Raw genomic sequence first — 115,343 nt, 5'->3', positions numbered from 1 at the left:
GCGCGCGCTCCTACAGCGACGCGATGACGCGGTCCGCCAGGATGTAGACGTTCTCCTCGCCGCAGGCGAACGTCAGCGTGTACGCGCCCGAGACGCCCGAGCCGCCGAGCAGGACCGGGGTCTCGCCCTCGCTCAGCGCGGTGGCGAGCCGCTCCGCCGTCTCACGGTGACCCGGTGTCATGCACAGCGTCGTACCGTCCGCGAAGACGTAGACGTCGAGGGTGCCGAGCGGGCCGGGGCGGACGTCCGCCAGCTCCGTGCCGGACACGGCGAGCTCCTCCAGGCATGCCACCGTGCGCTCATGGTCGTTCACCACGGGCGACTGGACCGGTACGAAGTCCGGGTGGGAAGGGTGGCGGCGGCGGGCCGCGGCCAGTTCCGGCGACTCGCCGTGGGCGCCCGCGGAGCCCTCCTCGGCGTCCGCGGCGGCCTCGGTGACCGGCTCCAGGGGCTCCAGGCCGACGAAGTCCGACTGGCGCGGCAGGAACAGCTCGCTGTCCGTCAGGCCGAGCATGGAGGGTGCCTCGGAGGCGTCACGCGCCTCCTGGGCGGCCCAGAAGGCCCGCGCCTCGGCGAGCTCCCGCTCCCGCTCCTCGGCGAGCGCCTCGGCGACCGCGGCCCGTATCTCGTCCGTGTCGGCGGCCGGGCGGGCGGCGGGCACGAGACCGCGCGCGGTGGCCGTCGCCCGGCTCTCGACGAGCTCGGTGTGCAGAGCCGCGACCTGTCGACGCAGTCCCCGCACGGTGCGCAGTACGGCGATGCCCACGGCCGCGGTGGCACCCGTGGTGAGGAGCAAAGCAATCGGCATGGCGCTCACTGACGTACTCCCGGTTCAAGGTCGGCCCCCGACTTCCTACATCAGCTTGAAGGGCGGACCATCCGGCTGTCAGTGCGTAACGTCACGAAAGGGACAGGACTTTGTGCCTGAGGTTTAGTCGTGCAAGCGCTCTGACCTGCGAAAATCGCTCTCCAGGGGGAGATAGGTCACATCTTGGGCGGGATTGGATCACAAATCGGCCCAGAGTCCCGGTGGTTGCGGGGATCTGGGCCGATCCGATCACGTTCGGTTCAACAACGGTCACCCGTACGGGATCTGCCGCCCGTTCGGATCCGCGTGCGCGACCGTGTCAGCTGAGGCGCTCGATGACCATCGCCATGCCCTGGCCGCCGCCGACGCACATCGTCTCCAGGCCGAACTGCTTGTCGTGGAACTGGAGGCTGTTGATGAGCGTGCCGGTGATGCGGGCGCCGGTCATGCCGAAGGGGTGGCCGACGGCGATCGCGCCGCCGTTCACGTTCAGCTTGTCCAGCGGGATGTTCAGGTCGCGGTAGCTCGGGATCACCTGGGCGGCGAACGCCTCGTTGATCTCGAACAGGTCGATGTCGTCGACGGTGAGACCGGCGCGCCTGAGGGCCTGCTTGCTGGCCTCCACCGGGCCGAGGCCCATGATCTCGGGGGACAGGCCGGTGACACCGGTCGACACGATGCGGGCGAGCGGGGTGAGGCCGAGCTCGCGGGCCTTCGTGTCGGACATGATCACGAGGGCGGCGGCGCCGTCGTTCAGCGGGCAGCAGTTGGCGGCCGTGACGAGACCGTCGGGGCGGAAGACGGGCTTGAGGCCCTGCACGCCCTCCAGGGTCACGCCGGCGCGCGGGCCGTCGTCCTTGGAGACGACCGTGCCGTCGGGCGTCGTGACCGGGGTGATCTCGCGCTCCCAGAAACCGTTCTTGATGGCTTCCTCGGCGAGGTTCTGCGAGCGGACGCCGAACTCGTCCATGTCCTGGCGGGTGACGCCCTTGAGGCGCGCCAGGTTCTCGGCGGTCTGGCCCATCGCGATGTACGCGTCCGGGATCAGGCCGTCCTCGCGCGGGTCGTGCCAGGTCGAGCCCTCCGTCTGCGCGACGGCGGCGGTGCGGGCCTCCGCCTCGGCGAAGAGGGGGTTGTGGGTGTCCGGCAGGCCGTCGCTGGTGCCCTTCACGCTGCGCGACACCATCTCGACGCCCGCGGAGATGAAGACGTCGCCCTCGCCCGCCTTGATGGCGTGCAGCGCCATGCGGGAGGTCTGCAGCGAGGAGGAGCAGTAGCGGGTGATGGTGCAGCCGGGGAGGTGGTCCATCCCCATCTGCACGGCGACGATGCGGCCGAGGTTGTGGCCCTGCTCGCCGCCGGGGAGGCCGCAGCCGAGCATGAGGTCGTCGATGTCCTTCGGGTCCAGCTCGGGGACCTTGGCGAGGGCGGCCTCGATGATCGTGGCGGTCAGGTCGTCGGGGCGCACGTCCTTCAGGGAGCCCTTGAAGGCGCGGCCGATGGGGGAGCGGGCGGCTGAGACGATCACGGCTTCGGGCATCACGGCTCCATTGGCATACGGGGATGAACCTTCGAGCAGGGCTGGTTGGGAAGTTACCCGTACGTATGGGCGAGGTCACGGGTGTGGGGGTGTGACTCGGGCCGCACTTTTCTAAGCGCTTGCTTTTCTCTGGCGGGGGCGCCTTTTGTGGGGGGTCGGGGGGCCTGAGGTGGGTTCCTCCGTGCGGGGGGCGCCTCGTGAGGGGGCTCCGGGGGTCTTTCTGCTGGGGGCGGTGGAGCTCCTTCTCGGCGGGCTTCTTCTTGGCGGGGCGGGGGTTTTCGGCGGGCTTCTTCTTGGCGGGGCGGGGGGCTTTCCGGCGGGGCTTCTTCTCCAGCCTGGACCCTGGACCTGTCTCTCGCCCCCTCCGCCCCTACCCGTCCCACACCTGGGGCTCCGCCCCAGACCCCGCTCCTCAAACGCCGGAGGGGCTGAAACTTGCGCTCCGCCCCCCGGTGCGCCAAGTGTTTCCGGGGGCGGGGGACCTGCCGATACGGGGTGGGCTGGGGAGTTCCGGCCGAGGGCAGAGAACGTCAGCCCGTCCGGCGCTTGAGGACGAGGCCGTTCAGGCCGATTCGACGTGGGCTGGGAAGCTCCGGCCGAGGGCAGAGAACGTCAGCCCGTCCGGCGCTTGAGGACGAGGCCGTTCAGGCCGATTCGACGTGGTCCGGGGAGTTCGGGTCGAGGGCAGGGAACCCCAGCCCGTCCGGCGTTTGAGGACGAGGCCGTCCAGGCCGATGCCTGGGCGCGCCGAGCCCACCGCCAGGGCTGAGGCACAGGAGCCTGCACCCAGGCTGAGGCACAGGAGCCTGCCCCCGGGCTGCGGCACCGCAGGGGCGGGGGGCTACGGGGACGGCGCCGGTGCCGGGTCCGTGGCGGGGAGCCTCCGGCGGCGACGGCGCTTGAGGAGCGCCCACGGCCCCCGCGGCCCCGTGGGCATGGCGGCAGTGACCTCCGTGCCGGGCTCGGACACGGCCTCCGCCGCGGCCCGGGCCACCGGCAGGAACCCCTCGTGCCGCGAGGCGTCCGGCCGTTCCTCGTCGGCCGGCCACAGGCCGAGCGTGGCGCACACCGTGGGCAGCACCGCCATCGCGGCCGTCGCGTACCCCTCCGCGGACGGGTGGTAGTTGTCGGGCCCGAACAGCTCCCGCGGGTTCGCCTCGAACTCGGGGCCCAGCAGGTCGCCCAGCGACACCGTCCGGCCGCCCTGCTCGACCGTGCCGATGGTCTGCGCGGCGGCGAGCTGGCGCGACGCCCGCCGGGCCAGCCACCGCAGCGGCTGCTGGACCTGCTCGACGGTGCCCAGGTCGGGGCAGGTGCCGACGACGACCTCCGCGCCCGCGGTGCGCAGCCGCCGCACCGCCGAGGACAGGTGGCGCACCGACCGGGTCGGCGGCATCCGGTGCGTCACGTCGTTCGCACCGATCATGATCACGCAGACATCGGGCACCCGGGCGGGATCGGCGAGGGCGAGCACCACCTGGCGGTCCAGGTCGTCGGACTGGGCACCGGGCAGCGCCACGTTGCAGAGTTCCACCGGCCGCTCGGCCACCGCGGCGAGCCCGGAGGCCAGCAGCGCGCCCGGTGTCTGCCGGACGCGGTGCACGCCCTGGCCCGCGGCCGTGGAGTCGCCGAGCATGGTCAGGCGGAGCGGGGCCTCGCCGGGGGCGGCGCCGGCGTAGTCGTATCCGTACAGGCCGTCGGCGCGCGGGGCGTACGGCGCGTTGCCGTTGCCCACCTGGCGCTTCGCCAGCTGAACCTCGGCCAGCACCAGGCCGACGGCGGCCGCGCCCACCAGGCCGATCCCACCACCGCCGTACGCCGCGCCCGCCGCGATGCGCCGCGCCACCCTCGCCCTCGACAAGCTCGACATCCTTGGCCGCCACCTCCTCGTAGCCGTACAAACACTGCTTGCCCCGTGCACAGGGTCAGCCAATCTCAACGGCGCGTGAACGGTCCCCCAGGGCCTTAGGCTGACGGGACCATCCCTTTTAGAACGCAGCTCCGGAGACAACGGTGCAATTCCACGACTCGATGATCAGCCTCGTCGGCAACACCCCGCTGGTGAGGCTCAACAGCGTGACCGCGGGCATCCAGGCGACCGTCCTCGCGAAGGTCGAGTACTTCAACCCCGGCGGGTCCGTGAAGGACCGCATCGCCCTGCGGATGATCGAGGCCGCGGAGGAGAGCGGCGCGCTCAAGCCGGGCGGCACCATCGTCGAGCCGACCAGCGGCAACACCGGCGTCGGTCTGGCGATCGTCGCTCAGCAGAAGGGGTACAAGTGCATCTTCGTGTGCCCCGACAAGGTGAGCACCGACAAGATCAACGTGCTGCGCGCCTACGGGGCCGAGGTGGTCGTCTGCCCGACCGCCGTGGACCCGGAGCACCCCGACTCGTACTACAACGTCTCCGACCGGCTCGTGCGCGAGACGCCCGGCGCCTGGAAGCCGGACCAGTACTCCAACCCGAACAACCCGCTCTCGCACTATCACTCCACCGGCCCCGAGCTGTGGGAGCAGACGGAGGGCAGGATCACCCACTTCGTGGCGGGCGTCGGCACCGGAGGCACCATCTCCGGCACCGGCCGCTACCTGAAGGACGCCAGTGACGGCAAGGTCCAGGTCATCGGCGCCGACCCGGAGGGTTCCGTGTACTCCGGCGGCTCCGGGCGCCCGTACCTCGTCGAGGGCGTCGGCGAGGACTTCTGGCCGACGGCGTACGACCGGACCGTCGCCGACGAGATCGTCGCCGTGTCCGACAAGGACTCCTTCCAGATGACGCGCCGGCTCGCCAAGGAGGAGGGCCTGCTGGTCGGCGGCTCCTGCGGGATGGCCGTGGTCGCCGCGCTGCGGGTCGCCGAACGCCTCGGGCCCGACGACGTCGTCGTCGTGCTGCTGCCCGACAGCGGCCGCGGCTACCTCAGCAAGATCTTCAACGACGAGTGGATGGCCGACTACGGCTTCCTCGACGACTCCGGTCCGAGCGCGCGCGTCGGTGACGTGCTGAACGACAAGGCCGGCGGCTCCATCCCCTCCCTCGTCCACATGCACCCGGACGAGACCGTCGGCGAGGCCATCGAGGTGCTGCGCGAGTACGGCGTCTCGCAGATGCCGATCGTCAAGCCGGGCGCCGGCCACCCGGACGTGATGGCCGCCGAGGTCGTCGGTTCGGTCGTCGAGCGGGAGCTGCTCGACGCGCTCTTCACCCAGCGTGCCTCCCTCCAGGACCCGCTGGAGAAGCACATGTCGGCGCCGCTGCCGCAGGTCGGCTCCGGTGAGCCGGTCGGCGACCTGATGTCGGTGCTCGGCTCCGCCGACGCGGCCATCGTGCTCGTCGAGGGCAAGCCGACCGGCGTGGTCAGCCGCCAGGACCTGCTGTCCTTCCTCGCCAAGGGCGGCGCCAAGCAGTGACGCGCCGGGTGCCGACCGTCCGGTGAGGGCGGGCGGCACCCGACGGGCGGACGAGGTGTCCGTCGGTGACGGGTCCACCGGCGGCGCCGGCCGGGACTTCGCGGAAGTGGTACGAGCGTGTCACGTCCGCGCAGCACCCGCTTAACACGCGTCCGGCACATTGGTGGATGTCGGCAGGGCGGGAGCGGCTCCCCGCCCGGGCCGGCACCGAAACGGCGCCAAGGACCTCCGGAGCGGCTCCCGGACCTCCATGGACGCCACGGACGCGCAAGCCCGGCCCTGACCCGGCCCGCGTCCCTCGCGGGGACCGCCGTCGTCCCGCCCCCCGGTTACGGGGGTGCGGCGGTCCCCGCGCAACACGTCACGAGGGCCCGGCACCTGTCACAGGTGCCGGGCCCTCGCGCGTCGTGCGCGACGCCGGCCGGCGGGCCCTCGCGCCGGTGCGCTCACTCCTCCCAGTCGGAGTCCGGCCGGTCCTTGCGGCGGCCGAAGAGATGGGGGGACAGACGCGCGGCCTGGACCACGTTGACCCCGACGATGCCGCCCCAGGCGACGAGCAGGCCGGGCAGGTGCGCGACACTGCCGCCGATCGCGGACAGCGGGATCGCGAGGACGAGCGAGACGATCCCGAACCCGAAGCGCTCGCCCCAGGAGTCGGTCGACTGCGGTGAGCGCGAGCCGCGGGCCACCACCATCTGCTGTTCGGCGAGCTGGCGCCGCACCCGGCGGTCGACCGCGCCGTCGAGGCGCTGCTCGACCTTCTCCAGGAACGAGTCGACCAGCGCGGACTCGTACTCGTCACCTAGTTCCCTGCGCGCGTGCAGGGTGGCGTCGAGTTCCTTCTTCAATTCGGCGTCGCCGCGGGCTTCCCTACCGGTCATACCGCTCACGGTAGGGAGCCGGGGCCGCCGTGGCACTGGGGTTAGCCCCCCTGTTCGGGCTGTGCCGCACCCCCGTACGCGCGACCCCACCCCGTACGAGCGACCCCACCCCGTACGCGCGGCCGCGGGCCCGGGCACCAGGGCCTCGGCGCGGCAGCCGCCGTGTGTTCCGGTCAGGGCAGCAGGTGCACCCGTCCGCTGTCGAGGTCGAAGCGGGCGGCGGTGACCTCGGCCGCATCGAAGGCCGGGTCGGCCCTGATCGCGTCCCGGACCCACGAGGTGTGCGCCCGCACGGTGTGGTCGGCCCAGTCCCCGGGGACCGGCCGGGTCCGCCGTGCCGCGGGCAGGATCTCGTCCACGAGCACCCGCAGGTGTCCCGGCACGGGCGTCCCGTCGCGCAGGTGCGCGAGGGCCGCCGCGATCGCCCCGCACCGCTCGTGCCCGAGGACCAGCACCAGCGGGATGCCGAGTTCGGCCACGCCGTACTGGACGGACGCGAGCCCCGCCTCGTCCAGCACCTGTGCCGCCGTGCGTATGCAGAGCAGGTCCCCGAGCCCCTGGTCGAAGACGAGTTCGGGCGGGACGCGCGAGTCGATGCAGCCGACGACCACCGCGAAGGGCTGCTGCCCCGCGGCCAGCAGCCGCCGCCGGTCGCGGCCCTGGTGCGGATGGCGGGGCGTGCCGGCGGCGTACCGCCGGTTGCCCGCGAGGAGTTCGGCGAGGGCCGCGCGGGCGGACGCCGGGTGCGGATGCGGTGCGGCGGCGGCCGGTGCCGCCGCCGGTGCCGCGGTGAGCGCGGCGCCGGCCGCCGCGAGAAAGACCCTGCGGTTCGAGGGCATGACGCTCCCTCAGGAGGAGTGCTGACGCTCACTCACCGTAGGCACACATCCGCCTCCTCGGCTGCCCGTTTCACCGCATCCGGTGATGCGGAGGCGGACTCATCGCTCCTGGTGCGCCGGCCGGGGACCGGGGGCCGGTTCGTGCGCCGTCCGCTCCGGGAGGTGCGCCGTGTTGCGCCGCGCGACCAGCCAGTACAGGAGCGCCGGTACCGCGAGCCCCACGATCCAGGAGATGTCCGCACCGCCCAGCGGCGCCACGAACGGGCCCGTGAAGAAGCTCGTCGCGAGGAACGGCAGCTGGGCGAGCAGCCCCGCCGCGTACACCCCCAGCGCGTCCCAGCGCCACGTTCCGTAGCGGCCGTTCGGGTCCGACAGGGCGGGGATGTCGTACCGCTCCTTGGAGATCAGGTAGTAGTCGACCAGGTTGATCGCCGACCACGGGGTGAAGAAGGTCAGCAGGAACAGCAGGAAGTCCTTGAAGGAGGACAGGAAGCTGTCCTTGCCGAGCAGCGCGACCGCCGTGCCGGCCACCATGATCAGGCCGATGTACGCCGCCCGGCCGCCCCGCGACAGCACCCGCTGGCCGCGGAAGCCGCTGACGCTCGTCACCATCGACATGAAGCCGCCGTAGGTGTTGAGCACGTTGATGGTCAGCTTGCCGAGCGCGATCACGAAGTAGAAGAAGGACGCGACGAGTCCGGTGCCGCCGAGCGCGACGACGTAACCGACCTGGCTCGCCAGGAACTTCTCGCCCGCCGTGGCCGCGACCAGGACTCCGAAGGTCATGGACCACTGGGATCCGAGGGCCGAGCCGGCGAGGGTCCACCAGAAGGTGGCGCGCGCCGACGTCGTACGGGGCAGATAGCGCGAGTAGTCGGCGACGTAGGGGCCGAAGGCCAGCTGCCAGGACGCCGACAGGGACATCGCCAGCAGGAACATCGGGAGGTCGAAGCGGGCGTCCCCGAACAGGGCCCCGACGTCCACCCGGTCCAGCAGCCTGATCCCGAGGTACACGAACGCGAGGGCGCAGATCACGCTCGCGACCCGGCCGAGCGCGTGGATGACCTTGTAGCCGACCGCCGCCGTCACGGCCGTGACCACGGCGAAGACGACGATGCCGGTGGTGTCGTCGGTGTGCGTGAGTTCGCCGACGGCCTGTCCGGCCAGCACGCTGCCGCTGGCGAAGAAGCCGACGTACATCAGGACGACGAGGAGGAGCGGGATCACCGCCCCGCGCACCCCGAACTGCGCCCGGGACTGGATCATCTGCGGCAGGCCCAGCTTCGGGCCCTGCGCCGAGTGCAGCGCCATCACCGCGCCGCCCAGCAGATTGCCGAGCAGCAGGCCGACGATCGACCAGACCACGTCGCCGCCGAAGACGACGGCGAGTGCGCCGGTGACGACGGCGGTGATCTGGAGGTTGGCGCCGAGCCAGAGGGTGAACTGGGAGAACGCCGTGCCGTGGCGTTCCTCGTCGGGGACCACGTCGATGGAGCGCAGCTCCACGATGCCGCCCGCCATCACTTGGCCAGTCCGTGCTGCCGGGCGTACGTGTTCGCCACGTCCTCGGGGTCCTTCTTGTCCTTGTCCACTTGGCGGTTGAGCTCGGTGAGCTGGGCGGTGGTGAGCACGTTGCCGAGTTCGGCGAGCGCCTTGCGGACCGTGGAGTCGGCCTTGCGGTCGGCGACGAGCGGCACGATGTGCTGGCCGGGGACGAGGTTCTTGGGGTCGGACAGCACCACCCAGTCGTTGGCCTGGATGTCGGTGTCGGTGGTGAAGAGGTTCGCCACGTCGACGTCGCCCTTCTTCAGGGCGCCCTTGACCAGCGGGCCGGAGGAGTCGAGGGACTTGAACTCCTTGAACTCCACCCCGTACACGTCCTTCAGGCCGACCACGCCGACCTCGCGCTTCTTGACCTCGGGGGCGGCGCCGACGACGAGCCTGCCGTTCTGCTTCGCGAGATCGGCGAGCGTGGACAGGCCGTACTTCCGTGCGGTCTCCCGGGTGACCACGAAGGCGTCCGAGTCCTCCGCCATGCCGTACGGGAGGACCTGGAGACCGGCCGGGAGCGCCATCGCGAGGGCGTTCTGCATCTCGCCCTCCTCGGTGGCCCTGGACTTCGGGGCCAGGTAGTGGAGCAGGGCACCCTGGTACTCGGGGAGCAGATCGATGTCCCCGCCCTTGAGGGCGGGGATGAGGATCTCGCGGGTGCCGAGGTTGGGGCGGACGGTCGTCTTCACGCCCGCGGCCTCCAGGACGGCGGCGTACAGATATCCGAGAACCTGGTTCTCGGTGAAGTTGGCGGTGCCGATGGTGACGCCGCCCTTGCTGGAGCCGCTGCCGCCGCTGCCGGCGGAACCCCCGCCGTCGAGCGAGGTGATGCCGCTGCCGCAGGCGGTCAGGACGGGGACGGAGACGGCCGCGCCGGTGAGCGCGCCGAGGAGGGTGCGACGATTCATGACTGGGGTGCTCCTAGGCGGGACGGTGGCGGAACAGGACGCGCTGGAGCGCGGAGAGGGCGAGGTCGAGGACGACGGCGACCACGGCGACGAGGACCGCCCCGCCGAGGACCTGCACCAGATCGCGCTGGGCGAGGCCGTCGAAGACGTAGCGGCCGAGACCGCCGAAGGAGACGTACGCGGCGATGGTGGCCGTCGCCACGACCTGGATCAGCGCGAGCCGCAGGCCCGTCATGATCAGGGGGAGCGCGAGGGGCAGCTCGACCTGGAGGAGCACCTGGTGGCCGCGCATGCCCTGGCCGCGTGCCGCGTCCTTCACGTCCGCGTCGACGGCGTTCATGCCGGCGTAGGTGTTCGTCACGATCGACGGGACGGCGAGCGCGACGAGCGCGATGTACACCGGCCACATCGACAGGCCGCTCGCGAGGAAGACGAGGACGACCAGGCCGACCGTCGGCAGCGCGCGGCCGAAGGAGGCGAGGTTGATCGCGAGGAAGGCGCCGCGGCCGGTGTGCCCGATCAGCAGGCCGACGGGGAGCGCGATGGCGGCGGCGACGAGCGTGGCGAGCAGGGAGTACTGGAGGTGTTCGGCCAGGCGGTGGGCGATCCCGTCCGTGCCGGACCACTGGTCGCCGCTGACCAGCCAGCTGCCGAGGTTCTCGAAGAGTTCGTACATCAGGCGCGCCGCCTCGTCCAAGGGGTGAGTGCGTACTGGACCGCGACCAGCAGCGCGTCCGCGACCAGGGCCAGCAGCAGGGTCAGGACGACGCCGACGATCACCGGCGTCGGGAAGTTGCGCTGGAAGCCGTCGGTGAACAGCTGGCCGAGCCCGCCGTCGCCGATGTACGTCGCGACGGAGACCAGTGAGATCGACATGACCGTGGCGATCCGCACGCCGGCCATGATCACCGGCAGGGCCAGCGGGAGCTCGACGGTGAGCAGGGTGCGCAGCGGGCGGGTGCCCATGGCCTTCGCGGCCTCCTTCGTCCTCGCCGGGACCGAGTCGAGGCCCTCGACGGTGTTCCGCAGGAGGACGACCAGGGTGTAGATCGTCAGGCCGATGACGGTGGTGGTGCGGGTGAGCCCGCTGACCGGCAGCAGCAGGACGAAGACCGCGATCGACGGGATCGTGAAGAGCACGTTCGAGAGCCCGAGGAGGAGACCGCGCAGCGGGCGCACGCGGTGGGCGAGCACGGCCAGCGGCAGGGAGACCAGCAGTCCGAGGAGCACGGCGGTCAGCGCGGCTTCGAGGTGGGAGACGGTGAGCGAGGTCAGGTCGTCGGTGTGGTCGCCTATCCACGACCAGTCGACGGTCATGCGGCCACGTCCGCGCCGGTCGTGGCACCGGCCGCGCTGTGCGCCCGGCCCGCGTGCTCGTGGATGTCCTCGCGGGAGGTCACGCCGGTGAGCCGGCCGTCACCGTCGACGCGGGCCACCAGGCCGGCCGGGGAGGCGACCGACTCGTTGAGCGCGGACAGCAGGGAGTCGCCGTCCCTCAGCGGCCGCAGGGGCACCTCGGCGTCCTTGGACCGGGAGCGCCAGGCCAGCGGCTTGCGCGCCGCGTCGAGCACGAGGGTCCAGGGGCCGTCCTGCGGGGCCGCGGCCTGCGGGACGTCGGCGAGGGTCGTCAGGGAGAGGAGCTTCAGACCGCGCTCCGCGCCGAGGAAGTCCGCGACGAAGTCGTCCGCGGGGCGGGCGAGCAGCTCCGCGGGGGCCGCGCACTGCACCAGGTGGCCGCCGGTGCGGAAGACCGCGATCTGGTCGCCGAGCCGTACCGCCTCGTCGATGTCGTGGGTGACGAAGACGATGGTCTTGCTCAGTTCCTTCTGGAGGCGCAGCAGTTCGTCCTGGAGCTGGGTGCGCACGACCGGGTCGACGGCGCCGAAGGGCTCGTCCATGAGGAGGACCGGCGGGTCGGCGGCGAGGGCGCGGGCGACGCCGACGCGCTGCTGCTGGCCGCCGGAGAGCTGATGCGGGTACCGCTTGCCGGCGTCGGCGTTCAGGCCGACGGTCTCCAGCAGTTCGGCCGCCCTGGAGCGGGCCTTCCTGCGGCCCCAGCCCAGCAGGAGCGGCACGGTGGCGATGTTGTCGAGCACTGTGCGGTGCGGGAAGAGCCCGGACTGCTGGATGACGTAGCCGATGGAGCGGCGCAGTTCCGCGGCGTCCTGCTCCAGGACGTCCTTGCCGCCGACGCGGATGGTCCCGGAGGTCGGCTCGACCATCCGGTTGATCATCCGGAGGGTGGTCGTCTTGCCGCAACCGGAAGACCCGACGAGTACGGTCACGCCGCCTTCCGGCATCTCCAGGGAGAGGTCGTGGACTGCTGTCGTGCCATTGGGGAAGCGCTTGTGGACCGTGTCGAACTGGATCATGAGGTGTCCCTTGCCCGGTCTGTATATCGTCATGCAGAGTTCTCTGTATCTGAATAGGTTGTCAACGGTCCGGCGTTAATCGCTGGTCACCGATGACCGCCAGGCAAGATTGAATGTCCGGGTTGAGGGGAGTACGGGCGTAATGGCGTCTCGGATTGTGGACACGTCGAGTACGGCGACACCCCTGTCGGTGACCGATCTCGTGGTCCTGGACGGGCGCGGCACCGGTGTCGAGGACGTCGTGCGCCTCGCCGACGGGACCGCGCGGCCGGTGCCGGCCACCGATGCGATGAAGCGGGTCGAGGAGTCCTGGGACGCCGCCCGGCAGATCGCCGCGACCGGGCGGGTGTACGGCCGCTCCACCGGCGTCGGCGCGAACCGGAACGAGGACGTGCCCACCGAGGCGGCCGCCGACCACGGACTGCGGCTGCTGCGCAGCCACGCCGGAGCCATCGGCGAGGAGCTTCCCGCCCGCCAGGTCCGCGCCATGCTCGCCGTCCGCGCCAACCAGCTCCTCGCGGGCGGCGCCGGCCTGCGGCCCACCGTCGTCACGGCCCTGTGCGAGGCGCTGGAGAGCGGCGCGTACCCCGTGGTCAACGAATTCGGCTCGGTGGGCACGGGCGACATCGCGGCACTCGCCCAGGTCGGCCTGGCGCTGGCGGGGGAGCACCCCTGGCGCGGGCCGGGCGCCCCCGAGGCGCAGCCCCTGGACAACAACGACGCCCTCGCGCTCATCAGCAGCAACGCGCTCACCCTCGGCCAGTCCGCCCTCGCGCTGCACGAACTGCGGGCCCTGATCGAGGCCACCCAGGTGGTGGCCGCGCTGTCGCTGCTGGCCGTCGACGGGTCCCACGAGGCGTACGCGGAGCCCGTGCACGCCGCCCGCCCGCACCGGGGATCGGCCGAAGTGGCCCGGCGGATGCGGACGTTGATCGGCGCGGCGGACCGGCCCACCCCACCGCTCGGCCGCATCCAGGACCCCTACGGCTTCCGGTGCGTGCCGCAGATCCACGGCCCCGCGCACGACGCGGCGGACGCACTGGACGGCGTCCTCACGGTGGAGATCAACGCCGCCGCCGAGAACCCGCTGATCTCGCCCGAGGACATGGCCGCCTACCACCACGGCGGCTTCTACCAGGCTCAACTCGCGCTCGCCCTGGACCACTTCAGGCTGGCCGTCACCCAGGTGGCGCGGCTGTCCACCTCCCGGCTCTCCACCCTCAACGAACCGGCCTACACCCGTCTGCGTCCCTTCCTCGCCGACCCGGAGCCCGCGTCCTCCGGGGTGATGATCCTGGAGTACGCCGCCGGCGCCGCGCTCGGTGACCTGCGGGCCTTCTCCGCGCCCGCCTCGCTCGGACACGCTGTACTCTCCCGGGGCGTCGAGGAGCAGGCGAGCTTCGCCTCGCTCGCCGCCCGGCAGACACTGCGGGCGTGCGGCGCGTACCGTCTCGTCGTCGGCTGTGAACTGGTCGCCGCCGTACGGGCGCTGCGCCAGCGCGACCTGCGGCCCGAGCCGGACCTTCCGGTGGGCCGGGCGCTGGAGCTGGCCGAGTCGGTGCTCGACCCGGAGCAGGCCGACCGGCCGCTCACGGACGACGTGACGGCGGCGGCCGCGCTGCTGGACCGGTTCACGGACATCTGGAGGGGGAGCACGTCATGAGCGCGGGCAAGAGCGCGGGCAAGAGCGTGGACAGGAACACGGGCGGGAACGCGGGCATGGGCACCGGCACGGCCGCGGACGGGGACGGCGTGGGCAGGAACGCCGGAACCGTCCCGGACGCGGGGGACGACACGGACGCCGTCGTGTCCGACAGCCCCGCCGCACGGCTGCAGGCACTCTTCGAGGGGCACCGCCTCACACCGACCCAGCGGCGCATCGCGCACAGCATGGTGCGGCGCGCCGCCGACGTGCCGTTCCTGTCCAGCGTCGAGCTCGCCGAGCTCGCAGGGGTCAGCCAGCCCTCCGTGACCCGCTTCGCGGTCGCCCTCGGCTTCGATGGCTATCCGGCGCTGCGCAGGCATCTGCGCGAGGTCGCGCCCGCGGAACCGGCCGCGGACACCGCCTCGTACAACGAGTACCAGCAGGCCGTCGAGGCCGAGATCGAGAACCTGAGACACCTCGCGGAGGCGCTCGCCGACCCCCGTCCGGTGGCCAGGGCGGGCCGGCTCCTCGCGGCCTCCCGCCCGCTGCCCGTCCTCGGACTGCGGGCCGCCGCCTCCCAGGCGTACGGCTTCGCGTACTTCGCCGCCAAGGTCCACCCGGACGTACGGCTGCTGCACGAGGGCGGCACCATGCTCCACGACCGCATCGACGCCGCCGTGCGGGCCGGCGCCACGGCCCTGCTGTGCTTCGCGCTGCCCCGCCACCCGCGCGAGGTCGTCGACTCGCTGGCCTACGCGAAGCAGGCCGGGCTGACCGTCGTCACCGTCGCCGACTCCGCCTTCGCGCCGGTGGCGAAGGTGTCGGACCTCCTGCTGCCCGCCGCCGTCGGCACCGGCCTCGCCTTCGACACGGCGTGCTCCCCGATGCTGCTGGGGCGCGTCCTGCTGGAGGCCATGTGCGACGACCTGCCCGACGCGCAGGCGCGGTTGGAGGAGTTCGACGCGCGGGCCGCCGCCCGGGGCCTGTTCACCGAGTAGCCGTCGCGGCACGCCGCCCCGCTTCTCAGACTCGTCTCACCTTCCTCGGCTACCGTGCCCGCCCGACGGAGCGAACGGTGAGCTGAGGAGGCGGAGCGTGGCGCGCGGAGGTCAGGGACTGGCCCGGGTGGCCGTCGTCGTGCGGGCCGGTGCCGCACCACTGTGGTGGTGCGGGGTGTTCGCGGCCGGGATCGGGGTGCTGGTCCCCGGTCTGACCGGCCGCCGTATCGGAGTGCTGGCGGGGGCCGCGCTGTTCGTCGTGGCGGCCGCCGTGACGGCGTGCGTGCGCCGCAAGCGGTACGCGGCCCTGGTCCGCTCCGCGGCCCGCGCCGGCAAGCAGGACGTGCTCCAGGACCGTGCCGTGACGGTGCGCAACTGGCGCCGGGGCCACCGCTGGTGGCTCGTCCTGGCCTTCCTGGCCGCGCTCGGCAGCTCCTTCGCGGTGCCCGCCGCGGGCGGCATGCTGCTGGCGGGCGTGGGGACCGGGCTGTGGTTCAAGGCCGGCTGGCTCGGGCGCCGCGAGCGCGCCGGGCAGACGCTGATCTGGGTGCGGGTCGACTGGCTGGGCCGCCGCGCGGGCGCACCGGCGGGCAAGCCCGTCAAGGCCTGCCGTGCCACCGGCGTCGCGGCCGGCGACGCCGCGCCCGGAGGGGCGCGGCGCCGCTGACCACGAGGTGGCGGGTGCCGGTGACGGGATGAAGCCCCCTAGACCTCCAGCTCGGCCTCGATCCTGCGCAGTTGGTGCCGGGCCATCGCCAGGTTGGCCCGTTTGCCGTCGAGCACCAGGTACAGGAAGAGGCCGTTCCCGCCCCGCCCCTTGAGCAGCCGGATCAGGTGGTACTGGTCGGACAGCGTGATCAGGATGTCCTCGATCTCGCCCTTGAGGCCGAGGTGTTCCATGGTGCGGATCTTCGCGCGGACGACGTCGGTGTTGCCGGCCGCCGCGACATTGAGGTCGAAGCCCTTGCTGCCGCCGATCGTGCCCAGCGCCATTCCGCTGGTGTAGTCGACGAGAGCCGCTCCGGTCGCGCCCTCGATGGACGCCATAGCCTCTTTCAGCGTGGTTTCGGTGTTCGCCATGGTGGATTGCTTCCTCTCAGCCTTCCGATGTGGTCGGGGTGTTGGGTGCGGTGGTGGTGCGCGCGTTCCCCGGGCCGCGCGCCGTGCGGGTACGTGTGGTGGGGGCCCCGGACGGGGCCTTCCCGGAGGCCCTGGCCGGGCCGAGCGCTTCGCCGCGTGCGGTGGCGGCGTCCACGAGCTCCCCGATCCGGGTCCCGGAACGGCGCCCTTCCAAGTGGAGCCGGCCGACGTTGACCCGGTCCTGGGCCAGCAGCGTCAGCACGGCGGAGGTGCCCGCCGCGTACGTGGCGACATAGCCGTGCACGCCGCGGACCAGCAGCTCGCGGAAGTCGCCCTGTTCGGTCGCGTCCGTCATCCGTGCGGCGACCCCCAGCGCCGCCGCGGTGAGCGCGGCCAGCCCGTCCGGCTCCACACCGGGGGTGTCGTGGGCGAGGACGAGACCGTCCGCGCTGGCCGCGAGCGCCCCGGTCAGCTGGGGCACCCGGGCCCTCAACCGGTGGAGTTCGTCCAGGACTTCGGGCTCCGCCGCCATCAGCAGTCTCCTCTCGGCACGCTGTCGTAGCGCGCGGATCACAAGGCCTCCCCCGGGTTGGGACTCACAGGGCCTCCAGCGCGTCTCGGAGCCGTCGCAGCAGCGCGACGTCGGGATCGGCGGAGGGCTGGGTGAGCACGCCGGGCAGGGGGGACGGCTGCGGTGCGGGTACGGCCCCCACCAGTCCGGCGGCGGCCAGCCGGCGCAGGTCGACCAGGGTGTGGAAGGCCGGCCGTCCCAGCGCGGCGGAGACGTCGGCCGCGGTCCGTACGCCGTCGACCCGGCCGAGTACGGCTTCCTGGCGCAGCGGCACGGACGGCCCGGCGGGCAGCCCGGAGCGCAGCAGCGGAGCGGTGTCCGTCGCCGGGTCGGGCCAGATGCGGTGCAGCAGTTCGCGGCGGCGCACCGTCTCGCGCTCCAGCGCGGCCACGGGCACGGGGTGGACGGGGCCCAGCCAGTGCGCGGCCCCGTAGCGGAAGCGGGTCGGGGAGCTGCTCGGGCCGAGCACGAAGTACGCCGCGTCGTACAGCGCGCCGAGGTGGCACAGCTCCAGCGCGCCCTCGGCGATCCGGCCGTGGTCGACGAGGAACCGGCCGACCCGGCGGCGGGCGCCCGCCGCCGCGACGGCCTCCCGCCACGCCTCGGCGTCCAGCACTCCGCGGGCGGTCAGCAGCACGTCGAGCCCTGGGGTGGAGGGGCTCTCGGCGTGCACCACCTGGCCGTCGGCGAGGTAGAGGGTGCCGCGTTCGCGGATGAGGACGCCGGTGGCCCGTTCGTCGGCGAGGCGGCTGAGCATCGGCGAGACGCCGCCGTTGCCGCCGATGGCCGCCGCCCTGTCCCGCACGGGGAGGCGGGGCGGGGGAGGTGTTCTGACCGTCGTCATCCCAGCACCAGCCGTCCGGCCATCTCGCCGAGCCGTATCCGGGCCAGCGCGAGATTCCCGTCGGAGCGGGCCAGCCACAGGTGCAGGAACACGCTGCTGTCGAAGGTCGTCCGTACGAACCGCAGCAGGTGGTAGCTGTCGCGGTTGCTGATGATCAGGTCCTCGACCGGGGTCTCCTGCTCCGACCAGTCGGAGCCGTCCGACGGGGCGAAGGCGTGGTGTTCCGCGGCGAGCCGGGCGAGTTCGGCGGCCTCCGCCGCCGTCGTCTCGTGATCACCGCCCGGCGCGTCGCCCACGGTGCCCAGGGCCAGTCCGCTGGTCCAGTCGACCACCGCTGCACCCCGCGCACCGGGCAGTGTCATGGCTTCCAGTAGGCACTCGTCGATTCCGGGCACCGTCTCTCCCCTCCCGCCAAGGGTTCGGCCGAGTGACGCCGAAGTTACGCAACGTGTGCGTGACGGGTGAGGGATCCGGCATTTTCCTGTGGAACATGCCCGCGGTGACTAAGGTGGGTCAACTGGCCACATTCTGTGGCCGGTAAGCGTCGTCGCGCAGGGGTGGCCGGGGGCGCCCAGGAGTGCGGGGAGGCGCACGTCCCCGTGAGCGCCCCCGACGACACCCCTAGAGCCCCGTGAGGGCCGACCGTTGCGCCCCGCCGGACTCCGCGACGATCTCGTCGACGGTCTGCGGCTCGCGGACGACCGCGAAGCGCACCCCGCCCTCCGCGTCCCGGGCGAAGCCGAAGATCCCGGGACGGGCCAGGGAGTTGTACGCGTAGTGGTGGGCGAAGTAGTACGCCCCCGTGTCCAGCGCGGCCGCGTGGTCGCCCTGTTCGAGCAGCGGCAGCGCGCGCCCCTCGGCGAGCAGGTCGCCGGCGAAGCAGGCGGGGCCCGCGACGTCCTGGACGACGTCCGGGCCCGTCTTGGGCCGGCCCTTCGCGTCGTACGCGGCGATCCGCAGCGGCCACGACGCCGGCGCGTACACCGTGCGGGCCGCCACCTGGACCCCGGCGTGCGTGACCGCGACCTTCCGCCCTCCGGCGGACTTCGCGTACTCGACCCGTGCGAGCACCGTCCCGTGCTTGGCGAGCAGCGACCGCCCGAACTCGGTGACCAGGCCGTACCGTCCGTCGAACAGCCCCGGCACCGCCTCCGCCAGCAGCCGCGCGTACTGCGCGTACGTCGGTGTCGTCGCGTCGGAAGCGAAGTTGACCGGCAGCCCGCCGCCGATGTCGATCGTGTCGACCTGCCGCCGCCCGACGCGCCGGTTGATCTCCTCGGCCAGTGCGTACACCTCCGCCACGCCCTGCGCCATCAGCGACAGCGGGACGCCCTGCGAGCCGGAGTGCAGGTGCAGCCGGGTCAGCCACGGACGGCCGGCGAACGCCTCGACGAGCCAGGGGCGCGCGCCCTCGTCGCGCAGCGCGACCCCGAACTTGGAGGTCGCCGTGGCGGTGGACAGCGCCTCGATGGAACCCCCGCCGACCTGCGGGTTCACCCGGATCCCGAGAGGGGAGCGGGTGGGCGCGGACCGGACGGCCGCGTCCAGTCGGTCCAGCTCCTGCGCGTTGTCCGCGTTCACCGCGATCCCCAGGGCGAGTGCCTCGCGCAGCTCCGCCTTCGTCTTGGCGGGGGAGTCGAGGACGGTGTGCGCGGGGGGCACGCCGGCCGCGCGCGCCAGCGCGAGCTCGCCGGGGCTCGCCACCTCCGCGCCGATGCCCTCCTCGTACAGCAGTCGCAGCACGGGCACGAGCGGGGTGGCCTTCACCGCGAAGGCGTGCAGCACCGGCGTGCCGGGGGCGGTCACCGCCGCGAAGGCGGCCCGCAGGTCCGCCGCCGACGCCCGGATGCCGTGCACGTCGAGGAGCGCGACGACGGGCGTTCCCGGCCCGGTCAGGCCCTGCTCGACCGCGGCCCGGACCGCCTCGTCGCGCCGCGCGACCCGGTCGGCGTCCCCTTCGGGTGAGCCGCCACCACCCGTCCCGCGGCGTGCCGGGGTCCGCGGCGGGACGGGTCCGCCCGCGCCCGGGGCGCCCGTCCCCCCGCTGCCCGGAGCGGCCCCGTGCGCGCCGCTCCGGTCCGTCCCGTGCCCGCCCTCCGCGTGCTCCACCGGATCCCCCGTCCTGTCCCTGTCTGCACCCATACATCCCAGCCAAACATCCTCGGCTCGGCGGCGCTGGCGCACGTCGCTATTGACTAGCTCTATTCAAGAAGTCAGGATGTGAATATCCATAGCAACAGTCGCTGAACAGTCCGGACACCGGACCCGTCCGCACAGGAGGCAGCCCATGTCAGGACCCCGCCCCGTCCGAGCGCCGCGCGGTACGGAACTGAGCGCCCTGGGATGGCAGCAGGAAGCCGCCCTGCGGATGCTGCAGAACAACCTCGACCCCGAGGTCGCCGAGCACCCCGACAAGCTCGTCGTCTACGGCGGCACCGGCAAGGCCGCCCGTGACTGGCGCTCCTTCGACGCCATGGTCCGCACGCTGCAGACCCTGAAGCAGGACGAGACGATGCTCGTCCAGTCCGGCCGTCCCGTCGGCGTCATGCAGACCCACGAGTGGGCCCCGCGCGTCCTCATCGCCAACTCCAACCTGGTCGGCGACTGGGCGAACTGGGAGGAGTTCCGGCGCCTGGAGGCCCTCGGCCTCACCATGTACGGCCAGATGACGGCCGGCTCCTGGATCTACATCGGCACGCAGGGCATCCTCCAGGGCACCTACGAGACCTTCGCCGCCGTCGCCGCGAAGAAGTTCAACGGCACGCTCGCGGGCACGATCACCCTGACCGCCGGCCTCGGCGGCATGGGCGGCGCCCAGCCGCTCGCCGTGACGATGAACGACGGTGTCGCGATCTGCATCGACTGCGACCCGCGCGCGATCGAGCGCCGCATCGAGCACCGCTACCTCGACGTGAAGGCCGACTCCCTGGAGCACGCCCTCCAGCTCGCCACCGAGGCCCGCGACCAGCGCAAGCCGCTCTCCATCGGCCTGCTCGGCAACGCGGCGGAGCTGCTGCCCCGCATGCTCGCCGAGGGCGCGCCCATCGACATCGTGACCGACCAGACCTCGGCCCACGACCCGCTCGCCTACCTCCCCGTCGGCGTCGACTTCGACGACATGGCCGACGCGACCGCCAAGGACCCGGCCGGCTTCACCGCCCGCGCCCGCGAGTCGATGGCCCAGCACGTCGAGGCGATGGTCGGCTTCATGGACGCCGGCGCGGAGGTCTTCGACTACGGCAACTCGATCCGCGGCGAGGCCCAGCTCGCCGGGTACGACCGGGCGTTCGCCTTCCCCGGCTTCGTCCCCGCCTACATCCGCCCGCTCTTCTGCGAGGGCAAGGGCCCCTTCCGCTGGGCGGCCCTGTCCGGCGAGGCCTCCGACATCGCCAAGACCGACAAGGCGATCCTCGACCTCTTCCCGGAGAACGAGTCCCTGCACCGCTGGATCAAGATGGCCGGCGAGCGCGTCCACTTCCAGGGCCTGCCCGCCCGCATCTGCTGGCTCGGCTACGGCGAGCGCGACAAGGCCGGCGAGCGGTTCAACGACATGGTCGCGAGCGGCGAGCTCCAGGCACCGCTGGCCATCGGCCGCGACCACCTCGACTGCGGCTCCGTCGCCTCCCCGTACCGGGAGACGGAGGCCATGCTCGACGGCTCCGACGCGATCGCCGACTGGCCGCTGCTGAACGCCATGGTGAACGTCGCCTCCGGCGCCTCCTGGGTCTCCATCCACCACGGCGGCGGCGTCGGCATGGGCCGGTCCATCCACGCGGGCCAGGTCTCCGTCGCCGACGGCACGAAGCTGGCCGGCGAGAAGATCCGCCGGGTCCTGACGAACGACCCCGGCATGGGCGTCATCCGGCACGTCGACGCCGGTTACGACATCGCCGAGTCGGTCGCCGACGAGCGCGGCGTGCGCGTGCCGATGCGTGAGGGCGGCGAGGCGTGAGCTTCCGGAGCATGTGGGCGGAGCTGCTGCCGGTCGGCCGCAGCTCCGCCTCCGGCGGATACCGCCGGTTCGCCTGGACCGGTGCCGACGCCGACTGCCGGGCCTGGTTCAAGGACCAGGCCGAGACCCGCGGCCTGACCTACGAGCTCGACCGGAACGGCAACCAGTGGGCCTGGCTCGGCGACCCCGCCGGGCAGGACGCCGTGGTCACCGGATCACACCTGGACTCGGTCCCCGACGGAGGCGCCTTCGACGGGCCCCTCGGTGTCGTGTCCTCCTTCGCCGCGCTCGACGAACTGCGCGCGCGGGGCGTCCGGTTCACCAAGCCCGTGGCCATCGTCAACTTCGGCGACGAGGAGGGCGCCCGGTTCGGGCTCGCCTGCGTCGGCTCCCGGCTCGCGGCCGGACAGCTGACCGTCGAACAGGCCCACCGGCTCACCGACGCGGACGGCGTGACCCTGCCGCAGGCCATGGAACGCGCCGGCTACGACCCCGCCACGATCGGGCCCGACCCCGAGCGGCTCGCCCGGATCGGCGCCTTCGTCGAGCTGCACGTCGAACAGGGCCGCGCCCTCGACCTGAGCGGCGACCGGGTCGGCATCGCCAGCGCCATCTGGCCGCACGGGCGGTGGCGGTTCGACTTCCGCGGCGAGGCCAACCACGCGGGCACGACCCGGCTCGTGGACCGCCGCGACCCGATGCTGTCCTACGCCGAGACCGTGCTCGCCGCCCGGCGCGAGGCGGAACTCGCCGGTGCCGTCGCCACCTTCGGGAAGATCTCCGTCGAGCCGAACGGCGTGAACGCGATCCCCTCCCTCGTCCGCGGCTGGCTCGACTCCCGGGCCGCCGACCAGCCGACCCTCGACACCGTCGTCACCGGCGTCGAGAAGGCGGCCCGCGAGTACGCCGAGGCGCACGGCATCGAACTCGACGTCGTCCGTGAGTCGTTCACCCCCGTCGTGGAGTTCGAGCACGCGCTGCGCGACGAACTCGCGCGCATCCTGGGCAAGGAGGCGGACCTCACCGTCCCCGTTCTGGGTACGGGTGCCGGACACGACGCCGGAATCCTCTCCGGCACCGTCCCGACCGCCATGCTGTTCGTACGCAACCCCACGGGCGTCTCGCACTCCCCGGCCGAGCACGCCGCCGAGGACGACTGCGTGGCCGGGGTGACCGCACTCGCCGACGTACTCGAAGGGCTGGCCTGCAGGTGACGCAGACGTACTGGCTGGAACACGCCTGGCTCGGCACCCACGTCGAGCCGGGCGTCGCCCTGGACGTACGGGACGGCCGTGTCACCGCGGTCCGCACCGGAGCCGAGACCCCGCCGCCGGGCGCCGAGATCCTGCGCGGACTCACCCTCCCGGGACTCGCCAACGCCCACTCGCACGCCTTCCACCGGGCCCTGCGCGGCACCGTCCAGGTCGGCTCCGGGACCTTCTGGACCTGGCGCGAGGTCATGTACTCCTTCGCCGACCGGCTGACCCCGGACACCTACCGCGCGCTCGCCCGCGCGGTGTACGCGGAGATGGCGCTCGCGGGCGTCACCGCGGTCGGCGAGTTCCACTACGTGCACCACAGCCCCGGCGGCACCCCGTACGCCGACCCGAACGCGATGGGCGAAGCGCTGATCGAGGCCGCGCGGGAGGCCGGGATCCGCATCACCCTCCTCGACACGGCCTACCTCTCCTCCGGATTCGGACAGCCGCCCAACGCGCACCAGCGGCGCTTCTCGGACGGCACGGCCGACGCCTGGGCGCAGCGCGCCTCACTGCTCAAGGACCGGGAGCACGCACGGATCGGTGCCGCCGTCCACTCCGTACGGGCCGTGCCCGCGGACCAGCTGTCGACCGTGGCGCGCTGGGCCGAGGACCGGCGGGCCCCGCTGCACGTCCACCTGTCCGAGCAGACGGCGGAGAACGAGGCCTGCCGGCAGGCGCACGGCTGCACGCCCACGCGGCTCCTCGCCGACCACGGCGTCCTCGGACCGCGCACGACCGGCGTCCACAACACGCACCTCACGGACGAGGACATCGCCCTGATCGGCGGTTCCGGCACCGGCACCTGCATGTGCCCGACCACCGAACGCGACCTGGCGGACGGCATCGGTCCGGCCGTCGCCCTCCAGCGGGCCGGCTCGCCCCTGTCCCTGGGCTCCGACAGCCACGCCGTCATCGACCTGCTCGAAGAGGCCCGCGCGATGGAGCTGAACGAGCGCCTGCGCACCCGGACCCGCGGTCACTGGACGGCGGCCGCCCTGCTGCGCGCCGCCTCCGCCGACGGCCACGCGGCCCTCGGCTGGGACGACGCCGGCGTCCTCGAAGCGGGCGCGCCCGCCGACTTCACCACGATCGCCCTCGACACGGTCAGAACGGCGGGACCCCTGCCGCGCCTCGGCGCCGAGACGGCCGTGTTCGCCGCGACGGGGGCCGACGTACGCCATACGGTCGTGGCCGGCCGGCACGTCGTACGGGACGGGGTGCACACGCTCGTGCCGGACGTGCCGACCGCGCTCGCGGACGCCGTCGAAGCCCTGCGCGCCTGATGCCCACCCGCAGTCCCGCCACCCCTGAGGACGCCATGAGCAGCACCACCGTCATCACGAACATCGCAAGCCTGGTCACCAACGACCCCTCCCTCGGTGACGGGTCGCCTCTGGGCCTGATCCGGGACGCGGCCGTCGTCATCGACGGCGACCGCATCGCGTGGACCGGCGCGTCGGGCGAGGCGCCCGCCGCCGACAACCGGGTCGACGCCGGGGGCCGGGCCGTGATCCCCGGCTTCGTCGACTCCCACTCGCACCTCGTCTTCGCGGGCGACCGCACCGAGGAGTTCAACGCCCGTATGTCGGGCCGCGGTTACACGGCGGGCGGCATCCGCACCACCGTCGCAGCGACCCGCGCCGCGGACGACGCGGCTCTGGAGCGCAACCTCACGCACCACCTGGCCGAGGCCCTGCGCCAGGGCACGACCACGTTCGAGACGAAGTCGGGCTACGGCCTGACCGTCGAGGACGAGGCGCGGGCCCTGCGCATCGCGGCGGCGCACACCGACGAGGTCACCTATCTCGGCGCCCACATCGTCCCGCCGGACCACGCGGACGATCCGGCCGGGTACGTGGCCCTGGTCACCGGCGAGATGCTCGACGCCTGCGCCCCGTACGCCCGTTGGATCGACGTGTTCTGCGAGAAGGGCGCCTTCGACGGCGACCAGGCGCGCGCGATCCTCACGGCGGGCAAGGCGAAGGGCCTGCACCCGCGCGTCCACGCCAACCAGCTCTCCTACGGCCCCGGCGTCCAGCTCGCCGTGGAACTGGACGCGGCGAGCGCGGACCACTGCACGCATCTGACGGACGCCGACGTGGACGCCCTGGCCAACAGCCGGACCGTGGCCACGCTGCTGCCGGGCGCCGAGTTCTCCACCCGCGCCGAATGGCCCGACGCCCGCCGCATCCTGGACGCGGGCGTCACCGTCGCCCTGTCCACGGACTGCAACCCGGGCTCGTCCTTCACGTCGTCCGTGCCCTTCTGCATCGCCCTGGCCGTGCGCGACATGCGGATGACCCCGGACGAGGCGCTCTGGTCGGCGACGGCGGGCGGGGCGGCGGCCCTGCGCCGTGACGACGTCGGCCGCCTCACCCCGGGCGCCTTCGCCGACCTGGCCCTGCTCGACGCCCCGAGCCATGTGCACCTGGCCTACCGGCCGGGCGTCCCGCTGGTGTCGCGCGTGTGGCGGCGCGGGGTCCCGGTCACGTAGCCGTCGCCCCGGCGCGCCAGCGCTGGTCGTCGCCTCCCTCGGCGGTGAACAGCGCGAGGCCGTAGCCGTCCGGGGTGACCGCGTGGTCCGGAGCGATGGCGGGCCGGATCACGCCGTCGCCGTCCACGGTGAAGCGCAGGTTCTGGCCGTGGGAGCCGTAGACCGAGTCGCACTCCCAGATGCCGACGCCCCGGTCGGTGTCGCCGCGGCTGTCGAGGCAGTAGTCCGGGTCGGCGTACGACTGGAGGACGTCGCGGTCGGTGTCGACGCGCCACATCTGGGTGGGCGACGAGGTGCAGCGGGCCGTGATCACGTCCGTGCCGCGGTCCAGGTCGCCGTCGCGGATGTCCAGGCACCGGCCGGAGCCGACGTTCACCACCTGGGCGAAGGTGCCGTCCGGCGGACTGAAGGCGCTGCGCGACGGCGACGGCTTCGGCGTCTTCGCGGGCGTCTTCGACGGCTTCGCGGTCGGCGAGGGCGTCTGCGGCCTGCCGGGGCGCCGGGAGGTGGCGGACGGGGACGGCGACGCGGACGCGGAGACCGTCGCGGTGACCGTCACGGGAGGCGGCGCCTCGGGGGTGCGGACCGTTCCGGCGGTGGGCGCGGGGTCCGAGCCGCCGGACGTGAGCAGGAACAGCAGCAGCGGCGCCGCCGCGACCCCGAGCGCGGCGGAGACCAGCACGAGGCGGCGTGCGGGCAGTCCGGACCGGCCGCCCCGCGCGGCGGGCGCCGTCCGGGGCTCGCCGTCGAGGCCTCCCACGAGAGCGGCACCTCCCCACGGCAGCAGCCCCTCCGCCAGGGCCTCGCGCGGGGTGTCCCGCAGGGCGCCCAACTCCTCGTACGCGGCGGCGCAGTGCCCGCAGTGCGCCATGTGGGCGTGCAGGTCGGCGCTGTAGCGGGGGCTCTCGGGGTGTGCGGCCTCCTCGATCAGCCGCCGGAAGTCCTGGCAGCGCGGGTTGCCGGAGCGGGCGAGGCGGGTCTTCAGGCAGGCCTGGCGCAGGGCCTGGAAGGCCGGCCCGCGCCCGTAGGTCACGTCCTGCGGGGTGATGCCGAGGAGCGTCGCGGTCCGCTCGTCGGGCTCTTCGTCGACGACGCCGTACCAGACGAGGCCCTGGACGCGGGTCGGCAGCGACTCGAAGGCGTCGAGCATCGACGGGACCGGGCCGTCGGGGCCGCCGGCTTGCAGGAGCCGTCCGAGCAGGTCGGGGTCGAGGCGGCTCGCGCGCTCTCCGGTGGCCCAGGAGGCGGCCACCTGTCCCACGAGGAGCAGGAGTTGATGGCGCCACGGTCCGCGCGGGTCGCTGCCGAGCGCGGTGTCGCGGGCGGCGAGCGCGAAGGCCTGCGCGGTCAGTTGGCGAGCGGCGGCCTCGCCCGCTGTGCACATGCGGGCGTAGGCGTGGACCGCGGGCCGGTGGCGCAGACGCAGTTCGCGCAGCGCCGGGTACGCGGTCGGGGTGTCGGCGCGCAGCAGTTCGGTGAGCTGCGCGTCGGAGGCGGTGGCGAACATGCCCTCGCCCCCGGCCTCGTCCCCGGTGTCCTCAGCGTCGGTCCGGCCGGCCCCAGCCATTCCCGTGCCTCCTCGCATCCCCTCGGCCCGCCCGCCGGAGCCCTGACCTACCGGCGGGTATGGGGGGCCCATAGTGGTGGAGGTGATCCGGCCGGAAAAGGGGTTTCCGAGGGTAACTCGGCTTGATGCCAAGCCGTGACCGCGACGGTCGCCGGCGGCGGGCACGTCGGCCTCGCGGCGGGCGGGCCCGGAACCGGCTGTGTCCGGTACCCGAGCGATCGGGTACCGGACACAGCCGGTCGGCCGGACGCCGCTCGGCCGGACGCCGCTCGGCCGGACGCCGCTCGGCCGGACGCCGACCGGTGGGACGCGGTCGGCCCGGCGAGGGCGAGGAGGTCATTCCTCGACGGTCAGCCCCTTGCGCAGCCGCACCAGCGTGCGGGACAGCAGCCGGGAGACGTGCATCTGGGAGATGCCGAGTTCGTCGCCGATCTCGGACTGGGTCATGTTGGCGACGAAGCGCAGCGAGAGGATCTTCCGGTCGCGCGGCGGGAGTTCGGCGATCAGGGGCTTCAGGGACTCGACGTACTCGATGCCTTCGAGGCCGTGGTCCTCATAGCCGATGCGGTCCGCGAGCGCGCCCTCGGAGTCGTCCTCCTCGGGCTGGGCGTCCAGCGAACTGGCCGTGTACGCGTTCGAGGCGGCCATGCCCTCGACGACCTCGTCGTTGCTGATGCCGAGGCGCCCGGCGAGTTCACCCACGGTCGGGGCGCGGTCCAGCTGCTGGGCGAGTTCGTCGCCCGCCTTGGCGAGGTCCAGGCGGAGTTCCTGCAGCCTGCGCGGCACCCGCACGGACCACGACGTGTCCCGGAAGAAACGCTTGATCTCGCCGATGATCGTCGGCATGGCGAAGGTGGGGAACTCGACGCCGCGGCTCAGCTCGAAGCGGTCGATCGCCTTGATCAGGCCGATGGTGCCGACCTGGATGATGTCCTCCATCGGCTCGCTGCGCGAGCGGAAGCGGGAGGCGGCGAACTTCACCAGTGCGAGGTTGAGTTCGACGAGCGTGTTGCGTACGTAGGCGTGCTCGTGGGTGCCCTCTTCGAGGGACTCGAGCCGCTGGAAGAGCGTCTTGGACAGAGCCCGTGCGTCCACCGGCCCCACCTCGTCGTACGGGGGGATCTCAGGAAGTCCGGCGAGGGCGTCGAAACCGTCGAACTCGTGGGTTTCGGCGGCCGAATCGGGGCCACCGGTCCTTTCGAGGCGCTCCGGAAGGTCCAGAGAGGGTGTCGACGTCGCCGTCTGGGTCTGCGATGCGTCGAGCCGGGGTGACATGATGTCCTCCATCGTTCTCGGCATATGGCCGCCGAAGCCAATACGTGCACTGCGGTGTGCGGCGCCTCCAAAGCCGGCCGTGTCGAATACGTGTCTCTACTAGCCCTACCCGCTTTCACAAGGTCACCGCAAGTATGATTCGCGGCGAAATGTCCATTTTCGGGGGGTTGTTCGGGTGTCGGGGGTCGTAGGGAAGGCGTAGTGTTCGAGTGCAGATTTCAGCAGTCACGACACTCGGGAGAGAGACGGCATGGACCGCGGGACGGTCGGCAGCGCACAGTCGGGCCGGCTTCTTGTCGAGGTGCGGGAAGAGGGCTCAAGTGCCGTCGTGACTCCCGCGGGTGAGTTGGATCACCACACGGCCGAATTGTTGCGTGAGCCACTCGAGAAGTGCCTCGAAAAGGGGTACTCACGGTTGGTCGTCGACTGCTCACGCCTTGAGTTCTGTGATTCGACCGGACTCAATGTGCTGCTCGGTGCCCGGCTGAAGGCCGAGGCCGCGGGCGGTGGGGTTCATCTGGCGGCGATGCAGCCCGTGGTCGCCCGGGTCTTCGAGATCACCGGGGCCGAGGCCGTCTTCACCGTCCACGAGACGCTCGAAGCCGCCCTCGCCGGCTGATCGCCCTGTTCCACAGGCCCTCCCGCCCCGAGGTTGTGCCCCAGTTGCCCCTGAGTGACCGATGCGTTACCCGCGTCACACGTTCCGTGCCGAATAAGTGGGTGTTCGGACGGTTCGGTCGGGCAGGAGACATCCTGAACGTGTCGGCAGCACATGTGCCGGCGGCGGGAGCGGAGCGGCGGTGCACACGCCGCCGGTCCGCACGTTTGATCCACAAGTTCGATCCGCACGTACTGAGACCTGAAACGTACCGAGTCTTGAATTGTGAACCGGTGAATCGGTGAGGTGAAGCGCTGATGAGCACCACCCGGCCTTACCCGCCGGGCGACCGCGGCCCGGAGTCGGGCGACGGCGGCGCTTCCGGGGCGTCCGTGGGCGGCTTGGCGCCCGGAGACGGCGCGCCCCCGGTCGTCGCGGCCGTCCCCTCCGCCGACCGCCAGGCCCGCAGGCTGAACTTCGACGGCGCGAGCGGCGTGGTGCCGCTCGCCCGCGACTTCGCCCGCCAGGCGCTGTACGCGTGGGGCTGGCTGCCCGCCTCGGGCGCCGACCGGCGGGCCGCCGCCGAGGACGTCCTGCTGGTCGTCTCCGAACTCGTCACCAACGCCTGCCTGCACGCCGAGGGTCCGGACGAACTCAGGATCAGCTGCGACAACAAGGTGCTGCGCATCGAGGTCTCCGACCGGGGCGACGGCCAGCCCGCGCCGCGCACCCCGCACCGCGCCGGGCGTCCCGGCGGCCACGGCATGTTCATCGTGCAGCGGCTGTGCCTCGACTGGGGGGTCGTGCGGACCCCGGATGTCGCGGGCAAGACCGTGTGGGCGGAGCTCGGGGCCCCCGCGTAGCCGCCGCACGGTCCTCGTGCGGCGCGCGCCCGGCGTGCGCACACCCGCCGCTTCGCGCCCCGTCCGGCACGCGCGCACCCGCCGCCCGCGGTGCGCCGCACCCGCCGCCCCGTGCCCGTCCCGCCCCGGCAACTGGGGTTACCGGCGGTTCGAACCCTTCTTCGTACGTCGTCGCATGCGCGCCGGATCTCCTCAGATCCGGCGCGCACTTTGTCTTCCCTCCGCAAGACCCCGGGCGTACTTTGAGCGCCCGATCTGATGTGCCGTCAGTAAATCTCGGCGACGGAGGGACTTCGAGGTGTCGTACCGGACGTACCAGAAACGAACCGCCGCGCTCGCGTCCGCCGCGGCCCTGGCCGGCTCGGCGGTGCTGATGGCCGCCCCCGCAGCCCAGGCCGCCGTGGTGAACGTCAACTACCAGTGCAAGACGCCGATCGGCGACAAGAGCGCCGTCTCGCCCATCGACATCAAGAGCGTCAAGAGCGGCAGCGGCTACAAGCTCACGATGTCCTGGCAGAAGGGCGTCTCCTCCAGCCCGGTGGAGCTGGGCAAGGGCGCGATGAGCCCGAGCGCCGTCATCAAGGTGGGCGGCGCGGACAGCGGGACGGTGGCGGTGAGCGGGCCCGCCAACGCGGCGGCGATCCCCGCCAACACCCCCATAAAGATCAGCGACTTGAGCGGCACGTACACGCCGAAGAAGTCCGGCAAGGTCACCTTCACCGCGGGCGTGCTCACCATCAAGGCCCTCGGCACGACCACCACGTGCACCCCCTCGAACGACCCCAAGCCCTCCCTGACCCTCGACGTCACGGCCGCCGGCGGCTCCGGCTCGTCGGGTTCGAGCCAGAGCCAGGCCGGTTCGGACTCCGGCGGCGAGCTCCCGCAGACCGGCCCGGAGGACTCGGCGATCGCCCTCGGCACCCTCGGCGGCACCGTGCTGCTCGCGGGCGCGGCCGGCGTCCTGTGGCTCACGCGCAGGCATCAGGCGGTACGCCGCTGACGCCTCGCACGCCCGAAGCCCCAGGGAGCCGCCGATGCCGTACGCACTCTTCGCCGCCCGTGCGCTGGGCCTGACCCTGGCGCTGTCGGTCGCGGCACCCGCGACCGCGGCCCTCGGGGCCGACGGCTGGTCCGTGGTGCCGTCCACGAGCACGGCGGACCGGGCCGGCGCCCGCCCCTACGTCTACGCGGAGGGAGCCGCCGGCGCGGTGCTCCAGGACTCCGTGTCCGTGCTGAACCCGGGCCCGGAGCCGCTCACCGTCCGGCTGCGCGGCGCGGACGCCGACAACACCGCGGACGGCGCCTTCACCGTGCGGAGCAGGTCGTCGGACACCGGCGCGTGGATCGGCTTCGCACGGGAGACCGGGACCGGCGACCGCGCCGCCGGCGACCACGCCGACGCGGGCCGGCGGGTCGGGGTGCGCACGGTCGAGGTGCGGGTCCCGGCCCGCACCCGCGCCGACGTGCCGTTCACCGTGAGCGTCCCTGCGGGGGCCACGCCCGGCGACCACCCCGGCGCGATCGTCGCGAGCGCCGGCGGACGGTCCTCGGCGGTCCGGGTCCACCTGCGCGTCGGCGGACCGACGCTGTCGGCGCTCACCGTCGAGCACGTCACCGTGCGCCACGACCGGATCTCGTACCAGCTGGTCAACCGCGGCACCACGGTCCTCGCCCCGAGGCTGGCGGTCCACGCCGAAGGCGTCCTCGGCGCGCTCCTCGACCGTGCTCCGCGCGCCCTGCCCGTCGAGCTCCTGCCGGGCCGCCGCGTCACGCTCAGCGAGCCGTGGCACGACCCGCCGGCCCTGGACTCGGTCGACGTCCGGCTGACCGTGACGGCCGCGGGCGGCGCACACGACTCCTCGGCCACGTCGGTGCGCTTCGTGCCGTGGGGCCCGGTGGCCGGGGTGGCGGGCGCCCTCGCGGCGGTGGGCGCCCTCGTCGTCGTACGGCGCCGCACCCGTCGCGGGACGGGCCGCGGCGCGGCGGGTGAAGAGCCGTGTGCGGAAGTCGAACTGACGGGAGCGGTGTCGTGAGCGTCAAGGTGCGGATGGCGGCGCTGGGCGCGGCGCTCGCGCTCGTCCTGGTCCCGACGGTGGGAACGGCGGCCGTGGCCGCCGACGGGAAGCCGGCCGTGCGGCTGTCCGCCTCGCAGGCGGGCACCGGCGGTTCGATCACCGTGACCGGCAGCGGATGGCGCCCCAGGGCGCTGCTGATGATGCTGATCTGCGGTCAGTCCGTGCCGTCCCGAGGGGTGATCGGCGGCACCAACTCCTGCGCCAACGCCGACGGCCGGGCCGTCACCACCGACGCGAAGGGCGGCTTCAGCAAGCGGCTGCCGGTCGCCGAGCCGCCGAAACCGTGCCCGTGCGTGGTGCACGTCGCCACCGTCACCGGCGAGAAGGCCGAGGCGGACGCGATCTTCATGGTGGCCGGGCACTCGGTCGAGCCGTTGCCGAAGGAGGAGAGCGGCGGACGCCTGTCGGTGCTCACGGACACCCGGCTCGACGGGTCCGACGGCCTGCTCACCTGGTTCGGCTCACCGCCCTCCCGCACCCTCGTCTTCACCGTCGGCAACGTCGGCACCGCCCCCGTGGAGAACCCCCTCTTCCAGGTCGGCACCTCCCACGGCGTGTTCGCGCCGCAGTGGGAGGAGCAGCAGTGGCGCGGCACGATCGCGCCCGGCCGGAAGGCACAGATCAAGCTCCCGGTCGAACTGTCGGCCGGGGCGCACGGCGACTACAGCGTCTCGCTCAAGTACGGCGGCAAGGTGCTCGCCGAGCAGCCCTGGGGCGTGGGCCGCCCCTGGGGCGTGACCGTCTTCTGGATCCTGCTCTGCCTGGTCGTCCCGGCCGCCGTGTTCCGCGCCGGGATGGCCGTGGTGGACCGGGCACGGCCGCGCAGGTCGACCGGGCGGGCCCGCCGCCGGGTCCCGGGGCTTCCCGGACTCGCCCTGCGCCTGCCGCGGCCGGCCCTGTCCCCGGCCTCCGACGACACGGCCCCCGGGCGGCCGGTGACACCGAAGACCCGGAAGGCACCGAAGCGGCGCACGCCTTCGACGGCGTCCTCGAACTCCACGAACCCGACCCTGCCGTGGTTCACCCCGGACAACGGTCCGGAAACCGCGGCGAACGGTCAGCTCTCCGCACCGCAGGACGACAGCCCGACGACTCGGACGAGTCAGACGAGGAAGGGACATACGTGAGCGAGCAACGGAGAGTGGCACCGGGACCGGGGCGGAGAGTGAGCGCGGCCGGGGTCGCGCTGATGCTCGGCGGCGCGGGGATCCTGCTGGGTGTCGCCGCGGCCCCGGCACAGGCCGCCGAGGTGTCGTACAAGACCGAGTGCATCCCGCCCTCGATCTCCGGACTGCCCCCGGTCGAGGGCACCACGAAGGTCGAGGTCACCGCGCCCGCCGAGGCGAAGGTCGGCGACGAGGTCACCATCACCTGGAAGTTCGTCCAGGCGGCCTCCAAGAACCCCGATGTCCTCGACCTCGACAAGGACACGGTCAAGCCGACCGGCACGCTGAAGGCGGCCGGCGCGCAGACCGCCGACATCGCGATGGAGGGGCCGCGGTCCAACCCGGCGATCCCCAAGAACAGCGACATGAAGCTGTCCGACATGACCGGCAAGCTGAAACTCACGGCGGCCGGAGACGTCACGCTGACCCCGGACGCGTACAACATCAACGTCAGCAAGCCGCTGTCCACCGACACGAAGTGCACGCCGAAGGAGACGGTGAAACCGGCGGCGACCATCAAGGTGACGGGAAGCGGGGGAGACACGGGCGGCACGACGGGCGGTCTGCCCACGGTGACGCCGACCCTCCCGACCGGGCTGCCCACACTGCCCACCGGCTCGGCAACCCCGTCCCCGAGCGCCAGTGAGAGCGACGGCAGCGACACCGGCGGTTCCACCACCGGCGGGGACGGCGGCGGTCAGTCGGACTTCACGGGCAAGGAGGTCTCCGTCCCCTACGCGTGCAAGACGCCCATCGGAGACAAGAACGCCACCTCCCCCGTGCAGATCAACGCCAAGAAGGACGGCGGGAGTTTCGACCTCACCGTGCAGTTCAAGAAGTCCGTGATGGACAGCCCCGCCGACATCCCCGCCGACTCGGTCAAGCCGTCGATGGAGGTGGTCCTGGGCGGGTCGGACAAGGGCACCGTGCACGTCGAGGGGCCCACCAACGCCGAGGCGATCAAGTCGGGCGACCCGATCGAGATCCCCGACCTCACCGGCACCTACAAGCCGGGGGCGAGCGGCAGTTCCACGCTCTCCCCGGGCGTGCTGACGGTGAAGGCCCTCGGTACGACGACGACCTGCACCCCGACGAAGTCCGAGGTGTCCCTGACGCTGGACACCACGGAGCAGGCGAGCGGGGCCTCGGGCGGCGGGTCCGCCGCCTCGGGCTCCGGCGGCACGGCGTCCGGCGGGGGTCTCGCGGAGACCGGCTCCGACAGCCACGGGGCGCTCAAGGCCCTCGGCCTGGTCGCCGGGACGGTCGTCCTGCTGGGCGGAGCGGTCTTCACGTTCCTGCCGGGACGCAGGGCGGGCGGCTGACGGACCGTCGTCGCGGAGCAGCGGTCCTGCGGCAGGGCCGCAACGCCGAAGGGCCGTCGCACCGGTCGGTGCGACGGCCCTTCGGCGCGTGGGGGCGGGGTTCCGTCAGTGGACGTCGCCCATGAGCTCCTTGACCCGCTTGCGGTACATCCAGACGGCGACACCGGCGGCCACGGCGAGCGCGGCCTGCAGGGCGACGATGCCCGTCTTGTTGAGGTCGACGCCGGCGATGGAGAGCAGACCGGTCGTGGCGTCACCGGCGGTGACGGCCAGGAACCAGACACCCATCATCTGGGAGGCGTACTTCGCGGGCGCCATCTTCGTGGTGACGGAGAGGCCGACCGGGGAGACGGTCAGCTCACCGACGGTCTGCACGAAGTAGATCGCGACCAGCCACATGGCGGCGGCCTTGTGACCGCCGTCGGCGATCGCCAGCGGCGCCAGGAAGAGGAAGAACGACGCACCGATCAGGATCAGACCAGAGGCGAACTTCACCGCCGTGCTCGGCTCCTTGCCGCGGCGGTTCAGCGCCAGCCACAGCCAGGCGAAGACCGGAGCCAGCGCCATGATCAGGACCGGGTTCACGGACTGGTACCAGGAGACCGGGAAGTCCCAGCCGAAGACGCTGTTCTTCGCCGACGAGTCGGCGAAGATCGACAGGGTCGAGCCGCCCTGGTCGTAGATCATCCAGAAGACGGCCGCGGCGACGAAGAACCAGATGTACGCGGACATCTTCGACTGCTCGACACGGTCGAGGCTCTTGTCGCGCTTGATGCGCGCGATGACCAGGACCGGGATGAGCAGACCGGCGATGGTGATCGGGACCAGCAGCCAGTTCAGCGTGTAGTGGCCGGAGAAACCGACGATCGCGTAGAAGACCACGGCGACACCGGCCCACAGCGCGGCCTTGCGCAGGGTCGCGGCCTTCTCCTCGGCGGACAGCGGCGTGGGGACCTCGCTGGAGCGCTCGCTCAGGTGACGGCCGCCGAGCAGGTACTGGACGAGGCCGAGGGCCATGCCGAGCGCGGCGAGGGCGAAGCCCAGGTGCCAGTTCACGTTCTCGCCGATGGTGCCGATGACCAGCGGAGCGGCGAACGCACCGACGTTGATGCCGATGTAGAAGAGGGTGAAGCCACCGTCGCGGCGCGGGTCGTCCGGGCCGTCGTAGAGGTGACCGACCATCGTGGAGATGTTGGCCTTCAGCAGACCGGAACCGATCGCCACCAGGCCGAGCCCGGCGTAGAAGGTGCCGGCCGTCGGCAGCGCCAGCGTCAGGTGACCCAGCATGATGATGCCGCCCGCGAGGGCGACGGTCTTGCGGGGGCCGAGGACGCGGTCCGCGAACCAGCCGCCCGGGAGCGCGAGCAGGTACACGAGCGACAGGTACACCGAGTAGATCGCGGTCGCGGTGGCCGCGCTCAGGTGCAGGCCGCCCGGCGCGACCAGGTACAGCGGGAGAAGAGCCCTCATGCCGTAGTAGGAGAAACGCTCCCACATCTCGGTCATGAAGAGAGTGGCCAGTCCGCGGGGGTGGCCGAAGAAGGTCTTCTCGGAACCGGGGGTGCCCGGGCGGACCGAGTCCTTCGTCAGGCTGGACGCCATGGTCGTTCCTTGCTGGTCGGGACGCGCGGCATGAGCGTTGCGCGCCCGGTGGGGGGCGGCCGGCACCGGCGGAGCACGTCCTCCACCCCCACGCCCAGGGGGAGTCCACTCCGGATTGCGAAGCGGCGGACGGCGACCACCGGGATCCACGCCCTTCACGCAACGGCGCGTTCGGGCCCGGCCACAGGTCATTCCTTTCAAGGCTGGCAAACACCAGCCCGCACACAAAAGAGACCTTCAGCGTGAATCTCTCGCCAAAGGTCCCCGTGTGGTGCTACAGGCGTTCTGGTCACCATACGACATGTCAATGCCGCATATGGAAGGACTTGAGAGATGGATCACAGGTGAACGTGGAACCACGGACACTCATTCGAAGGTGGTCACCAGGATCGCATCCCACAGCCACAGGTAAGAATCTCCCTGGTGGAGGGTGTGAATGACGAAGGCCGATCACCACACGGCTGTCGTCCGCGGCGGACTACCATCACCCCATGACCCGTGTACTGCTCGCCGAGGACGACGCGTCCATCTCGGAGCCGCTGGCCCGCGCCCTGCGCCGGGAGGGTTACGAGGTCGAAGTGCGCGAGGACGGACCCACCGCGCTGGACGCCGGAATGCAGGGCGGCGTCGACCTGGTCGTGCTCGACCTCGGGCTGCCCGGCATGGACGGCCTGGAGGTGGCGCGCAGGCTGCGTGCCGAGGGGCACACCGTCCCGATCCTGATCCTGACCGCGCGTGCCGACGAGGTCGACACGGTCGTCGGTCTCGACGCGGGCGCCGACGACTACGTCACCAAGCCGTTCCGGCTCGCCGAACTCCTCGCCCGGGTACGGGCGCTGCTGCGGCGCGGTGCGGCCGAGCCCCAGCAGCCGCCCGCCACGCACGGCGTGCGCATCGACGTCGAGTCGCACCGCGCCTGGATGGGGGACGAGGAACTCCAGCTCACGGCGAAGGAGTTCGACCTCCTGCGGGTGCTGGTGCGGGACGCCGGACGGGTCGTCACCCGCGACCAGCTCATGCGCGAGGTCTGGGACACCACCTGGTGGTCCTCCACCAAGACGCTCGACATGCACATCTCCTGGCTGCGCAAGAAGCTCGGCGACGACGCGGCGAACCCCCGCTACATCGCGACGGTGCGAGGCGTCGGCTTCCGCTTCGAGAAGAGCTGACGGCTCCCCGGCCCGGGCCGGCGGCGTCGTGTCGCCCGGGCCGGCACGGCGCCGGGGCACACTGGACCACGTACAGCCACCTGCCCGGAGGGCCCCGTGCGTCGCCGTCTCATCCAGTCCACGCTCGCCGTCGTGCTCGTCGTGATCGCCGTCTTCGGCGTGTCCCTCGTGATCGTCGAGACCCGCACCATCAGCAACAGCGCCCAGGAGCGCGTGGACTCCGAGGCGCTGCGCCTGGCCAGCATCGTGGACAGCCGCATCCTCGGCGACGAGAAGATCACCGGGGAGACCTTCAAGGACCAGGTCACGGACGAGCGGTACGCCGTGATCGAGATCCCCGGCCGCGCCCCCATCGAGGTCGGCACCAAGCCGACCGGCGACATCATCCACTACACCGCCCGGGGCGAGGAGGGCGAGACGGTCACCGTCCAGGAGCCGCGCTCGTCCGTCACCAGGGAGGTCGGCCGGACGCTCCTGATCATCGGCGCGGTGGCGCTGCTGGCGATCGTCGCCGCGGTGCTGCTGGCCGTGCGGCAGGCCAACCGGCTCGCCTCGCCGCTCACCGACCTCGCCGAGACCGCGGAACGGCTCGGTTCGGGCGACCCGCGCCCCCGCCACAAGCGGTACGGCGTCCCCGAGCTGGACCGGGTCGCCGACGTGCTGGACGGCAGCGCGGAGCGCATCGCACGGATGCTGACCGCCGAGCGCCGCCTCGCCGCCGACGCCTCCCACCAGCTCCGTACGCCGCTCACGGCGCTGTCCATGCGGCTGGAGGAGATCACCGTCACCGACGACCCCGACACGGTGAAGGAGGAGGCGACGATCGCGCTGGCGCAGGTCGAGCGCCTCACGGACGTGGTGGAGCGGCTCCTCACCAACGCCCGCGACCCGCGTACCGGCTCCGCCGTCTCCTTCGACCTGGACGAGGTCATCAAGCAGCAGCTGGAGGAGTGGCGCCCGGCCTACCGCAGCGCGGGCCGCGCCATCGTCAGCTCGGGCAAGCGGCATCTGCGGGCGGTGGGCACGCCGGGGGCGGTCGCGCAGGTCCTGGCGGCGCTGATCGAGAACTCGCTCATGCACGGCGGCGGCACCGTCGCGCTGCGGACACGGGTGACCGGCAACCAGGCCGTCATCGAGGTCACCGACGAGGGACCCGGCGTCCCCGCCGACCTGGGCGCCCGCATCTTCGAGCGCACGATCAGCGGGCGCAACTCCACGGGCATCGGTCTCGCCGTCGCCCGGGACCTCGCGGAGGCGGACGGCGGACGTCTGGAGATGCTCCAGGCGCAGCCCCCGGTCTTCGGCCTGTTCCTGTCCCGCACCCCGCTGAAGCGCCCCTCGCTCGACGAACCGGACCAGACGGTCCGCTGACCTGCCCGTGCCGGCGGGGTCAGATGTCGGCGCGTGCCCGCGTCCGCGCCGGCTGCGCGTCGAGGATCGCCTCCGCGCTGGCCACGGTCTCCCGGGCGGGCAGCGCCCGGAACACCCAGGTGCGGTACGACCAGAAGCGGAAGAGCGTCGCGACGCCGATGCCGAGGAACTTGAAGACGTTGCTCTGCAGCGGGCTGTCCCAGCCGAAGCCGTACGTCGCGGCGTAGAGCACGCCGTTCTCGATGACCAGGCCGACCGCGCTGAACAGCAGGAAGAGCGTCAGCTCCTTGGTGCGCCCGCTCTTGTCGCGGTCACGGTAGGTGAAGTACCGGAACCCGATGTAGTTGAAGACGATGGAGACGACGGTGGCGATGACACTGGCCCGCACCACCTGGAGTCCGGTGAGATGGCGTACGAGGTTGAACACCAGCAGATTGACGAGCAGCCCCGCGCCGCCGACCGCACCGAACTTGGCGACCTCGCGCATCAGCAGGTCGAACCGGCGGTGAACCGCGCTGCGGGGCCCCGTACGAGACCCCGTAGAAGCACTGCCCATGGTGTCGCCAGCCCCCGTCGGTGGATGCGTCGTCGGTTACGACGGTCGAGTATGTCAACTCAGCCATGCTATCCAGCCCCCTTCCACGATGCCTGTGCAAGGGCTCACAGGTAAGAAAAGTCGCGTCCGGCACCGGGGACGACACCGGGGAAACGGTCGCGTACGGGCGTGGAGAACGGTCGCGTACGGGCGCGGAAACCGGCCACGGTGGCGCGGCCGATACTCTTGGAGGGTGACGTTCCCGGTAGTCGGCATGGTCGGCGGCGGTCAGCTCGCTCGTATGACACACGAGGCGGGCATCCCGCTCGGCATCAAGTTCAAGCTCCTCAGTGACACCCCTCAGGACTCCGCGGCGCAGGTCGTCGGCGATGTCGTCGTCGGCGACTATCGCGACCTCGACACGCTGCGTGACTTCGCGCGGGGCTGTGACGTGATCACCTTCGATCACGAGCACGTACCCACCGAGCATCTGCGTGCTCTGGAGGCGGACGGCATCCCCGTCCGCCCGGGGCCCGACGCGCTCGTGCACGCCCAGGACAAGGGTGTGATGCGCGCGAGGCTCGACGCGATCGGGGTGCCGTGCCCGCGGCACCGCATCGTGAGCGACCCCGCGGACGTCGCCGCGTTCGCGGCGGAGGGCGACGGCTTCCCCGTCGTCCTCAAGACGGTCCGCGGCGGTTACGACGGCAAGGGCGTGTGGGTCGTGGACTCCGTGGCGGAGGCCGCGGACCCGTTCCGCGCGGGTGTCCCCGTGCTCGCCGAGGAGAAGGTCGACTACGTACGGGAGCTGGCGGCGAACGTCGTGCGGTCCCCGCACGGCCAGGCGGTCGCCTACCCGGTGGTCGAGTCCCAGCAGGTCGGCGGTGTGTGCGACACGGTGATCGCGCCCGCCCCGGACCTCGACGAGGCCCTCGCGCTCAAGGCCGAGGAGATGGCCCTGAGCATCGCCAAGGAGCTGGGCGTCGTCGGCCACCTCGCCGTCGAGCTGTTCCAGACCCGCGACGGCCGCATCCTGGTCAACGAACTGGCGATGCGCCCGCACAACTCCGGCCACTGGACCCAGGACGGCGCGATCACCTCGCAGTTCGCCAACCACGTCCGCGCGGTCCTCGACCTGCCGCTGGGCGATCCGCGCCCGCGCGCCCCGTGGACCGTGATGGTCAACGTCCTCGGCGGCGACTACCCGGACATGTACTCCGCGTATCTGCACTGCATGGCCCGCGACCCCCAGCTCAAGATCCACATGTACGGCAAGGACGTGAAGCCCGGCCGTAAGGTCGGTCATGTCAACACCTACGGCGACGACCTGGACGACGTCCTTGAGCGCGCCCGGCACGCAGCCGGCTACCTGAGAGGCACGATCACCGAATGAGCCCCGTTGTAGGCATCGTCATGGGGTCGGACTCCGACTGGCCCGTCATGGAGGCCGCCGCACAGGCCCTCGACGAGTTCGAGATCCCGTACGAGGTGGACGTCGTCTCGGCGCACCGCATGCCGCGCGAGATGATCACGTACGGCGAGCAGGCCGCGGAGCGCGGGCTCAAGGCGATCATCGCGGGCGCGGGCGGTGCCGCCCATCTGCCCGGGATGCTCGCGTCGGTCACCCCGCTGCCGGTGATCGGGGTGCCCGTGCCGCTGAAGTACCTGGACGGCATGGACTCGCTCCTGTCGATCGTGCAGATGCCGGCGGGCGTGCCGGTGGCGACGGTCTCGGTGGCGGGCGCGCGCAACGCGGGTCTGCTGGCGGCCCGGATGCTCGCCGCGCACGACGAGGAGCTCCTCGGCCGCATGCGGGAGTTCCAGCAGGAGCTGAACGACCAGGCGACGGAGAAGGGCAAGCGGCTGCGGACCAAGGTCGAGGGCGCGAACAGCGGCTTCGGCTTCGGGAAGTGACGCGGATGACGTCCTCGTCCGTGTCCGTGTCCACCGGTTCCGCCCCGTCCCCGTCCCTCGACCGGGCCCGTGAGCTGCTCGCCGAGTTCCCGGTCGTCGACGGGCACAACGACCTCCCGTGGGCGCTGCGCGAACAGGTCCGCTACGACCTGGGCGCCCGGGACATCGCCGCCGACCAGAGCGCACACCTGCACACCGACCTGGCCCGCCTGCGCGCGGGCGGTGTCGGCGCGCAGTACTGGTCGGTGTACGTCCGCTCCGACCTCCCGGGCGCCGTCACCGCGACGCTGGAACAGATCGACTGCGTACGGCAGCTGATCGACCGTCATCCGGCGGACCTGCGGGCCGCGCTGACCGCCGCCGACATGGAGGCGGCACGCGCGGAGGGCCGCATCGCCTCGCTGATGGGCGCGGAGGGCGGGCACTCCATCGACAACTCGCTCGCCGTGCTGCGGGGCCTGTACGCCCTGGGCGTCCGCTACATGACCCTCACCCACAACGACAACATCGCGTGGGCGGACTCGGCGACGGACGTGCCCACCGTGGGCGGTCTGTCGGCCTTCGGCCGCGAGGTCGTGCGCGAGATGAACCGCGAGGGCATGCTCGTGGACCTCTCGCACGTGGCGGCAACGACGATGCGTGACGCGCTGGACACGTCGGTCGCGCCGGTCGTCTTCTCCCACTCTTCGGCGCGCGCGGTGTGCGACCACCCGCGCAACATCCCGGACGACGTCCTGGAGCGGCTGCCCGCCAACGGCGGTGTGGCGATGGTGACGTTCGTGCCGAAGTTCGTCCTCCAGGCGGCGGTCGACTGGACGGCCGCGGCCGACGAGAACATGCGGGCCCACGGCTTCCACCACCTGGACACGACCGCCGAGGGCATGAAGATCCACCGCGTGTTCGAGGAGAGCAACCCGCGCCCCGTCGCGACGGTGGCGACGGTCGCCGACCATCTCGACCACATGCGCGAGGTCGCCGGCATCGACCACGTCGGCATCGGCGGCGACTACGACGGCACGGCCTTCACCCCGCACGGCCTCGACGACGTGTCCGGCTATCCGAACCTGGTCGCCGAACTGCTCGACCGCGGCTGGTCGTCCGCCGATCTGGCCAAGCTGACGTGGCAGAACTCGGTGCGCGTGCTGGGCGCGGCCGAGGACGTGGCCCGCGACCTGAAGGCGCGGCGCGGCCCGTCGAACGCGACGCTGGAGCAGCTGGACGGCTGACGTACCACCTACGGGTGTGCCCGCGGGCACACCCGTAGGACGTACGGCGGGCGGAGCCGCCCCGGGGGCGTACCCCCGAACGCTCCACCCACCAGGAAGCCCCCCGGGCTCCGTGCAACGGTGGCGGTACTGCGATCACCGTCCACCCAGCGGAGGCCGTCATGGCAGAACTGCAGGACGAACTGCACCTCACCTCCGAGGTGGGCGAACTCGACTCGCCGGCCGTCTGGCCGGAGTCGGAGCCGGCGCTCCTCGGCACGCCCGGGCCGGCCGGCACGTCGGGGGGCGACCCGCTGGAGCGGGCCCACGCCTTCCTCGCCGCCCACCCCGTCGCCGACGGCTACAGCGGTCTTCCCTGGGTGCTGCGCCACCTTCCCTGGTACGACCTGGAGCTCGGCGAGACCTCCGTGGACACCGACGTGCCCCGGTTGCGTGCGGGGCACGTCGGTGCCGTGTTCTGTTCGCTGCATCTGCCGGAGGGTCTCGCCGGGGACCGTGCCGTGGGCGCGACCCTGGAGCAGCTGGACCTGGTGAAGACGGTGGTGCGGGCGCATCCCGAGGGCCTGCGCATGACGTACAGCGCCTCCGGTCTGACCGACGCCCGCAACTGCGGCCGCGTCGCCGTCCTGCTCGGACCCGCCGGAGCGGGCGCGCTCGGCGACTCGCTCGGCATCCTGCGCGCGCTGCACACCCTCGGCCTGCGGGTGCTCACGCTCGCCGGCGCCTCCTGGGCGAGCGAGGCGGGCCTGACCCGGTTCGGCGAGGAGGTGCTGCGCGAGATGAACCGGCTCGGCGTGCTGGCCGACCTCTCCGGCACCTCGGACGCCACGACCGGCCGCGCTCTCGCGGTCTCCAAGGCCCCGGTGGTCTTCACCCGTTCCGCGGCCCGCGCGCTGCGCCCCCACCCGGTCAACCTGCCGGACGACGTCCTCATCGAGCTCGGCGCCGCCAAGGGTCTGTGCCTCGTCCCGCTGACGGCCGAGCAGGCGGGGCCGTCCGTGCGCGACGTCGCCGATCACCTCGACCACATCCGCGTCCTCGCGGGCGCGGAGTGCGTCGGCCTTTCGGGGACGTACGACTCGGGGGCCGCCCATCCGCAGGACCTGTCCGACGCGTCCTGCTATCCGCGGCTGATCGCGGAGCTGATCTCCCGCGGCTGGTCCGAGTCCGACCTCGCCCTGCTCACCTGGGGGAACGTCCAGCGAGTGCTGCGCAGCGCGGACTTCACGGCCCGCGCCGCCCAGCAGCGCCGCGAGCCGTCCTCGGCGAAGATCGCGGAACTGGACGGCTGACGCCTCCTCCGCCCGGGCCCGGTCAGCAGGCGCAGAGGCAGAAGGGGTGTCCGGCCGGGTCGGCGTACACGCGCCAGGTGCGCGAACGGTCCTCCGCGTCGAGCGGGGTCGCGCCGAGCGCCAGCACGCCCTTCTCGGCCGCGTCCAGGTCCTCCACGGCCAGGTCCAGGTGGAACTGCTGCGAGGCGTCGGCCGCGGGCCATTTCGGCGGTACGTGTCCGGGCGCGGCCTGGAACGCCAGCGCCCGTCCGCCGGGCACCTCCAGGTCGATCCAGTCGCCTTCGCCCTGGACCGTGCCGCCCAGCACCTCGGCGTAGAAGCCGGCGAGCGCGCGGGGGTCGGGACAGTCCAGGACGACGGCGCCCAGCTTGGCGAGAGCCATTGACTTCCTCCCAGGGGGATCGGTTGCTCGTGGACCGCCGAAGGATGAGTTACCTGTAGAACGCTTCAAGCGGTAACGGCGGTTACTGGATACTCCCGCATTGGAGGTAACGTCGCAAGCATGAGGTCGCGAAATGAGTGAGAGGGCGCCCGCTCCCGGAGGGCTGGCCCTCGTGGAGGCGCTGGTGAACACCGTGGACCTGGGGTCGGGCGCCGACCTGCTCGACACGGCCGACGGACGTGCCGCGTTCGGCGTCGCGGAGCGGGACGTGGCCGGCGCGCGGGAGCTGCGCGAGTCGCTGCGGGCCGTGTGCCTGGCGCACGCCGGACACCCGCCGCACCGCGCGGTGACGCCCCTGGGCGAACTGCTGGCGCGGGCGCCGCTGTACGTGGCGGTCGACGAACGGGACGGCTCGGCCGCCCTCGCCCCGGCCGACGCGGGGCCGTTGCCGTCCCGGGTGGCGGCGGCGGTGGCGGAGGCGCTCACCGAGGGCACCTGGCTCCGCCTCAAGGCCTGCGAACTGCCCGAGTGCCATTTCGCGTACTACGACCGCAGCCCCGCGGGCCGCGGCCGCTGGTGCTCGATGTCGGTGTGCGGGGCGCGCGCGAAGATGCGGCGGTACCGCGCCAAGTAGCCCGTGGCGGTGGCGAGTCGGGCGGTCGCCGCTCGGGGGACGGCGAAGTGGTGCAGAATGCGACTGACGCCGGTCCGGCCGACTGAGCCTCGGCCGGACCGGCGTCACCCCTTCTCCGGCCCGCCGGCCTCCGGCGCGCCGTCACGGCTGTCTCAGGCGGTCGGGCGGCCCATCGCCCGGTACGTCCACCCGGCACGGCGCCACACCTCGGGGTCGAGCGCGTTGCGTCCGTCCAGCAGCACACGGGCCGCGACGGTCTCGCCGAGCTCCGCCGGGTCCAGGTCGCGGAACTCGCGCCACTCCGTCAGGTGCAGCACGACATCGGCGCCACGCACGGCCTCGACGGCGCTGTCGGCGTACCCCAGCGTCGGGAAGAGGCGCCGCGCGTTCTCCATGCCCTTCGGGTCGTAGACGGTGACCTGGCCGCCCTGGAGGTGGATCTGCCCGGCGACGTTCAGGGCGGGCGAGTCGCGCACGTCGTCCGAGTCCGGCTTGAACGTCGCGCCGAGCACGGCGACCCGCTTGCCGAGGAAGGAACCGCCGCCGAGCGCCTCCCGGGCCATCTCGACCATCTGCCCGCGGCGCCGCATGTTGATGGAGTCGATCTCGCGCAGGAAGGTCAGCGCCTGGTCGGCACCCAGCTCGCCGGCGCGTGCCATGAAGGCGCGGATGTCCTTGGGCAGGCAGCCGCCGCCGAAGCCGATCCCCGCCCGCAGGAACTTCTTCCCGATCCGCTCGTCGTGCCCGATCGCCTCGGCCAGCCTGGCGACGTCGCCGCCCGCGGCCTCGCAGACCTCGGCCATGGCGTTGATGAAGGAGATCTTGGTGGCGAGGAAGGAGTTCGCGGACGTCTTCACCAGCTCGGCGGTCGGGAAGTCGGTCACCACGAACGGCGAGCCCTCGGCGACCGGCGCCGTGTACACCTCGCGCAGCAGCTTCTCCGACCGGTCGCTGCGCACGCCCACCACGATCCGGTCCGGGTGCAGCGTGTCCTGCACCGCGAAGCCCTCCCGCAGGAACTCCGGGTTCCAGGCGAGCTCGGCGTCCTCGCCCGCGGGCGCGAGCTCCGCGAGCCGGGCGGCCAGCCGGTCCGCCGAGCCGACGGGCACCGTGGACTTGCCGACGACGAGGGCCGGACCGTGCAGGTGCGGCGCGAGCGACTCGAAGGCCGCGTCGACGTACGACATGTCGCAGGCGTACTCGCCGTGCTTCTGCGGAGTGTTCACACAGACGAAGTGGACGTCGCCGAACTCCCCGACCTCGGCCCAGTCCATCGTGAACCGCAGCCGCCCGGTGGACCCCTCGATGCCCGCGACGTGCTTGCGCAGCAGCTCCTCGAGTCCCGGCTCGTACATCGGGACCTCGCCCCGCTGGAGCATCTCGATCTTCTCGGGCACCACGTCCAGCCCGAGGACCTCGAAACCGAGCTCGGCCATGGCCGCGGCGTGCGTGGCGCCGAGATAGCCGGTTCCGATCACGGTGATCTTGAGGGCCATGGGTGCTCCTGGAGTGTGCGGCGTAGGTGCGCGCCCGAGCATAGTCGGGGCTTGGGAGGGCGCTTTCACGGGCACTTTCCCCCTGTCGCCAAGCTCACGTATCACTCGCGTGGGCGGAGCTCTAAAATTTGGGTTACTTAACGGTAGTTAGCGCCACCATCACAGCGTCCCTTGGAGCGTGAGAGACCTTGGCCGGATCGGCTGATTTCGACCTGTACCGCCCGTCCGAGGAGCACGACATGCTCCGGGACGCGATCCGTTCGCTGGCCGAGGCGAAGATCGCGCCGTTCGCCGCAGCGGTGGACGAGGAGGCCCGTTTCCCGCAGGAGGCGCTCGACGCCCTGGTCGCCAATGACCTGCACGCCGTGCACGTCCCCGAGGAGTACGGCGGCGCCGGTGCCGACGCGCTCGCCACGGTCATCGTGATCGAGGAGGTGGCCCGCGTCTGCGCGAGCTCCTCGCTGATCCCCGCGGTGAACAAGCTCGGCTCGCTGCCCGTCATCATCTCCGGCTCCGAGGAGCTGAAGAAGAAGTACATGGCGCCGCTCGCCAAGGGCGAGGGCATGTTCTCGTACTGCCTCTCCGAGCCCGACGCGGGTTCGGACGCGGCCGGCATGAAGACGAAGGCGGTCCGCGACGGGGACTTCTACGTCCTCAACGGCGTGAAGCGCTGGATCACCAACGCGGGCGTCTCCGAGTACTACACGGTCATGGCGGTGACCGACCCGACGAAGCGCTCGAGGGGCATCTCCGCGTTCGTCGTCGAGAAGTCCGACGAGGGCGTCTCCTTCGGCGCTCCGGAGAAGAAGCTCGGCATCAAGGGCAGCCCGACGCGCGAGGTCTACCTGGACAACGTGCGTATCCCCGCCGACCGCATGATCGGCGAGGAGGGCACCGGCTTCGCCACCGCGATGAAGACGCTGGACCACACCCGCATCACGATCGCGGCGCAGGCCCTCGGCATCGCGCAGGGCGCCCTCGACTACGCCAAGGGCTACGTCCAGGAGCGCAAGCAGTTCGGCAAGCCGATCGCCGACTTCCAGGGCATCCAGTTCATGCTGGCCGACATGGCCATGAAGATCTCGGCCGCCCGCGCCCTCACCTACCAGGCCGCCGCGGCCTCCGAGCGCGGCGACGCCGACCTCACCTACCTGGGTGCGGCCGCCAAGTGCTTCGCCTCGGACGTCGCCATGGAGGTCACCACGGACGCCGTCCAGCTGCTCGGCGGCTACGGCTACACCCGTGACTACCCGGTCGAGCGCATGATGCGCGACGCCAAGATCACCCAGATCTACGAGGGCACCAACCAGGTCCAGCGCATCGTGATGGCCCGCAACCTTCCGTAGCGGGAGGCCGTCGCCGACAGCCGGACGGCGTATCGCCGGCGAAAGCCCCCGGAAGCTTCCGGGGGCTTTCGCCGTCTCGCGGACGCGGCACACGGGGCGGACCGTTCGCGTCCGCCCGATGGCGCGAGGTGCCCGCCGGGCGTACCACGGTAGGGAACGGGGCCCGCCCCGGGCCCCATCACGCCCAGGAGCAGAGCCATGACCATGAACCAGCCCGGAACGATGACGGCCATGAGCAAGGAGATGCAGGACTGCGTGCAGGCCTGCATGGCTTGCCACGGCGTCTGCGAGGAGACCATGAGCTCCTGCATGCAGATGGGCGGCCAGGCCCAGATGCAGATCATGCGCGCGCTCATGGACTGCTCCGAGATGACCCGGATGTGCGCGGACATGATGATGCGCCGCTCGCCCATGTCGGCCGAGATGTGCGCGATGTGCGCCAAGGCGTGCGAGATGTGCGCCGAGGCGTGTATGGCCATGCCGGACGACCCGCAGATGATGCGCTGCGCCGAGTCCTGTCGCCGCTGCGCGCAGATGTGCCGCAGCATGGCGGGCGCCACGATGTGACCTCGCCCGTCCCTCCGGTCACTCACCCCGGCCCCGCGGGGCCGTCGGGACCCCGGACACGACTGGGCCCCGCCGAACGGATCGGCGGGGCCCAGTCGTGCGTCCGGGAGGAACGGCCGTGGACCGGCTCAGTTCCCCGAGACCGTGACCTTCTCGTCGTTCTTGAGCTGGCTCACCAGCGTCTTCACCTTCGCCTTGTCCCAGACGAGGTTGCCGTTCGCCGAGCCGGAGATCGGCATGTTCATGGACTTGCCGTCACCGCCGGTGACGCCCTTCATCGCCCAGAACATGTCGGCCAGGTCCCACAGGCTCATGTCCTTGTCGACGGTGAGGCTGTCCAGGCCCGCGCTCATGGTCGGGTACAGCTTGAACGGGTTCAGGACCGTCGACGGGGTCGCGACCTGGTGGGCCAGGGCCGACAGGAACTTCTGCTGGTTCTTCGTGCGCTCCAGGTCCGACGCCGCGAAGGCGTGCCGGGTGCGGACGAAGGCGAGGGCCTGCTCGCCGTTGAGGGTCTGCTTGCCCGCCTGGAAGTCGGCGCCGGAGTACTTGTCCTTGAAGCCCTTGTCGAGGTTCATCTCGACTCCGCCGACCGCGTCGACGATGTTCGCGAAGCCCGCGAAGCCGATCTCCACGTAGTGGTCGATGTGCAGGCCGGTGTTGTACTCGACGGTGCGGACGAGCAGCTCCGGGCCGTCCTCCGCGTACGCCGCGTTCAGCTTCGTCTGCCGGCCGGTGCCCTGGTAGGTCTTGCCGGAGTCGGAGCCCTTGTAGGTCGGTATCTCCACGTTGGAGTCACGCGGCAGGGAGACCAGCGTGGACCCGTTGTCACCGGTGTGCAGGATCATCATCGAGTCCGTGCGCTTGCCCTCGGCGGACCCGGTGTGCAGCTTCTTCTTCTGCTCGGAGGTCATGCCGGCACGGCTGTCGGAGCCGACGATCAGGTAGTTCGTGCCCTCGCCGGCCTCGGGCCGGTCGATGACCTTCGAGAGATCCACGTCACGGTGGAGCTTGGAGTCGGCCCAGAAGTACGTGCCGACGGAGACCACGATCAGCAGCGTGACCAGCGTGATCGCGGTCCACTTGATCCGGCGCCGCCAGTTCGGCGCGGGCCTGCCGGGCCCGCCGGGGCCCTGCGGGCCGCCGGGGTTCCCGCCGTAGACCTGGCCCGAGTTGTACCCGGAGTCGTAGCCGTCGTCGTGACCGCCTCCGCCGTATCCGTCGTCGTACCCCTGCCCGTCGACATACGTCGGCTGCTGGGGCACACCGTAGGACGGGGCGGCGGGGCCGCGCCGGACCTGCCGCATGACGCGGGCGCTCTCGGGCTGAGCGCCTGCGCTGCCGCGTCCGTAGCGGTTGCCGCGGTTCTCGTCGGACCACGCGTCGGGCCAATCGTTCATGCGGACCAGTGTGCAGGGCCGCACGGTGTGTCTTACAAGAGACGGGGGAGATCTGGGTCACGCCTGTTGCAGAGCTGATGCAAAGCAACCCCTTGCGCGGCGCGGCATAAGGTGGACGCCATGACGAACCAGGCCCCCAACCCGGAATCCGATATTCCGGGCAAGCCGACATCCGCGTCGCGGACCACCCTCAGCCACATCATGACCCACAACGACACCAACCTTCTGGGAACGGTGCACGGTGGCGTGATCATGAAGCTCGTCGACGACGCGGCGGGCGCGGTGGCCGGGCGGCACTCCGGCGGGCCCGCCGTCACCGCCTCCATGGACGAGATGGCCTTCCTGGAGCCCGTCCGCGTGGGCGACCTCGTCCATGTGAAGGCTCAGGTGAACTGGACCGGTCGTACCTCGATGGAGGTGGGCGTCCGCGTCCTCGCCGAGCGTTGGAACGAGTCCACGCCACCCCAGCAGGTCGGCTCGGCCTATCTCGTGTTCGCCGCCGTCGACGCCGACGGCAAGCCCCGGCGGGTACCCCCGGTGCTCCCGGAGACCGAGCGCGACGAGCGGCGCTACCAGGAGGCGCAGATCCGCCGCACCCACCGGCTCGCCCGCCGCAGGGCGATCATGGAGCTCCGTGAGAAGCGGGCCGCCGAGGGCCTCGACGACTGACCGTCCCCACCCCTTCTACGGAGCCGCCCGCCCTCCGGCCCGGTCTCCGGCCCGCCGGATCCGGGACGGCCCCCGCGCGGGGGTCACGGACACACCACCTGGTCGCCCGTCGTCGCCCCGAACTCGCCCTGGTACGGGTCGTCCGCCCGCACCCGCTTCACCTTCTCGAAGTCCGATCCGGCGGTCACCTTCAGCACCGCGCCCTGCCCCTTGACCTCGCGCAGCTCGGCACCGGGCAGCGCGGCCGCCAGCGACTTCGCCGAGCGGTCCCAGCGGGGGTCGTAGGAGACGACGGTGCGCCGGGCGGTCCGGTCCGCGGCGTTGGTGGGCCGACGCGTGGTGCGGAACCCGGTGGACGCGAGCGCGCTGTCGAGGCGCTTGCCGAGGCCCGCCGTGCCCGTCCCGTTCTCCACCTGGACCTGGATCTGCTGCGGCGCCACGTCGACCCGCCGCGCCTCGGACCGGCGCGGCCGGGGCGTCGAGAGCGGCTTGTCGTCGCGCAGCGCCGTGAACAGCTTCCGCGACTTCGCCCCGTCCCACTTCAGGGTCGAGCCGATGCCCTTGACGACGTATCCCATCTGCCCGATCGGCACGGTGGTGAACTCGGACGAGGAGGGGGAGAAGTTCCGCATGGCCCGGCCGAGGTCGAGGAGCTCGTCCGTGCCGAAGCCCTTGTCCGCACGGACCGAGCCGAGCACGGCCCGGGTCACGTTGCGGAACTTCATCGGGTTCATCAGCACCCCGGACGACGTGGCCTGCTCGACCAGCGCCGCGAGGAAGCGCTGCTGGCGCTGCATCCGGCCGAGGTCCGACGCCCCGTCGACATGCCGGGCGCGTACGTACTGGAGCGCCTGCCCGCCGTTCAGCAGGTGCGAGCCCGCCGGCAGGTCGAGACCCGTGTACGAGTCCTTCAGCGGCTGTGTGGTGCAGACCCGGACGCCGCCCAGCACGTCCACCGTCTTCATGAAGCTGGTGAAGTCGACCTCCAGATAGTGGTCGATCTTCACGCGGGTCATGTTCTCGACCGTGCGCACGGTCAGGTTCGGGCCGCCCTCCGCGTACGCGGCGTTGAGCTTGAGCGGGTGCGGGCCGTGCCGCTTGCCGGTGGTCTCGTCGGTGTGCGCCGGCGTCTCGGCGTAGGAGTCGCGCGGCAGGCTGACCACGCTGGCCCGCTCCCGGTCCTCCGAGATGTGCACGATCATGATCGTGTCGGTGCAGTGGCACGGCGCGCCACCGAGCCGGTACCTGCGCCGCTCCGTCTCCGTGATCTTGTCCCGGCCGTCGGTGCCGACCAGCAGCACGTTCATGCCGTGGCCCGCCTCGGGCCGGTTCTTCATGTCCCTGAAGGGGTCGACGCGGGCGATGTCCTCGTCGAGGCTGGTGACCACCGCGTGCCCGATGCCCGCCGAGGCGAGGACCACCACGGACAGGGTCGTCGCCATCCGCATGGCCCAGCGCGGCTTCCTGCGCCGCGCCGGGGGCCGTCCGGAGGACCGCACGTCCGGCCTACGCGCGCGGGGCGGCTGCGGGTGGCGCTGCGGGCGGGCGGGGGAGCGGCGCGGCGTGGGCAAGGGGGACACCTCCGGCAGGCCCTGGGCGTGGGGATCCGTGAGCACCGTAGGCCGATACGATCTGCGGCCCGCGCCTTAGGCCGGGCGGCGCGCGCCCGTGTCCCCCATTCGCGGTAACGTGACGTCCGATGAGCGAGAAGTCTGACGTGCGGTCCCCCGCCGTGTCTGTGATCATGCCCGTCCTCGACGAGGAGCGGCATCTGCGCGGGGCCGTCCAAGCGATCCTGGCGCAGCAGTACGACGGCGAGATGGAGGTGGTGATCGCCCTCGGTCCCTCCACGGACCGGACGGACGAGATCGCCGCCGAGCTGGTGCGGGACGACCCGCGGGTGCACACCGTGCCGAACCCGACCGGCCGTACCCCCGCCGCCCTGAACGCCGCGATCAAGGCGTCGCGGCACCCCGTCGTGGTGCGTGTCGACGGCCACGGCATCCTGTCGCCGAACTACATCGCGACCGCCGTGCGCCTCCTGGAGGAGACCGGCGCGCAGAACGTCGGCGGCATCATGCACGCCGAGGGCGAGAACGACTGGGAGCACGCGGTCGCCGCCGCGATGACCTCGAAGATCGGTGTCGGGAACGCCGCCTTCCACACGGGCGGCGACGCCGCTCCCGCCGAGACCGTGTACCTCGGTGTCTTCCGGCGCGAGGCGCTGGAGCAGCAGGGCGGCTACAACGAGGAGTTCATCCGCGCCCAGGACTGGGAGCTGAACTTCCGGATCCGGGAGGCGGGCGGCCTCATCTGGTTCTCGCCCGAGCTGCGCGTGTCCTACCGGCCGCGGCCCTCCGTGAAGGCGCTCGCCAAGCAGTACAAGGACTACGGGCGCTGGCGGCACGTCGTCGCGCGTTACCACGAGGGCTCCATCAACCTGCGCTACCTCGCGCCGCCGACCGCGGTGTGCGCGATAGCGGCGGGCCTGGTCGTGGGCGCGGCACTGACCCCCTGGGGCTTCGTCGTCCCCGCCGGCTACCTCGCCGCCATCACGCTCGGCTCGCTGCCGGCCGGCAAGGGCCTCCCGCTGAAGGCCCGGGCGCAGATCCCCGTCGCCCTCGCCACCATGCACATGTCGTGGGGCTGGGGCTTCCTCACCAGCCCGAAGGCGCTGGCCAAGAAGGTCATCGCGTCCCGCCGCCCGGCGGTGCTCGGCTCCCGCTGAGCCCTCACGCACACGAACAGGGCCCCTCCCGGCAGCGGGAGGGGCCCTGTTCGCGTGTGCTGCTACGACTGCCAGGTGTAGTCCGGGTCGACGTGCATGCAGGCCGAGGTGTCCGAGCCGTTGAGGGCGTCGGCCGACTTCGGTGTCTTGTCGTCGTCCTCGGCCGCCTTGTACGCGGTGCCCGAGCGCCAGTCGGCGCCGACGACCAGGGTGATGCCGGAGACCTGCGTCGACTTCTCCACCGCGCTCGACGGAATCCCGAGGGCCTTGGCGAGCCGCAGGGCGTCACCCTCCAGGTCCGCGGTCGGGTAGCGGATGACGGTGGTCGCCTCGGCGGTCGCCGTCGTCGTGTCGGCGCGCGCCTGCGTGAAGCCCTTGCCGGTGAGCTGCTGGGCGATCGCGCTCGCGCGCCCGCCGACCGGGGCCAGCGTCGAGGTCCGCGTCCCGTTCTGCACCGTCACGCCGATCTGGTCGTCCGCGGCGGCCGGGTCCGACGAGGTCTTCTCCTCGGTTTTCTTCTTCTTGTCCTTGCCGTCCAGCGCGATGTCCTCGCGGACCAGCCGGAACAGCTTCGCCGCGTCCGTCGGCTTGGGCAGCACCCGGTTGCCGTCGGAGGAGTACACCCACGGCATCGTGGTCATGGTGATGCGGTCCGTCGGGACCTTCTTCAGCTCCTTGCTGAGGTCGTACAGCTTCGACACCGTGCCGAGGCCGTCGTCGACGGTCAGCGCGCTGGTGGCGGTCTCGGCGAGCTTGCGGAGCTTGTTGGGGTTGCTGAGGGTGGCGTTCTCCCGCAGCTGGCGGACCATCGAGTTCATGTACATGTGCTGGGCCTTGGTCCGGCCGATGTCGCTGCCGTCCTCGAAGCCGTACCGCGTCCGCAGCCACTGGAGGGCCTGCTTGCCCTTGATGGACGTGGTGCCCTCCTCCAGCTTCAGACCGGAGCCGTGCCCGCTGGAGGTGTGCGAGTAGATGTTGGCGTCCACGCAGACCGGCACGCCGCCGATGGCGTCGGCCATGGACACCACACCCGCGAAGTCGACCATCATGAAGTGGTCGATGTGGATGTCGGTCAGCTTCTCCCAGGTGGCGACCGTGCAGCCGGGGCCGCCGCGGCCCAGCGAGTCGTTCGTCATCACCAGCGAGGTGCTCGCGGCGTACGTCTTCTCGGTGTCCGGGTCGGTGCACTTGGGCATCTTCAGCAGGGTGTCGCGCGGCATGCTGACCACCGACATGTTGCTGCGGTCCGCGGAGACGTGGAGCAGCATCTGGACGTCCGCGCGGGGTGCCGCGCCGAAGGTGTCCTTGGCGCCGCCGAGCTTCTGGTTCTCGGTGGAGTCCCGCGCGTCCGAACCGATCAGCAGGATGTTCAGCGGTGTCTGGCCCGCCGCGTTCGGCTTGGCCTTGGCGGCGCGGTCCTTCTCGTCGCCGATGTTGAGGTCGTCCTTCTTGATGTTGGCGTTCAGATGCCGGTAGTAGAGGTAACCGGCGCCGGCCGTGCCGAGTATCAGCAGGGCCAGGACCGTGGCCGACCAGCGCAGTATGCGACGCCGGCGTCGCGGGCGCCCCCCGCCCCCGTGCCGGCGGCCGGCACCGCCGCCGCCGTGTCTGCCCTGAGTCCGCGGTGCCGTGTCGTCGGCCGTACGACTCCCCTTGTCGCCGGCCGTTTGAACGCGCTCGCCGTTCTCCTCGTACAGACTGTCGTCCCAGCCGGGTTCGCCGGCTCGCCGGACGCGTGGTCGTGTTCCCTCCCCACGCACACTGCTCTGCGCCATCTCCTTGCCCCTCCCCACCCTGCGCCTGACAAACGGGTCCGTCCCGTGCCCGTCCGGACGTTCCCCCTGCCCCGCCGGGCACTTCCCTGGCCCGGCGGGGCACTTCTCACGTCCGGTCGCACACGTCTCGCGTCCTGTTAGACGCTTGACGGACCCGTCAGGTCATCAGCTGGCGCACACCGTCTTGTCCGCGGTGGACTTGTCCACCTCGGGTGCCTTCGTCGGAGCCGTCAGCGGCACCCCGGCACCCTTGAAGTCCTTGCCCAGGGTCAGCACGATCGCGGGCAGACCCTGTGAGTTCTTCTCGCTCTCGCCCGGCTTCATCGCGGAAGCGGGCAACCCCATGAGATCCGCCAGTTTGCGTGCCTGGTCGGCCTGGTCGGGAGAGTACTCCAGGGTCGTCCTGCTCAGTGTTTCCTCTGCGTTTCCGAGCTGGCTGGCCTTGAGCACGCCCTTATCATTCTGCAGCCAGTTAAGAGTTTCCTGTGCGGAGCCGCCGGCGGCACCGCCGTTGTAGATGTCCACGCGGATGTCGGCGGCGGCGGACCGGGAGCCCTTGAGGCGGGCGGCCACCGAGGCCTTCTCCTTCTTCTCCTTCTGCTTCACCGCGGTGAACGACACGTCGTTCTTGATGGCGTCGAAGACCTCGGGACCCGTGGTCGGGTTCACGATCACCGTCTTGTGGACGACACCGTCCGCGGGGTTGTCGAGCACCGGCACCGTGGTGAACGAGATGTTCTTCGTCGGCACCTTCTTCAGCTCCAGTGCCATGTCCTTGAGCGTGCTCACCTTGCCGATGCCGGTGTCCACGGTCAGCGCCTTGGTGGCGGCCTCGGCCAGCTTGACCAGCTTGGTGGGGCTGGTGAGGGTGTCGCTGGAGCTCATCTTGCGCATCAGGGAGCCCAGGAACTGCTGCTGCACCTTGATGCGGTCCAGGTCGCCCTGGTTGCCGAAGCTGTGCCGGGTGCGCACGAAGGCGAGGGCCTGCTCGCCCTCGATCGTGTGCTCGCCCTTGGAGAGCTTGAGGTGCGAGTCGGGGTCGTTGACGTCCTTGGCCAGACACACGTTGACGCCGCCGACCGCGCTGGTCAGCGTCTTCACCGCGTTGAAGTCGGCCATCATGAAGTGGTCGACCGTGATGCCGGTGACCGCCTTGACCGTGTCCATCGTGCAGCCCGGGTTGCGGTCGTACTGTCCGAGGCTCGTGTTGAAGCGGACGTCGTCCGTGCCCTTGATGACCTTCTCGGTGCCGTCGGGCTGCTTCGTCCTGCACTCCGGGACGTCGACGATGAGGTCGCGCGGAATGCTCATCGCGGTCGCGTTCGTCCGGTCCTTGGAGACGTGCAGCAGGATGTTGGTGTCGGCGTGACCGACGCTGCCCTTGTCGCCGTAGCCCTCGTTGCCCTTACCGGTGCGCTTGTCCGTACCGATGATCAGGATGTTGAAGGCGTCGTCCTTGCTGAAGCCGCTCTTGCCCGAGCTGCCGATGTCCGTCGTGTTGACGTTGCCCTCGAGGTGCTTGAGGTAGGCGTAGGCGGCGGCCGAGACACCCACCAGCACGAAGGCCATGGTGCCGCCGGTCCACAACAGTATCTTTTTCGCCTTCGACTTCTTCGGCTTGCGCTGCGTGCGCGAACGCCGGCGTCCCGGAGCGGGCTCCGGGGGCTCCGCACGCCGTCGCCGCGGGCCGGGCACGTCGGTGCCCGGCGCCTCGCGGGACCGGCCCGGCGCCTCGCGGTCACGCCCCGGTGCGGTGCGGGCGCGCGCTCCCGAAGGAGAACCCCTCCGCGGCCGGGGCACTCCCGACTGCGGTCCGGAAGGGCTCAGTCGCAGTTCGTATTCGCCGGTGTTCGGGTTGAGTACCCACTGGTCTGCGGGGTCGATGTTGTCCGCCCGCCCACGGCCTTGCGCGTCCACGGTTGTCTGAATCCTCCGTCGGGGCCACGCGGCGCCTTCCCCCCTCAAAAGGCGCTCGGGTCTGGTCAAGCAGTGCGCGACCTCCAGGACGGACCTCGTGGCCGGGTGCACCGGATCGCTCACACTATCCGCCCAGTTCAGCGTGGAGCGACGGCCGTGACAAATTCAACTTCCCTACAAGCGGGCAATCCGCCCCATTTCTCAGAGACTTCTTAGCGCAACAGTTCCCCGGCTTGGTGTGCGCTTTACCCGCAGGCGTCCTCCGCCGCCGTGTTCCCCCGGAAAGTCGGCACGGGTTTCGGGCTGCCGGTGGAGTCGCCCGCCGGGATTCCCATCGACTTGTCGTCGCCGTCCGACTCCGCATTGTCATCGGACGCGGGGCAGGAGCAGGAGATTTGGGACGAAGTGGTCTTCACTCCCTTTTTCCCTGCAAGTTGGGCGGCGTCCTCGGGCAGGTCCTTCGAGACCTCCACGGGCGTGTCCGAGCGCAGCCGGCTGAAGAGCTCCCGCGCCGCGGGCTGCACGAGCTGGTCGCGATTGGCGTTGCCGGAGTACGACGTCCGCGGCACCGTCAGGAACTGCATGTGCTCCGTGGGGATGTTGCGCATGCCCCGGACCAGGTCGTACAGCCCGCGCAGGCTCGCGAGGCCGGGGTCCGTCGTGAGCGACGAGGTGGCCGCGTCGAGGACGGGGTACAGCTTCGCGGGATTGAGCAGGACGTCATTGCTGCGCACCTTGTTGACGAGCGCGCCCAGGAAGCGCTGCTGGCGGTCCATGCGGTCGGTGTCGCTGCCGTTGCCGATGCTCTTGCGGGCGCGCACGTAGCCGAGGGCCTGTTCGCCGTCGAGCTCGACCTTGCCGGCGGGCAGCTTCAGCTTGGCGTCCTTGTCGGTGATGGGCTCCTTCAGGCACACCTCGACCCCGTCGACGGCGTCGACCATGTCCTTGAAGCCGTGGAAGTCGATGACCATGTGGTGGTCGATGCGGATGTCCGTGAGCTTCTCGACGGTGCGGATCGTGCACGCCGAACCGCCCACCTCGAAGGCGTAGTTGAACATCGCGAACATGGGCTGGGTGCGGGTGCCGTCCGGTCGCCGGCAGCTCGGCACGTCCACCATCAGGTCGCGGGGCAGCGAGACCGCCGTCGCGCTGCGCCGGTCCGCCGCGAGATGCAGCAGGATCGTGGTGTCCGACCGCTCGGTCCCGGAGTCCCGGCCGTACTTCCCGTTCCCGTCGCCCGAGCGCGAGTCCGAACCGATCAGCAGGATGTTCTGCGCGTCCCGCACCAGCGCGGTGGGCCGCTCCTTCTCGTAGCGGGCGAGCTCGGCGGCGGCGGCCTCGTCCGGCGTGATGTTCGCGTTCAGCTTCTCGTACGCCGCCCAGCCTGCCCCGACGGCACCGAGCAGCACGACGGCGACGCCGATCGCCGTGCAGCGCAGCCAGCGCCGCCGGCGGCGTATGACACCGGTCCCGGTGGGCGACGCGCCCAGCTCCGGTCCTGCTCGGCGTCCGGTGGGCGACCCCTCCGGATCCTGCCCCTCCGGTCCGGAGGGCGTCCCTGCGCTGTCGTTCACGGCTGGGTCCACCCCTCAGGCGTGCGAGCGTGTCGAGTCATGGCGTACGAACGTGTCGAGCGTCGTGTTCGAACTGCTCCTACGACCATGTCCCGGCCCGGGGGGCGGGGGGTCCCGCTGATAGGCCGAATGGGGGACGCGCCCAGGCGTGCGGCGGCCGGCGCCCGCCCGCCGCCGGGGTGTCCTCAGCGCGCGGTCGCCGTCACCCGTTCACTTTCGATCCGCTTGGCCAGCGCGTCCTCGCCGAGCTGCTCCAGATGGCGGCACAGGACCACGGACCCGCCGGTCGACAGCGCCGCGTACAGCCCGGCGCTGAGGCCCTCCCAGGTGTCGTAGGGCAGCGCCGACAGGATCCGGGAGCCGGGCCCCGTCAGGTCGAGCCCGGGGGCGTCGGCGCGGGCCCGCTCGACGACCTCGGCACCCGTGTACTCGGCCCCGGCGACGATCAGCGCGGGCTCCTCCGGGTCCACCGGCGCGTACGGCTGGAAGCGGTCGCCCTGGGTGGGCACCTCCACGGCGTAGTCGGCGTACCCGGCGGGCGGGGTCGGGAAGCGGCGGCCCAGCGGCGCGAGCGAGAGGGCGATGCGGTCGCCGGAGCAGGCCAGCCCCGCATCGAACCGTCCCGGTCCGGCGACGACGTGGTCCGCCGCGGCCGGGTCGCCCGCCACGTCCGCGACCACGCCCACGGACGAGCAGGCGAGCAGCCACACGGCCGTCTGCCAGTGGGCCGGCAGCAGCAGCGCGACCCGGTCGCCGGGCGCGGCGGACAGCTCGTCCTGGAGCAGATTGGCGGTCTTGGCCACCCAATTGGCGAAGGTGGCCACGGACAGTTCGACACGTTCGCCCGTGGCGTCGTCGTAGAAGGTCACCAGGGGGCGCGCGGGGTCCGCGGCGAGCGCGGATCGCAGCAGGTCGGCGGGGGTGCGGTCGGTGGCGTTCACGCGCGCAAGCGTACGCGGGGGCGGCGCGTGGGGCGGCCCCGCCACTTCACCGGTTCGGGGGAGCGTATGTCCGACGGCCCGTCACATCACCGATGGACAGATATATATGACTTTGTCCAGGATCAAGGGCATGCGTGGATTCCTTGCTTCCTCGGTCGGCGTCACATGCGCGGCCGCACTCGCCCTTCCGCTCGCCCTGCCCACCCCGGCACAGGCCGCGCCGTCGGCGGGGACGTCCGAGGCCGCCGTCCCCGGCAGCACCCGGTCCTTCCCGCTCGTGCCGCTCACCGGCACCCGCTCCGCCGCTCACGCGCAGGGGCTCACCCGTCGCAACGTACGCCCGTTCTCGCTGGTCGGCGTCATCTGGGACGACCCGAGCAGTGAGCTGCACGGCCGTGTCCAGGTGCGCACCCGGGCCACCGGCACCGGTCACTGGTCCGGCTGGCAGGACGTCGAGACGCACAACACGCACGGCGCCGATCCGGACACCGCCGAGGGTGAGTCGGTGCGGCTGCACGGCTCCACGGCGCCGCTGTGGGTGGGTGACTCGGACGGCGTCGAGGTGCGCGTCGAGGCCCAGACCGACGACCGGACCACGGCCGCCGGGGAGTCCCCGCTTCCCAGGGGCCTGCACCTCGAACTCGTCGACCCCGGCGCGGACCCCGCGGACACGGGCGCGTCCGCGGACGGCGTCCGGGACGGCGTACGCGCGGGAGTGGACGCGCTCGGCGAGCTGGCGGGCGCCGTGTCGCACGCCCTCGGCGCCGGGTCGGCCGGCTCGCCCGACGGCGCCCCGGGCGCGGGGCCACGCGCCGGCGAACCGGCCCCCGACGCTCCCGAGGACGACTCGGTCGCCCGCACCGGCCTGCAGTCGGGGGAGAGCTTCGCGACCTCCGTCGCCAACGCCGACGTCGCGCCGCTGGGCGCCACCGAGATCCCCGCGCTCTCCAAGAGCCGGACCGAACTCGAATACACCGCCGCCCACCCGGACGAGCAGCGCGTGAAGCCGTACATCGGTGCCCGCCCGCACATCGTCACCCGGCGCGGCTGGGGCGCCGACGAGAGCCTGCGCGAGAGCGGCTTCGTCTACACCAAGAAGGTCAAGGCCGCCTTCGTGCACCACACGGCGTCCGGCAACAACTACAGCTGCTCCCAAGCCCCTTCGGTCATCCGCAGTATCTACCGCTACCACGTCAAGAGCAGTGGCTGGCGGGACATCGGCTACAACTTCCTCGTCGACAAGTGCGGAAACATCTACGAGGGCCGGGCCGGGGGCGTGACGAAGGCCGTCATGGGCGCGCACACCCTCGGGTTCAACAGCAACAGCATGGGCATCGCCGTGATCGGCAGTTTCGACAGTTCCAAGCCGCCCGCCGCCGCGGTCACCGGCATCGCGAAGCTGACGGCGTGGAAGCTCGGCCTCTTCGGGGCCAATCCGCGTGGCAAGACATACCTGAAGTCGGGTGGTGGCAATCTCTACCGAAAAGGAAAGAACGTACGGCTGAACGTGATCTCCGGCCATCGTGACGGGTTCGCCACGGACTGCCCCGGCAAGAAGCTCTACGGCAAGCTCGGCTCGGCCAGAAAGGCGGCGGCCCGTTACCAGGGCCGGTAAGCATTCTTGAGGAGCCGCGACCACCCCGGGACGGCCCATCGGGCACCACCGGGCGCGGCAGAGGTCACCTGACGTCGTACCGGGCCATCGAAGGTCACCGCACCGCCATCGAAGGCGCCATCCAACGGTCTGCATACACTGGCCGGCCGAAACACAGTTCGGCCGGTCCCGGCAGGAAGCAGAGACGACAGGTGACAGAAGCGATCCTCCTGGTCGGCGGCAAAGGCACCCGGCTGCGGCCCCTCACGGTGCACACCCCCAAGCCCATGGTTCCGGCGGCCGGGGTCCCCTTCCTCACACACCAGCTGGCGCGGGCGAGAGCGGCCGGTGTCGACCACATCGTCCTGGCCACGTCCTACCTGGCCGAGGTGTTCGAGCCGTACTTCGGCGACGGTTCCGCGCTGGGCCTCCACATCGAATACGTCACGGAGGAGGAGCCGCTCGGCACGGGCGGCGCCATCCGCAACGTCGCCTCGCGCCTCCACTCGGCCCCCGGCGACCCGGTGCTGATCTTCAACGGCGACATCCTCACCGGCCTGGACATCCCCGCCCTGGTGCGCACGCACGAGACGACCGGCGCGGACGTCTCCCTGCACCTGACGCGGGTGACCGACCCGCGGGCATACGGCCTGGTCCCCACGGACGCCACGGGACGCGTCACCGCCTTCCTCGAAAAGCCCCAGACGCCCGAGGAGATCGTCACCGACCAGATCAACGCGGGGGCGTACGTCTTCCGCCGCTCGGTCATCGACACGATCCCGGAGGGCCGGCCCGTCTCCGTGGAACGCGAGACGTTCCCCGAGCTCCTGGCCACCGGCGCCCACCTCCAGGGCATGGTGGACTCCACGTACTGGCTCGACCTGGGCACCCCGCAGGCCTTCGTACGCGGCTCGGCGGACCTCGTCCTCGGCCGCGCCCCCTCCCCGGCCGTCCCCGGCCGCTGCGGCGACCGCCTGGTCCTGCCCACGGCCACGGTCGCCGCCGACGCCAAACTCACCGGCGGGACGGTGGTCGGCGCCGACGCGTACGTCGGCGAGGGGGCCCGGATCACGGGCAGCACGATCCTGTCCGGCGCCGTCGTCGAGCCCGGCGCGATCATCACCGACTCCCTCGTCGGAGCCCGCGCCCGCATCGGCGAACGCACCGTCCTCAGCGAGGCCGTCATCGGCGACGGCGCGGTGGTGGGCCCCGACAACGAACTCCGCCAAGGCGTACGAGTCTGGTGCGACGCCCACATCCCCGCGTCCTCGCTCCGCTTCTCCTCGGACCAGTAACCCCGCTCGCACCCCGGTGGGCCCGAGCCCGACTCGGCCCCACCGGGGACGATCAGCCCTTCCGAGGACATGTCAGCCCCTCCGGCGTTTGAGGAGCGGGGGTCCAGGGGGCAGAGCCCCCCTGGCGGGGCCCGGGGCAGAGCCCCGAAACAAGGGACGGGTAGGGGCGGAGGGGGCGAAAACCGCCCCGAGCCGCAGCCACGGCCCCCGGACTGGAGAGCCCTGCCGGGCCAGAGGGCCCCGCCGGACCAGAGAGCCCCGCACGGATGAGCCCCCACGGATGAGCCCCGCCGGACCAGAGGGCCCCGCACGGATGAGCCCCGCCGGACGAGCGCCCCCACCGGCCGCGAGCCCCGCGCGAACTAGAGCCGCCCGATGTCCCACTTGGGCATCTTCGGCACGCGCCGCCCCGGCACCCGCCCCGACAACAGAATGAACCGAGCCGCCCGATGCCGCTGCCCCGCATACGGTTCGAGCAGCGACAGCATCATGGCGTCGTCCGCATCCCGGTCCCCGGCCAGCGCGTACCCCACGATGCCCGGCAGATGAAGATCCCCCACGGTCACGGAGTCCGCCGCGCCATGACTGCGCTGCACGACCTCCGCGGAGGTCCACGGCCCGATCCCGGACACCAGCTCCAGCCGTTCCTGGGCCCGCACCGGCTCGAAGGACACCGCCTCCTCCAGCCGCGCCGCGACCCGCACGGCCCGCAGGATCGTCGAGGCCCTCTTGTTGTCCACCCCGGCGCGATGCCATTCCCAGGAGGGGATCAACGCCCAGGTCCGCGGCGCGGGCATGACGTACATCCGCTCCGGCGCGGGCCCCGGCGCCGGCTCCCCGTACTTCCGTACGAGCAGCCGCCAGGCCCGGTACGCCTCGTCGGTGGTGACCTTCTGTTCGAGCACGGACGGGATCAGCGACTCCATCACGAGCCCGGTGCGCGTCAGCCGCAGTCCCGGCCGCCGGTGGTGGGTGTGGGCGAGCAGCCGGTGGCGCGGCTCGAACGCGTCGGGGTCGTCGGAGGCGCCGAGCAGGTCGGGGAGCCGGTCGAGCAGCCATTCGGCGCCCGGCCCCCACGCCTCGCCCCGCGCCTCGGTGCCGCGCAGGGAGACCCGGAGCGTCCCCGGCCCGGCGGGTGTGCGGGTGGCCCGCCACACGGAGCCGTCGGGCGTCGTCCGGAACGTCGGATCGGCGGGCCCGCGCCGCAGCGGCCCGAGCACGAGCCCGAGGTCGAGCGGTCCGGGCGGCGTCCAGGTCCGGCTGCGCACGGGCCCGGCGCTCTGCCGGGGCATGCCGTGGGGTACGGCGACGTGTCCGCCGCGCACCGTCGTACGCGTCGGCCGAGGAGTGAATCGTCCAGCCACGGATGAGGTCCTAGTCGGGTCCTGTGCGGGGCCCCGGGGGTCACGGGGACGAGGGGCGCCCTATGAGGGTAGGCGTTGCGCGCGGACGGCACCCGTGGTTCCCCGCGGCGGGCCTCAGCGCACCACGACGAACGCGTCCGCCTCCCGCGCCGGCCGGGCCTTCGGCTCCTGGGCCGCGTGTCCGACGGCCACGGCGCCCATGGGGTCCCAGCCCTCCGGCAGCCCCAGCACCTCCCGTACGACGTCCCGGCAGAACATCGTCGACGACACCCAGGCGGACCCGAGCCGCTCCCCGGCCAGCGCGACCAGGAAGTTCTGCACCCCGGCGCCGGTGGCGACCACGAACATCTCGCGCTCGGCCCCGTCGCGGCGCGCGTCGCCGTACGTGTGGGAGCCGTCCATCACCAGGCACGGCACCACGAGGTACGGCGCGTTGCGCAGGACGTCCCCGCGCCGCACCCGCTTGGCGATGGACTCCTCGCTCTTGCCGTCGCGCCGCAGGTCCGCGATCCACGCGTCGCGCATGGCGTCGAGCAGTCGCGTACGGGACTCCTCGGACTCCAGGAGGACGAACCGCCAGGGGGTGGTGTGGTGCGGTGCCGGCGCGGTCACCGCGGCGGCGACGGCGCGCCGTACGGCACCGGGGTCGACGGGTTCGTCGGTGAAGGCCCGCACGGTGCGCCGCTGGGTCACCGCCTCCCGTACCGCCTCCGAGGTGCCCAGCCGGAACATGTCGTCGTGCGCGCCGCGCACCAGCGCGCGCGTGCCCTCGCCGTCGTCCTCGGCGGTCACGTGCGGCAGCCCGCGCAGGACCGCGACGGGCAGTCCGGCGGCCTTGCCCTTGACCAGGTCGCCGGCCGCGGCGAGTTCGTCGGCGGTGGCGACGACGGTCGCGCTGAGCGGATTGCCGTGGGCGTCCGTGCCGCCGCGCAGGTCGTCCAGCACCTGGATGCCCGCGGCGCCGATGGCGACGTCGGTGACCCCGGTGCGCCAGGGCCGCCCGAAGGTGTCGGTGATCACGACGCCGACCCGGACGCCGAGGGCGTCCCGCAGCCCGTCCCGGACGGCCCGCGCCGACGCGTCGGGGTCCTCGGGCAGCAGCAGTACGGTCCCGGCGGGCGTGTTGGACGCGTCGACGCCGGCGGCGGCCATCACGAGCCCCTGCCGGTTCTCGACGATGCGCAGCGCGCCGCGCCGCGCGACGACGCGGACGGTCTCGGCGTCGATGGCGGCCTCGCGGTCGTCGGCGACGACGATCCGCCCCTCCGCCTTGGAGACGATCTTCGAGGTGACGAGGAGTACGTCCCCGTCGACGAGGCCGGGTTCCGCCGCGGCGACGAGCTTCGCGAGGTCGTCGCCCTGACGCACCTCGGGCAGCCCCTCGAGCGCCCAGACCCGGTAGCCCGCGACACCGCGCGCGGTGGTGCCCGCCGGGCCCTCGCCCGCCGCGGAGGCTTCCTCGGGGGGCAGTTCCGCGGTCATGACGTCCGTACCTCCTCGGCCAGGGCCAGCGCCTCGCGCGCCATCCGCGCCGTCGCGTCGAGGTCGGACATCATCAGCGGCACGGCCCGGCAGCGGATGCCGGCCGACTCCACGCGCTCCACGGCGGAGGCGTCGACGGTGTCGACGAGCCAGCCGTCGAGGAGCCCCGAGCCGTAGTGCTCGGCTACCGCCGCGGCCGTGGACTCGACGCCCACCGCGGCCAGCACCTTGTCGGCCATCCCGCGCACGGGCGCGTCCCCGACGATGGGGGAGAGGCCGACGACGGGGACCCCCGCGTCGGCGATGGCCTCGCGGATTCCGGGCACGGCGAGGATCGTGCCGATCGAGACGACGGGGTTGGACGGCGGGAAGAGGATGACGTCCGCCTCGGCCAGGGCTTCGAGCACCCCGGGCGCCGGCTTGGCCTGCTCCGCGCCGACCGGCACGATCGCCTCGGCCGGCACGGAGGCCCGCAGGCGCACCCAGTACTCCTGGAAGTGGACGACCTTGCGCTCGCCGGGGCCGGTGGGGTCGTCGGCGGGGAGGGTGACGGCGACATGCGTCTCGACGCGGTCGTCGGACATGGGGATGAGGCGGACGCCCGGCTTCCAGCGGTCGCACAGCGCCTCGGTGACGGCGCTGAGCGGATAGCCCGCGCCCAGCATCTGCGTCCGCACGATGTGGGTCGCGAAGTCGCGGTCGCCGAGTCCGAACCAGTCGGGTCCGACGCCGTACGCCGCGAGTTCCTGCTTCAGGTGGAAGGTCTCCTCGGCGCGACCCCAGCCCTGTTCCTCGTTGATGCCGCCGCCGAGCGTGTACATCACCGTGTCGAGGTCCGGGCAGACCTTCAGCCCGAAGAGGTGGATGTCGTCGCCGGTGTTGCCGATGACCGTGATGTCCGCGTCCGGCACGGCCCGCTGGAGACCACGCAGGAACCGGGCACCACCGATACCGCCTGCCAGAACCACAATGCGCATGGGGTTCAGTCTGGCAGGCGGGTACGACAACGCGTCAGGGCGGTGACGAGACCTCGGCCACGGCCGTCACGAGACCTCGGCCACGGTGCAGCGGGCGTTGGGGGTCGCGCCGGCCGCACGCTGCTCGGCCCGGGGGCGCATCGGCATCTCGGTGAGGCCCGGGTAGTAGATGTGCAGGCTCACGGCCGGTTCGAGCGAGTCGTTGACGACCTCGTGGACGTAGCCGGGGGCGAACACCCGCTGCGCGCCGGACTCCAGCGCGCGCGGTCCGCGGTCGGTGCGCTCGGTCAACGAGCCTTCCAGGACGGTCAGTACGCCGGACGAGGGACCGTGGTCGTGCAGTCCGCTGCCCTGCCCGGGCACCCAGGACAGGAGCCACACCTCGTATCCGGGACCGGTCTGCAGCCGGTGGTACCAGCGCGACGTCGCGTCGAACCGGACGAGGTGCTCCCAGCGGGAGCGGTCGGCGGCGATGGAGCGGGCGAGCCCGACGAACTCGGCCACCGTGGCGGGGTGCTCGCGCGGCGGCTGGAGGAGGTGGGGTACTTCGAGGATGTCGCCGGCGATCTGCAGGTCGCTGTCGCTGTTCATGGGTGCGGTGGTTCCTCGGCGGGAGAGTGCTGGGGTGTCGCTGACCGTGTCCGCCCGGTTCGCGGACGGGAGGGATGCCCTGGTGCGGGCGTGCGCCCCGGGAGGGGGCGGAGGATTCGCCTCAGTGGCGGCGAGGCAGCCGGAGCGCGGTAGGACTCAACAGCTGCAACAGCAACAGCTACAGCGAGCGCGGGCAGCACCGTGGGACCCGGCGGTGCGGGTCGAGGTGAGCGCCAAGTTCGCGAGCATGCCCTCAAGGACACCGGTTCACACCTTCACTGTCAACTTGATGTCCAAGATGTGGGAGATGTTTCACCTCATCCGGTTCACCTGGGAGGCGAAAGGTTTGTTCAGTAGCCGCCCGGGACACATGGCGCACAACCGGGCGCACAAACCTCGCTGCGACCCCGTGATCGAAATGTGATCCGGTTCGCTTCGGGGTCCGTGTCGGAACGAGATCGAACTCCTGGTCGTCCTTCCCGGTGAGGGGCGGGACGTCCGGCCTGGACCCCTTGGGCTGTCAGGGTTTATGCCGATTTGAACACTTTCCGCATAGCCTTGGTTCCGCAGAGTGAATAAGGGGCCCAATAGCAGATCTCGGCTTGACTGGCCCGGATCGGCACACTTGTAATTTCACTCGTGTCGTTCAGCCGAAATCGGTAACGACAGCAGCACGGGGACGCGAAAGACAGACGAGGGGCGCACATGACCGAGCTGGTGCAGCAACTGCTGGTCGACGACGCGGACGAGGAACTCGGCTGGCAGGAGCGCGCGCTGTGCGCCCAGACCGACCCCGAGTCCTTCTTCCCCGAGAAGGGCGGCTCCACCCGCGAGGCCAAGAAGGTCTGCCTCGCCTGTGAGGTCCGCTCCGAGTGCCTCGAATACGCACTCGCCAACGACGAGCGGTTCGGCATCTGGGGCGGTCTGTCCGAGCGGGAGCGGCGCCGCCTGAAGAAGGCGGCCGTCTGAGAGTCCCCCGGAGGCCAACCGCCATGAGCGGCCCTCCGGGAGAAGCAGTGCACGCGCGCGTGTGCCCCCGACCAAACGGCACACACTCCTACGTAACGAACGGCCCGTCGCAGGTGGGTTATCCACAGGCGGCGGGCCGCCGTGTTGCCCAGCCGTTAGTGTGGGCCCTCGTCCGAGACGTCCCGCTGTCCCCGCCGGACACAGACGTCCACCGCAGTCCATCGAACCGGGGCCCGTACCTCGATGTCCGTGCACAGCCATTCGGCAGCCCATCAAGACGCCGCTGCCACACCTGAGTTCCCGCGCCACGTGGTGACCGCGGTGGTCGTCTCCCACGACGGCGCCCGCTGGCTGCCCAAGGTGCTCGCCGGGCTGCTCGGCCAGGAGCGCCCCGTGCAGAACGCGGTGGCGGCCGACACCGGCAGCGCGGACGACTCCGCCCAGCTGCTCACCGAAGCGCTCGGCGCGGACCGGGTGCTGCACCTCGCGCGGCGCACCGGTTTCGGCCAGGCCGTGGAGGAGGCCTCGCGCACCGCCCCGGTCCTCACCCCCGAGGACCTGCCCTACCTGAAGCGCCCCAGCGGCTGGGACCCCGTCACGCGCACCTGGCGCGACGACGCCTACGACCTGCCGGACCTGCCGCACGGCGAGCCCGAGCAGTGGCTGTGGCTGCTGCACGACGACAGCGCCCCCGAGCCGGACGCCCTGGCCCGGCTGCTGCGCGTCGTCGAGGACGAGCACGAGCTCGGCAGGGACGTCGCCGTCGTCGGCCCCAAGCTCCGCGGCTGGTACGACCGCCGTCAGCTCCTCGAGGTCGGCGTCACCATCGCCAACTCCGGCCGCCGCTGGACGGGTCTGGACCGCCGCGAGCAGGACCAGGGCCAGCACGACCACGTCCACCCCGTCCTGTCCGTGTCCAGCGCGGGCATGCTGATCCGGCGCGACGTCTTCGAGGAGCTCGGCGGCTTCGACCGCCGACTGCCCCTGATGCGCGACGACGTGGACCTGTGCTGGCGCGCCCAGGCCGCCGGCCACCGCGTCCTCGTCGCCCCGGAAGCGGTCGTACGGCACGCCGAGGCGGCCTCCCGCGAGCGCCGCACCGTCGACTGCGTGGGCCGCACCTCCGCGTCCCCGCACAAGGTCGACAAGGCGGGCGCCGTCTACACCCTCCTGGTCAACGCCCGCACGGCGCAGCTGCCCTGGGTCCTGATCCGGCTGGTCCTCGGCACCCTGCTGCGCACGGTGGCGTATCTCGTCGGCAAGGTCCCCGGACAGGCCGTCGACGAGATCCGCGGCCTGCTGAGCGTCCTGCTGCGCCCGGAGCGGGTCGTCGCGGGCCGCCGCAGGCGTGGCCGGCCACAGGTCGACAAGGACGAGCTGCGGGCGCTGTTCCCGCCGCCCGGCGCGACCGTGCGGGCCACCGTCGAACAGGTCGCGGGCAATCTGGTGGGCCGCTCCGACGCCGAGGCCACGGCCGGCGCCGGCCGGCACGGCAGCGCGGTCGAGTCCGGACCCGGCGGCGACGACGCCGACTTCCTGGAGATCGAGCAGTTCGCCCGCCTCAAGCGCATCGCCCGCAATCCCGGCCCGATGCTCTTCCTGGTGCTGCTGTTCGTCTCGCTGCTGGCCTGCCGTGAACTGCTCGGCGGCGGCGCGCTCTCCGGCGGCGCACTGCTCCCGGCCCCGGCGGACTCCTCGGAGCTGTGGTCGCGCTACCTCGACGGCTGGCATCCGGTGGGCGCCGGCGGCACCCAGTCCGCACCCCCGTACCTCGCCGTCGTCGCCATGCTGGCGTCGCTGATGCTCGGCTCCACGGGCCTCGCGGTCACCGTGCTGCTGGTGGCGTCCGTGCCGCTGGCCGGCTTCGCCGCGTACTTCGCCTCGCGGCCCCTCGTCGAGTCCCGTCTGCTGCGTGCCTGGGCGTCCGTCGCCTACGCCTTCCTGCCCGCCGCCACCGGCGCGCTCGCGGGCGGGCGCATCGGCACCGCCGTCCTCTCGATCCTGCTGCCCCTCATCGCCCGCGCGGGCATCGCCGCGAGCGGACTGGCGCACGCCTCGGGAGCCCGCGGCAGCTGGCGCGCCACCTGGGCGTACGCGCTGCTGCTCACCGTCACCACGGCCTTCACGCCGATCGTGTGGCCCGTCGCGCTGGTCCTCGGTCTCGCGCTCCTCGTGGTGCGCCGCGGCGAGATCACCGCCTACGGACTGCGTTTCCTGGCCCAGCTCGGCACCCCGCTGCTGATCCTCGCCCCCTGGTCGCTGACGCTGCTCCCCTTCGGCTTCTTCGACCAGGCCGGCCTCGAGTACGGCGACAGCGCGGCCTCCGCGCTCGACCTGCTCGGCGCCAGCCCGGGCGGTCCCGGAACCGTCAGCGGGCTGATGCTCTTCGGCATCGTGCTGGCCGCGCTGGGCGCCCTGATGCGCACGGAGCGCCAGGCGGGCATCTGGACGGCCTGGGCCGTGGCCCTGGTGGCCCTCGTCTTCGCCGTCCTGTCGAACGGCTCCACCTGGGCGGGTCCCGCGACCCTGGTCTACGGCCTCGCGCTGCTGGCCGCCGCCGTGCTCGGCGCCGACGGGGCACGCGCGCGCGTGGCCGAGCAGAGCTTCGGCTGGCGCCAGCCGGTCGCCGCGCTCATCGCCTTCGCCTGCGCGGCCGGGCCCCTGCTCGTCGCCGCGGGCTGGATGATCCGGGGCGCCGACGGCCCCCTGGAGCGCCGCGACCCGGTGCAGGTCCCCGCGTTCGTCGCCGAGGAGAGCGGCACCCGGGACCAGGCCCGCACCCTCGTCCTCGACAGCCGGTCCGCCGCCGACGTCGGCTACATGCTCGTCCGCGGCTCCGGTGCCCGCCTCGGCGACGCCGAACTCGCGGAGGCCGGCGGCGACAACAAGAGGCTCGACAAGGTCGTCGCGAACCTCGTGGCGGGCTCCGGCGCCGACCAGGCCGACGAGCTCGGCGGTTTCGCCGTGCGCTATGTCCTCGTCCGGAAGGGCGCGCCCCGCGAGGTGAGCCGCGTCCTGGACGCCACCCCCGGCCTGACCCGGCTCAGCCAGCAGGACGGCAGCGCCCTGTGGCGGGTGGACCAGCAGGTCTCGCGCGCGGCGATCGTCCCCGAGTCCGGCGACTCGCTGTCCATCGCCGCCGGACCCGTCGAGGTGCACACCACGATCCCCGCCGGTCCCGACGGCCGCGTGCTGCGTCTCGCCGACTCGGCCGACGAGGGCTGGGTGGCGACCCTGGACGGCAGGCCGCTCACCCGCACCACGGTCGACGGCTGGGCCCAGGGCTTCCAACTGCCCACGAACGGCGGCCGGTTGGACATCACCTTCGACGCCCCGATCGGGCACACCGGCTGGCTGTGGGCGCAGGGCGCGCTCGCCGTCGTCCTCGTGGTGCTCGCCCTGCCGGGCCGGCGCCGCGACGTCGACGACGACCTTCCCGAGGAGCAGCCGGACCCGGCCCAGGACACCACGGGCGACGGCCGCCGCGCCCGGCGGCTGCGCGCCCAGGCCGAGGCCGAGCAGGCCGCCCAGGACTCCGACGCACCCGCACCCCCGGACGAGGAGGCCCCGGCCGCCCCCGCCGCCGTCCCGCAGCAGCACGCGTACGGCGAATGGGACACACCGAGCTACGCGGGCGCCGAGAACTACGGCACCTACGGCGGCGAGCAGTACGAAGGCGGACAGCAGTACACGGCAGGCGGCTACGACCAGACGTACCAGGCCGACCCCTATCAGGGCGGCCAGTACGACCCGTACGCCTACGGGGGCACGGCGTCGTACGACCAGACGTACACCCAGGGCTACGACGCGGCGGGCCAGGGCTACGACCCGGCCTACGACCCGGCGCAGCCCCCGATGCCCCCGCAGCCGCCGCACGGCACCGACAGTGAGCGCCCCGACGGGAGCCAGCAGTGAACCGCACCACCCTCTCCCTGATCGCGGGCGCCGGCGCGCTCGCCGCCGTCACCGGATTCGCCGCTCTCAGCGCTCCGGGCGCGGCCGGCGAGGACACCGCCAAGGCGGCCGCACGACTGCCCGTGCAGCGCACCAGCCTGCTCTGCCCGCAGCCGAGCACCTCGGACATCGCGGACACGGCGTACACGTCGTTCACGCCGGTCTCGAAGGGCACGAGTGCCGGCGGAAAGGCCGAACTCCAGGTCGCGAGCGAGCAGTCGGCGGACGCGAGCGGCGGCAAGAAGGACGGCAAGAAGGCCGCCGAGCCCGTCGTGCAGCCCAAGGATCCCGGCAAGCCGTCCACCGGCGACAGCTCGGGTGCCGACGCGCCCGCCCTGGTCGGCACGGCCGAGGGCAGGTTCGCGCCGGGCTGGACCGTCCAGGAGACCACGGAGGTCGCCGCGGGGACCGGCCGCGGCCTGCTCGGCACCAACTGCACGGCCCCGGACACCGAGTTCTGGTTCCCGGGCGCCAGCACCGCCGAGGACCGCTCCGACTACGTGCACCTGACCAACCCGGACGACTCCGCCGCGGTCGTCGACATCGAGCTGTACGGCAAGGACGGCACCCTCAAGTCCACGGTGGGCGACGGCATCACGGTCCAGCCGCACTCCAGCGAGCCGATCCTGCTGAACACGCTGACCGACGCCCCGCAGACCAACCTCACCGTGCACGTGAAGGTCCGCAGCGGCCGTGTCGGGGCCGCCGTGCAGGCCCTGGACGACAAGCTCGGCGGCGACTGGCTGGCGGCGTCCACCGACCCCGCGGGCAGCCTGGTCATGCCGGGCATCCCGAAGGACGCCACGTCGGTGCGGCTCGTCGCCTTCGTGCCGGGCGACACCGACGCCGACCTGAAGGTGCGCCTCGCCTCCCCCTCGGGCGCGATCACCCCCGCGGGCAACGAGACGGTGCATGTGAAGTCCGGCATGACCGCGGCGGTCGACCTCGGCGACGTCACCCGCGGCGAGGCGGGCTCGCTGGTGCTCACGCCCACCGGCCGGCCGGTGCCGGTCGTGGCCGCCCTGCGGGTCGTGCGCGGCAAGGGCGACCAGCAGGAGACCGCGTTCATCCCCGCCACCGGTCCGGTCTCCGAGCGCGCGAGCGTCGCCGACAACAGCGCCAAGGGCACCACGCTCGCCCTGGCGGCCCCGGGCGGTCAGGCCCAGGTCAAGGTCACCGCGTCCGCGGGCAGTGAGGGCGGCACGACCGTGTCCAAGACGTTCACGATCAAGGGCGGCACGACACAGAACGTGGCGGCGCCGGTCCCGAGCGGCCTCAAGGGCACGTACGCCCTCACGGTCGAGCGGATCTCCGGAGGTCCCGTCTACGCCTCCCGGATGCTCGCCTCCACCCAGGACGGCGTCCCCGGCTTCACGGTCCAGACCCTCCCGGACGACCGCGGGACGGTGTCCGTGCCGGAGGCGGAGCAGGACCTCTCCGCGCTGCTGAAGCAGTGACCGGCCGGGTCCCTCCGGGGACTCGACCGGTACGCCGGTCCTGCCGGATTCCCGGGAATCGGGCGGGGCTGCCCTGCCCGCCAGGACATGGGGATCGGGCGGCGGCGTCCTGCTCGCCGGGGGCCCGGGGAACAGCAGACGGTGTCCGGCCCACCAGGGCATGAGGATCAGGGGGCGGCGTCCTGCCCACCGGGTCATGGCGATCGGACGGCGGCGTCCTGCCCGCCGGGTCCCCCTCGTGGATCCGGCGGGGAGTGATCAGTCCTCGCCGTACCGCGGGTCCACCGTCTCCGGTGTCAGCCCCAGCAGCTCGGCGACCTGTTCCACGACGACCTCGTGCACCAGGGCGGCGCGCTCGTCGCGCCCCTTGGTGCGGATCTCGACCGGACGGCGGTAGACGACCACGCGCGCGGGGCGGCCCTCACGCGCCGGGATCGTGCCGCCCAGCGGCACCGCCTCGTCGCTCCAGGCCTCGCCCGGCGCCTCCAGCCGGGGCACCTCCAGGACCAGGAAATCGATGTCGGCGAGCTGCGGCCACCGCCGCTCCAGCCGCTCCACGGAGTCCTGCACCAGATCCGCGAACACCTCGGCACGGCTCGCCGCGAGTGGCACCTGCGGTGGCGCCACCGGGCCGCGCATGCCCCTGCCGTGGCGATCACGACGGCGGGGCCCGGGTGCTGCGGCGCGGGGCGATACGGGGTTGTCCATCACTGACGAAGAGTAATCCCCGCGCGGCCCGTGCGCCCGGCCCCCACGCGGCTGCCCGCCGTTCGGCACCAGGTCCGGCGGCACCAGGTCCGGCGCTCGTTCCGGATGTCGCTCGATGACCATTCCAGCCAAGCTTGGGCTCGATTCCTTATCCTTCCCGGACCGTCACTCACATGGCAATTGACGTGGTTTGCTTCAAGTGGTGACCGGTTTCAGGTCTGTTCGGCCTCTCGGTGCACGCTGTCCGCCCAGGTCAGGATCGGGTGCCGGAACGGTCGTGTGGGCGGTGTCACAGCACGACACGGTGGGGTGACCTGGGGGAGAGTCGTCGCGGCCCGCTCAAGAGTGCGGTACCGTCCAACGTCGTGAGCCTTGTACGTCGCTGTTCGCGCACCGCTTGCGGCCGTCCCGCCGTAGCGACGCTGACGTACGTCTACGCCGACTCGACCGCGGTCCTCGGCCCGCTCGCCACCTACGCCGAGCCCCACTGCTACGACCTGTGCGCCGAGCACTCCGAGCGCCTCACCGCACCGCGCGGCTGGGAGGTCGTCCGACTGGCCGACGCCTCCGGTCCCGCCCGCCCGAGCGGGGACGACCTGGAAGCGCTCGCCAACGCCGTGCGCGAGGCGGCCCGACCGCAGCAGCGTGCCGCGGAGGCCGGCGGCGGCAGTGCCCGCTCCGCGGACCCGATGGAGGTCGCTCGCCGCGGCCACCTGCGGATCCTGCGCTCGCCCGACAACTGAGCGGCCCGCACCCTCCCGCACACCGATCACTTTGAGCCGTGCACGCCCATTGACGTGAAGTTGTCGCGGACACGACCATTCCGTTTGCCGTGAGAAATCGCTTTCCGCATCACGGAACTCGGGGAGGTGCCCGTGTACGTCCAGCAACTGGAGCCCGTCGCCGACTCGCTCGGCCTGTCCGCCCTCGTAGCCGCTCTGCCCCTCGTCATCGTGCTCGTCCTGCTCGGCGGTGTCCGCACCAAGGCGCACTGGGCCGGCCTCATCGGCCTCCTGGCGGCCTTCCTCGTCGCCTGGCTCGCCTACGGCATGCCCGTCGGCCAGACGCTCTCCAGCGCCGCCCAGGGCGCCGTCTTCGGCCTCTTCCCCATCCTGTGGATCGTCGTCAACGCCCTTTGGGTGTACCGGATGACCGTCCGCACCCGGCACTTCGACATCCTGCGCCGCTCCTTCGGGCGGCTCTCCGACGACCCGCGCATCCAGGCCCTCGTCGTCGCCTTCTGCTTCGGAGCACTCCTCGAAGCGCTCGCGGGCTTCGGCGCCCCCGTCGCGATCTGCTCGGTGATGCTGGTCGCGCTCGGCTTCGACCCGGTGCGCGCGGCGGTCGTCTCGCTCGTCGCCAACACCGCCCCCGTCGCCTTCGGCGCGATGGCGACCCCGGTCGTCACGCTCGCCCAGGTCACCGGTCTGCCGCTGGACTCCGTCGCCTCCGTGGTGGGCCGTCAGACCCCGCTGCTGGCCCTGGTCGTGCCGCTCGTGCTCGTCGGCCTGGTCGACGGACGCCGGGGGCTCCGGGAGACCTGGGTGCCCGCCCTGGCGTGCGGAGTCGCCTTCGCCGTCGCGCAGTTCGCCGCCTCCAACTACCTCTCCGCGCAACTCGCCGACATCGGCGCCTCCTTGGCGGGTGCGGCGGCCCTGGTCGCGGTGCCGCAGGCGCGCAGGCCCGCGGCCGAGCCCGTACGGGCCGCGGTGCTGACCGGCGTACGCAGCGCCGACCTCGACGAGCGCGACCCGCGCCCCGAAGTGGTGCGCGCCTACGCGCCGTACGCGCTGATCGTGGCCATCTTCTCCGTCGCGCAGATCCCTGCCGTCAAGGACTGGCTGGCGGGGGCGACCCAGATGTACGACTGGCCCTTCCTGAACGTCGTCGACCCGGAGGGCAATCCGGTCGGCGGGAACGTCTTCACCTGGCCGATCGTGTCGACCGGCGGCACGCTGGTGCTCCTCGCCGGACTGTGCACGGCCGTCGTCCTGCGGGTCCACGCGCGCGTGGCGGTCAGAGAATGGGCGGCCACGGTCCACGAGTTGAGGTTCGCGATCCTCACCGTGACGTCCGTCCTCGCCCTCGCCTACGTCATGAACCTCTCCGGACAGGCCGCCACCATCGGGCACTTCGTCGCCGCGGCCGGTGCAGGCCTCGCCTTCCTGTCACCCGTTCTGGGGTGGTTCGGTGTGGCCGTGTCCGGCTCGGACACCTCGGCGAACGCCCTGTTCGGCGCCCTTCAGGTGAGCGCGGCCAGGGAGTCCGGCCTGTCGCCCGAACTGCTCGCGGCCGCCAACAGTTCGGGTGGCGTGCTCGGCAAGATGATCTCGCCGCAGAACCTGACCATCGCGTGCGCGGCGGTCGGTCTCGCGGGCCGCGAGGGCGACCTGCTGCGCAAGGTGCTGCCGTGGAGCGTGGGGCTGCTGCTGGTGATGTGCCTCATCGTGGTCGGGCAGAGCTCACCGGTCCTGGAGTGGATGCTCCCCTGAGCCCGGCCGGACGGCGTCCCGGCCCGGGGCCGGGACGCCTCCCCTCGTGCACCGTCCAGCCGCCCGTCCCGGGACGCGCCCGGCGAACCGGCTCCGGTCGCGGGACGTCACCCGGGGAGCGTCGGGAACAGGCCTCTTGGAACGAGCGGGTTTCCCCCGGGTGACGGGCACAGGTCCGCAGGTCACCGATGCGCGTCCGGTTACCGACCGCACAGCGGACGGCCGGTCCGGACGGGTAGTTTGGGGCGACCGAAGTGGACTTCTGGAGGGTTGGCCGTGACTGCTGATCTGTCGCAGCTCGTGAAGGCGTACGACGTACGCGGGGTGGTCCCGGACCAGTGGGACGAGCCGCTGGCCGAGCTGTTCGGAGCCGCCTTCGTCCAGGTGACCGGAGCGGACGCGGTCGTCATCGGGCACGACATGCGGCCCTCGTCGCCCGGTCTGTCGGGTGCCTTCGCGCGCGGTGCCGCGTCGTGCGGCGCCGACGTGACCGAGATCGGCCTGTGCTCGACCGACCAGCTCTACTACGCCTCGGGCGCGTTCGGCCTGCCGGGCGCCATGTTCACCGCCTCCCACAACCCCGCCCAGTACAACGGCATCAAGATGTGCCGCGCGGGCGCCGCGCCGGTCGGCCAGGACACCGGCTTGGCCGAGATCCGCCAACTCGTCGAGTCCTGGCTCGACTCGGGCGCCCCCGCCCGGGACGCGACCCCGGGCACGATCACGCGGCGCGACACGCTGGAGGACTACGCGGCGTATCTGCGGTCCCTCGTCGACCTGACCTCCATCCGGCCCCTGAAGGTCGTCGTCGACGCGGGCAACGGCATGGGCGGACACACCGTCCCGACCGTCTTCGCCGGCCTGCCCCTGGACGTCGTCCCCATGTACTTCGAGCTGGACGGCACGTTCCCCAACCACGAGGCGAACCCGCTCGACCCGGCGAACATCGTGGACCTCCAGGCACGTGTCCGGGCGGAGGGCGCCGACCTCGGCATCGCCTTCGACGGCGACGCGGACCGCTGCTTCGTGGTGGACGAGCACGGCGACCCGGTGTCCCCGTCCGCCATCACCGCCCTGGTCGCCTCCCGCGAACTCGCCAAGCACGGCGGCGGCACGGTGATCCACAACCTCATCACGTCCTGGTCGGTGCCGGAGGTCGTGCGCGAGCAGGGCGGCACCCCCGTCCGCACCCGCGTCGGGCACTCCTTCATCAAGGCCGAGATGGCCCGCAGCGGCGCGATCTTCGGCGGCGAGCACTCCGCGCACTACTACTTCCGCGACTTCTGGAACGCCGACACGGGCATGCTCGCCGCCCTGCACGTCCTCGCCGCGCTCGGCGGCCAGGACGGCCCGCTCTCCCGGCTCGTCGCGGAATACGACCGGTACGTCGGCTCCGGAGAGATCAACTCCACGGTCGAGGACCAGGCCGCCCGCCTCGCCGCCGTCAAGGCCGCCTACGCGGGCGGCGAGGGCGTCCGGCTGGACGAACTCGACGGCCTGACCGTCAGCGCCGGCGACTGGTGGTTCAACGTCCGCCCCTCCAACACCGAGCCGCTGCTGCGCCTGAACGCGGAGGCGCGCGACGAGGCGACGATGACGAAGGTGCGCGACGAGGTCCTGGGGATCATCAGGGGCTGACCCGTTCGGCCCGCCGGCCGGTCGGCCAGCCGGCGCGTCGCATCGCGTCGGTCCGTCGGTCCCGGCCCGTCGTGCCGGTCCGTCGGTCCCGGGCCGTCGTGTCGTCCCGCCGGCCCGGCCCTCCGTGTCGGCCCGGTGGCTCGCCCGCACCTCGCTGGGGAGCCGGGCGGGGCCGCAGGGCCGGGCGGGGCCGGGGAGCAGGTGGGCTGGGCCAGGGGACCAGGAGCCGGAGACGAGGCGCCCCCTGCGGTGCACCCCGGGAAGCGGCCCCACCTCGTACTCCGAGAGGCGGCACCACCCCGTACTCCGCGAGGCGGCCCCGCCCGACACACCGCGACGCGCCCCGCCCGCACCCCGCGAGGCCGCCCCCCGCCCCGCGAACCGCGAGCACCGCCCGGGACACCCCGGCGAGCCTGTGCCGCGCCCCGGCGCACGGCTCCGCGCAGCGGTACTCTGACCAGGCCGCATCCACCTGTTCGGAAGGACACCCCATGCCGCTCGAAGCCGGCCTCCTGGAGATCCTCGCCTGCCCGGCCTGCCACGCCCCGCTCAAGGAGCAGGAGAGCGAGCTGGTCTGCACGGGCGCGGACTGCGGCCTGGCCTACCCCGTCCGGGACGGCATCCCCGTACTCCTCGTCGACGAGGCCCGCCGCCCCGCGTGAGTGAAGCGGCCGCCTGGCACGAGCACGGCCGCCTCGCAGGAGCCCAGGGGCACGGCGTCCGCGCCCCCGGTGCCACCCGCGAGGCACGCGCAGGCGACAACCCGGCGCGGTCCGGGTAGAAGACACCTGACGGGTACGGGCGCGCGACCCACACCGCGCCCGTGAAAGCGACCATCCGGCGACACCCGCGCAAGCGACCCCCCGGTGATCGGAGGCTGCCGACCCCATGCTCGACGAATCGCTGCTCGACGACCCCGAAGCGCTCGCCCGCGCCGACCGGCGCTCGCTGCTGCGCGGCGCCGCCGAGGCCGGTGCCCGGGTGCGCACCGCCGTCCGGCACGCCGCGGAGGCCGGGATCCCCGATCTCAAACCGGACGGCCGCCCGCGCGCCGTCCTGATCGCCGGTCCGGGCCTGGCCGCCACCGGCGTCGCCGAACTGCTCGGCACACTCGGCGGCCCGAGCTGCCCCGTCACCCGGCTGACCCCGAGCGGCGTCGCCCCCGCCGCGGGCGCGCTGCGCTGGGAACTGCCCGGCTGGGCGGGCCCGGTCGACCTCCTGCTCGTCGCCACACCCGACGGCACCGAACCAGGTCTCGAACTCCTGATCGACCAGGCGTACCGGCGCGGCTGCACCGTGGCCGCCGTGGCGCCCGCCGGCTCCCCGCTGACCGAGGCGGTCGCGGGCGCGCACGGCCTCTTCGTCCCGATGGCCTCCGCCCCGTACGAACAGGACGAGCCCCTCGCGGCCTCCGCCCCCGGAGTCCTGTGGGCGCTGCTCACCCCGCTGCTCTCCCTCCTCGACCGCACCGGTCTCGTCTCCGCCCCGCCGGAGTCCCTGCAGAAGGTCGCCGACCGCCTCGACCACGTGGCCGAGCGCTGCGGACCGGCCATCGCCGCGTACAGCAATCCCGCGAAGACCCTCGCCGCCGAGCTGGCCGAGGCCCTCCCGGTGATCTGGACCGAGGGCGCCTCCGCGGGCCCGGCCGGACGCCGCTTCACCGCCGCCCTCGCCGAGCTGGCCGGCCGCCCCGCGCTCACCGCCGAGCTCCCGGAGGCGCTCGCCTCGCACAGCGTGCTGCTCGCGGGAGCCCTGGCCGCCGGCGCCGACCCGGACGACTTCTTCCGCGACCGCGTCGAGGAGGCCCAGGCCCTGCACGCGCGCGTGGTGCTGCTCCGGGACCGCCCGATCGGCGGGATCAGCGCGGCGCCCGCCGCCCGCGAGCTCGCCCTCAGCCACGACACCGCGATCAGCGAACTGGAACCCGAGGAGGGCGACGAACTGGAGACCCTCGCCGAACTGATCGCCGTCACCGATTTCGCCGCCGTTTACCTGGCGCTCGCTTCGGGGGCATGATCTTGTCTCCGGCGCCCTGATCCTCGTACGCGGAGAGACCTTCGTACGCTGAGACCGGCACCGGCACTGTCCACGCGGAGCCGTGCCGTGCCCCTCCGTGCCTCCCGGTACGCGGAGACGGGCGTCGTCCCCCGTGCGCGGAGGCAGGATCCGCGTCGTACCCGGAAGGAACCGCGGAGACTCGTATGGACCGCCTCGACAACACCATCCGCCCCTACGCCTGGGGTTCGACGACCGCCATCGCGCGGCTGCTCGGTGTGGAGCCGACCGGTGAACCGCAGGCGGAGATGTGGATGGGCGCCCACCCCGGTGCTCCCTCGCGCACCGGGCGCGGCCCGCTCAACGAGGTCGTCGGCGAGGACCCCGAGCGGGAACTCGGCCGTGCCGCGGTCGCCAGGTTCGGCCCCCGTCTGCCGTTCCTGCTGAAGATCCTCGCCGCCGGCGCCCCCCTCTCCCTCCAGGTGCACCCCGACCTGGAGCAGGCCAGGGAGGGCTTCGAGGACGAGGAGCGCCGCGGCGTCCCGATCGACGCACCGCACCGCAACTACAAGGACGCCAACCACAAGCCCGAACTGATCTGCGCCCTCACCGAGTTCGACGGCCTGTGCGGCTTCCGGGCCCCGGCCGAGGCCGCCGACCTGCTCGCGGGACTCGACGTCGACTCCCTCAAGCCGTACGTCGACCTGCTGCACGCGCACCCGGAGGACGCCGCGCTGCGCGAGGTCCTGACGGCGGTGCTGAGCGCCGACCCCGACGAGATGGCCCACACCGTCACCGAGACGGCCGCCGCCTGCGACCGCCTCGGCGGCGCCTACGCCCCGTACGCCGACCTCGCCCACCACTACCCGGGCGACCCAGGCGTCATCGCCGCCATGCTGCTCAACTACGTGCAACTGCAGCCGGGTGAGGCCCTGTTCCTCGGCGCGGGCGTCCCGCACGCCTACCTGAACGGCCTCGGCGTCGAGATCATGGCCAACTCCGACAACGTCCTGCGCTGCGGCCTCACCCCCAAGCACGTCGACGTCCCCGAACTCCTGCGCATCGTCCGCTTCGAGGCGACCGACCCGGGCGTCCTGCGCCCGGAGGCGTCCCCGGACGGCGAGGAGGTCTACGCGACCCCCATCGACGAGTTCCGGCTCTCCCGGTACGTCCTGGCGGAGGGCGCCGTCCCGCACGACCTCACCCGCGAGACCCCGCAGATCCTCCTCTGCACGGCGGGCACCGCACTCGCGGGCCACATCGCGCTGGCCCCCGGACAGTCGGTCTTCGTCCCGGCCGGCGAAAAGGCCGAAGTGTCCGGGAACGGCACGATCTTCCGCGCGACAGTGGTGGCCTGACAGGGCATCCTCGGTGTCCTGGGCCCCTCGTCACGGTGGCCAGCCGCACCCCTGCGGCACCGGGCTGCAACAATGGCCCACCGCAAAGGGCGGGCAAAGCCCGGACCGGGGTACGAGGGTACGGACCGGGACCCGGACGGCGTACGAAGGGACAGCAGGAGCACATGAGCGCTTCAGGCGGCACCAAAGCGATCGTGGCGGCACTCGGCGCCAACCTCGCGATCGCGGCATCGAAGTTCGTGGCGTTCGCCTTCAGCGGCTCGTCCTCGATGCTCGCCGAGGGCGTCCACTCGCTCGCCGACTCCGGCAACCAGGCCCTGCTGCTCATAGGCGGCAAGAAGGCGCAGCGCGAGGCGACCCCGCAGCACCCCTTCGGCTACGGCCGTGAGCGCTACATCTACGCCTTCCTCGTCTCGATCGTCCTCTTCTCGGTCGGCGGCATGTTCGCCGTCTACGAGGGCTACGAGAAGATCAAGCACCCGCACGAGCTGGAGCACTGGTACTGGCCGGTGGGCGTCCTGGTGTTCGCCATCATCGCGGAGAGCTTCTCCTTCCGTACGGCCATCAAGGAGTCCAACGAACTGCGCGGCGGGCTGTCCTGGGCGCAGTTCGTCCGCCGCGCCAAGGCCCCCGAGCTGCCGGTGGTCCTCCTGGAGGACTTCGGCGCGCTCATCGGTCTCGTCCTCGCCCTCGGCGGTGTCGGCCTGGCCCTGCTCACCGGCGACGGCATCTGGGACGGCATCGGCACGGTCTGCATCGGTGTCCTGCTCATCCTGATCGCCCTGGTCCTCGCGGCCGAGACCAAGTCCCTCCTGCTCGGCGAGGCCGCGGGCGTCGAGGACGTCAAGAAGATCGAGGCCGCGATCGTCGACGGCCGCACGGTCACCGGCGTCATCCACATGCGCACGCTCCACCTCGGCCCCGAGGAGCTGCTGGTCGCCGCGAAGGTCGCCGTCGAGCACGACGACACCGCGGCCCAGGTGGCCTCCGCGATCGACGCCGCCGAGGCCCGTATCCGCACCGCCGTCCCGATCGCCCGCGTGATCTACCTGGAGCCGGACATCTACAGCGAGGCGGAGGCGGCGAAGGGTGCCGACCCCGAGGCGACCCCCGGCGGCCCGGCCCACCCGGTCGAGCACTGACCTTCACCCCTGTGGCGCCGGGCCCGTCCGGGCGCCGGGGCCCCCAAACGCTCGCACGCCGCGGGGCCCGCCTGAGATTCCAGGCGGGCCCCGCGGCCGTTCGCGTCCGGCTCTTCCCGGCTCCGCGTCTCCTCGACGCCGCTGTTCCTCGACGCTCCCCGGCCGGTCAGCCCATGCCACCGGGGGCGCCCGGGCCACTCATGCCGCCGGGGCCGCCCGTGCCGCCGGGGCCGCCTGTGCCGCCGTACACGGCCCACGGCGGCATGGGCGGTACCGCACGGGCCCGCCGCCGCACGACGAACGCCGCGATCCCGACGCCCACACCCGCCAGCGCGACGGGCACCCCGAGCACCCCGGCCCCCGCCAGCGCCAGGGGCAACGCCCGGTCCTCGGTCACCCGGGCCTGGACGGCACCGACGGGCACCGTCCCGCCGTGGTCGTCCGGGAAGAACCGGGAGTCCCGCGAGTTCAGGCGGTGATCACCGAGGAGGAACAGCCGGCCTTCGGGCACCTTCACGTCGTACCGCTGGTGCGTCCCGTCCGCGATCCCGTCCTTGACGTACGGCTCGTCGAGCGGCTTCCCGTTCACCGTGATCCGCTCGTCCGCACCCTCGCCGTCACAGCACACCACCCGGTCGCCGCCGACCCCGATGACGCGCTGCAGGACGCTGCCCGAGAAGGAGTAGCGCTCCGGCGCCCGGAACAGCACCACGTCACCACGTCGCACCTCGCTCCCGTCGATCCGCTCGAACACGAGCCGCTCGCCGACGGTGTAGGTGGGCGCCATGCTGTCGCTGCGCACCTGAGTCGTCGTGAACGCCGTACGCGCGGCCAGCACCGACCCGAGCACCAACACCAGCCCCAATGGCCCCAACACCCACGCCGTGATCGTCAGCCCTCGCCCCTTGCGCACCGCGCCACCCTCCAGCCCCACCCCGCACGGAATCTCCGCGCGCAGAGGCTAGCCGTCGCTCCGCCACGAGCGGCCACCGACCGGCCCCTCACCCTGGGCGGACGTCCCCCGGCCGCCTCCCCGCACCGGCCGGATCCGTACCCATGAGGCCCCGTCCGTCCGGAGGCGGACTGGGGCGAGCCCCGCCCACCGGTGTAGCTTTGTGGCTGAGCCAGACGTCGCTGCTGATGGCGGTCGGGCGGTCCCACCGCGGACCGGCCGAGGGAGAGAGGGCCTCCGACGGACTGCGCTGCGCGCACCGGACACACCTGTGTCCAGCCGGGCATCCCTGTGCCCGTCGGCGCGCAGACCAGCCCTATCCACCTCGCCCCGACACCGAGGAGCAGCCCGTAATGACGACTGTCGACAACCGACAGGACTTCAAGGTCGCCGACCTCTCCCTGGCCGACTTCGGCCGCAAGGAGATCACCCTCGCCGAGCACGAGATGCCCGGCCTGATGTCGATCCGCAAGGAGTACGCCGAGGCGCAGCCCCTCGCGGGCGCCCGCGTCACCGGCTCCCTGCACATGACGGTGCAGACCGCCGTCCTCATCGAGACCCTGGTCGCCCTCGGCGCCGAGGTCCGCTGGGCCTCATGCAACATCTTCTCCACCCAGGACCACGCCGCCGCCGCCATCGCGGTCGGCCCGAACGGCACGCCCGAGAACCCGCAGGGCGTCCCGGTCTTCGCCTGGAAGGGCGAGACCCTGGAGGAGTACTGGTGGTGCACGGAGCAGGCGCTGACCTGGCCGAACAGCCCCACCGGCGGCCCGAACATGATCCTCGACGACGGTGGTGACGCCACCCTCCTCGTCCACAAGGGCGTCGAGTACGAGAAGGACGGCAAGGTCCCCTCGGTCGACACCGCCGAGTCCGACGAGCACCGCGTCATCCTCGAACTCCTGCACCGCACCATCACCGACGGCTCGCAGAAGTGGACCCAGCTCGCCTCGGAGATCCGCGGCGTGACCGAGGAGACCACGACCGGCGTCCACCGCCTGTACGAGATGCACCGCGACGGCACCCTGCTGTTCCCGGCGATCAACGTGAACGACGCCGTCACCAAGTCGAAGTTCGACAACAAGTACGGCTGCCGCCACTCCCTGATCGACGGCATCAACCGCGCCACCGACACCCTCATCGGCGGCAAGACCGTCGTCGTCTGCGGCTACGGCGACGTGGGCAAGGGCTGCGCGGAGTCCCTGCGCGGCCAGGGCGCCCGCGTGATCATCACCGAGATCGACCCGATCTGCGCCCTGCAGGCGGCGATGGACGGCTACCAGGTCACGACCCTCGACGAGGTCATCGACAAGGCCGACATCTTCGTCACCACGACGGGCAACAAGGACATCATCATGGCCGCGGACATGGCCAAGATGAAGCACCAGGCGATCGTCGGCAACATCGGTCACTTCGACAACGAGATCGACATGGCCGGCCTCGCCAAGATCCCCGGCATCGTCAAGGACGAGGTCAAGCCGCAGGTCCACACCTGGAAGTTCCCCGACGGCAAGGTCATCATCGTGCTGTCCGAGGGCCGCCTGCTGAACCTGGGCAACGCGACCGGACACCCGTCCTTCGTGATGTCCAACTCGTTCGCGGACCAGACGCTGGCCCAGATCGAGCTGTTCACCAAGCCGGAGTCGTACCCGACCGACGTCTACACGCTGCCCAAGCACCTGGACGAGAAGGTCGCCCGCCTCCACCTCGACGCGCTCGGCGTGAAGCTGACGACGCTGCGCCCCGAGCAGGCCGCGTACATCGGTGTCGAGGTCGAGGGCCCGTACAAGTCGGACCACTACCGCTACTGAGCACCCCCGCCGAGCAGCGGTACCACCGCTCGGCGTACGGATGTCAGCAGGCCCTCGCCGTCACGGCGGGGGCCTGTCCCCGATGAGGACCTGAACGCCCATGCCCCGCGGCCGATATTCGCTCCATGATCCGCACGACCACACCCCCCTCGGCGAAGAACACTTCCACTGCGCGCCCGGCCCCTCCGGCTGGCGCTACGTCGCTCAACGCACCACCCCCTCGGACAGCGGGACCGCGCCCGGCCCCCACCACAGCGAGGTCACCGGTTCCGTCGACCTCGCCCTCGACGAACTCGGCCGGCCCATCCGTCTCGAACTCCACGCCGCGGGCTGGCAGGTCCGCGGCGCCGCCCTCGACGGGGTGACCTGGGTCCGCACCGACCCCACCGGCGCGGAGGCCACCGAAGGCAATGTCCGCGCGCACGCCTTCACTGGAACCTCTCCCGCGTTCCTCGTCGCCACCGCCCGTCTCCTTCGCCTCACCCCCTCGGCCCCGGCGACCCGCGTACGCCTCGTCGCCTTCACCGACCCCGTCCTCGCCCCACGCACCCTCGACCAGTCCTGGGCTTTGATCGCAAGCGAAGCACACGCCACTGACAGCGGCCCCCTGATCGTGGACGAATACCAGGTCACGGCCCTGGACACGGGGGAACAGCACTCCGTGCACATCGCGGGAGACGTGGTCCTCGCGGCGCCCGGCATCGAGCTGGAGCACCTCGAAACGCCGCCGTCGGTCTTCACCTGACGGCGACGTGTTCACCTGACGACGGCGGTCCACCAGTCGGCCGCAGGTTCGTCCCACGACCGACGCGTCGTGACTGCTAGGCGGGCGGCACGAATCCTGTCGCGGAAGGACCTGCCTCCTGGTTCCGGTCGTGCCCGTCCCGGAGGTCGGGCCGGTCGGGCCGGTCGGGCCGGTGGGCCTGAGGAACGGCGGCCGGTTGCGCCGGCCTCGGCGTCTGCCGCGAAGACACGTCCTGGCTCCCGGAAGCCGTCGGCGCATACGGCTGGGCAGGAGCGTAGGGCTGCGGCGCGGCGTAGGGCGGGGGAGCACCGTGAGGCCCGGCGCCCGGTGCCCGCACCACGGGTCCGGACGCTCCCGGCGCCCCGGCCGGGTATGTGCCGGCACCCGGCTGCGCGATCCCGGCCGCCCCACCACCGAACGTCCGCCGGACCTCCCGCGCCTGCCGCTCCTGCACCACCGCCGCCAGATACGCGGCCGGCGGCACACCCTGCGGCGCCGGAGTCCCCGTACGCGCGGCGACATCGGACGCCAGCCGCTCCGCCATGGCCCAGCCGACCTGCGGATCCAGCTGCTGCATCCGCGTCAGGTACTGGCGGACGGCCAGCCACAACCCGTCCGGAACGGCGGACAGGTCGAGCTCGGCGAACCGTCCCGCGAGCCACGGCGGCGGCGGAGGCACGTACGGCATGTGCCCCACCGGGATCCGCTCCCGGACCACGAGGGTCCCCGCGAACACGTCACCCAGCCGACGCCCCCGCTCCGACACCAGCGAGGCGATGCACGCGACGATCCCGAACGTCATCAGGATCTCGACCACACCCACCGCCCCGCGCACCAACGCGTGCCGGAACCGGATCGGGCCCCCGTCGTCACGCACCACCCGCAAGCCGCACGCCAGCTTCCCCAGCGAACGGCCGTGGCTCAGCGTCTCCACCGCGATCGGCCCGCCCACCAGTACCAGCAGGAAGGCGGCGATCGAGACCGCGATCTGCGCCGCGTCGTCCAGCGTGGCCGTCGACGCGATCAGACCGATCGTGACGACGACATAGACGGCGATCGCCACCGCCAGGTCCAGCAGTACGGCCAGCGCCCGGCTCGGCAGTTTGGCGGGGCGCAACTCCAGCGCGACCGCCTCACCCGTCACTAGCTCACTCACGCCCGTCGTCCTTCCCCTGGCCTGCCCCGAGAACGGCCAGTCTGCCAAGCTGAGGTCACATCGCGCCGCAGTACCACCAGCTGACCCCCACGACGAGCAGCCGAGGAGCAGCCAACCCGATGGACCTCGACGTCTTCGTGTCCGCCCACCGCGCCGAGTGGGACAGGCTGGACGCCCTGCTGCGCCGCCAGCGCCGCCTGAACGGAGCAGAGGCCGACGAACTCGTCGCCCTGTACCAGCGCACCGCCACCCACCTCTCCCTGATCCAGTCCAGCGCCCCGGACCCGCAGCTCACCGGCCGCCTCAGCCAACTGGTGGCACGCGCGCGCAGCGCGGTGACGGGCACCCGCCGGGCATCCTGGCGCGACGTCACCCGCTTCCTGACGCACGGTTTCCCGGCGGCGGTCTACCGCTCGCGTCACTGGTGGGTCCCCACGGCCCTCCTGTCCATCCTGGTCGCGGCCCTCCTGGGGTGGTGGATCGGCACTCACCCCGAGGTCCAGTCGTCCATCGCGGCGCCGAGCGAGCTGCGCGACCTCACCCGCCCAGGCGGCCAGTACGAGACGTACTACTCCAGCCACCCCGCCGCCTCCTTCGCGGCCCAGGTGTGGACGAACAACGCGCAGGCCGCCGCGATGTGCCTGGTCCTGGGCGTCTTCCTGGGCATACCGGTGCTCTGGATCCTCTTCCAGAACATGCTCAACCTCGGCGTCGGCATCGGCCTCATGTCCTCCGCCGGCCGCCTCGACACCTTTCTGGGACTCGTCCTTCCGCACGGCCTTCTCGAACTGACCGCAGTCTTCGTCGCCGCGGGTACCGGACTGCGGCTCGGCTGGACCGTGATCGATCCCGGGCCCCGGACGCGTCGAACGGCGCTCGCCGAGGAGGGACGAGCAGCCTTGGGGATGGCGATAGGCCTGGCGCTGATTCTGTTCGTGTCGGGAGCCATCGAAGGCTTCGTCACCCCGTCCGGCCTTCCCACCTGGGCCCGAATAGGCATGGGAATCGCCGCTGAGCTGGCGTTCCTCGCGTACGTCTATGTTCTGGGCGGACGCGCGGCACGCGCCGGCGACACGGGCGACGTCGACGAGTCCGAGCGCAGCGCCACGCTGCCGACGGCCGCCTGATGTGCGGACACCCCCGCTGACCTGCTAGTCTCCTCTTCGCTCCACAGGAGCCGTTGACACGGAACCAGTGGGGAGGTAGATTCGAACAGTTGCCTAGAACTGGACATGTGCCGGTGGCAGCAGCTAGTCTCTGCTTGCTTCTCGAGACATCGATTTCGAAGAAGCCACCCCCGATGATTCAGAAATGGCCGCCGGTCAGTCCGGCCCAAAACTTCTGATAAAGTCGGAACCGCCGGAAAGGGAAACGCGAAAGCGGGAACCTGGAAAGCACCGAGGAAATCGGATCGGAAAGATCTGATAGAGTCGGAAACGCAAGACCGAAGGGAAACTGCCCGGAGGAAAGCCTGAGAGAGTCTCTCGGGTGAGTACAAAGGAAGCGTCCGTTCCTTGAGAACTCAACAGCGTGCCAAAAATCAACGCCAGATATGTTGATACCCCGTCTCCAGTCATTCGGCTGGGGCGAGGTTCCTTTGAAAAAGTCCTGCCGGGCACTGCCTGGCAGGCGCACAGCGAGGACGCTGTGAACCGAGGGGATCATTCCTCTCCTTGGTTCCGCTCTCGTGGTGTTCGACCGGATTACCGGTAAACATTCACGGAGAGTTTGATCCTGGCTCAGGACGAACGCTGGCGGCGTGCTTAACACATGCAAGTCGAACGATGAAGCCCTTCGGGGTGGATTAGTGGCGAACGGGTGAGTAACACGTGGGCAATCTGCCCTTCACTCTGGGACAAGCCCTGGAAACGGGGTCTAATACCGGATACGACCTGCCGAGGCATCTCGGCGGGTGGAAAGCTCCGGCGGTGAAGGATGAGCCCGCGGCCTATCAGCTTGTTGGTGAGGTAGTGGCTCACCAAGGCGACGACGGGTAGCCGGCCTGAGAGGGCGACCGGCCACACTGGGACTGAGACACGGCCCAGACTCCTACGGGAGGCAGCAGTGGGGAATATTGCACAATGGGCGAAAGCCTGATGCAGCGACGCCGCGTGAGGGATGACGGCCTTCGGGTTGTAAACCTCTTTCAGCAGGGAAGAAGCGAAAGTGACGGTACCTGCAGAAGAAGCGCCGGCTAACTACGTGCCAGCAGCCGCGGTAATACGTAGGGCGCAAGCGTTGTCCGGAATTATTGGGCGTAAAGAGCTCGTAGGCGGCTTGTCGCGTCGGTTGTGAAAGCCCGGGGCTTAACCCCGGGTCTGCAGTCGATACGGGCAGGCTAGAGTGTGGTAGGGGAGATCGGAATTCCTGGTGTAGCGGTGAAATGCGCAGATATCAGGAGGAACACCGGTGGCGAAGGCGGATCTCTGGGCCATTACTGACGCTGAGGAGCGAAAGCGTGGGGAGCGAACAGGATTAGATACCCTGGTAGTCCACGCCGTAAACGGTGGGCACTAGGTGTTGGCGACATTCCACGTCGTCGGTGCCGCAGCTAACGCATTAAGTGCCCCGCCTGGGGAGTACGGCCGCAAGGCTAAAACTCAAAGGAATTGACGGGGGCCCGCACAAGCAGCGGAGCATGTGGCTTAATTCGACGCAACGCGAAGAACCTTACCAAGGCTTGACATACGCCGGAAAACCCTGGAGACAGGGTCCCCCTTGTGGTCGGTGTACAGGTGGTGCATGGCTGTCGTCAGCTCGTGTCGTGAGATGTTGGGTTAAGTCCCGCAACGAGCGCAACCCTTGTTCTGTGTTGCCAGCATGCCCTTCGGGGTGATGGGGACTCACAGGAGACTGCCGGGGTCAACTCGGAGGAAGGTGGGGACGACGTCAAGTCATCATGCCCCTTATGTCTTGGGCTGCACACGTGCTACAATGGCAGGTACAAAGAGCTGCGAAGCCGCGAGGCGGAGCGAATCTCAAAAAGCCTGTCTCAGTTCGGATTGGGGTCTGCAACTCGACCCCATGAAGTCGGAGTTGCTAGTAATCGCAGATCAGCATTGCTGCGGTGAATACGTTCCCGGGCCTTGTACACACCGCCCGTCACGTCACGAAAGTCGGTAACACCCGAAGCCGGTGGCCCAACCCCTTGTGGGAGGGAGCTGTCGAAGGTGGGACTGGCGATTGGGACGAAGTCGTAACAAGGTAGCCGTACCGGAAGGTGCGGCTGGATCACCTCCTTTCTAAGGAGCACTTCTTACCGAGTCCTTCGGGACGAGGTCAGAGGCCAGTACATCGGCGAACGTCCGATGCTGGTTGCTCATGGGTGGAACGTTGATTATTCGGCACTCTTGACTGTCTTCTCCTTCTAGTACTGCTCTTCGGGGCGTGGAACGAATGAGGGAAGCAGCGAGGGTGTCGGGCACGTTGTTGGGTGTCTGAGGGTACGGCCGTATGGCTGCCTTCAGTGCCGGCCCCAGTGAACTTGCCTTGTAGGGCAGGGTGATGGGTGGTTGGTCGTTGTTTGAGAACTGCACAGTGGACGCGAGCATCTGTGGCCAAGTTTTTAAGGGCGCACGGTGGATGCCTTGGCACCAGGAACCGATGAAGGACGTGGGAGGCCACGATAGTCCCCGGGGAGTCGTCAACCAGGCTTTGATCCGGGGGTTTCCGAATGGGGAAACCCGGCAGTCGTCATGGGCTGTCACCCGCTGCTGAACACATAGGCAGTGTGGAGGGAACGCGGGGAAGTGAAACATCTCAGTACCCGCAGGAAGAGAAAACAACCGTGATTCCGGGAGTAGTGGCGAGCGAAACCGGATGAGGCCAAACCTCAAGCGTGTGAGACCCGGCAGGGGTTGCGCTTGGGGGGTTGTGGGATCTCTCTTCTGTCGTCTGCCGGCGACAGGACGAGTCAGAAACCGTTGATGTAGGCGAAGGACATGCGAAAGGTCCGGCGTAGAGGGTAAGACCCCCGTAGTCGAAACGTCAGCGGCTCGTTTGAGAGACACCCAAGTAGCACGGGGCCCGAGAAATCCCGTGTGAATCTGGCGGGACCACCCGCTAAGCCTAAATATTCCCTGGTGACCGATAGCGGATAGTACCGTGAGGGAATGGTGAAAAGTACCGCGGGAGCGGAGTGAAATAGTACCTGAAACCGTGTGCCTACAAGCCGTGGGAGCGTCGGGCAAGCACTTGTGCTTGCCTCGTGACTGCGTGCCTTTTGAAGAATGAGCCTGCGAGTTTGCGGTGTGTTGCGAGGTTAACCCGTGTGGGGAAGCCGTAGCGAAAGCGAGTCCGAATAGGGCGATTTAGTAGCGCGCTCAAGACCCGAAGCGGAGTGATCTAGCCATGGGCAGGTTGAAGCGGCTGTAAGAGGTCGTGGAGGACCGAACCCACCAGGGTTGAAAACCTGGGGGATGACCTGTGGTTAGGGGTGAAAGGCCAATCAAACTCCGTGATAGCTGGTTCTCCCCGAAATGCATTTAGGTGCAGCGTCGTGTGTTTCTTGCCGGAGGTAGAGCACTGGATAGGCGATGGGCCCTACCGGGTTACTGACCTTAGCCAAACTCCGAATGCCGGTAAGTGAGAGCGCGGCAGTGAGACTGTGGGGGATAAGCTCCATGGTCGAGAGGGAAACAGCCCAGAGCATCGACTAAGGCCCCTAAGCGTACGCTAAGTGGGAAAGGATGTGGAGTCGCACAGACAACCAGGAGGTTGGCTTAGAAGCAGCCACCCTTGAAAGAGTGCGTAATAGCTCACTGGTCTAGTGATTCCGCGCCGACAATGTAGCGGGGCTCAAGCGTACCGCCGAAGTCGTGTCATTGCAGCAAGAGGGCCAACGCCCGCTGTGATGGGTAGGGGAGCGTCGTGTGCCGGGTGAAGCCGCGCCGGAAGGCAGTGGTGGACGGTTCACGAGTGAGAATGCAGGCATGAGTAGCGATACACACGTGAGAAACGTGTGCGCCGATTGACTAAGGGTTCCTGGGTCAAGCTGATCTGCCCAGGGTAAGTCGGGACCTAAGGCGAGGCCGACAGGCGTAGTCGATGGATAACCGGTTGATATTCCGGTACCCGCTGTGAAGCGTCAAACATCGAACCAGGCGATGCTAAGTCCGTGAAGCCGCCCCGGAGCCTTCGGGCAAAGGGGAGTGGTGGAGCCGACGGACCAGACCTGTAGTAGGTGAGTGATGGGGTGACGCAGGAAGGTAGTCCATCCCGGGCGGTGGTTGTCCCGGGGTAAGGGTGTAGGCCGTGCGATAGGTAAATCCGTCGCACTTGTGGCTGAGACCTGATGCCGAGCCGATTGTGGTGAAGTGGATGATCCTATGCTGTCGAGAAAAGCCTCTAGCGAGTTTCATGGCGGCCCGTACCCTAAACCGACTCAGGTGGTCAGGTAGAGAATACCGAGGCGTTCGGGTGAACTATGGTTAAGGAACTCGGCAAAATGCCCCCGTAACTTCGGGAGAAGGGGGGCCATGTCTGGTGATGAGTCTTGCACTCTGAGCTGGGTGTGGCCGCAGAGACCAGCGAGAAGCGACTGTTTACTAAAAACACAGGTCCGTGCGAAGCCGTAAGGCGATGTATACGGACTGACGCCTGCCCGGTGCTGGAACGTTAAGGGGACCGGTTAGTCACTCTTCGGGGTGGCGAAGCTGAGAACTTAAGCGCCAGTAAACGGCGGTGGTAACTATAACCATCCTAAGGTAGCGAAATTCCTTGTCGGGTAAGTTCCGACCTGCACGAATGGCGTAACGACTTCTCGACTGTCTCAACCATAGGCCCGGTGAAATTGCACTACGAGTAAAGATGCTCGTTTCGCGCAGCAGGACGGAAAGACCCCGGGACCTTTACTACAGTTTGATATTGGTGTTCGGTTCGGCTTGTGTAGGATAGGTGGGAGACTTTGAAGCGGCAGCGCCAGCTGTTGTGGAGTCGTCGTTGAAATACCACTCTGGTCGTGCTGGATGTCTAACCTGGGTCCGTGATCCGGATCAGGGACAGTGTCTGATGGGTAGTTTAACTGGGGCGGTTGCCTCCCAAAGGGTAACGGAGGCGCCCAAAGGTTCCCTCAGCCTGGTTGGCAATCAGGTGTTGAGTGTAAGTGCACAAGGGAGCTTGACTGTGAGACCGACGGGTCGAGCAGGGACGAAAGTCGGGACTAGTGATCCGGCGGTGGCTTGTGGAAGCGCCGTCGCTCAACGGATAAAAGGTACCCCGGGGATAACAGGCTGATCTTCCCCAAGAGTCCATATCGACGGGATGGTTTGGCACCTCGATGTCGGCTCGTCGCATCCTGGGGCTGGAGTCGGTCCCAAGGGTTGGGCTGTTCGCCCATTAAAGCGGTACGCGAGCTGGGTTTAGAACGTCGTGAGACAGTTCGGTCCCTATCCGCTGTGCGCGTAGGAGTCTTGAGAAGGGCTGTCCCTAGTACGAGAGGACCGGGACGGACGAACCTCTGGTGTGCCAGTTGTCCTGCCAAGGGCATGGCTGGTTGGCTACGTTCGGGAGGGATAACCGCTGAAAGCATCTAAGCGGGAAGCCTGCTTCGAGATGAGGACTCCCACCCACTTGATGGGGTAAGGCTCCCAGTAGACGACTGGGTTGATAGGCCAGATCTGGAAGCGCCGTAAGGCGTGGAGGTGACTGGTACTAATAGGCCGAGGGCTTGTCCTCAGTTGCTCGCGTCCACTGTGTTGGTTCTGAAACCACGAACAACCCCGTACAGGTCACGTACGGTGCGGTTGACAGTTTCATAGTGTTTCGGTGGTCATAGCGTGAGGGAAACGCCCGGTTACATTCCGAACCCGGAAGCTAAGCCTTACAGCGCCGATGGTACTGCAGGGGGGACCCTGTGGGAGAGTAGGACGCCGCCGAACTAATATTGAAGAAAACCCCTGTACCGGGATACCGGTACAGGGGTTTTCTGCGTTTACGGTGACTTCTTGCAGCGGCTTCTTGGATTGCGGTGGGCCCCTCGGATCGAGGGGCCCTTTTTGTTTGCGGTCAGAGCCGGCCGGCTGCCTTGAGGGCCAGATAGGCGTCGGCAAGAGCCGGGGCGAGGTCTTCCGGGGGAGCATCGACGACGGTGACACCGTGGCGTTGCAGCTGTTCCGCGGTGCGATGGCGTTCCGCCTGGGCCTGAGCCGCGGACGCAGCCGCGTACACCGCCTCGGGGTTTCCCCTCGACGCCGCCATTCGGGCGACGTACGGATCTGCCACGGACGCCACCAGGACCGTATGCCGCTGGGTGAGGCGTGAGAGCACGGGAAGCAGGCCCTCCTCGATGGGGGCCGCGTCGAGGCTCGTCAGCAGGACGATGAGGGAACGGCGCGGAGCCGTGCGCAGTGCTGTGGCGGTGAGGCCGCGTGCGTCGGTCTCGACGAGTTCCGGTTCCAGGGTCGACATCGCGTTGACCAGGGACGGGAGGAGCTCGCCGGACGCGCGGCCCTGGACGAGCGCACGTACGCGGCGGTCGTACGCGAGGAGGTCCACACGGTCACCGGCGCGGGATGCCAGGGCCGCGAGCAGGAGGGCCGCGTCCATGGAGGCGTCCAGGCGCGGTGCGTCGCCGACCCGGCCGGCGGAGGTGCGGCCGGTGTCGAGGACCAGAAGGATGTGCCGGTCGCGTTCGGGACGCCAGGTGCGGACGGCGACCGTGGAATGGCGGGCCGTGGCGCGCCAGTCGATGGAACGGGTGTCGTCGCCGGGGACGTATTCGCGAAGGCTGTCGAACTCCGTGCCCTCGCCGCGGGTCAGCACGCTGGTTCGGCCGTCGAGTTCGCGGAGCCGGGCCAGTTTGGACGGCAGGTGCTTGCGGCTGGTGAAGGGAGGCAGGACGCGCACGGTCCACGGGACCTGGTGGCTGCCCTGTCGCGCGTAGAGACCGAGAGGGCCGTACGAGCGGATCGTGACGCGGTCGGCCTGGCGGTCACCACGGCGGGTGGGGCGCAGCCGGGTCGTCAGACGGCGTCGCTCGCCGGGCGGGACGGTGAGGCGGTGACGCGAGGCGGCCGTCTCGGTGCCCGGCTCCCAGCTGCTCGGCGGCCATGCGTCACGGAGGCGGGCGCGCAGGGGGCGACCGGACGGGTTGGTGACGGTGAGCGTGACGTCCGCTGTCTCGCCGAGGCGTACGGAGGTGTCGCCCGAGCGGGTCAGGCCGAGACGCCGTACGGGTGCCGCCAGTACGGCGTCGCAGGCGCAGGCCAGGGCCAGCGGGGCGTTCACGGCGAGGATGCCCGGCCAGCTCGGCTCCAGGATGCCGACGGGCAGTGAGCCGATGGCCGCCAGGAGGGCGGTGCGTCCGGTGAGTGCCATCAGCGGGGGACGGGGACGTGGGCGAGGATCGCGTTGATGACGGAGTCGGCCGTGACGCCCTCCATCTCCGCTTCGGGGCGCAGTTGGATGCGGTGGCGGAGAGTGGGCAGGGCCAGGGCCTTCACGTCGTCGGGGATGACGTAGTCGCGGCCGGTCAGCCACGCCCAGGCGCGGGCGGTGGCGAGGAGGGCGGTCGCGCCACGGGGGGACACACCGAGCGTGAGGGACGGCGACTCGCGGGTGGCGCGGCAGATGTCCACCACGTAGCCGGTGATCTCGGGGGAGACGGCGGTCTTGGCGACGGCGGTCCGCGCGGCTTCCAGGTCCGCGGGGCCCGCCACGGGGCGTACGCCGGCGGCGCGCAGGTCGCGCGGGTTGAAGCCCTCGGCGTGACGGGTGAGGACGTCGATCTCGTCCTGGCGGGACGGGAGAGGGATCGTCAGTTTGAGGAGGAAGCGGTCCAGTTGGGCTTCGGGGAGCGGGTAGGTGCCCTCGTACTCGACGGGGTTCTGGGTCGCGGCGACGAGGAACGGGTCGGGGAGTGGGCGTGGGGTGCCGTCGACCGTGACCTGGCGCTCCTCCATCGCTTCGAGGAGGGACGACTGTGTCTTGGGCGGGGTGCGGTTGATCTCGTCGGCCAGGAGGAGGTTGGTGAAGACCGGGCCGGGCTGGAAGGAGAACTCGGCGGTGCGGGCGTCGTAGACGAGGGAGCCGGTGACGTCGCTGGGCATCAGGTCCGGAGTGAACTGGACCCGCTTGGTGTCGAGATCGAGTGCGGATGCCAGCGCGCGGACGAGCAACGTTTTGGCGACCCCGGGGACTCCTTCAAGGAGAACGTGTCCGCGGCAGAGGAGGGCGACGACGAGGCCGGTCACGGCGGGGTCCTGGCCGACCACAGCTTTGGCGATCTCGGCCCGCAGGGCCTCCAGGGAGGTGCGGGCGGTGCCCGGATCCCCGGCGTACCCGGCGTTGTCAGTGGTCGGGTCCATCATGAACGGCGTACCTCTCTTTCGAGGGCGTCGAGTTGGTCGGCGAGGGAGACGAGGGCCGCGTCGTCGTGGGGCGGCGGCCCGAAGAGGAGGGGGTGCAGGGTCCGGCCGTCGCCCTGGAGGTGGGCGGACAGGGCGGGGAGCAGGGCTTCGGGCGCGTGCGCCTGAGCGGGGGGCACGCCCACGAGGGGGGAGAGGCGGGTGCGCGTGGTGGAGCGCAGGGCCGCCGCGGCACGGTCGCGGGCGTCGGCCTTGCGGTAGAGGCGGGCGCGGCCTTCGACGGTTTCGGAGGCGCGGATCGCGACGGGGAGTCGTTCGGGCACGAGGGGGCCCAGTCGTCGTGCCCGCCAGAGGGCGGCCAGGGCCGCCGCGATGAAGAGTTGCAGCGTGCCCCACAGCCAGCCGGAGGGGAGCAGGTCGAAGAAGCCCTGGTCGCCGGTGTCGGTGACCGAGTCGTCGGAGAGCGAGGGGAGGTACCAGACCAAGTGGGAGCGGGAACCGAGCAGTTGGAGGACGAGCGAGGCGTTGCCCTGCTCGTCGAGGCGATCGTTGTAGAAGATGTCGGGGGCGCCGAGGACGACGGTGTCGCCGCTCCCGGAGGCCGCCGGGATGCGCAGCAGCGTGGGCAGGCCGTCGCTGGGGTAGCACCTGTCGGCGTCGCGGGCGGGTGTGGTGTAGCGGACGCCGCCCGTGTCGGCGCTGCCCGCTCTCCTGGCCGCGGGCAGGGCGCAGTCGGGGGAGAGCGTCGAGTCGAAGCTGACCGCGGGGTCGGCGCTGACCTGGGGGGCCAGGGTGCCGACGGAGGGCGATCCCGGGGAGACGAGGACGGTGCGGCCGCCGGAGCTCGCTGTCGCCGCGTGCAGGAGCCTCTGCTGACGTTCGGTCAGCAGGTCGGGGGCGGCGATCAGGAGCGTGGTGTCGGCACCGGCCGCTGCTCGGGCCTCGTCCAGGGTGGTGACCACGCGCGTGGAGACACCCCGGTCGGCGAGGAGTTCGGCGACGGCGCGACTGCCGTAGGGATCGGCGGAGCGCGGATCGAGGCGGCCGTGCTGGGCGTCCGAGCGGACCACGGCGATCGCGATCGCGGCGGCCAGCAGGAGCACGGCGGCGAGCAGGATGCCCCGGCCGCGCGTCCACACCTGGCGGGCGGTGGGCGACACCGAGGTGGACGGGAGGGTGGCCTCCGTCATGAGGCGGCCCCCTGGCGGTCGTTGTGGGCCGTGCTCAGCGCGCTGCTGGTGAGGACCGGCTTGGTGCGCTCCAGTTCGCCGTCGAGTTCGGTGAGGCGGTGGTACACGCGCGTGTCGACGGCCCTGCCGCCGTATGTGACGTCGTCGAAGTCCCGCGCCGCGGTGCGCAGTCGGTCCGTGTGGGCGGGCAGGGCGCGGCCGGCTTCCGCGGCTGCCTCGTCCGCCGTGCGGCCGGGACGTGGTTCGAGGAGGGCGCGTTCCTCCAGGGAGCGGACGATGGCGCGCATCCGTTCCTGGACGGCCTGGTTCCAGTGGCCCTGGGCGGCGTGCGCCTCGGCGGCGGCCCGGTGCTCCGCGGCGCTCTTGGGGCGGTCGTCGAACAGCGCGGCGGACGACGTGGGGGTGCGGCGGGGGGTGCCCAGGCGCCACCACAGGGCGGCCACGACCGCGACCACCGCCAGCAGGATGACGACCAGTCCGAGTGCTCCGCCGGGTGTCGCGGAGGAGGCGGCACTGAACAGTTCGTCGACCCACTTCCAGAAGGCGTTCAGGGCGCGCTGGACCAGGCTGGGTTCGTTCTCGTGGTACATCCGCTTGGACAGCTCGCGTCTGGCCGCCTCCCGCGCGGGATCGCGAGGCGTCGTCACGGGTGGTTCGTCGCCGCGCGGCAGCGCGAGGACGCCGGCGGCGCCGGTGTGCGGCAGTGCGAGCACCGCAGTGAGAACTCCCCCCGCCGGGCTCACCGCATCAGCTCCCCGAGGTGGTGCCGGTCGAGTTCGAGCCGTGGTTCTCGACGTCGGCGGCGCGGGCCAGGTCGAGGTCGAGGGCCTCGCGGCGAATGCGCTGGTCGATGTAGAGGAGGACGGTGACGCCGGCCGTGATCGGGAAGGTCAGCATGGACCCGATCACCGAGCCGATGCCGCTGACGATGAGGAACGTCCAGCCGAGGTCGCCGCCGCTGGTGTCGAGGAAGCTGCTCATGCCGTCGCCGCTGAGCGCGGCGGCGAGGAGCGCGAAGGGGATCACGACGATCGACGCCACGATGTTCGCGATGATCGTGGCGAGCAGCTGGATGCCGAAGACCCGCCACCAGGAGCCGCGCACGAGCTTCGAGGAGCGGCGCATCGACTTCACGATGCTCTGCTTCTCCAGCATCAGGGCGGGAGAGGCGAGCGAGAAGCGGATCATCAGCCAGAGGGCGACGACACCCATGCCGAGTCCGCCGAGGACGGCGAGTGCGGCGCCCGCGTCACCCGCGCCGGCCAGGGCGGCGAGCAGACCGGGCAGTGTGCCGATGCCGACGACCACGAGGGCGATGAGCGGCAGCAGGAAGGTCAGGCCGAACAGCTTCGGCAGCTGAGGGCGGGCGTCGTGCCACGCCTCGGCCGTCGTCACCGACTTGCCGAGCACCGCGCGGCTGGTCACGGACGTGAGCAGCGCCGTGGCGACGATGGTGCCGAGCAGCGTGATGAGCAGGACGACACCGGAGCTCAGCAGGGTGTCGCCGAGGGCACGGCTCAGCTCGCCGACCGTGGCGCTCGGGTCGTTGAGGACGTCCGTGTCGGAGGTGTCGTCCAGGACGAAGCCCTGGAGCAGGATGACCGCGATCTCGGTGACGACGGCGACGGCGAGCGAGATGCCGAGGACGGTGCGCCAGTAGGTGCGCATCGTGGAGACCGCGCCGTCGAGGATCTCGCCGACGCCGAGGGGGCGCAGCGGGATCACGCCGGGCTTGGCGGCGGGGGGCGGACCGCCCCAGTTGCCTCCCCAGCCGGCGGGACCGCCGGGTCCGCCGGCTCCGCGACCGGGTCCTCCCCAGCCGCCGTACCCGCCGCCCTGGCCTCCGTGGCCGCCGGTTCCGGCGGGGGGACGTCCGCCCCAGCCCTGCGCGGGCGACGGTGGCGGCGGTGGGGCCTGGCCTGGGCCCTGCGGGCTGGGAGCGGACCACTGGCCGGGCGGGGGCTGCTCCTTGGACCACTTCGAGGGCTGCTCCGGCTGGTCCGTGCCGCCTTGGTCCGTGCCGCCTTGGTCCGTGCCGCCTTGGTCCGAGGGCTTGTCCGTGGGCTGCGTGGTGCCGGACGAATCCGGCTCCTGCCCGTCGGAGGGGGCAGATCCGGGCGAGGCCCAGCCCGGAGTGTCGTTCATCGTCGCTCCTTCACGGTGCCCGTCCGCGGTCGCGGCGGCAGCTTGGCAGCCATCGTGCCACGGTGCGCTCGGCAAGGGACCGGCCGCCGTATGGGCTGCACACCTTCAATTGTCCGCCCGGTACGGGGCAGACTGGGCGGATGGCTGATCAGTACGCGCAATCCCGCGAGGACAGCGGGTCGACGGACATACCCGCGATCCGCTGGGACGAGCCCCCCGAAGGCCCCGTACTGGTGCTTCTCGACCAGACGAGACTGCCGGCCGAAGAAGTCGAGCTGGTGTGCACCGACGCGCCCGCCCTGGTGGAGGCGATCCGCACGCTCGCCGTGCGCGGGGCGCCGCTGCTCGGCATCGCCGGGGCGTACGGCGTCGCGCTCGCCGCCGCGCGCGGCTTCGACGTGGACGAGGCCGCCGCGGCGCTGGCCGGGGCGCGGCCCACGGCGGTGAACCTCGCCGTCGGTGTGCGCCGGGCACAGGCCGCGTACCGGGCCGCGCTGGTCGGCGGCGGTGATCAGGAGCAGGCCGCGGCGGCGGCGCTCGCGGCGGCGCGGGCGCTGCACCAGGAGGACGCCGTGGCCAGCGCGCGGATGGCCGGTCTCGGGCTGGCACTGCTGGACGAGCTGCTGCCGGGCGGCGGGCACCGGATCCTGACGCACTGCAACACCGGTGCGCTGGTGTCCGGTGGCGAGGGGACGGCGTTCGCGGTGGCGCTCGCGGCGCACCGGACAGGGAAGCTGCGACGGCTGTGGGTGGACGAAACGCGTCCGTTGCTGCAAGGTGCTCGCCTGACGGCGTACGAGGCGGCGCGCAACGAGATGGCGTACACCTTGCTCACGGACAACGCGGCGGGGTCGCTGTTCGCGGGCGGCGAGGTGGACGCGGTACTGATCGGTGCGGACCGGATCGCGGCCGACGGTTCGGTGGCGAACAAGGTGGGGAGCTATCCGCTCGCGGTGCTGGCGCGGTACCACCACGTGCCGTTCATCGTGGTGGCGCCGCTGACGACGGTGGATCCGGACACCCCGGACGGAGCATCCATCGAGGTCGAGCAGCGCGCCGGTCATGAAGTGACTGAGGTCACAGCACCGCTGGTGCCGGTGGCGGGAGTGGAAGCGGGAGGCGGGATGCCGGTGGCACCCCTGGGGACCCAGGCGTACAACCCGGCGTTCGACGTGACGCCGCCCGAGTTGGTGACGGCGATCGTCACCGAAGAGGGCGTCGTGTCGCCCGTGACGGCTGAGGCGCTTGCTGAGCTGTGTGACAGGTCACGCCAGGTAACGATTTAGTTAATGGGATGATGTCGTTTATGAAGGGACGAGTCCTTGTCGTCGATGACGACACCGCACTGGCCGAGATGCTCGGCATCGTGTTGCGTGGCGAAGGTTTTGAGCCGTCTTTCGTAGCCGACGGCGACAAGGCGCTGGCCGCTTTCCGTGAGACCAAGCCCGATCTGGTGCTTCTGGACCTGATGCTGCCCGGCCGGGACGGCATCGAGGTGTGCCGCCTGATCAGGGCGGAGTCCGGGGTGCCGATCGTGATGCTCACGGCGAAGAGCGACACCGTCGATGTGGTGGTCGGCCTCGAGTCGGGTGCCGACGACTACATCGTGAAGCCGTTCAAGCCAAAGGAGCTGGTGGCGCGGATCCGGGCGCGGCTGCGCCGTTCGGAGGAGCCGGCGCCCGAGCAGCTGGCCATCGGTGACCTCGTCATCGACGTCGCCGGTCACTCTGTGAAGCGGGACGGCCAGTCGATCGCGCTGACGCCGCTGGAGTTCGATCTCCTGGTGGCGCTGGCCCGCAAGCCGTGGCAGGTGTTCACCCGTGAGGTCCTGCTGGAGCAGGTGTGGGGCTACCGCCACGCGGCGGACACCCGCCTGGTCAACGTGCACGTACAGCGGCTGCGCTCCAAGGTCGAGAAGGACCCGGAGCGGCCGGAGATCGTGGTGACCGTCCGTGGTGTCGGTTACAAGGCCGGACCGAGCTGACATGTCCCGGGACAGTGTCGCTTCGGCGCCCGGCGAGTCGGGGGTCCGTTCGGGGCGGCCTGTCGGCCGGAAGATGACGGGCTCGGGCTGGGGACGGTTCATGGAGGGCGGGCTGCTGCAGGGCGGAGTCCAGGGCAGCCCGGTCCTTCGGTTGTTCATGCGCTGGGTGCGCCGTCCGCTGCTGCCCGTGATGCGGCTGTGGCGGCGCAACATCCAGCTCAAGATCGTCGTCACGACGCTGCTGATGTCGCTCGGTGTCGTGCTGCTGCTCGGCTTCGTCGTCATCGGGCAGGTCCGCAACGGCCTGCTCGACGCCAAGGTGAAGGCGTCGCAGAGCCAGGCCACGGGTGGTTTCTCGGTGGCCAAGCAGAAGGCGGACGCCGCGGTGACCGCCGATGGTGACGACGGTTCGAATGCGGACGGCCGTCCGTCGAAGAACGTCGGCCAGTGGATGAGCGACCTCGTGGTGTCCCTGTCCAGTGGTGGCCAGGGCGCCTTCGACGTGGTGACGCTCAGCTCCAGCGCGGCCGGCGGCGGCGCGGGACTGGGCCCGCGCTACTCGGGCAACGTCGACCCGACGGTGAGCGTGCCGGTGTCCCTGCGCGAGCGGCTGGACAGCAACACGCTCGCGGCCCAGAGCTATACGCGTGTCGTCTACAAGGACGGCAGGCCGTCGCAGCCGGCGCTGGTCATCGGCAAGCAGGTCAACGACCCGAACGGAGACCCGTACCAGCTCTACTACCTCTTCCCGCTGACGCAGGAGGAGAAGTCGCTGAGCCTGGTCAAGGGGACGCTGGCGACGGCCGGTCTGTTCGTCGTGGTGCTCCTCGGGGCGATCGCGTGGCTCGTGGTGCGCCAGGTCGTCACGCCGGTGCGGATGGCCGCCGGGATCGCCGAGCGGCTGTCCGCGGGGCGCCTCCAGGAACGTATGAAGGTCACCGGCGAGGACGACATCGCACGCCTCGGCGAGGCCTTCAACAAGATGGCCCAGAATCTGCAGCTGAAGATCCAGCAGCTGGAGGACCTGTCGCGGATGCAGCGGCGGTTCGTGTCCGACGTGTCGCACGAGCTGCGTACGCCGCTGACCACCGTGCGGATGGCGGCCGACGTCATCCACGAGGCGCGGGTGGACTTCGACCCGGTGACGGCGAGGTCCGCGGAGCTGCTGGCCGACCAGCTGGACCGGTTCGAGTCGCTGCTCGCGGACCTGCTGGAGATCAGCCGGTTCGACGCGGGCGCGGCGGCGCTGGAGGCCGAGCCGATAGACCTCCGGGAGGTCGTGCGCCGTGTGGTCAGCGGTGCCGAGCCGCTCGCCGAACGCAAGGGCACGCACATACGCGTGATCGGCGACCAGCAGCCGGTGGTCGCCGAGGCGGACGCCCGGCGCGTGGAGCGGGTGCTGCGCAACCTCGTCGTCAACGCCGTGGAGCACGGCGACGGCAAGGACGTGATCGTCAAGCTCGCCTCGGCGGGCGGGGCGGTCGCGATCGCCGTCCGCGACTACGGCGTCGGGCTCAAGCCCGGCGAGGCGACCCGGGTCTTCAGCCGCTTCTGGCGGGCCGACCCGGCACGCGCGCGTACCACCGGCGGAACGGGCCTCGGGCTGTCCATCGCCCTGGAGGACGCGCGGCTGCACGGTGGCTGGCTCCAGGCGTGGGGCGAGCCGGGCGGCGGTTCGCAGTTCCGGCTCACACTGCCGCGGACCGCGGACGAACCGCTCAGGGGGTCGCCGATACCGCTGGAGCCCAAGGACTCGCGGCGCAACCGGGGACTCAACGACGCAGGTCTGCCGCTCGGCGGCAACGGCAAGCTGGCCACGGTGCCGGTGCAGCAGCAGGCGCGCACCAGCGCGTCGTCCGCGGCACCGTCGCGTGGCCCGATAGTGCCGCGCATGGCCGGGGCGTCGCCCACGGCCGACCCGACGGCGCTGCCCGGCAGCGGCTCACGGGTGGTGCCGAGGCCGTCCGGATCGGTGCGGCGCCAGGACGACGCGCCGACGGACGGCGAGCGGATCGGGCAGGAGCGGGGGCGGGACGGCGCTGAGCCGGAGGAACTCGGGCATGGGGAGGCATTTCGTGGGCGTTGACCGCGAGGGGAGCGGTGGTCGTCGACGTCCGGTTCGGGTGGGGGCGTATGCCTGCTGTGGTGCCCTGCTGCTCGCCGGGTGCGCGTCGATGCCGGACAGCGGGGACCTGCGCGGCGTCGAGTCCACGCCGAGGCAGGACTCGCAGGTCCGTGTCTACGCGATGCCGCCCAGGGACGACGCCCAGCCCGCGGAGATCGTGCAGGGCTTCCTGGAGGCGCTGACGAGCGACGACGCGAAGTACGAGACGGCGCGCAAGTACCTGACGGAGAGCGCCGGCAAGGTGTGGGACCCGTACCGGTCCACGACGGTCCTCACGGACGCGCCGAACCCGGACTCGGGCAATGCCGGGAACCGCGACGGCGCGGACGGCAGCTCCGTGTACCGGCTCAGCGGCAGCAAGGTCGCCACGGTGGACGAGCAGCACGCGTACTCGCCCGATTCCGGCACCTACAGCAAGACGGTGCACCTCACGCGGCTCAAGGACACCAAGCAGTGGCGCATCGACGGGCTGCCGCAGGGCGTGGTGATGGGCAAGTCAGACTTCCAGCGCAACTACGTGTCGATCAACAAGTACTACTACACGTCGAACTCGAACTCCGGGGCCGGCGGCCCGCTGGGGACCGTCGCCGACCCGGTCTACGTGCGTGAGCAGGTGGACCCGATGACCCAGATGGTCCGGGCGCTCCTGAAGGGCCCCACGCGCTGGCTGGACCCGGTCGTCAGGTCGAGCTTCCCCTCGGGCACGGAGCTGAAGAAGGGCGTCAAGTCGCTGTCGCCCGACGACCGCAACAGGGTCACCGTGCCGCTGAACCACAAGGCGGACCACGTCGGACGGTCCCAGTGCACGAGGATGGCCGCCCAACTCCTTTTCACCTTCCAGGACCTGACGCCCACCGGTGTGGACGAGGTGGAGCTGCAGAAGTCGGACGGATCGCAGCTGTGCGTGCTCACGGAGAACCAGGCCGGGAGCGTCGCCCTGCACGGTACGGGGCACCGCCCCGAGTACCAGTACTTCATCGACGACAAGCAGCGGCTCGTGCGGATGCCCAACGGCGACAAGAAGCCCGAGCCGGTGCCGGGTGCGCTCGGCGAGGGCGACAAGAAGCTGCGGGCGGCGGCGGTGTCGCGGGACGAGAGCAGCGCGGCCGGGGTGTCGACCGACGGGAGTTCCCTGTACGTCGGGTCGCTCGTGTCGGGCGGTTCGCTCGGTGAGGCGGTGCTGCACAGCGCGGGCCGCACGGAGGACGACCGGCTGACGACGCCCAGCTGGGACGGACGGGGCGACCTGTGGGTGGCCGACCGTGACCCGAAGAAGCCCCGGCTGCTTCTGCTGCGCAAGGGCGAGGGTGAGCCGCTGACGGTCGAGACACCGAGCCTCGACGGTCGCGTCGAGGCGGTGCGCGTGGCCGCCGACGGGGTGCGGATCGCGTTGATCGTCGAGAAGGACGGGAAGAGCTCGCTGCAGATCGGACGCATCGTCCGGGACACCAGCGGTGACCAGCCCACCGTGTCGATCCTCGAACCCCGCTCCGTGGCGCCTCAGCTGGAGGAGGTCACGGCGATGTCGTGGGCCGGGGACAGCCGGCTCGTGGTCATCGGACGCGAGCAGGGCGGCGTCCAGCAGATGCGGTACGTCCAGGTCGACGGCTCGGCCCCGGTGGGCACGGCGCCCTCGACGCTGACGGGCGTCAAGGAGATCGCCGCGTCCGAGGACGAGCGGCTGCCGCTGGTGGCGCACTCGGAGGAGGACGGCATCGTGCGGCTCTCGTCCGGGGAGCAGTGGCAGAAGGTCGTCAAGGACGGGACGGCGCCGGTCTATCCCGGATAGGGGCCGGTCTGTCCCGGACAGGGCTCCCCTCTTGCCGGACGGCGCGCAGAGCCGCCCGGCGTCCGTGGGGTCGCGTACGGAGCCGCCGGGCCTCCGCCCGGCGGCTCGCGAAGCCGACAGGCGTCCGTCCGACCGCGCGGAGCTGCCGGCGGCCTCCGCCCGGCGGCGGGCGTCGGCATGTCTACGCCGGACGTGTACCGGCAGCCCGGCCCCGTGCGGTGTCCACCGGCAGGCCTCTGCCCCTACGCCGTACACCGGCAGGCCTCTGCCCCTACGCCGTACACCGGCAGGCCCCGTGCCGTACGGATCCCCGGCCTCGTGCTCGTACGGCGTGCACCGAACCCCCGGGCGGCCCCTCCCGACGCCTGCCCGCGTTGTCCACAGGGAGTTGTCCACAGGGGTGGCCGGTAGGTCCCCGTATTGGCACAGTGGTGGTCATGCGGGGGTGGTGGCAGGACCTCACCGACCTGGTGCTGCCGGCCGAGTGCGGAGGCTGCGGACGGCCTCGTACGGTGCTCTGCCTGGAGTGCCGTGCCGCCCTGACCGGGGCCGCACCGCGCCGGGTGCGACCGGTGCCGGAGCCGCGCGGGCTGCCCGTGGTGCACGCGGCGGCTCCCTACGAGGACGAGGTGCGGGCAGCGTTGCTCGCCCACAAGGAAAGGGGTGCGCTGGCGCTCGCGGCCCCTCTCGGAGCGGCCCTGGCGGGGGCCGTACGGGTAGGGCCGGGCTGCGCGCGACGAGCTGGTCCGGGCGCGCGCCACACGGCTCCGGAGGGGCGGCCCAGGGGCAGGAAGGGGCAAACGTGCGACACGGGAGTCGGGCCGCTGCTCCTCGTCCCCGTGCCGTCCTCACGGCGGGCCGTGCGGGCCCGGGGACACGATCCGGTGCGCCGGATCGCGCTCGCGGCGGCGGGCGAACTGCGGCGCACGGGGACACCGGCCAGGGTGGTGGCCGTGCTGCGGCAGCGGCGCGCCGTGGCCGACCAGTCGGGACTCAATTCCCGCCAGCGGCTGGAGAATCTCGCGGGCGCCCTGGAGGTGGCCGCCGCAGGTGCGCGGCTGCTGGTGGACGGCGGGCCGGTGGTGCTCGTGGACGACCTGATGACGACGGGAGCCTCGTTGACGGAGGCGGCACGAGCCGTCCGGATGGCTCGATCGGCCGTACGGCAAGTGGGTGAAGAGGAGGACGGGGCGGTTCTGACGGAAGTGATTCGGCGAATGGCGGGTAGTGGCGAAGTCATGGACGGGAGGCCCGACACGACCTGCGCGGCCGTGATCGCGGCGTCACCGGACGCTTTCGAAATAAACCGGAACTGACAGAGAACTTGCATCGTTGCAGGTAATGAGACGGTCAATTCACCTGAACGGAGGTACGCCGCAGTAGAGGGTGACGACATCCGTCCGGGCGAGATATGTTCGGTTGTGAGGCAATGGCGCAGGCCGGACCTCGCTAATCCGAATGCCGTGCTGCGGGTTTCCGGCAATCACCCGCATCGGTGGGGTGGAGATCTTGCCCATGGGGGAGGAGGAGGTGAAAGTCACCGAGTCCGAGGTTCCGGGAGACACCGGAGCCGGGTGCAAAAGGGAGATGCTCCGCCAGTGGAGCGGAGCTATCCGGGAACGGAGTTCTGCGTGGACATCGTCGTCAAGGGCCGCAAGACCGAGGTGCCCGAGCGGTTCCGCAAGCACGTGGCCGAGAAGCTGAAGCTGGAGAAGATCCAGAAGCTCGATGGCAAGGTGATCAGCCTCGACGTCGAGGTGTCCAAGGAGCCCAACCCCCGACAGGCCGACCGTTGCGACCGAGTGGAGATCACCCTCCGCTCCCGCGGTCCGGTGATCCGGGCGGAGGCAGCGGCGAGCGACCCGTATGCAGCACTCGATCTGGCGGCGGACAAACTCGAGGCACGGCTGCGCAAGCAGCACGACAAGCGCTACACCCGCCGTGGCAGCGGCAGGATCTCCGCGGCGGAGGTCGCCGACCACGTCCCCGGCGCCGCGACGCTGAACGGGAACGGGAGCGTCGTCCGCGAGGAGGAACCGGACAGTGTGCCGACCAAGAAGATCGGCTCGCTCGAGGTCATGGGCGAAGGCCCCCTCGTCGTCCGCGAGAAGACCCACGTGGCCGCCCCGATGACGCTCGACCAGGCGCTCTACGAGATGGAGCTGGTCGGGCACGACTTCTACCTCTTCGTCGACTCCGAGACGAAGGAGCCCAGTGTCGTCTACCGACGGCACGCGTACGACTACGGCGTCATCCACCTCAGCACGGACCCCATGGTCACGCAGGCCGGAGAGGAAGCGCCGGGCGGTGCGCTCGGCGGCTGACCCTCCCGGTGACAGCTGAGCCGGTGCCCCTGGAGCGCGTGTGCGCCCCCAGGGGCACCGGTGTGCGACCACTTGGAGCACCGCTCTGTCACCGCACTGTCGTCCGGGCATGGAATCATGGCCGCACCGGCCCAACCGGTGGGCCGTTGCCTTGGGTTGGCGATGGCACAGGAACACAGGCCACGGCCTTCAGGGGGAGGAACGATGGCGGACAGCTTCGGACCGATGCGTGACGACGACGCCGACGACGGCGTGGTCGGCATGGGCCCGGACACGGGCTCTTCGCGCAAGGAGCCCATCCGGGTCCTCGTCGTGGACGACCACGCCCTCTTCCGCCGCGGTCTGGAGATCGTGCTCGCGGCCGAGGAGGACATCCAGGTCGTCGGCGAGGCGGGCGACGGGGCGGAGGCGGTCGACAAGGCGGCCGATCTGCTGCCCGACATCGTGCTCATGGACGTGCGGATGCCCAAACGCGGCGGCATCGAGGCGTGCACCTCCATCAAGGAGGTCGCCCCCAGCGCGAAAATCATCATGCTGACGATCAGTGACGAAGAGGCCGACCTCTACGACGCCATCAAGGCGGGCGCCACCGGCTATCTCCTCAAGGAGATCTCCACGGACGAAGTGGCCACCGCCATTCGCGCGGTGGCAGACGGCCAGTCGCAGATCAGTCCCTCGATGGCGTCGAAACTCCTCACCGAGTTCAAGTCGATGATCCAGCGCACCGACGAGCGCCGCCTGGTGCCCGCGCCACGGCTCACCGACCGTGAGCTGGAGGTGCTCAAGCTCGTCGCCACGGGAATGAACAACCGGGACATCGCCAAGGAGTTGTTCATCTCCGAGAACACGGTCAAGAACCACGTGCGCAACATCCTGGAGAAGCTCCAGCTGCACTCCCGGATGGAGGCCGTGGTGTACGCGATGCGGGAGAAGATCCTCGAAATCCGCTGACGGCACGACCGCGCGACGGCGTGACGGCCTGACCGCACGACCGTCCGACGGCGTGACCGCCTGATCGACCCCGACCCCGACACCGTCCACGACCCCGACACCGGCCCCGGCGGAGCCGCCGGCTTCCGCCAGGGTCCGCCGTGATCACGCGGCGCGGCCCCCTGTCATCCCAGGGCGCGCGCAAGCTCCCGGGCGAGCGGCTCGCGAAGCTCCGGAGAGTCCACCCGCTCCACCCGTACGTCCGTGCAGTCGACCCAGCTCGCCGCCTCCACCAGAGCCTGGGCCACCGCGGGGACGGCCTTGGGGCCGTCGAGGCCGACCTGCTTGGCGACCAGGGTGCGGCCCTCCCGGGCGGGGTCCACACGGCCGACCAGACGGCCGCCGGCGAGAACCGGCATCGCGAAATAGCCGTACACCCGCTTCGGCTTGGGCGTGTACGCCTCCAGGCGGTGGGTGAAGCCGAAGATCCGCTCGGTGCGCGCCCGCTCCCAGATGAGCGAGTCGAACGGCGACAGCAGTGTGGTGCGGTGACGGCCGCGCGGGGCCGTCTCCAGGGCCGCCGGGTCCGCCCACGCGTCCGCCGCCGTCCGTCCGGCCTGGCTCGCGCCGCTTCTGCCCTGCACCGGCTTGCCCCAGCCCTCCACCCTCACCGGGACCAGGCCCGAGTCCGCGATCACCGCGTCGACCTGCTCGCCCTTGAGGCGGTGGTAGTCGGCGATGTCCGCGCGCGTGCCGACGCCGAGGGACTGTCCCGCGAGACGGACGAGACGGCGCAGGCACTCCGCGTCGTCCAGCTCGTCGTGCAGCAGCTCTTCCGGGATGGCGCGCTCCGCGAGGTCGTACACCCGCTTCCAGCCGCGCCGCTCCGTGCACACCACCTCGCCGTACATCAGCGCGCGCTCGACGGCGACCTTGGTGCCCGACCAGTCCCACCACTCGCTGGTCTTCTTCGCGCCGCCCAGGTCCGTGGCGGTGAGCGGGCCTTCCGCCCGGAGCTGCTTGATCACCTGGTCGTACGTGCCGTCCGGCAGGGCGTGGTTCCAGTGCGGGCGCGAGCGGTAGGCGCGGCGGCGGAACGCGAAGTGGGGCCACTCCTCGACGGGGAGGATGCAGGCGGCGTGCGACCAGTACTCGAAGGCGTGCGTGCCGGTCCAGTAGGCCGAGTCGACCGTCTTGCGGCCCACGGCGCCGAGACGGGCGTACGGCACGAGCTCGTGGGAGCGGGCGAGCACGGAGATGGTGTCGAGCTGGACCGCGCCGAGGTGCCGCAGCACTCCGCGGACGCCGGACCTGCGGTCCGGGGCTCCCAGGAAGCCTTGGGCCCGCAGGGCGATGCGGCGGGCTTCGTCGGCGGAGAGTTCTGCGAGGGGACGCGGGAGGCTCGTCATGCCCACACGGTAGGCGGTGCCACTGACAGTGGGCTCCGAGCCGGCTCACCTCCGGCTGGGGAGGCCGAGGGGCGCCGGGCCGAGCAGGCCCTCAGACCCCCGACGGGCGGTCGGGGGCCGGGAGGTACGGGGCCGTCGAGGGCAGGCCCAGGTCCGAGGGGAGCAACGAGCCGACCCAGCAGTCGCGCCGTACGCCCTTGTTGTTGATGGCGGAGCGGAGGGTGCCCTCGATGACGAAGCCGGCGCGCTCGGCGACGGCGCGGGAGCCGGCGTTGCCGACCTCGGCGCGCCATTCGACGCGGTCGACGGACAGATCCGTGAAGGCCCAGCGGGAGGCGGCGACGGTGGCCTCGGTGATGTAGCCGCGGCCGCGGTGCTCCTTCGTCGCCCAGAAACCGATCTCGCCGACGCCGAGGGAACGCATCGTGATGCCGAGCATGCCCACCAGCTCGCCGGAGGGGAGGAAGACGCCGAAGGTGAACATCGAGCCGTCCGCCCAGCCGTCCGGCACCATCTGGTCGGTGAAGCCCGCCGCGTGCTCGCGCAGATACGGCGACGGGATGGTGGTCCAGCGCTGGATGTCCGGATCCTGGGCGGCCTCGTACACGGCGTCGGTGTCGTGCGGGCCCACGACGCGCAGTACGAGACGGTCGGTGGTCAGGGTGACGGGGTCCATCGGGCGATTCTGCTCGGGAAGGCCGGAGGGGCGCCATCCCTTTGCCGTGAGTGATCGTCCGGTCACTTTTCGACGAGCGAACGCGGCACCTTCGGCAAGCCCCGTCCGTTGTCCTAGTGGCTGTCGCGGGCAGACCTCCCGGCGCGGTGTGGTCCTCGCTTACGATGGCCGTTGCTCAAGCTGTGATTTGTAAGTGTCAGTGAAACCGACCGTCCCAGGCCCGACCGGCAAGGAGACAAACCCCCGTGTCCGTCCTCTCGAAGATCATGCGTGCAGGCGAAGGCAAGATCCTGCGCAAGCTGCACCGCATCGCGGACCAGGTCAACTCCATCGAAGAGGACTTCGTCGACCTCTCCGACGCCGAGCTGCGGGCCCTCACCGATGAGTACAAGCAGCGGTACGCCGACGGCGAAAGCCTCGACGACCTGCTGCCCGAGGCGTTCGCCACCGTCCGCGAGGCGGCCAAGCGCGTCCTGGGCCAGCGTCACTACGACGTGCAGCTGATGGGCGGCGCCGCGCTCCACCTCGGCTACGTCGCCGAGATGAAGACCGGCGAGGGCAAGACGCTCGTCGGCACCCTGCCCACCTATCTGAACGCCCTCTCCGGAGAAGGCGTCCACCTCATCACGGTCAACGACTACCTGGCCGAGCGCGACTCCGAGATGATGGGCCGCGTCCACAAGTTCCTGGGCCTGACCGTCGGTTGCATCCTCGCCAACATGACGCCGGCCCAGCGCCGCGAGCAGTACGCGTGCGACATCACCTACGGCACGAACAACGAGTTCGGCTTCGACTACCTCCGCGACAACATGGCGTGGTCGCAGGACGAACTGGTGCAGCGCGGACACAACTTCGCGGTGGTCGACGAGGTCGACTCCATCCTCGTCGACGAGGCCCGTACGCCGCTCATCATCTCCGGCCCGGCCGACCAGGCCACCAAGTGGTACGGCGACTTCGCCAAGCTGGTCATCCGCCTCAAGAAGGGCGAGGCCGGCAACCCCCTCAAGGGCATCGAGGAGACCGGCGACTACGAGGTCGACGAGAAGAAGCGCACCGTCGCCATCCACGAGTCCGGCGTCTCCAAGGTCGAGGACTGGCTGGGCATCGACAACCTCTACGAGTCGGTGAACACCCCGCTCGTCGGTTATCTGAACAACGCCATCAAGGCCAAGGAACTCTTCAAGAAGGACAAGGACTACGTCGTCATCGACGGCGAAGTCATGATCGTCGACGAGCACACCGGCCGTATCCTCGCCGGCCGCCGCTACAACGAGGGCATGCACCAGGCGATCGAGGCGAAGGAAGGGGTGGACATCAAGGACGAGAACCAGACGCTCGCCACGATCACCCTGCAGAACTTCTTCCGCCTCTACGGCAAGCTCTCCGGCATGACCGGTACGGCGATGACCGAGGCCGCCGAGTTCCACCAGATCTACAAGCTCGGCGTCGTCCCGATCCCGACCAACAAGCCGATGGTCCGCAAGGACCAGTCCGACCTGATCTACCGCACCGAGGTAGCCAAGTTCGACGCGGTGGTCGACGACATCGCCGAGAAGCACGAGAAGGGCCAGCCGATCCTCGTCGGCACGACGTCCGTCGAGAAGTCCGAGTACCTCTCGCAGCAGCTGAGCAAGCGCGGCATCCAGCACGAGGTGCTGAACGCCAAGCAGCACGACCGGGAGGCGACGATCGTCGCCCAGGCCGGCCGCAAGGGCGCCGTGACCGTGGCCACGAACATGGCCGGTCGTGGTACCGACATCAAGCTCGGCGGCAACCCCGACGACCTCGCCGAGGCGGAGCTGCGCCAGCGCGGCCTCGACCCGGAGGAGCACATCGAGGAGTGGGCCGCCGCGCTTCCGGACGCCCTGGAGCGGGCCGAGAAGGCCGTGCGGGCCGAGTTCCAGGAGGTCAAGGACCTCGGCGGGCTCTACGTCCTCGGCACCGAGCGGCACGAGTCGCGCCGTATCGACAACCAGCTGCGCGGTCGTAGCGGCCGTCAGGGCGACCCGGGCGAGTCCCGCTTCTACCTGTCGCTCGGCGACGACCTGATGCGGCTCTTCAAGGCGCAGATGGTCGAGCGCGTCATGTCGATGGCCAACGTCCCCGACGACGTGCCGATCGAGAACAAGATGGTCACGCGCGCGATCGCGTCGGCCCAGTCGCAGGTCGAGCAGCAGAACTTCGAGACCCGCAAGAACGTCCTGAAGTACGACGAGGTCCTCAACCGCCAGCGCGAGGTCATCTACGGCGAGCGGCGCCGCGTCCTGGAGGGCGAGGACCTGCACGAGCAGATCCAGCACTTCATGGACGACACGATCGACGCGTACATCGCGGCCGAGACCGCCGAGGGCTTCGCCGAGGAGTGGGACCTGGACCGGCTGTGGGGCGCCTTCAAGCAGCTCTACCCGGTGAAGGTCACCATCGACGAGCTGGAGGAGGCCGCCGGTGACCGCGCCGGTCTGACCGCCGAGTTCATCTCCGAGTCCATCAAGGACGACATCCACGAGCAGTACGAGTCCCGTGAGGGTCAGCTCGGCTCCGAGATCATGCGTGAGCTGGAGCGCCGGGTCGTGCTGTCGGTCCTGGACCGCAAGTGGCGTGAGCACCTCTACGAGATGGACTACCTCCAGGAGGGCATCGGCCTGCGTGCCATGGCGCAGAAGGACCCGCTGGTCGAGTACCAGCGCGAGGGCTTCGACATGTTCAGCGCCATGATGGACGGCATCAAGGAGGAGTCCGTCGGCTACCTGTTCAACCTGGAGGTCCAGGTCGAGCAGCAGGTCGAGGAGGTCCCGGTCGAGGACACCGCGCCGTCCCTCGACAAGGAGGACGTCGTCCCCGCCGGTGCGCGTCCGGAGATCCGCGCCAAGGGCCTCGACGCCCCGCAGCGACGGGACCGGCTGCACTTCTCCGCGCCGACCGTGGACGGCGAGGGAGGCATCGTCGAGGGCGACTTCACCCACGACGACGAGCCCGTGCGCTCCGAGGCCGACGGCCTCACGCGCGCGGAGCGCCGCAAGCAGCAGAAGGGTGCGCGTCGCCGCAGGAAGTGACGTTCGCCGCGCACGCCGCACGTGCGTGAAAGGGCCGGGCACCTCGGGGTGCCCGGCCCTTCGCGTTGCCCGGAGCCGTTGGCTCTCGCGTCGCCTTGGGACACCGACCTTCGCCGTGCCCGGGGCCTTTCGCGTCGCTCGGGTGTGCGGCGGGCTCAGTCGTGGGGCATGCGGGGGCCGCCCAGTTCGACCGCCGTGCAGCGCCAGCGCAGGTCGGGGCCCTGCTCCAGGCGGAAGGCCATGGCGCGCAGCTGGTCACCTGCGCCGATCCGGGCGAACGCCTCGATGGCGCCGCGACGCGGCACGTAGTAGCCGATGTCGCGGACGACGGGCTGGGTGCCGCGGGTGCGCAGGGGGCCGCGTTCGGCGAGCCAGGCCAGCTCGTCGTAGGCGCGGCCCACGGTGTGGCGCAGCATGCAGTGCACGGGGCGCCGGCCGCTCAGCACGGCCACGAGGCGCTCCGCGAAGAGGTCGGTGGGCCGGGGCTGCGGGGCGGTCCGTCCAGGGCCGCGGACGGGCGCGCCGAGGGGCGCGCCGCTGCCCGGCGCCGTCACGGCGGCGCCCTCGGCCGTCGCCGTCGCCGTACGGCCGCGAGCGGGGGCCGTACGCGGCGACGTGCCCGCCGGGGCGGAACGGGAGCGGGTGCCCGGCGCCGACGTACGTGGGGACGTGCCTGGTGCCGACGTAGGAGAGGACGTGCCCGGCACCGAGGCGTGAAGGGACGCGCCCGGAGCTGCTGGACGAGGGCTTCCCGCGCCCGGGGCCGCTGGGCGAGGGCTTCCCGCGCCCGGCGCTGCTGGACGGGGGCTTCCCGGGCCCGGCGGGGCCGGGAGGGTGCCGCCCGTGCCCGGCGGCGGCGGTGGCGGGCTGCCGCCCGGTGTCCTGCGGGGCGCACCCGGCGCCCGGGGCGGTGTGCCGCCCGGCCCGCGGGTGTCCTGGCGCCCCGGCGGGCGGGTGCCCGGGTGCCGCTTCGTCCTGGTCATCACCTTGTTCATGCGTCGTCCCCGGTCGCTGGGCCCGGTCGATACCGGGCGGTAACTTGCGTGCTGGGGATCTTGTACGGGCCGTGGGAAGGCCTTCGCAACGAAGCGGTGCGCGTGTCGCGGGGGCCCGGGAGGTTCACCTATCAGGGGCGTCCGGCGGACGTCGGCCCTGTCGGCACGGGGGAGTACCGGGTGAATCCGGGGCCCGGGGTGGACGCCGTGGAGGGTGCCTCCGGGGACTCGAAAGGGGACGCCCGCACGTATCCTGAAGGCCCTCCCGGGAGGCGTTCACCTCCCTCTCCGGAGGACCGCCCTCCTCGCAGTCCGACGACGAAAGTGGCAGCCATGCGCGTCTACGTCCCCCTGACCCTCTCCGGTCTCGCCGAGGCGTACAAGACGGGGGAGCTGGCGGCGGGACCGTTCGTCGCGTACGCCGTGACGCCCGCGCTGCGTGAGTGGTACCTCTCCGAGGACATCGAGGAGCTGGAGTACGCGGCGCTGAGCCGTGCCGCGCTGGCCTCGCTGCGGCTGATCGCCGTCGACCCGGGTGCCGTACGGCGGCGGGTCGTCGTCGCGGTGGACGTGCCGGACCGGGCCGCCGTCGCCGACCCCGACCGGGGGCTCGACCCCGCTGCGCTCGGCGAGGTGCGGGTCTCCCAGGCCGTGACGCTGGCCAAGGCGGCGGCCGTGCACGTCGACGCGGACGACGCGGAGGCGGACGTGTCCGCGGCGGCCCAGGCGCTCGGCGCGGCGGACATGGGGGACGACGACGCCCAGTTCGTCGTGGACGGTGCCGAGGACCACGAGCTGCTGTGGTTCGCCACGCAGGAGATCCCCAACCTGGTGGGGCAGGGCGACTGACGCCCGCCCCGCGGTACGGCCCTCGCGTCAGTAAGTCGGGGGCGCGATGTCAGTGGCGGCAGGTACGTTCTTGGTATGGGGATGCACGGAGCTGCGCACATCGTCTGGGACTGGAACGGCACGCTGTTCCACGACAATGAGGCGATCATCGGCGCGACGAACGCGGCCTTCGCCGAGCTGGGGCTGGAGCCGATCACGCTGGAGCGGTACCGAGCGCTGTACTGCGTGCCGGTGCCGAAGTTCTACGAACGGCTGATGGGTCGGCTGCCCACGGACGCCGAGTGGCAGATCATGGACGAGACCTTCCACCGGTACTACGCGGAGCACCGCGT

92 protein-coding genes and 3 rRNA genes (1 of these 95 cut by a window edge) are annotated in these 115,343 nt (G+C 71.3%); 53 read left to right on the top strand and 42 right to left on the bottom strand.

Translation table 11 applies throughout. From position 1 onward, the window contains the following. Positions 1-10 precede the first annotated feature (10 nt). The 3 genes from ACSYGO_RS20855 to ACSYGO_RS20845 form a co-directional block, all read right to left on the bottom strand. A complete protein-coding gene (locus ACSYGO_RS20855) occupies positions 11-808 on the bottom strand; it encodes a hypothetical protein (RefSeq protein ID WP_426677785.1) in 798 nt (265 codons plus the stop codon). Between the two features lie 319 nt (positions 809-1,127). Then, positions 1,128-2,348, bottom strand: a complete 1,221-nt coding sequence (locus ACSYGO_RS20850; RefSeq protein WP_432174247.1) for an acetyl-CoA C-acetyltransferase — start codon at positions 2,346-2,348, stop codon at positions 1,128-1,130. A gap of 841 nt (positions 2,349-3,189) precedes the next feature. After that, positions 3,190-4,218, bottom strand: a complete 1,029-nt coding sequence (locus ACSYGO_RS20845) for an SGNH/GDSL hydrolase family protein (RefSeq protein WP_426677787.1) — start codon at positions 4,216-4,218, stop codon at positions 3,190-3,192. Positions 4,219-4,361: 143 nt separating this feature from the next. On the opposite strand from ACSYGO_RS20845, the gene ACSYGO_RS20840 reads away from it, so the two are divergent. After that, the gene (locus tag ACSYGO_RS20840) at positions 4,362-5,756 is read left to right on the top strand and encodes a cystathionine beta-synthase (protein ID WP_028803882.1); all 1,395 of its coding nucleotides are present in this window, start codon (positions 4,362-4,364) and stop codon (positions 5,754-5,756) included. Between the two features lie 446 nt (positions 5,757-6,202). On the opposite strand, the gene ACSYGO_RS20835 is transcribed toward ACSYGO_RS20840, so the two are convergent. The 7 genes from ACSYGO_RS20835 to ACSYGO_RS20805 all read right to left on the bottom strand — a co-directional run bounded on the left by ACSYGO_RS20835 (position 6,203) and on the right by ACSYGO_RS20805 (position 12,307). After that, entirely contained in the window at positions 6,203-6,637 is a 435-nt protein-coding gene (locus ACSYGO_RS20835) for a hypothetical protein (protein ID WP_460387224.1), read from the bottom strand. 173 nt (positions 6,638-6,810) lie between these two features. Beyond that, on the bottom strand, positions 6,811-7,476 hold the full coding sequence (locus ACSYGO_RS20830; RefSeq protein WP_432174248.1) for a carbonic anhydrase: 666 nt from the start codon (positions 7,474-7,476) through the stop codon (positions 6,811-6,813). A 99-nt stretch (positions 7,477-7,575) separates the two neighbouring features. Further along, positions 7,576-8,997, bottom strand: a complete 1,422-nt coding sequence (locus ACSYGO_RS20825; RefSeq protein ID WP_460387223.1) for a purine-cytosine permease family protein — start codon at positions 8,995-8,997, stop codon at positions 7,576-7,578. Next, positions 8,997-9,935: an ABC transporter substrate-binding protein gene (locus tag ACSYGO_RS20820; RefSeq protein WP_432174250.1), complete on the bottom strand. Its 939-nt coding sequence runs from the start codon at positions 9,933-9,935 to the stop codon at positions 8,997-8,999. Before ACSYGO_RS20820 ends, ACSYGO_RS20825 begins: the two co-directional genes overlap by 1 nt. 13 nt (positions 9,936-9,948) lie before the next feature. Next, complete coding sequence (locus tag ACSYGO_RS20815) at positions 9,949-10,611, bottom strand: ABC transporter permease (protein ID WP_095934813.1); 663 nt, start codon at positions 10,609-10,611, stop codon at positions 9,949-9,951. Beyond that, a complete protein-coding gene (locus ACSYGO_RS20810; RefSeq protein ID WP_426677792.1) occupies positions 10,611-11,252 on the bottom strand; it encodes an ABC transporter permease in 642 nt (213 codons plus the stop codon). Before ACSYGO_RS20810 ends, ACSYGO_RS20815 begins: the two co-directional genes overlap by 1 nt. Continuing rightward, entirely contained in the window at positions 11,249-12,307 is a 1,059-nt protein-coding gene (locus ACSYGO_RS20805; protein ID WP_432174281.1) for an ABC transporter ATP-binding protein, read from the bottom strand. The genes ACSYGO_RS20810 and ACSYGO_RS20805 overlap by 4 nt, the downstream gene beginning before the upstream one ends. 142 nt (positions 12,308-12,449) lie before the next feature. Between ACSYGO_RS20805 and ACSYGO_RS20800 the strand changes: the two genes are divergently transcribed. The 3 genes from ACSYGO_RS20800 to ACSYGO_RS20790 all read left to right on the top strand — a co-directional run bounded on the left by ACSYGO_RS20800 (position 12,450) and on the right by ACSYGO_RS20790 (position 15,617). Continuing rightward, positions 12,450-13,970, top strand: coding sequence for an aromatic amino acid ammonia-lyase (locus ACSYGO_RS20800; protein ID WP_432174251.1), 1,521 nt, complete (start codon positions 12,450-12,452; stop codon positions 13,968-13,970). After that, positions 13,967-14,950, top strand: coding sequence for a MurR/RpiR family transcriptional regulator (locus ACSYGO_RS20795; RefSeq protein ID WP_432174252.1), 984 nt, complete (start codon positions 13,967-13,969; stop codon positions 14,948-14,950). The genes ACSYGO_RS20800 and ACSYGO_RS20795 overlap by 4 nt, the downstream gene beginning before the upstream one ends. A 97-nt stretch (positions 14,951-15,047) precedes the next feature. Beyond that, positions 15,048-15,617, top strand: a complete 570-nt coding sequence (locus ACSYGO_RS20790; protein WP_426677795.1) for a hypothetical protein — start codon at positions 15,048-15,050, stop codon at positions 15,615-15,617. Between the two features lie 38 nt (positions 15,618-15,655). On the opposite strand, the gene ACSYGO_RS20785 is transcribed toward ACSYGO_RS20790, so the two are convergent. The 5 genes from ACSYGO_RS20785 to ACSYGO_RS20765 all read right to left on the bottom strand — a co-directional run bounded on the left by ACSYGO_RS20785 (position 15,656) and on the right by ACSYGO_RS20765 (position 19,587). Next, complete coding sequence (locus ACSYGO_RS20785) at positions 15,656-16,030, bottom strand: roadblock/LC7 domain-containing protein (protein WP_426677796.1); 375 nt, start codon at positions 16,028-16,030, stop codon at positions 15,656-15,658. 16 nt (positions 16,031-16,046) lie between these two features. Further along, positions 16,047-16,562: a roadblock/LC7 domain-containing protein gene (locus tag ACSYGO_RS20780; RefSeq protein ID WP_426677797.1), complete on the bottom strand. Its 516-nt coding sequence runs from the start codon at positions 16,560-16,562 to the stop codon at positions 16,047-16,049. Between the two features lie 64 nt (positions 16,563-16,626). Next, entirely contained in the window at positions 16,627-17,445 is an 819-nt protein-coding gene (locus ACSYGO_RS20775; protein ID WP_426677798.1) for a transcriptional regulator, read from the bottom strand. Continuing rightward, the gene (locus ACSYGO_RS20770; RefSeq protein ID WP_426677799.1) at positions 17,442-17,840 is read right to left on the bottom strand and encodes a hypothetical protein; all 399 of its coding nucleotides are present in this window, start codon (positions 17,838-17,840) and stop codon (positions 17,442-17,444) included. The genes ACSYGO_RS20775 and ACSYGO_RS20770 overlap by 4 nt, the downstream gene beginning before the upstream one ends. Before the next feature lie 226 nt (positions 17,841-18,066). Then, a complete protein-coding gene (locus tag ACSYGO_RS20765; protein ID WP_460387222.1) occupies positions 18,067-19,587 on the bottom strand; it encodes a type III PLP-dependent enzyme domain-containing protein in 1,521 nt (506 codons plus the stop codon). Positions 19,588-19,732: 145 nt separating this feature from the next. On the opposite strand from ACSYGO_RS20765, the gene hutU reads away from it, so the two are divergent. Genes hutU through hutI form a run of 4 tightly spaced genes read left to right on the top strand, consistent with a single transcriptional unit; the run spans position 19,733 to position 25,153 of the window. Beyond that, a complete protein-coding gene (gene hutU, locus ACSYGO_RS20760) occupies positions 19,733-21,397 on the top strand; it encodes a urocanate hydratase (protein WP_460387221.1) in 1,665 nt (554 codons plus the stop codon). Further along, positions 21,394-22,611: an allantoate amidohydrolase gene (locus ACSYGO_RS20755; RefSeq protein WP_095934803.1), complete on the top strand. Its 1,218-nt coding sequence runs from the start codon at positions 21,394-21,396 to the stop codon at positions 22,609-22,611. The genes hutU and ACSYGO_RS20755 overlap by 4 nt, the downstream gene beginning before the upstream one ends. Next, the gene (locus ACSYGO_RS20750; protein ID WP_460389744.1) at positions 22,602-23,942 is read left to right on the top strand and encodes a formimidoylglutamate deiminase; all 1,341 of its coding nucleotides are present in this window, start codon (positions 22,602-22,604) and stop codon (positions 23,940-23,942) included. The genes ACSYGO_RS20755 and ACSYGO_RS20750 overlap by 10 nt, the downstream gene beginning before the upstream one ends. Beyond that, positions 23,942-25,153 carry an imidazolonepropionase gene (gene hutI, locus ACSYGO_RS20745; RefSeq protein ID WP_426677802.1) on the top strand — a complete coding sequence of 404 codons (1,212 nt, stop codon included), beginning with the start codon at positions 23,942-23,944 and terminating at the stop codon, positions 25,151-25,153. Before ACSYGO_RS20750 ends, hutI begins: the two co-directional genes overlap by 1 nt. Here hutI and ACSYGO_RS20740 read toward each other — a convergent pair. Next, the gene (locus ACSYGO_RS20740; RefSeq protein ID WP_460387220.1) at positions 25,146-26,720 is read right to left on the bottom strand and encodes a ricin-type beta-trefoil lectin domain protein; all 1,575 of its coding nucleotides are present in this window, start codon (positions 26,718-26,720) and stop codon (positions 25,146-25,148) included. The genes hutI and ACSYGO_RS20740 overlap by 8 nt on opposite strands. A 336-nt stretch (positions 26,721-27,056) precedes the next feature. Next, positions 27,057-27,995 (bottom strand): RNA polymerase sigma factor SigF, encoded by a 939-nt coding sequence (locus tag ACSYGO_RS20735; RefSeq protein WP_037765928.1) that lies wholly within the window; start codon positions 27,993-27,995, stop codon positions 27,057-27,059. 250 nt (positions 27,996-28,245) lie between these two features. Between ACSYGO_RS20735 and ACSYGO_RS20730 the strand changes: the two genes are divergently transcribed. The 6 genes from ACSYGO_RS20730 to ACSYGO_RS20705 all read left to right on the top strand — a co-directional run bounded on the left by ACSYGO_RS20730 (position 28,246) and on the right by ACSYGO_RS20705 (position 34,019). Continuing rightward, entirely contained in the window at positions 28,246-28,614 is a 369-nt protein-coding gene (locus tag ACSYGO_RS20730) for an STAS domain-containing protein (protein ID WP_028803863.1), read from the top strand. 296 nt (positions 28,615-28,910) lie between these two features. Then, a complete protein-coding gene (locus ACSYGO_RS20725) occupies positions 28,911-29,456 on the top strand; it encodes an ATP-binding protein (RefSeq protein WP_426677804.1) in 546 nt (181 codons plus the stop codon). Positions 29,457-29,754: 298 nt separating this feature from the next. Further along, entirely contained in the window at positions 29,755-30,456 is a 702-nt protein-coding gene (locus ACSYGO_RS20720) for an LPXTG cell wall anchor domain-containing protein (protein ID WP_432188251.1), read from the top strand. A 34-nt stretch (positions 30,457-30,490) separates the two neighbouring features. Beyond that, positions 30,491-31,489: a hypothetical protein gene (locus ACSYGO_RS20715; protein ID WP_460387219.1), complete on the top strand. Its 999-nt coding sequence runs from the start codon at positions 30,491-30,493 to the stop codon at positions 31,487-31,489. A 14-nt stretch (positions 31,490-31,503) separates the two neighbouring features. Then, positions 31,504-32,658 carry a hypothetical protein gene (locus ACSYGO_RS20710; RefSeq protein WP_460389743.1) on the top strand — a complete coding sequence of 385 codons (1,155 nt, stop codon included), beginning with the start codon at positions 31,504-31,506 and terminating at the stop codon, positions 32,656-32,658. 62 nt (positions 32,659-32,720) lie between these two features. Next, complete coding sequence (locus ACSYGO_RS20705; protein WP_460389742.1) at positions 32,721-34,019, top strand: hypothetical protein; 1,299 nt, start codon at positions 32,721-32,723, stop codon at positions 34,017-34,019. 105 nt (positions 34,020-34,124) lie between these two features. Here the strand turns inward: ACSYGO_RS20705 and ACSYGO_RS20700 are convergent, their stop codons facing one another. Continuing rightward, positions 34,125-35,621: an oligopeptide:H+ symporter gene (locus ACSYGO_RS20700; RefSeq protein WP_426677807.1), complete on the bottom strand. Its 1,497-nt coding sequence runs from the start codon at positions 35,619-35,621 to the stop codon at positions 34,125-34,127. A 491-nt stretch (positions 35,622-36,112) separates the two neighbouring features. On the opposite strand from ACSYGO_RS20700, the gene ACSYGO_RS20695 reads away from it, so the two are divergent. Both ACSYGO_RS20695 and ACSYGO_RS20690 read left to right on the top strand, forming a co-directional pair. Beyond that, positions 36,113-36,790, top strand: a complete 678-nt coding sequence (locus ACSYGO_RS20695) for a response regulator transcription factor (RefSeq protein WP_018566970.1) — start codon at positions 36,113-36,115, stop codon at positions 36,788-36,790. Positions 36,791-36,886: 96 nt separating this feature from the next. Beyond that, on the top strand, positions 36,887-38,161 hold the full coding sequence (locus tag ACSYGO_RS20690) for an ATP-binding protein (protein WP_426677808.1): 1,275 nt from the start codon (positions 36,887-36,889) through the stop codon (positions 38,159-38,161). A gap of 19 nt (positions 38,162-38,180) precedes the next feature. On the opposite strand, the gene ACSYGO_RS20685 is transcribed toward ACSYGO_RS20690, so the two are convergent. Then, positions 38,181-38,717, bottom strand: coding sequence for a GtrA family protein (locus tag ACSYGO_RS20685; protein WP_426677809.1), 537 nt, complete (start codon positions 38,715-38,717; stop codon positions 38,181-38,183). Positions 38,718-38,949: 232 nt separating this feature from the next. Between ACSYGO_RS20685 and ACSYGO_RS20680 the strand changes: the two genes are divergently transcribed. The 4 genes from ACSYGO_RS20680 (at position 38,950) to ACSYGO_RS20665 (ending at position 43,128) form a co-directional block, all read left to right on the top strand. Next, positions 38,950-40,089 carry a 5-(carboxyamino)imidazole ribonucleotide synthase gene (locus ACSYGO_RS20680; protein ID WP_426677810.1) on the top strand — a complete coding sequence of 380 codons (1,140 nt, stop codon included), beginning with the start codon at positions 38,950-38,952 and terminating at the stop codon, positions 40,087-40,089. After that, positions 40,086-40,610 (top strand): 5-(carboxyamino)imidazole ribonucleotide mutase, encoded by a 525-nt coding sequence (gene purE, locus ACSYGO_RS20675; protein ID WP_078629328.1) that lies wholly within the window; start codon positions 40,086-40,088, stop codon positions 40,608-40,610. Before ACSYGO_RS20680 ends, purE begins: the two co-directional genes overlap by 4 nt. A gap of 5 nt (positions 40,611-40,615) precedes the next feature. Continuing rightward, a complete protein-coding gene (locus ACSYGO_RS20670) occupies positions 40,616-41,836 on the top strand; it encodes a dipeptidase (protein WP_426677811.1) in 1,221 nt (406 codons plus the stop codon). A gap of 161 nt (positions 41,837-41,997) precedes the next feature. Next, a complete protein-coding gene (locus ACSYGO_RS20665; protein ID WP_426677812.1) occupies positions 41,998-43,128 on the top strand; it encodes a dipeptidase in 1,131 nt (376 codons plus the stop codon). 22 nt (positions 43,129-43,150) lie between these two features. Here the strand turns inward: ACSYGO_RS20665 and ACSYGO_RS20660 are convergent, their stop codons facing one another. Continuing rightward, the gene (locus ACSYGO_RS20660) at positions 43,151-43,510 is read right to left on the bottom strand and encodes a VOC family protein (RefSeq protein WP_432188255.1); all 360 of its coding nucleotides are present in this window, start codon (positions 43,508-43,510) and stop codon (positions 43,151-43,153) included. Between the two features lie 133 nt (positions 43,511-43,643). On the opposite strand from ACSYGO_RS20660, the gene ACSYGO_RS20655 reads away from it, so the two are divergent. Beyond that, positions 43,644-44,144 (top strand): CGNR zinc finger domain-containing protein, encoded by a 501-nt coding sequence (locus ACSYGO_RS20655; RefSeq protein WP_426677814.1) that lies wholly within the window; start codon positions 43,644-43,646, stop codon positions 44,142-44,144. A 152-nt stretch (positions 44,145-44,296) separates the two neighbouring features. Here ACSYGO_RS20655 and ACSYGO_RS20650 read toward each other — a convergent pair whose 3' ends face one another. Next, positions 44,297-45,640, bottom strand: coding sequence for a UDP-glucose dehydrogenase family protein (locus tag ACSYGO_RS20650; RefSeq protein ID WP_460387218.1), 1,344 nt, complete (start codon positions 45,638-45,640; stop codon positions 44,297-44,299). Between the two features lie 188 nt (positions 45,641-45,828). Between ACSYGO_RS20650 and ACSYGO_RS20645 the strand changes: the two genes are divergently transcribed. Both ACSYGO_RS20645 and ACSYGO_RS20640 read left to right on the top strand, forming a co-directional pair. Continuing rightward, positions 45,829-46,986, top strand: a complete 1,158-nt coding sequence (locus ACSYGO_RS20645) for an acyl-CoA dehydrogenase family protein (RefSeq protein ID WP_460387217.1) — start codon at positions 45,829-45,831, stop codon at positions 46,984-46,986. A gap of 198 nt (positions 46,987-47,184) precedes the next feature. After that, complete coding sequence (locus ACSYGO_RS20640) at positions 47,185-47,553, top strand: four-helix bundle copper-binding protein (RefSeq protein WP_095934786.1); 369 nt, start codon at positions 47,185-47,187, stop codon at positions 47,551-47,553. Between the two features lie 128 nt (positions 47,554-47,681). Here ACSYGO_RS20640 and ACSYGO_RS20635 read toward each other — a convergent pair whose 3' ends face one another. Further along, positions 47,682-48,953 carry an LCP family protein gene (locus ACSYGO_RS20635; RefSeq protein ID WP_426677816.1) on the bottom strand — a complete coding sequence of 424 codons (1,272 nt, stop codon included), beginning with the start codon at positions 48,951-48,953 and terminating at the stop codon, positions 47,682-47,684. 120 nt (positions 48,954-49,073) lie between these two features. On the opposite strand from ACSYGO_RS20635, the gene ACSYGO_RS20630 reads away from it, so the two are divergent. Next, on the top strand, positions 49,074-49,622 hold the full coding sequence (locus ACSYGO_RS20630; protein ID WP_426677817.1) for an acyl-CoA thioesterase: 549 nt from the start codon (positions 49,074-49,076) through the stop codon (positions 49,620-49,622). An 83-nt stretch (positions 49,623-49,705) separates the two neighbouring features. Here the strand turns inward: ACSYGO_RS20630 and ACSYGO_RS20625 are convergent, their stop codons facing one another. After that, complete coding sequence (locus tag ACSYGO_RS20625) at positions 49,706-51,193, bottom strand: LCP family protein (RefSeq protein WP_460387216.1); 1,488 nt, start codon at positions 51,191-51,193, stop codon at positions 49,706-49,708. Positions 51,194-51,321: 128 nt separating this feature from the next. On the opposite strand from ACSYGO_RS20625, the gene ACSYGO_RS20620 reads away from it, so the two are divergent. Further along, positions 51,322-52,350, top strand: coding sequence for a glycosyltransferase family 2 protein (locus ACSYGO_RS20620; RefSeq protein WP_432174265.1), 1,029 nt, complete (start codon positions 51,322-51,324; stop codon positions 52,348-52,350). A gap of 62 nt (positions 52,351-52,412) precedes the next feature. Here the strand turns inward: ACSYGO_RS20620 and ACSYGO_RS20615 are convergent, their stop codons facing one another. From ACSYGO_RS20615 to ACSYGO_RS20600, 4 genes are all read right to left on the bottom strand, one after another. Beyond that, positions 52,413-54,125 (bottom strand): LCP family protein, encoded by a 1,713-nt coding sequence (locus tag ACSYGO_RS20615; protein ID WP_460387215.1) that lies wholly within the window; start codon positions 54,123-54,125, stop codon positions 52,413-52,415. A 165-nt stretch (positions 54,126-54,290) separates the two neighbouring features. Next, entirely contained in the window at positions 54,291-56,042 is a 1,752-nt protein-coding gene (locus tag ACSYGO_RS20610) for an LCP family glycopolymer transferase (protein WP_432174267.1), read from the bottom strand. Between the two features lie 245 nt (positions 56,043-56,287). Then, positions 56,288-57,616, bottom strand: coding sequence for an LCP family protein (locus ACSYGO_RS20605; RefSeq protein ID WP_432174268.1), 1,329 nt, complete (start codon positions 57,614-57,616; stop codon positions 56,288-56,290). 185 nt (positions 57,617-57,801) lie between these two features. Continuing rightward, the gene (locus ACSYGO_RS20600) at positions 57,802-58,557 is read right to left on the bottom strand and encodes a TIGR03089 family protein (protein WP_426677823.1); all 756 of its coding nucleotides are present in this window, start codon (positions 58,555-58,557) and stop codon (positions 57,802-57,804) included. Positions 58,558-58,687: 130 nt separating this feature from the next. On the opposite strand from ACSYGO_RS20600, the gene ACSYGO_RS20595 reads away from it, so the two are divergent. Together ACSYGO_RS20595 and manB are read left to right on the top strand one after the other, a co-directional pair. After that, on the top strand, positions 58,688-60,172 hold the full coding sequence (locus ACSYGO_RS20595) for a peptidoglycan recognition protein family protein (protein WP_432188260.1): 1,485 nt from the start codon (positions 58,688-58,690) through the stop codon (positions 60,170-60,172). Between the two features lie 191 nt (positions 60,173-60,363). Then, positions 60,364-61,446, top strand: a complete 1,083-nt coding sequence (gene manB, locus ACSYGO_RS20590; RefSeq protein ID WP_432188261.1) for a mannose-1-phosphate guanylyltransferase — start codon at positions 60,364-60,366, stop codon at positions 61,444-61,446. A gap of 362 nt (positions 61,447-61,808) precedes the next feature. Here manB and ACSYGO_RS20585 read toward each other — a convergent pair whose 3' ends face one another. From ACSYGO_RS20585 to ACSYGO_RS20570, 4 genes are all read right to left on the bottom strand, one after another. After that, positions 61,809-62,810: a DNA-3-methyladenine glycosylase family protein gene (locus ACSYGO_RS20585; RefSeq protein WP_460387214.1), complete on the bottom strand. Its 1,002-nt coding sequence runs from the start codon at positions 62,808-62,810 to the stop codon at positions 61,809-61,811. Positions 62,811-62,924: 114 nt separating this feature from the next. Continuing rightward, positions 62,925-64,292: a coenzyme F420-0:L-glutamate ligase gene (locus tag ACSYGO_RS20580; RefSeq protein WP_426677827.1), complete on the bottom strand. Its 1,368-nt coding sequence runs from the start codon at positions 64,290-64,292 to the stop codon at positions 62,925-62,927. After that, positions 64,289-65,269 (bottom strand): 2-phospho-L-lactate transferase, encoded by a 981-nt coding sequence (cofD, locus tag ACSYGO_RS20575; protein ID WP_426677828.1) that lies wholly within the window; start codon positions 65,267-65,269, stop codon positions 64,289-64,291. Before cofD ends, ACSYGO_RS20580 begins: the two co-directional genes overlap by 4 nt. Positions 65,270-65,335: 66 nt before the next feature. Next, complete coding sequence (locus tag ACSYGO_RS20570; RefSeq protein WP_432174272.1) at positions 65,336-65,860, bottom strand: cysteine dioxygenase; 525 nt, start codon at positions 65,858-65,860, stop codon at positions 65,336-65,338. A 705-nt stretch (positions 65,861-66,565) separates the two neighbouring features. Between ACSYGO_RS20570 and ACSYGO_RS20565 the strand changes: the two genes are divergently transcribed. From ACSYGO_RS20565 to ACSYGO_RS20555, 3 genes are all read left to right on the top strand, one after another. Next, positions 66,566-66,829, top strand: coding sequence for a WhiB family transcriptional regulator (locus ACSYGO_RS20565; protein WP_003975777.1), 264 nt, complete (start codon positions 66,566-66,568; stop codon positions 66,827-66,829). 243 nt (positions 66,830-67,072) lie between these two features. Beyond that, positions 67,073-70,744 (top strand): glycosyltransferase, encoded by a 3,672-nt coding sequence (locus ACSYGO_RS20560; protein ID WP_432174273.1) that lies wholly within the window; start codon positions 67,073-67,075, stop codon positions 70,742-70,744. Then, entirely contained in the window at positions 70,741-72,240 is a 1,500-nt protein-coding gene (locus ACSYGO_RS20555) for a DUF5719 family protein (RefSeq protein ID WP_426677831.1), read from the top strand. Before ACSYGO_RS20560 ends, ACSYGO_RS20555 begins: the two co-directional genes overlap by 4 nt. Positions 72,241-72,498: 258 nt before the next feature. Here the strand turns inward: ACSYGO_RS20555 and ACSYGO_RS20550 are convergent, their stop codons facing one another. Continuing rightward, positions 72,499-72,948 (bottom strand): metallopeptidase family protein, encoded by a 450-nt coding sequence (locus ACSYGO_RS20550; RefSeq protein ID WP_345658329.1) that lies wholly within the window; start codon positions 72,946-72,948, stop codon positions 72,499-72,501. 314 nt (positions 72,949-73,262) lie between these two features. Here ACSYGO_RS20550 and ACSYGO_RS20545 point away from each other — a divergent pair, with 314 nt between their 5' ends. The 7 genes from ACSYGO_RS20545 to ACSYGO_RS20515 all read left to right on the top strand — a co-directional run bounded on the left by ACSYGO_RS20545 (position 73,263) and on the right by ACSYGO_RS20515 (position 81,573). Continuing rightward, entirely contained in the window at positions 73,263-73,691 is a 429-nt protein-coding gene (locus tag ACSYGO_RS20545; protein ID WP_078629323.1) for a DUF3499 domain-containing protein, read from the top strand. A gap of 132 nt (positions 73,692-73,823) precedes the next feature. Further along, on the top strand, positions 73,824-75,440 hold the full coding sequence (locus ACSYGO_RS20540) for an L-lactate permease (protein WP_426677832.1): 1,617 nt from the start codon (positions 73,824-73,826) through the stop codon (positions 75,438-75,440). Positions 75,441-75,716: 276 nt separating this feature from the next. Then, positions 75,717-77,078: a phosphomannomutase/phosphoglucomutase gene (locus ACSYGO_RS20535; protein WP_426677833.1), complete on the top strand. Its 1,362-nt coding sequence runs from the start codon at positions 75,717-75,719 to the stop codon at positions 77,076-77,078. A gap of 491 nt (positions 77,079-77,569) precedes the next feature. Next, positions 77,570-77,740, top strand: coding sequence for a Trm112 family protein (locus ACSYGO_RS20530; protein WP_095934758.1), 171 nt, complete (start codon positions 77,570-77,572; stop codon positions 77,738-77,740). A gap of 226 nt (positions 77,741-77,966) precedes the next feature. Next, complete coding sequence (locus ACSYGO_RS20525; protein ID WP_426677834.1) at positions 77,967-79,094, top strand: SIS domain-containing protein; 1,128 nt, start codon at positions 77,967-77,969, stop codon at positions 79,092-79,094. Positions 79,095-79,279: 185 nt separating this feature from the next. Beyond that, positions 79,280-80,431, top strand: a complete 1,152-nt coding sequence (manA, locus tag ACSYGO_RS20520) for a mannose-6-phosphate isomerase, class I (protein ID WP_432188268.1) — start codon at positions 79,280-79,282, stop codon at positions 80,429-80,431. A gap of 164 nt (positions 80,432-80,595) precedes the next feature. Beyond that, positions 80,596-81,573 (top strand): cation diffusion facilitator family transporter, encoded by a 978-nt coding sequence (locus tag ACSYGO_RS20515; protein WP_426677836.1) that lies wholly within the window; start codon positions 80,596-80,598, stop codon positions 81,571-81,573. A gap of 166 nt (positions 81,574-81,739) precedes the next feature. Here ACSYGO_RS20515 and lepB read toward each other — a convergent pair whose 3' ends face one another. Beyond that, positions 81,740-82,486 carry a signal peptidase I gene (gene lepB / locus ACSYGO_RS20510; protein ID WP_460387213.1) on the bottom strand — a complete coding sequence of 249 codons (747 nt, stop codon included), beginning with the start codon at positions 82,484-82,486 and terminating at the stop codon, positions 81,740-81,742. 392 nt (positions 82,487-82,878) lie between these two features. On the opposite strand from lepB, the gene ahcY reads away from it, so the two are divergent. After that, complete coding sequence (ahcY, locus tag ACSYGO_RS20505; protein WP_426677838.1) at positions 82,879-84,336, top strand: adenosylhomocysteinase; 1,458 nt, start codon at positions 82,879-82,881, stop codon at positions 84,334-84,336. A 100-nt stretch (positions 84,337-84,436) separates the two neighbouring features. Beyond that, the gene (locus ACSYGO_RS20500; RefSeq protein WP_432174276.1) at positions 84,437-85,081 is read left to right on the top strand and encodes a hypothetical protein; all 645 of its coding nucleotides are present in this window, start codon (positions 84,437-84,439) and stop codon (positions 85,079-85,081) included. Positions 85,082-85,157: 76 nt separating this feature from the next. On the opposite strand, the gene ACSYGO_RS20495 is transcribed toward ACSYGO_RS20500, so the two are convergent. After that, a complete protein-coding gene (locus ACSYGO_RS20495) occupies positions 85,158-86,237 on the bottom strand; it encodes an RDD family protein (protein WP_460387212.1) in 1,080 nt (359 codons plus the stop codon). Between the two features lie 119 nt (positions 86,238-86,356). Between ACSYGO_RS20495 and ACSYGO_RS20490 the strand changes: the two genes are divergently transcribed. The 4 genes from ACSYGO_RS20490 (at position 86,357) to rrf (ending at position 93,115) form a co-directional block, all read left to right on the top strand. Then, the gene (locus ACSYGO_RS20490; RefSeq protein WP_426677841.1) at positions 86,357-87,364 is read left to right on the top strand and encodes a stage II sporulation protein M; all 1,008 of its coding nucleotides are present in this window, start codon (positions 86,357-86,359) and stop codon (positions 87,362-87,364) included. A gap of 589 nt (positions 87,365-87,953) precedes the next feature. Next, positions 87,954-89,479 (top strand): 16S ribosomal RNA (locus ACSYGO_RS20485). Between the two features lie 313 nt (positions 89,480-89,792). After that, positions 89,793-92,912 (top strand): 23S ribosomal RNA (locus ACSYGO_RS20480). Positions 92,913-92,998: 86 nt separating this feature from the next. After that, positions 92,999-93,115, top strand: a 5S ribosomal RNA gene (rrf, locus tag ACSYGO_RS20475). The 16S, 23S and 5S rRNA genes sit together here, the layout of an rRNA operon. A 127-nt stretch (positions 93,116-93,242) precedes the next feature. Here the strand turns inward: rrf and ACSYGO_RS20470 are convergent. The 5 genes from ACSYGO_RS20470 to ACSYGO_RS20450 are packed head-to-tail and all read right to left on the bottom strand — an operon-like array spanning position 93,243 to position 98,877. Further along, complete coding sequence (locus ACSYGO_RS20470) at positions 93,243-94,553, bottom strand: DUF58 domain-containing protein (protein WP_426675399.1); 1,311 nt, start codon at positions 94,551-94,553, stop codon at positions 93,243-93,245. Next, the gene (locus tag ACSYGO_RS20465) at positions 94,553-95,542 is read right to left on the bottom strand and encodes an AAA family ATPase (protein ID WP_426675544.1); all 990 of its coding nucleotides are present in this window, start codon (positions 95,540-95,542) and stop codon (positions 94,553-94,555) included. Before ACSYGO_RS20465 ends, ACSYGO_RS20470 begins: the two co-directional genes overlap by 1 nt. Next, a complete protein-coding gene (locus ACSYGO_RS20460; RefSeq protein ID WP_460387211.1) occupies positions 95,542-96,732 on the bottom strand; it encodes a DUF4350 domain-containing protein in 1,191 nt (396 codons plus the stop codon). Before ACSYGO_RS20460 ends, ACSYGO_RS20465 begins: the two co-directional genes overlap by 1 nt. Next, a complete protein-coding gene (locus ACSYGO_RS20455; RefSeq protein ID WP_460387210.1) occupies positions 96,729-97,445 on the bottom strand; it encodes a DUF4129 domain-containing protein in 717 nt (238 codons plus the stop codon). Before ACSYGO_RS20455 ends, ACSYGO_RS20460 begins: the two co-directional genes overlap by 4 nt. Positions 97,446-97,479: 34 nt before the next feature. Then, positions 97,480-98,877, bottom strand: coding sequence for a glycerophosphoryl diester phosphodiesterase membrane domain-containing protein (locus ACSYGO_RS20450; protein WP_460387209.1), 1,398 nt, complete (start codon positions 98,875-98,877; stop codon positions 97,480-97,482). A gap of 140 nt (positions 98,878-99,017) precedes the next feature. Between ACSYGO_RS20450 and mtnA the strand changes: the two genes are divergently transcribed. The 7 genes from mtnA (at position 99,018) to ACSYGO_RS20415 (ending at position 108,050) form a co-directional block, all read left to right on the top strand. Further along, the gene (gene mtnA / locus ACSYGO_RS20445; protein WP_432172227.1) at positions 99,018-100,163 is read left to right on the top strand and encodes an S-methyl-5-thioribose-1-phosphate isomerase; all 1,146 of its coding nucleotides are present in this window, start codon (positions 99,018-99,020) and stop codon (positions 100,161-100,163) included. An 8-nt stretch (positions 100,164-100,171) separates the two neighbouring features. Beyond that, entirely contained in the window at positions 100,172-100,861 is a 690-nt protein-coding gene (mtrA, locus tag ACSYGO_RS20440; RefSeq protein ID WP_015659998.1) for a two-component system response regulator MtrA, read from the top strand. Between the two features lies 1 nt (position 100,862). Beyond that, entirely contained in the window at positions 100,863-102,947 is a 2,085-nt protein-coding gene (mtrB, locus tag ACSYGO_RS20435) for an MtrAB system histidine kinase MtrB (protein ID WP_426675404.1), read from the top strand. Next, entirely contained in the window at positions 102,937-104,775 is a 1,839-nt protein-coding gene (locus ACSYGO_RS20430; RefSeq protein WP_432172225.1) for an LpqB family beta-propeller domain-containing protein, read from the top strand. The genes mtrB and ACSYGO_RS20430 overlap by 11 nt, the downstream gene beginning before the upstream one ends. Positions 104,776-105,212: 437 nt before the next feature. Next, on the top strand, positions 105,213-106,091 hold the full coding sequence (locus tag ACSYGO_RS20425) for a ComF family protein (RefSeq protein ID WP_460387208.1): 879 nt from the start codon (positions 105,213-105,215) through the stop codon (positions 106,089-106,091). 315 nt (positions 106,092-106,406) lie between these two features. Next, positions 106,407-107,099 carry a ribosome hibernation-promoting factor, HPF/YfiA family gene (gene hpf / locus ACSYGO_RS20420; RefSeq protein ID WP_426675407.1) on the top strand — a complete coding sequence of 231 codons (693 nt, stop codon included), beginning with the start codon at positions 106,407-106,409 and terminating at the stop codon, positions 107,097-107,099. A gap of 204 nt (positions 107,100-107,303) precedes the next feature. Next, the gene (locus ACSYGO_RS20415; RefSeq protein ID WP_359491470.1) at positions 107,304-108,050 is read left to right on the top strand and encodes a response regulator transcription factor; all 747 of its coding nucleotides are present in this window, start codon (positions 107,304-107,306) and stop codon (positions 108,048-108,050) included. 164 nt (positions 108,051-108,214) lie between these two features. Here the strand turns inward: ACSYGO_RS20415 and ACSYGO_RS20410 are convergent, their stop codons facing one another. Beyond that, complete coding sequence (locus ACSYGO_RS20410; protein ID WP_426675408.1) at positions 108,215-109,438, bottom strand: winged helix-turn-helix domain-containing protein; 1,224 nt, start codon at positions 109,436-109,438, stop codon at positions 108,215-108,217. A 91-nt stretch (positions 109,439-109,529) separates the two neighbouring features. Further along, positions 109,530-110,114: a GNAT family N-acetyltransferase gene (locus ACSYGO_RS20405; RefSeq protein WP_426675409.1), complete on the bottom strand. Its 585-nt coding sequence runs from the start codon at positions 110,112-110,114 to the stop codon at positions 109,530-109,532. A 245-nt stretch (positions 110,115-110,359) separates the two neighbouring features. On the opposite strand from ACSYGO_RS20405, the gene secA reads away from it, so the two are divergent. After that, positions 110,360-113,167, top strand: a complete 2,808-nt coding sequence (gene secA, locus ACSYGO_RS20400; RefSeq protein ID WP_426675410.1) for a preprotein translocase subunit SecA — start codon at positions 110,360-110,362, stop codon at positions 113,165-113,167. Positions 113,168-113,322: 155 nt separating this feature from the next. Here secA and ACSYGO_RS20395 read toward each other — a convergent pair whose 3' ends face one another. Continuing rightward, positions 113,323-113,721: an Rv3235 family protein gene (locus tag ACSYGO_RS20395; RefSeq protein ID WP_460387207.1), complete on the bottom strand. Its 399-nt coding sequence runs from the start codon at positions 113,719-113,721 to the stop codon at positions 113,323-113,325. Between the two features lie 774 nt (positions 113,722-114,495). On the opposite strand from ACSYGO_RS20395, the gene ACSYGO_RS20390 reads away from it, so the two are divergent. Next, positions 114,496-115,011 (top strand): DUF6912 family protein, encoded by a 516-nt coding sequence (locus tag ACSYGO_RS20390; protein WP_426675412.1) that lies wholly within the window; start codon positions 114,496-114,498, stop codon positions 115,009-115,011. 75 nt (positions 115,012-115,086) lie between these two features. Continuing rightward, positions 115,087-115,343, top strand: partial view of an HAD family hydrolase gene (locus ACSYGO_RS20385; RefSeq protein ID WP_095934733.1) — the beginning only. It continues 409 nt past the right edge of the window; 257 of the gene's 666 nt are visible here — the first part of the coding sequence; its start codon is at positions 115,087-115,089; the stop codon falls past the right edge of the window.

It is taken from the genome of Streptomyces krungchingensis (genome assembly GCF_054729265.1).
This window is presented reverse-complemented; position numbering and strand designations above follow the sequence as displayed.

What these genes read in the sequence shown, in the direction of transcription:
- ACSYGO_RS20650 (WP_460387218.1), bottom strand. Translation starts at nt 45,640, where the DNA reads ATGGCCCTCAAGATCACCGTGATCGGAACCGGCTATCTCGGCGCCACG.
- ACSYGO_RS20470 (WP_426675399.1), bottom strand. Translation starts at nt 94,553, where the DNA reads ATGGCACTCACCGGACGCACCGCCCTCCTGGCGGCCATCGGCTCACTG.
- ACSYGO_RS20390 (WP_426675412.1), top strand. Translation starts at nt 114,496, where the DNA reads ATGCGCGTCTACGTCCCCCTGACCCTCTCCGGTCTCGCCGAGGCGTAC.
- ACSYGO_RS20530 (WP_095934758.1), top strand. Translation starts at nt 77,570, where the DNA reads ATGCCGCTCGAAGCCGGCCTCCTGGAGATCCTCGCCTGCCCGGCCTGC.
- cofD (WP_426677828.1), bottom strand. Translation starts at nt 65,269, where the DNA reads ATGCGCATTGTGGTTCTGGCAGGCGGTATCGGTGGTGCCCGGTTCCTG.
- ACSYGO_RS20405 (WP_426675409.1), bottom strand. Translation starts at nt 110,114, where the DNA reads ATGGACCCCGTCACCCTGACCACCGACCGTCTCGTACTGCGCGTCGTG.
- hutI (WP_426677802.1), top strand. Translation starts at nt 23,942, where the DNA reads ATGCCCACCCGCAGTCCCGCCACCCCTGAGGACGCCATGAGCAGCACC.
- manA (WP_432188268.1), top strand. Translation starts at nt 79,280, where the DNA reads ATGGACCGCCTCGACAACACCATCCGCCCCTACGCCTGGGGTTCGACG.
- ACSYGO_RS20780 (WP_426677797.1), bottom strand. Translation starts at nt 16,562, where the DNA reads ATGGCGGCGGAGCCCGAAGTCCTGGACGAACTCCACCGGTTGAGGGCC.
- ACSYGO_RS20465 (WP_426675544.1), bottom strand. Translation starts at nt 95,542, where the DNA reads ATGGACCCGACCACTGACAACGCCGGGTACGCCGGGGATCCGGGCACC.
- ACSYGO_RS20635 (WP_426677816.1), bottom strand. Translation starts at nt 48,953, where the DNA reads ATGAACGATTGGCCCGACGCGTGGTCCGACGAGAACCGCGGCAACCGC.
- ACSYGO_RS20630 (WP_426677817.1), top strand. Translation starts at nt 49,074, where the DNA reads ATGACGAACCAGGCCCCCAACCCGGAATCCGATATTCCGGGCAAGCCG.
- purE (WP_078629328.1), top strand. Translation starts at nt 40,086, where the DNA reads ATGAGCCCCGTTGTAGGCATCGTCATGGGGTCGGACTCCGACTGGCCC.
- ACSYGO_RS20615 (WP_460387215.1), bottom strand. Translation starts at nt 54,125, where the DNA reads ATGGCGCAGAGCAGTGTGCGTGGGGAGGGAACACGACCACGCGTCCGG.
- ACSYGO_RS20830 (WP_432174248.1), bottom strand. Translation starts at nt 7,476, where the DNA reads ATGCCCTCGAACCGCAGGGTCTTTCTCGCGGCGGCCGGCGCCGCGCTC.
- ACSYGO_RS20415 (WP_359491470.1), top strand. Translation starts at nt 107,304, where the DNA reads ATGGCGGACAGCTTCGGACCGATGCGTGACGACGACGCCGACGACGGC.
- ACSYGO_RS20410 (WP_426675408.1), bottom strand. Translation starts at nt 109,438, where the DNA reads ATGACGAGCCTCCCGCGTCCCCTCGCAGAACTCTCCGCCGACGAAGCC.
- ACSYGO_RS20525 (WP_426677834.1), top strand. Translation starts at nt 77,967, where the DNA reads ATGCTCGACGAATCGCTGCTCGACGACCCCGAAGCGCTCGCCCGCGCC.
- ACSYGO_RS20580 (WP_426677827.1), bottom strand. Translation starts at nt 64,292, where the DNA reads ATGACCGCGGAACTGCCCCCCGAGGAAGCCTCCGCGGCGGGCGAGGGC.
- ACSYGO_RS20655 (WP_426677814.1), top strand. Translation starts at nt 43,644, where the DNA reads ATGAGTGAGAGGGCGCCCGCTCCCGGAGGGCTGGCCCTCGTGGAGGCG.
- ACSYGO_RS20570 (WP_432174272.1), bottom strand. Translation starts at nt 65,860, where the DNA reads ATGAACAGCGACAGCGACCTGCAGATCGCCGGCGACATCCTCGAAGTA.
- ACSYGO_RS20450 (WP_460387209.1), bottom strand. Translation starts at nt 98,877, where the DNA reads ATGAACGACACTCCGGGCTGGGCCTCGCCCGGATCTGCCCCCTCCGAC.
- ACSYGO_RS20795 (WP_432174252.1), top strand. Translation starts at nt 13,967, where the DNA reads ATGAGCGCGGGCAAGAGCGCGGGCAAGAGCGTGGACAGGAACACGGGC.
- ACSYGO_RS20460 (WP_460387211.1), bottom strand. Translation starts at nt 96,732, where the DNA reads ATGACGGAGGCCACCCTCCCGTCCACCTCGGTGTCGCCCACCGCCCGC.
- ACSYGO_RS20765 (WP_460387222.1), bottom strand. Translation starts at nt 19,587, where the DNA reads ATGGGTGCAGACAGGGACAGGACGGGGGATCCGGTGGAGCACGCGGAG.
- ACSYGO_RS20665 (WP_426677812.1), top strand. Translation starts at nt 41,998, where the DNA reads ATGGCAGAACTGCAGGACGAACTGCACCTCACCTCCGAGGTGGGCGAA.
- ACSYGO_RS20835 (WP_460387224.1), bottom strand. Translation starts at nt 6,637, where the DNA reads ATGACCGGTAGGGAAGCCCGCGGCGACGCCGAATTGAAGAAGGAACTC.
- ACSYGO_RS20620 (WP_432174265.1), top strand. Translation starts at nt 51,322, where the DNA reads ATGAGCGAGAAGTCTGACGTGCGGTCCCCCGCCGTGTCTGTGATCATG.
- ACSYGO_RS20700 (WP_426677807.1), bottom strand. Translation starts at nt 35,621, where the DNA reads ATGGCGTCCAGCCTGACGAAGGACTCGGTCCGCCCGGGCACCCCCGGT.
- ACSYGO_RS20735 (WP_037765928.1), bottom strand. Translation starts at nt 27,995, where the DNA reads ATGTCACCCCGGCTCGACGCATCGCAGACCCAGACGGCGACGTCGACA.
- ACSYGO_RS20800 (WP_432174251.1), top strand. Translation starts at nt 12,450, where the DNA reads ATGGCGTCTCGGATTGTGGACACGTCGAGTACGGCGACACCCCTGTCG.
- ACSYGO_RS20705 (WP_460389742.1), top strand. Translation starts at nt 32,721, where the DNA reads ATGCTCGGCGGCGCGGGGATCCTGCTGGGTGTCGCCGCGGCCCCGGCA.
- ACSYGO_RS20660 (WP_432188255.1), bottom strand. Translation starts at nt 43,510, where the DNA reads ATGGCTCTCGCCAAGCTGGGCGCCGTCGTCCTGGACTGTCCCGACCCC.
- ACSYGO_RS20820 (WP_432174250.1), bottom strand. Translation starts at nt 9,935, where the DNA reads ATGAATCGTCGCACCCTCCTCGGCGCGCTCACCGGCGCGGCCGTCTCC.
- ACSYGO_RS20515 (WP_426677836.1), top strand. Translation starts at nt 80,596, where the DNA reads ATGAGCGCTTCAGGCGGCACCAAAGCGATCGTGGCGGCACTCGGCGCC.
- ACSYGO_RS20710 (WP_460389743.1), top strand. Translation starts at nt 31,504, where the DNA reads ATGGCGGCGCTGGGCGCGGCGCTCGCGCTCGTCCTGGTCCCGACGGTG.
- ACSYGO_RS20725 (WP_426677804.1), top strand. Translation starts at nt 28,911, where the DNA reads ATGAGCACCACCCGGCCTTACCCGCCGGGCGACCGCGGCCCGGAGTCG.
- ACSYGO_RS20775 (WP_426677798.1), bottom strand. Translation starts at nt 17,445, where the DNA reads ATGACGACGGTCAGAACACCTCCCCCGCCCCGCCTCCCCGTGCGGGAC.
- ACSYGO_RS20565 (WP_003975777.1), top strand. Translation starts at nt 66,566, where the DNA reads ATGACCGAGCTGGTGCAGCAACTGCTGGTCGACGACGCGGACGAGGAA.
- hutU (WP_460387221.1), top strand. Translation starts at nt 19,733, where the DNA reads ATGTCAGGACCCCGCCCCGTCCGAGCGCCGCGCGGTACGGAACTGAGC.
- ACSYGO_RS20425 (WP_460387208.1), top strand. Translation starts at nt 105,213, where the DNA reads ATGCGGGGGTGGTGGCAGGACCTCACCGACCTGGTGCTGCCGGCCGAG.
- ACSYGO_RS20825 (WP_460387223.1), bottom strand. Translation starts at nt 8,997, where the DNA reads ATGGCGGGCGGCATCGTGGAGCTGCGCTCCATCGACGTGGTCCCCGAC.
- ACSYGO_RS20810 (WP_426677792.1), bottom strand. Translation starts at nt 11,252, where the DNA reads ATGACCGTCGACTGGTCGTGGATAGGCGACCACACCGACGACCTGACC.
- mtrA (WP_015659998.1), top strand. Translation starts at nt 100,172, where the DNA reads ATGATGTCGTTTATGAAGGGACGAGTCCTTGTCGTCGATGACGACACC.
- ACSYGO_RS20715 (WP_460387219.1), top strand. Translation starts at nt 30,491, where the DNA reads ATGCCGTACGCACTCTTCGCCGCCCGTGCGCTGGGCCTGACCCTGGCG.
- ACSYGO_RS20595 (WP_432188260.1), top strand. Translation starts at nt 58,688, where the DNA reads ATGCGTGGATTCCTTGCTTCCTCGGTCGGCGTCACATGCGCGGCCGCA.
- ACSYGO_RS20855 (WP_426677785.1), bottom strand. Translation starts at nt 808, where the DNA reads ATGCCGATTGCTTTGCTCCTCACCACGGGTGCCACCGCGGCCGTGGGC.
- ACSYGO_RS20685 (WP_426677809.1), bottom strand. Translation starts at nt 38,717, where the DNA reads ATGGGCAGTGCTTCTACGGGGTCTCGTACGGGGCCCCGCAGCGCGGTT.
- ACSYGO_RS20730 (WP_028803863.1), top strand. Translation starts at nt 28,246, where the DNA reads ATGGACCGCGGGACGGTCGGCAGCGCACAGTCGGGCCGGCTTCTTGTC.
- ACSYGO_RS20805 (WP_432174281.1), bottom strand. Translation starts at nt 12,307, where the DNA reads ATGATCCAGTTCGACACGGTCCACAAGCGCTTCCCCAATGGCACGACA.
- ACSYGO_RS20490 (WP_426677841.1), top strand. Translation starts at nt 86,357, where the DNA reads ATGGACCTCGACGTCTTCGTGTCCGCCCACCGCGCCGAGTGGGACAGG.
- ACSYGO_RS20785 (WP_426677796.1), bottom strand. Translation starts at nt 16,030, where the DNA reads ATGGCGAACACCGAAACCACGCTGAAAGAGGCTATGGCGTCCATCGAG.
- ACSYGO_RS20815 (WP_095934813.1), bottom strand. Translation starts at nt 10,611, where the DNA reads ATGTACGAACTCTTCGAGAACCTCGGCAGCTGGCTGGTCAGCGGCGAC.
- ACSYGO_RS20695 (WP_018566970.1), top strand. Translation starts at nt 36,113, where the DNA reads ATGACCCGTGTACTGCTCGCCGAGGACGACGCGTCCATCTCGGAGCCG.
- ACSYGO_RS20670 (WP_426677811.1), top strand. Translation starts at nt 40,616, where the DNA reads ATGACGTCCTCGTCCGTGTCCGTGTCCACCGGTTCCGCCCCGTCCCCG.
- ahcY (WP_426677838.1), top strand. Translation starts at nt 82,879, where the DNA reads ATGACGACTGTCGACAACCGACAGGACTTCAAGGTCGCCGACCTCTCC.
- mtrB (WP_426675404.1), top strand. Translation starts at nt 100,863, where the DNA reads ATGTCCCGGGACAGTGTCGCTTCGGCGCCCGGCGAGTCGGGGGTCCGT.
- ACSYGO_RS20550 (WP_345658329.1), bottom strand. Translation starts at nt 72,948, where the DNA reads ATGGACAACCCCGTATCGCCCCGCGCCGCAGCACCCGGGCCCCGCCGT.
- ACSYGO_RS20850 (WP_432174247.1), bottom strand. Translation starts at nt 2,348, where the DNA reads ATGCCCGAAGCCGTGATCGTCTCAGCCGCCCGCTCCCCCATCGGCCGC.
- ACSYGO_RS20640 (WP_095934786.1), top strand. Translation starts at nt 47,185, where the DNA reads ATGACCATGAACCAGCCCGGAACGATGACGGCCATGAGCAAGGAGATG.
- ACSYGO_RS20845 (WP_426677787.1), bottom strand. Translation starts at nt 4,218, where the DNA reads ATGTCGAGCTTGTCGAGGGCGAGGGTGGCGCGGCGCATCGCGGCGGGC.
- ACSYGO_RS20500 (WP_432174276.1), top strand. Translation starts at nt 84,437, where the DNA reads ATGCCCCGCGGCCGATATTCGCTCCATGATCCGCACGACCACACCCCC.
- ACSYGO_RS20560 (WP_432174273.1), top strand. Translation starts at nt 67,073, where the DNA reads ATGTCCGTGCACAGCCATTCGGCAGCCCATCAAGACGCCGCTGCCACA.
- mtnA (WP_432172227.1), top strand. Translation starts at nt 99,018, where the DNA reads ATGGCTGATCAGTACGCGCAATCCCGCGAGGACAGCGGGTCGACGGAC.
- ACSYGO_RS20740 (WP_460387220.1), bottom strand. Translation starts at nt 26,720, where the DNA reads ATGGCTGGGGCCGGCCGGACCGACGCTGAGGACACCGGGGACGAGGCC.